General features: G+C 63.5%; 81 protein-coding genes and 3 pseudogenes. 38 read left to right on the top strand and 46 right to left on the bottom strand.

Features of this window, described 5'->3' with window-relative positions; all coding sequences use genetic code 11:
• Window positions 1-31 precede the first annotated feature (31 nt).
• Window positions 32-964, bottom strand: a complete 933-nt coding sequence (locus ACK1VC_RS08440) for a DUF1853 family protein (protein ID WP_145914609.1) — start codon at window positions 962-964, stop codon at window positions 32-34.
• Between the two features lie 88 nt (window positions 965-1,052).
• On the opposite strand from ACK1VC_RS08440, the gene ACK1VC_RS08435 reads away from it, so the two are divergent.
• The 11 genes from ACK1VC_RS08435 (at window position 1,053) to ACK1VC_RS08385 (ending at window position 13,097) form a co-directional block, all read left to right on the top strand.
• Window positions 1,053-1,943 (top strand): NAD(+) kinase, encoded by an 891-nt coding sequence (locus ACK1VC_RS08435; protein WP_016485536.1) that lies wholly within the window; start codon window positions 1,053-1,055, stop codon window positions 1,941-1,943.
• Window positions 1,940-2,914 carry a metallophosphoesterase gene (locus tag ACK1VC_RS08430; protein ID WP_186506774.1) on the top strand — a complete coding sequence of 325 codons (975 nt, stop codon included), beginning with the start codon at window positions 1,940-1,942 and terminating at the stop codon, window positions 2,912-2,914. Before ACK1VC_RS08435 ends, ACK1VC_RS08430 begins: the two co-directional genes overlap by 4 nt.
• Entirely contained in the window at window positions 2,911-3,795 is an 885-nt protein-coding gene (locus ACK1VC_RS08425) for a rhomboid family intramembrane serine protease (RefSeq protein WP_191087415.1), read from the top strand. Before ACK1VC_RS08430 ends, ACK1VC_RS08425 begins: the two co-directional genes overlap by 4 nt.
• Window positions 3,796-3,808: 13 nt before the next feature.
• The gene (locus tag ACK1VC_RS08420) at window positions 3,809-4,069 is read left to right on the top strand and encodes a YeaC family protein (RefSeq protein WP_016485539.1); all 261 of its coding nucleotides are present in this window, start codon (window positions 3,809-3,811) and stop codon (window positions 4,067-4,069) included.
• Window positions 4,066-4,896 carry a DUF2797 domain-containing protein gene (locus ACK1VC_RS08415; RefSeq protein WP_191087416.1) on the top strand — a complete coding sequence of 277 codons (831 nt, stop codon included), beginning with the start codon at window positions 4,066-4,068 and terminating at the stop codon, window positions 4,894-4,896. Before ACK1VC_RS08420 ends, ACK1VC_RS08415 begins: the two co-directional genes overlap by 4 nt.
• A 13-nt stretch (window positions 4,897-4,909) precedes the next feature.
• The gene (pepN, locus tag ACK1VC_RS08410) at window positions 4,910-7,567 is read left to right on the top strand and encodes an aminopeptidase N (RefSeq protein WP_016485541.1); all 2,658 of its coding nucleotides are present in this window, start codon (window positions 4,910-4,912) and stop codon (window positions 7,565-7,567) included.
• A 266-nt stretch (window positions 7,568-7,833) separates the two neighbouring features.
• Entirely contained in the window at window positions 7,834-8,862 is a 1,029-nt protein-coding gene (locus ACK1VC_RS08405) for a WD40/YVTN/BNR-like repeat-containing protein (RefSeq protein WP_102689348.1), read from the top strand.
• A 20-nt stretch (window positions 8,863-8,882) separates the two neighbouring features.
• Window positions 8,883-11,258: an efflux RND transporter permease subunit gene (locus tag ACK1VC_RS08400; RefSeq protein ID WP_191087852.1), complete on the top strand. Its 2,376-nt coding sequence runs from the start codon at window positions 8,883-8,885 to the stop codon at window positions 11,256-11,258.
• A gap of 150 nt (window positions 11,259-11,408) precedes the next feature.
• Complete coding sequence (locus ACK1VC_RS08395; RefSeq protein ID WP_060519083.1) at window positions 11,409-11,699, top strand: DUF5629 family protein; 291 nt, start codon at window positions 11,409-11,411, stop codon at window positions 11,697-11,699.
• A complete protein-coding gene (locus tag ACK1VC_RS08390; RefSeq protein ID WP_024717868.1) occupies window positions 11,665-12,795 on the top strand; it encodes a lactonase family protein in 1,131 nt (376 codons plus the stop codon). The genes ACK1VC_RS08395 and ACK1VC_RS08390 overlap by 35 nt, the downstream gene beginning before the upstream one ends.
• A gap of 122 nt (window positions 12,796-12,917) precedes the next feature.
• A complete protein-coding gene (locus tag ACK1VC_RS08385; protein WP_016485546.1) occupies window positions 12,918-13,097 on the top strand; it encodes a hypothetical protein in 180 nt (59 codons plus the stop codon).
• A 163-nt stretch (window positions 13,098-13,260) separates the two neighbouring features.
• Here the strand turns inward: ACK1VC_RS08385 and ACK1VC_RS08380 are convergent, their stop codons facing one another.
• From ACK1VC_RS08380 to ACK1VC_RS08340, 9 genes are all read right to left on the bottom strand, one after another.
• Window positions 13,261-13,854, bottom strand: coding sequence for a glutathione S-transferase (locus tag ACK1VC_RS08380; RefSeq protein ID WP_024717869.1), 594 nt, complete (start codon window positions 13,852-13,854; stop codon window positions 13,261-13,263).
• Window positions 13,851-17,495 (bottom strand): AAA family ATPase, encoded by a 3,645-nt coding sequence (locus ACK1VC_RS08375; RefSeq protein ID WP_449117939.1) that lies wholly within the window; start codon window positions 17,493-17,495, stop codon window positions 13,851-13,853. The genes ACK1VC_RS08380 and ACK1VC_RS08375 overlap by 4 nt, the downstream gene beginning before the upstream one ends.
• A complete protein-coding gene (locus ACK1VC_RS08370) occupies window positions 17,492-18,730 on the bottom strand; it encodes an exonuclease SbcCD subunit D C-terminal domain-containing protein (RefSeq protein WP_016485549.1) in 1,239 nt (412 codons plus the stop codon). The genes ACK1VC_RS08375 and ACK1VC_RS08370 overlap by 4 nt, the downstream gene beginning before the upstream one ends.
• A 356-nt stretch (window positions 18,731-19,086) precedes the next feature.
• Window positions 19,087-20,721: a BatD family protein gene (locus tag ACK1VC_RS08365; protein WP_016485550.1), complete on the bottom strand. Its 1,635-nt coding sequence runs from the start codon at window positions 20,719-20,721 to the stop codon at window positions 19,087-19,089.
• Window positions 20,718-22,436 carry a vWA domain-containing protein gene (locus ACK1VC_RS08360; protein ID WP_191087418.1) on the bottom strand — a complete coding sequence of 573 codons (1,719 nt, stop codon included), beginning with the start codon at window positions 22,434-22,436 and terminating at the stop codon, window positions 20,718-20,720. The genes ACK1VC_RS08365 and ACK1VC_RS08360 overlap by 4 nt, the downstream gene beginning before the upstream one ends.
• Window positions 22,433-23,509, bottom strand: a complete 1,077-nt coding sequence (locus tag ACK1VC_RS08355; RefSeq protein ID WP_016485552.1) for a vWA domain-containing protein — start codon at window positions 23,507-23,509, stop codon at window positions 22,433-22,435. Before ACK1VC_RS08355 ends, ACK1VC_RS08360 begins: the two co-directional genes overlap by 4 nt.
• Window positions 23,502-23,996 (bottom strand): DUF4381 domain-containing protein, encoded by a 495-nt coding sequence (locus tag ACK1VC_RS08350; protein WP_016485553.1) that lies wholly within the window; start codon window positions 23,994-23,996, stop codon window positions 23,502-23,504. The genes ACK1VC_RS08355 and ACK1VC_RS08350 overlap by 8 nt, the downstream gene beginning before the upstream one ends.
• The gene (locus ACK1VC_RS08345) at window positions 23,993-24,937 is read right to left on the bottom strand and encodes a DUF58 domain-containing protein (protein ID WP_016485554.1); all 945 of its coding nucleotides are present in this window, start codon (window positions 24,935-24,937) and stop codon (window positions 23,993-23,995) included. Before ACK1VC_RS08345 ends, ACK1VC_RS08350 begins: the two co-directional genes overlap by 4 nt.
• Before the next feature lie 4 nt (window positions 24,938-24,941).
• Complete coding sequence (locus ACK1VC_RS08340; protein WP_016485555.1) at window positions 24,942-25,901, bottom strand: AAA family ATPase; 960 nt, start codon at window positions 25,899-25,901, stop codon at window positions 24,942-24,944.
• A 231-nt stretch (window positions 25,902-26,132) separates the two neighbouring features.
• On the opposite strand from ACK1VC_RS08340, the gene ACK1VC_RS08335 reads away from it, so the two are divergent.
• Window positions 26,133-27,440, top strand: coding sequence for a T6SS phospholipase effector Tle1-like catalytic domain-containing protein (locus tag ACK1VC_RS08335; RefSeq protein ID WP_016485556.1), 1,308 nt, complete (start codon window positions 26,133-26,135; stop codon window positions 27,438-27,440).
• 114 nt (window positions 27,441-27,554) lie between these two features.
• On the opposite strand, the gene ACK1VC_RS08330 is transcribed toward ACK1VC_RS08335, so the two are convergent.
• The 5 genes from ACK1VC_RS08330 to mtlD all read right to left on the bottom strand — a co-directional run bounded on the left by ACK1VC_RS08330 (window position 27,555) and on the right by mtlD (window position 34,243).
• Complete coding sequence (locus ACK1VC_RS08330; protein ID WP_016485557.1) at window positions 27,555-28,757, bottom strand: MFS transporter; 1,203 nt, start codon at window positions 28,755-28,757, stop codon at window positions 27,555-27,557.
• A 58-nt stretch (window positions 28,758-28,815) separates the two neighbouring features.
• Window positions 28,816-30,030 carry a benzoate/H(+) symporter BenE family transporter gene (locus ACK1VC_RS08325; protein ID WP_023049012.1) on the bottom strand — a complete coding sequence of 405 codons (1,215 nt, stop codon included), beginning with the start codon at window positions 30,028-30,030 and terminating at the stop codon, window positions 28,816-28,818.
• A gap of 69 nt (window positions 30,031-30,099) precedes the next feature.
• Window positions 30,100-30,987 (bottom strand): dihydrodipicolinate synthase family protein, encoded by an 888-nt coding sequence (locus ACK1VC_RS08320; RefSeq protein ID WP_016485559.1) that lies wholly within the window; start codon window positions 30,985-30,987, stop codon window positions 30,100-30,102.
• 44 nt (window positions 30,988-31,031) lie between these two features.
• A complete protein-coding gene (locus ACK1VC_RS08315; RefSeq protein ID WP_016485560.1) occupies window positions 31,032-31,814 on the bottom strand; it encodes an aldolase in 783 nt (260 codons plus the stop codon).
• 284 nt (window positions 31,815-32,098) lie between these two features.
• Entirely contained in the window at window positions 32,099-34,243 is a 2,145-nt protein-coding gene (gene mtlD / locus ACK1VC_RS08310; RefSeq protein WP_191087419.1) for a bifunctional mannitol-1-phosphate dehydrogenase/phosphatase, read from the bottom strand.
• A 386-nt stretch (window positions 34,244-34,629) separates the two neighbouring features.
• Here mtlD and ACK1VC_RS08305 point away from each other — a divergent pair, with 386 nt between their 5' ends.
• Entirely contained in the window at window positions 34,630-34,926 is a 297-nt protein-coding gene (locus ACK1VC_RS08305) for a DUF3144 domain-containing protein (protein WP_016485563.1), read from the top strand.
• 25 nt (window positions 34,927-34,951) lie between these two features.
• Here the strand turns inward: ACK1VC_RS08305 and ACK1VC_RS08300 are convergent, their stop codons facing one another.
• Window positions 34,952-35,845 carry a LysR family transcriptional regulator gene (locus ACK1VC_RS08300; protein ID WP_016485564.1) on the bottom strand — a complete coding sequence of 298 codons (894 nt, stop codon included), beginning with the start codon at window positions 35,843-35,845 and terminating at the stop codon, window positions 34,952-34,954.
• Between the two features lie 147 nt (window positions 35,846-35,992).
• Here ACK1VC_RS08300 and ACK1VC_RS08295 point away from each other — a divergent pair, with 147 nt between their 5' ends.
• From ACK1VC_RS08295 to ACK1VC_RS08280, 4 genes are all read left to right on the top strand, one after another.
• The gene (locus tag ACK1VC_RS08295; protein WP_016485565.1) at window positions 35,993-37,072 is read left to right on the top strand and encodes a 4-oxalomesaconate tautomerase; all 1,080 of its coding nucleotides are present in this window, start codon (window positions 35,993-35,995) and stop codon (window positions 37,070-37,072) included.
• A 72-nt stretch (window positions 37,073-37,144) separates the two neighbouring features.
• Complete coding sequence (locus tag ACK1VC_RS08290) at window positions 37,145-38,452, top strand: dicarboxylate/amino acid:cation symporter (protein WP_102689354.1); 1,308 nt, start codon at window positions 37,145-37,147, stop codon at window positions 38,450-38,452.
• A 113-nt stretch (window positions 38,453-38,565) separates the two neighbouring features.
• A complete protein-coding gene (locus tag ACK1VC_RS08285; RefSeq protein ID WP_016485567.1) occupies window positions 38,566-39,870 on the top strand; it encodes a CitMHS family transporter in 1,305 nt (434 codons plus the stop codon).
• Between the two features lie 67 nt (window positions 39,871-39,937).
• The gene (locus ACK1VC_RS08280; protein ID WP_016485568.1) at window positions 39,938-41,191 is read left to right on the top strand and encodes an OprD family porin; all 1,254 of its coding nucleotides are present in this window, start codon (window positions 39,938-39,940) and stop codon (window positions 41,189-41,191) included.
• Between the two features lie 52 nt (window positions 41,192-41,243).
• Here the strand turns inward: ACK1VC_RS08280 and ACK1VC_RS08275 are convergent, their stop codons facing one another.
• Together ACK1VC_RS08275 and soxR are read right to left on the bottom strand one after the other, a co-directional pair.
• Window positions 41,244-41,492, bottom strand: a complete 249-nt coding sequence (locus tag ACK1VC_RS08275; protein WP_016485569.1) for a CsbD family protein — start codon at window positions 41,490-41,492, stop codon at window positions 41,244-41,246.
• Window positions 41,493-41,638: 146 nt separating this feature from the next.
• Entirely contained in the window at window positions 41,639-42,094 is a 456-nt protein-coding gene (gene soxR, locus ACK1VC_RS08270; RefSeq protein WP_023049466.1) for a redox-sensitive transcriptional activator SoxR, read from the bottom strand.
• Window positions 42,095-42,178: 84 nt separating this feature from the next.
• Between soxR and ACK1VC_RS08265 the strand changes: the two genes are divergently transcribed.
• Together ACK1VC_RS08265 and ACK1VC_RS08260 are read left to right on the top strand one after the other, a co-directional pair.
• Entirely contained in the window at window positions 42,179-43,276 is a 1,098-nt protein-coding gene (locus ACK1VC_RS08265; protein ID WP_191087420.1) for an efflux RND transporter periplasmic adaptor subunit, read from the top strand.
• On the top strand, window positions 43,273-46,353 hold the full coding sequence (locus ACK1VC_RS08260) for a MexW/MexI family multidrug efflux RND transporter permease subunit (protein WP_191087421.1): 3,081 nt from the start codon (window positions 43,273-43,275) through the stop codon (window positions 46,351-46,353). The genes ACK1VC_RS08265 and ACK1VC_RS08260 overlap by 4 nt, the downstream gene beginning before the upstream one ends.
• Window positions 46,354-46,402: 49 nt before the next feature.
• Here ACK1VC_RS08260 and ACK1VC_RS08255 read toward each other — a convergent pair whose 3' ends face one another.
• The 5 genes and pseudogenes from ACK1VC_RS08255 to ACK1VC_RS08235 form a co-directional block, all read right to left on the bottom strand.
• Entirely contained in the window at window positions 46,403-47,140 is a 738-nt protein-coding gene (locus tag ACK1VC_RS08255; protein WP_060519057.1) for a GntR family transcriptional regulator, read from the bottom strand.
• A gap of 146 nt (window positions 47,141-47,286) precedes the next feature.
• Entirely contained in the window at window positions 47,287-48,801 is a 1,515-nt protein-coding gene (locus ACK1VC_RS08250) for a DHA2 family efflux MFS transporter permease subunit (protein ID WP_449117938.1), read from the bottom strand.
• Window positions 48,791-49,936 (bottom strand): HlyD family secretion protein, encoded by a 1,146-nt coding sequence (locus ACK1VC_RS08245; RefSeq protein WP_191087423.1) that lies wholly within the window; start codon window positions 49,934-49,936, stop codon window positions 48,791-48,793. Before ACK1VC_RS08245 ends, ACK1VC_RS08250 begins: the two co-directional genes overlap by 11 nt.
• Window positions 49,937-49,997: 61 nt before the next feature.
• Window positions 49,998-51,412: pseudogene (locus ACK1VC_RS08240) on the bottom strand (efflux transporter outer membrane subunit).
• Window positions 51,413-51,515: 103 nt separating this feature from the next.
• A complete protein-coding gene (locus ACK1VC_RS08235) occupies window positions 51,516-52,226 on the bottom strand; it encodes an AraC family transcriptional regulator (RefSeq protein WP_145914596.1) in 711 nt (236 codons plus the stop codon).
• A 721-nt stretch (window positions 52,227-52,947) separates the two neighbouring features.
• Between ACK1VC_RS08235 and ACK1VC_RS08230 the strand changes: the two genes are divergently transcribed.
• Window positions 52,948-53,175: a DUF3077 domain-containing protein gene (locus ACK1VC_RS08230; RefSeq protein ID WP_016485578.1), complete on the top strand. Its 228-nt coding sequence runs from the start codon at window positions 52,948-52,950 to the stop codon at window positions 53,173-53,175.
• A gap of 84 nt (window positions 53,176-53,259) precedes the next feature.
• Here the strand turns inward: ACK1VC_RS08230 and ACK1VC_RS08225 are convergent, their stop codons facing one another.
• The 5 genes from ACK1VC_RS08225 to lysA form a co-directional block, all read right to left on the bottom strand.
• Complete coding sequence (locus tag ACK1VC_RS08225; protein WP_016485579.1) at window positions 53,260-53,703, bottom strand: acetyltransferase; 444 nt, start codon at window positions 53,701-53,703, stop codon at window positions 53,260-53,262.
• Window positions 53,704-54,312: 609 nt separating this feature from the next.
• Window positions 54,313-56,799, bottom strand: coding sequence for a TonB-dependent siderophore receptor (locus ACK1VC_RS08220; RefSeq protein ID WP_191087424.1), 2,487 nt, complete (start codon window positions 56,797-56,799; stop codon window positions 54,313-54,315).
• A gap of 110 nt (window positions 56,800-56,909) precedes the next feature.
• Window positions 56,910-57,845, bottom strand: coding sequence for a FecR domain-containing protein (locus ACK1VC_RS08215; protein ID WP_191087425.1), 936 nt, complete (start codon window positions 57,843-57,845; stop codon window positions 56,910-56,912).
• A gap of 5 nt (window positions 57,846-57,850) precedes the next feature.
• Window positions 57,851-58,351: a sigma-70 family RNA polymerase sigma factor gene (locus tag ACK1VC_RS08210; protein ID WP_016485582.1), complete on the bottom strand. Its 501-nt coding sequence runs from the start codon at window positions 58,349-58,351 to the stop codon at window positions 57,851-57,853.
• A gap of 249 nt (window positions 58,352-58,600) precedes the next feature.
• Window positions 58,601-59,833 carry a diaminopimelate decarboxylase gene (gene lysA, locus ACK1VC_RS08205; protein WP_096425795.1) on the bottom strand — a complete coding sequence of 411 codons (1,233 nt, stop codon included), beginning with the start codon at window positions 59,831-59,833 and terminating at the stop codon, window positions 58,601-58,603.
• Window positions 59,834-59,956: 123 nt separating this feature from the next.
• On the opposite strand from lysA, the gene ACK1VC_RS08200 reads away from it, so the two are divergent.
• Window positions 59,957-60,862 carry a LysR family transcriptional regulator gene (locus ACK1VC_RS08200; protein WP_016485584.1) on the top strand — a complete coding sequence of 302 codons (906 nt, stop codon included), beginning with the start codon at window positions 59,957-59,959 and terminating at the stop codon, window positions 60,860-60,862.
• Window positions 60,863-60,953: 91 nt separating this feature from the next.
• Here the strand turns inward: ACK1VC_RS08200 and ACK1VC_RS08195 are convergent, their stop codons facing one another.
• Window positions 60,954-61,307 carry a hypothetical protein gene (locus tag ACK1VC_RS08195; protein WP_016485585.1) on the bottom strand — a complete coding sequence of 118 codons (354 nt, stop codon included), beginning with the start codon at window positions 61,305-61,307 and terminating at the stop codon, window positions 60,954-60,956.
• A 273-nt stretch (window positions 61,308-61,580) separates the two neighbouring features.
• Between ACK1VC_RS08195 and ACK1VC_RS08190 the strand changes: the two genes are divergently transcribed.
• Window positions 61,581-66,446 carry an NAD-glutamate dehydrogenase gene (locus ACK1VC_RS08190; RefSeq protein WP_023047423.1) on the top strand — a complete coding sequence of 1,622 codons (4,866 nt, stop codon included), beginning with the start codon at window positions 61,581-61,583 and terminating at the stop codon, window positions 66,444-66,446.
• A gap of 167 nt (window positions 66,447-66,613) precedes the next feature.
• Here the strand turns inward: ACK1VC_RS08190 and ppsR are convergent, their stop codons facing one another.
• Complete coding sequence (gene ppsR / locus ACK1VC_RS08185; RefSeq protein WP_016485587.1) at window positions 66,614-67,432, bottom strand: posphoenolpyruvate synthetase regulatory kinase/phosphorylase PpsR; 819 nt, start codon at window positions 67,430-67,432, stop codon at window positions 66,614-66,616.
• A gap of 179 nt (window positions 67,433-67,611) precedes the next feature.
• On the opposite strand from ppsR, the gene ppsA reads away from it, so the two are divergent.
• The 8 genes from ppsA to ACK1VC_RS08145 all read left to right on the top strand — a co-directional run bounded on the left by ppsA (window position 67,612) and on the right by ACK1VC_RS08145 (window position 75,826).
• Window positions 67,612-69,987, top strand: a complete 2,376-nt coding sequence (gene ppsA / locus ACK1VC_RS08180; RefSeq protein WP_016485588.1) for a phosphoenolpyruvate synthase — start codon at window positions 67,612-67,614, stop codon at window positions 69,985-69,987.
• A gap of 102 nt (window positions 69,988-70,089) precedes the next feature.
• On the top strand, window positions 70,090-71,082 hold the full coding sequence (locus ACK1VC_RS08175; RefSeq protein WP_031311814.1) for an alpha/beta fold hydrolase: 993 nt from the start codon (window positions 70,090-70,092) through the stop codon (window positions 71,080-71,082).
• Window positions 71,083-71,298: 216 nt separating this feature from the next.
• Window positions 71,299-71,790 carry a ribonuclease E activity regulator RraA gene (gene rraA, locus ACK1VC_RS08170; RefSeq protein WP_191087426.1) on the top strand — a complete coding sequence of 164 codons (492 nt, stop codon included), beginning with the start codon at window positions 71,299-71,301 and terminating at the stop codon, window positions 71,788-71,790.
• Window positions 71,791-71,817: 27 nt separating this feature from the next.
• Complete coding sequence (locus tag ACK1VC_RS08165; RefSeq protein WP_016485591.1) at window positions 71,818-72,813, top strand: zinc transporter ZntB; 996 nt, start codon at window positions 71,818-71,820, stop codon at window positions 72,811-72,813.
• A gap of 87 nt (window positions 72,814-72,900) precedes the next feature.
• A complete protein-coding gene (locus ACK1VC_RS08160; protein WP_024717346.1) occupies window positions 72,901-73,173 on the top strand; it encodes a hypothetical protein in 273 nt (90 codons plus the stop codon).
• Between the two features lie 2 nt (window positions 73,174-73,175).
• Window positions 73,176-74,000 (top strand): mechanosensitive ion channel family protein, encoded by an 825-nt coding sequence (locus ACK1VC_RS08155; protein WP_016485593.1) that lies wholly within the window; start codon window positions 73,176-73,178, stop codon window positions 73,998-74,000.
• 113 nt (window positions 74,001-74,113) lie between these two features.
• Window positions 74,114-74,680, top strand: coding sequence for an RNA polymerase sigma factor SigX (sigX, locus tag ACK1VC_RS08150; RefSeq protein WP_003248665.1), 567 nt, complete (start codon window positions 74,114-74,116; stop codon window positions 74,678-74,680).
• Between the two features lie 111 nt (window positions 74,681-74,791).
• Window positions 74,792-75,826, top strand: a complete 1,035-nt coding sequence (locus ACK1VC_RS08145; RefSeq protein WP_016485594.1) for an OmpA family protein — start codon at window positions 74,792-74,794, stop codon at window positions 75,824-75,826.
• A 96-nt stretch (window positions 75,827-75,922) separates the two neighbouring features.
• Here the strand turns inward: ACK1VC_RS08145 and ACK1VC_RS08140 are convergent.
• From ACK1VC_RS08140 to ACK1VC_RS08115, 6 genes and pseudogenes are all read right to left on the bottom strand, one after another.
• Window positions 75,923-76,093: pseudogene (locus ACK1VC_RS08140) on the bottom strand (uroporphyrinogen-III C-methyltransferase); the annotation flags it as partial.
• Window positions 76,081-76,183, bottom strand: a pseudogene (locus ACK1VC_RS08135) (SAM-dependent methyltransferase); the annotation flags it as partial. The pseudogenes ACK1VC_RS08140 and ACK1VC_RS08135, both read right to left, overlap by 13 nt.
• Window positions 76,184-76,210: 27 nt before the next feature.
• On the bottom strand, window positions 76,211-77,881 hold the full coding sequence (locus ACK1VC_RS08130; RefSeq protein WP_016485596.1) for a bifunctional protein-serine/threonine kinase/phosphatase: 1,671 nt from the start codon (window positions 77,879-77,881) through the stop codon (window positions 76,211-76,213).
• Between the two features lie 9 nt (window positions 77,882-77,890).
• Window positions 77,891-79,102: a nitrate/nitrite transporter gene (locus ACK1VC_RS08125; protein WP_016485597.1), complete on the bottom strand. Its 1,212-nt coding sequence runs from the start codon at window positions 79,100-79,102 to the stop codon at window positions 77,891-77,893.
• A gap of 306 nt (window positions 79,103-79,408) precedes the next feature.
• The gene (locus tag ACK1VC_RS08120; RefSeq protein WP_016485598.1) at window positions 79,409-79,984 is read right to left on the bottom strand and encodes an ANTAR domain-containing response regulator; all 576 of its coding nucleotides are present in this window, start codon (window positions 79,982-79,984) and stop codon (window positions 79,409-79,411) included.
• Between the two features lie 11 nt (window positions 79,985-79,995).
• Entirely contained in the window at window positions 79,996-81,210 is a 1,215-nt protein-coding gene (locus tag ACK1VC_RS08115; protein ID WP_102689850.1) for a CmpA/NrtA family ABC transporter substrate-binding protein, read from the bottom strand.
• A 144-nt stretch (window positions 81,211-81,354) separates the two neighbouring features.
• Between ACK1VC_RS08115 and ACK1VC_RS08110 the strand changes: the two genes are divergently transcribed.
• Window positions 81,355-82,380: a quinone-dependent dihydroorotate dehydrogenase gene (locus ACK1VC_RS08110; protein ID WP_060519036.1), complete on the top strand. Its 1,026-nt coding sequence runs from the start codon at window positions 81,355-81,357 to the stop codon at window positions 82,378-82,380.
• A 96-nt stretch (window positions 82,381-82,476) separates the two neighbouring features.
• On the opposite strand, the gene rmf is transcribed toward ACK1VC_RS08110, so the two are convergent.
• Window positions 82,477-82,692 carry a ribosome modulation factor gene (rmf, locus tag ACK1VC_RS08105; RefSeq protein WP_003248687.1) on the bottom strand — a complete coding sequence of 72 codons (216 nt, stop codon included), beginning with the start codon at window positions 82,690-82,692 and terminating at the stop codon, window positions 82,477-82,479.
• A 561-nt stretch (window positions 82,693-83,253) separates the two neighbouring features.
• Here rmf and rlmKL point away from each other — a divergent pair.
• Both rlmKL and ACK1VC_RS08095 read left to right on the top strand, forming a co-directional pair.
• A complete protein-coding gene (gene rlmKL, locus ACK1VC_RS08100; RefSeq protein WP_191087427.1) occupies window positions 83,254-85,449 on the top strand; it encodes a bifunctional 23S rRNA (guanine(2069)-N(7))-methyltransferase RlmK/23S rRNA (guanine(2445)-N(2))-methyltransferase RlmL in 2,196 nt (731 codons plus the stop codon).
• A gap of 94 nt (window positions 85,450-85,543) precedes the next feature.
• The gene (locus ACK1VC_RS08095; protein WP_191087428.1) at window positions 85,544-87,937 is read left to right on the top strand and encodes a sensor domain-containing diguanylate cyclase; all 2,394 of its coding nucleotides are present in this window, start codon (window positions 85,544-85,546) and stop codon (window positions 87,935-87,937) included.
• Window positions 87,938-88,060: 123 nt separating this feature from the next.
• Here the strand turns inward: ACK1VC_RS08095 and dacB are convergent, their stop codons facing one another.
• The 8 genes from dacB to ACK1VC_RS08055 form a co-directional block, all read right to left on the bottom strand.
• A complete protein-coding gene (gene dacB, locus ACK1VC_RS08090; RefSeq protein WP_449117937.1) occupies window positions 88,061-89,518 on the bottom strand; it encodes a D-alanyl-D-alanine carboxypeptidase/D-alanyl-D-alanine endopeptidase in 1,458 nt (485 codons plus the stop codon).
• A 185-nt stretch (window positions 89,519-89,703) separates the two neighbouring features.
• A complete protein-coding gene (locus tag ACK1VC_RS08085; RefSeq protein WP_016485603.1) occupies window positions 89,704-90,048 on the bottom strand; it encodes a YggL family protein in 345 nt (114 codons plus the stop codon).
• 41 nt (window positions 90,049-90,089) lie between these two features.
• Window positions 90,090-93,722 (bottom strand): ATP-binding protein, encoded by a 3,633-nt coding sequence (locus ACK1VC_RS08080; RefSeq protein ID WP_449117936.1) that lies wholly within the window; start codon window positions 93,720-93,722, stop codon window positions 90,090-90,092.
• An 8-nt stretch (window positions 93,723-93,730) separates the two neighbouring features.
• Window positions 93,731-94,348 carry a response regulator transcription factor gene (locus tag ACK1VC_RS08075; RefSeq protein ID WP_016485605.1) on the bottom strand — a complete coding sequence of 206 codons (618 nt, stop codon included), beginning with the start codon at window positions 94,346-94,348 and terminating at the stop codon, window positions 93,731-93,733.
• Window positions 94,349-94,633: 285 nt separating this feature from the next.
• Window positions 94,634-95,965: a deoxyguanosinetriphosphate triphosphohydrolase gene (locus ACK1VC_RS08070; protein WP_016485606.1), complete on the bottom strand. Its 1,332-nt coding sequence runs from the start codon at window positions 95,963-95,965 to the stop codon at window positions 94,634-94,636.
• A gap of 147 nt (window positions 95,966-96,112) precedes the next feature.
• The gene (locus tag ACK1VC_RS08065) at window positions 96,113-96,442 is read right to left on the bottom strand and encodes a hypothetical protein (protein WP_016485607.1); all 330 of its coding nucleotides are present in this window, start codon (window positions 96,440-96,442) and stop codon (window positions 96,113-96,115) included.
• Complete coding sequence (locus tag ACK1VC_RS08060) at window positions 96,439-96,813, bottom strand: phage holin family protein (protein WP_016485608.1); 375 nt, start codon at window positions 96,811-96,813, stop codon at window positions 96,439-96,441. Before ACK1VC_RS08060 ends, ACK1VC_RS08065 begins: the two co-directional genes overlap by 4 nt.
• 9 nt (window positions 96,814-96,822) lie before the next feature.
• Complete coding sequence (locus ACK1VC_RS08055; RefSeq protein WP_016485609.1) at window positions 96,823-97,137, bottom strand: DUF883 family protein; 315 nt, start codon at window positions 97,135-97,137, stop codon at window positions 96,823-96,825.
• A 313-nt stretch (window positions 97,138-97,450) separates the two neighbouring features.
• On the opposite strand from ACK1VC_RS08055, the gene ACK1VC_RS08050 reads away from it, so the two are divergent.
• The 5 genes from ACK1VC_RS08050 to ACK1VC_RS08030 all read left to right on the top strand — a co-directional run bounded on the left by ACK1VC_RS08050 (window position 97,451) and on the right by ACK1VC_RS08030 (window position 100,821).
• Entirely contained in the window at window positions 97,451-98,659 is a 1,209-nt protein-coding gene (locus ACK1VC_RS08050; protein WP_449117935.1) for an ammonium transporter, read from the top strand.
• Window positions 98,660-98,731: 72 nt separating this feature from the next.
• Entirely contained in the window at window positions 98,732-98,971 is a 240-nt protein-coding gene (locus ACK1VC_RS08045) for a glutaredoxin family protein (protein WP_016485611.1), read from the top strand.
• Between the two features lie 108 nt (window positions 98,972-99,079).
• Complete coding sequence (locus tag ACK1VC_RS08040) at window positions 99,080-99,511, top strand: D-Ala-D-Ala carboxypeptidase family metallohydrolase (protein ID WP_016485612.1); 432 nt, start codon at window positions 99,080-99,082, stop codon at window positions 99,509-99,511.
• Window positions 99,512-99,576: 65 nt separating this feature from the next.
• Window positions 99,577-99,885 carry a hypothetical protein gene (locus ACK1VC_RS08035; RefSeq protein ID WP_016485613.1) on the top strand — a complete coding sequence of 103 codons (309 nt, stop codon included), beginning with the start codon at window positions 99,577-99,579 and terminating at the stop codon, window positions 99,883-99,885.
• Window positions 99,886-99,936: 51 nt separating this feature from the next.
• Window positions 99,937-100,821 (top strand): pseudouridine synthase, encoded by an 885-nt coding sequence (locus ACK1VC_RS08030; protein WP_016485614.1) that lies wholly within the window; start codon window positions 99,937-99,939, stop codon window positions 100,819-100,821.
• Window positions 100,822-100,999: 178 nt separating this feature from the next.
• Here ACK1VC_RS08030 and ACK1VC_RS08025 read toward each other — a convergent pair whose 3' ends face one another.
• Window positions 101,000-102,565, bottom strand: coding sequence for a methyl-accepting chemotaxis protein (locus ACK1VC_RS08025; RefSeq protein WP_016485615.1), 1,566 nt, complete (start codon window positions 102,563-102,565; stop codon window positions 101,000-101,002).
• Between the last annotated feature and the right edge of the window lie 114 nt (window positions 102,566-102,679).

Below are 102,679 nucleotides of genomic sequence, written 5' to 3'. Positions count from 1 at the left end.
CTCCCCGGCGATAGGCCCGGTACAGGTAACATCAGGCACCGGGCACGTGCGGCCAGTCATCAGCCACCAGAAACACCCGCTCCACCTCCTGCCAGGCACCCTCGGCATCAGCCTCCAACCTCACCAGCAACTGCGCCGGCGCCTGCCGCTCCAGCACATGCAACCAGGCCGCAAACTGCTCCACCGTCCAGCCTTCACCTGCCTCGACCCGCGCAGGTGCCAGCCAGGCATGCCGCTGCAAGGGCTGCCAATGTTCACCCTCTGCCATGACCCAGTCCCGCCGGCGCACCCAGCGCCCGTGCAAGTGCTGCAGGTTGGCGCCCGCGGGTGGCTCGGCATGCCCAGGCCACGGATAGAACAGGTAGCCACCCAGCCACACGTGTGCCTGCACCTGCTCAACCCCCAACCGCGCCAACAGCTCGCGGCTGTGCGCGCCGTTCGACATGGGCAACTGGTGCCCCGTCAGGTGCGCAAGTTTGTTCCCCAGCCGGTCATGGCACCCAGGTCCCAGCCAGGCATGCGGGTCGTGCCCGGCGTGTTGCGGCCCCAGGTACAACTTGATCGCCAGTTCCAGGTGGTGCACACCGTCGCGGTCGCGCAGCACCACGTCCAGCTCGCCCAGGGTGTGCCCACCGTCACGGATTGCCAGGTTGGCCGCCAGCAGCTCGATGCCGGGTGCCTGGCCCAGGGCAAATTGCCACAGCCGTTCGTAGTAAAGCCCCAGCCGCCGGCTGCCGAGCTTTGCCAGCCACGCTTGCAGCGGGCGATCGTCGGCATCCAGCGCTCGCAACCAGCCCTCGAGACGCTGCGGCTGCTGCGCCCAGAGGCTGCCCGTCAGCGGGTGGCGCTGGGGACAGGGCGGGGTGCTGAGCAGGGGCGGCGACAGCAGCGCCCAGGCCAGGTCGCGCACGGCGGGGCGGCGTAGCTGCCGGGGCAGGTCGATGAGCAGGGCGAATGGCATCATCCTGCGAGCATAGCCGGTTTGCCGCTACCCGGTGGTTTCGCCCATAATCGGGCCATCGTCACCCGTCGCAGAGCCCCGCAGGAGCCCCATGGAGCAATTTCGCAATATCGGTATCATCGGCCGCCTTGGCAGCTCGCAGGTGCTCGACACCATTCGCCGACTGAAAAAATTCCTCCTCGATCGCCACTTGCATGTGATCCTCGAGGACACCATTGCCGAAGTGCTACCCGGCCATGGCCTGCAAACCTCTACCCGCAAGCTGCTGGGCGAGGTCTGCGACCTGGTCATCGTGGTCGGCGGCGACGGCAGCCTGCTGGGCGCCGCCCGCGCCTTGGCCCGGCACAACATTCCGGTGTTGGGCATCAACCGTGGCAATTTGGGCTTCCTCACCGACATCCGCCCTGACGAGCTGGAAGAGAAAGTTGCCGAAGTGCTCGACGGCCACTACCTGGTGGAAAACCGCTTCCTGCTGCAGGCCGAGGTGCGTCGCCATCACGAGGCCATTGGCCAGGGTGATGCGCTGAACGACGTGGTGCTGCACCCAGGCAAGTCCACGCGCATGATCGAGTTCGAAATCTACATCGACGGCCAGTTCGTCTGCAGCCAGAAGGCCGACGGCCTGATCGTCGCCACGCCCACCGGTTCCACTGCCTACGCGCTGTCGGCCGGCGGCCCGATCATGCACCCCAAGCTCGACGCCATCGTCATCGTGCCGATGTACCCGCACACCTTGTCGGGCCGGCCGATCGTGGTCGACGGCAACAGCGAGCTGAAGATCGTGGTGTCCAAGGACCTGCAGATCTACCCGCAAGTGTCCTGTGACGGCCAGAACCACTTCACCTGCGCCCCCGGCGACACCATCACGGTGAGCAAGAAGCCGCAGAAGCTGCGCCTGATTCACCCGCTGGACCACAATTACTACGAGGTCTGCCGCACCAAGCTCGGTTGGGGCAGCCGCCTGGGGAGCAGGGACGACTGATGCTCGATCCGGCGCGAAGTTTCGACATCATCGGTGACGTACACGGCTGTGCACTGACCCTTGAACGCCTGCTCGACGCCCTCGGTTACAAGCGTGTGGCCGGCGTGTGGCGCCACCCGCGGCGCCTCGCGCTGTTTCTGGGCGATATCGTCGACCGCGGGCCACGCATTCGCGAGGCGCTGCACATCGTCCATGACATGGTCGAGGCCGGCCAGGCGTTCTGCATCATGGGCAACCACGAATATAACGCCCTGGGCTGGGTCACCCCGGCACTGCCCGGCAGCGGCAAGGCCTATGTGCGCGAGCACACGCCACGCCACGCCCGGCTGATTGACGAAACCCTTACCCAGTTCGCCCACCACCCCGGCGACTGGCACGATTTCGTCAACTGGTTCTACCAGCTGCCGCTGTTCATCGATGCCGGGCGCTTCCGCCTGGTGCACGCCTGCTGGGACCCGCGGTTGATCCAGCCGCTGCGCCAGCAATACCCCGACGGGCGCATCGATGAACACTTCATCCAGGCCTCGGCGGTCAGTGGCAGTTTTGCCGACACGGTGTGCAACCGCCTGTTGCGCGGCACCGACATGCGCCTGCCGGACGGCCTGACGCTGACCGGCGGCGACGGCCTGACCCGCGCGTTCTTCCGCACCAAGTTCTGGGAAGAAGACCCGCAAACCTATGGCGACATCGTGTTCCAGCCCGATGCCTTGCCCGAGGAGGTAGCCAGTACCCCGCTCAGCCACAGCCAGAAGAACGCCTTGCTGCGCTATGCCGAAGACGAGCCCTTGCTGTTCGTGGGCCATTACTGGCGCAGCGGCCGCCCAGCGCCGATCCGCGCCAACCTGGCCTGCCTGGACTACAGTGCCGTGCTCTACGGCAAACTGGCCGCCTACCGGCTGGATGATGAAACCCGCATTGACCCGCACAAGTTCGTCTGGGTCGACGTCGACCGCCCACAGGCCAACCAATGAATATTATCGAAGTGATGCGCCTGCCGCTGTCGGTCGACCTCAGCGGCTTCGTCCACCTGCTGCAACGTCTGCAGTTGCCGCACCGGGTCAGCGAGGAGGGCGATGTCCAAGTGCTCTGGGCCCCCGACACCCTTGCCGAAGACGTGCTGCAACTCTACCAGCGCTACCCCGACGGCAACGCCGACCTCCAGGCGGTGGAGCAACCTGTGGGAGCGGGGCCTGCGAACGGCCCCACACAACCCTCCCTGGTGCAGCAGGCCAAAGCCTGCAAGATCACCACCCTCACGCTGCTGCTGTGCTTCATCGTCGCCGGCCTCACCAGCCTGGGCGACAATTTCACCACCATCAGTTGGTTTACCTTCCTCGACTTCCGCGTCCAGGGCGACTACCTGTACTTCAGCTCGCTGGCACAAGTCCTGGACCAAGGCCAGTGGTGGCGCCTGGTATCACCCATGCTGCTGCACTTTGGCGTGCTGCACCTGGCCATGAACAGCCTGTGGTACTGGGAGCTGGGCAAGCGCATCGAGTTGCGCCAGGGCCCGTGGATGCTGCTGGGCCTGACCTTGCTGTTCAGCCTGGTGTCCAACCTGGCCCAGCACTACACCAGCGGGCCGAGCCTGTTCGGCGGCCTGTCCGGCGTGCTGTACGGCTTGCTCGGGCATATCTGGCTGTACCAGTGGCTGGCGCCCAACCGTCACTTCAACCTGCCCAAGGGCGTACTGGTGATGATGCTGGTCTGGCTGGTGGTGTGCCTGACCGGCGTGGTCGGCACCCTGGGCCTTGGCCAGATCGCCAACGCTGCCCATGTTGGCGGGTTGCTCATCGGATGCCTGACCGGGCTCTTGGGTGGGGCGCTGGCCCGGCGTAAACTGTCGGCTTGAATCAGGAGACACTATGTCCACTTTCGCGCAAATGATTGAAAACATCACCCCGGAAATCTACGAAAGCCTGAAACTGGCCGTGGAAATCGGCAAATGGTCGGATGGCCGCAAGCTCACGGCCGAGCAGAAAGAGCTGTCGCTGCAGGCGGTCATCGCCTGGGAGATGAAGAACCTGCCCGAAGAGCAGCGCACCGGCTACATGGGCCCGCAGGAATGCGCATCGAAGTCTGCGCCGATCGCCAACATTCTGTTCAAGTCGGACTCGGTACATTGATCGAACTCGCTCGTGGCTCGTTGAGCAAGATGGCAGTAAGCCTGCAGGCACCCGTGGTGCAATACAGCTTCCGGCTGGATGACACGCAGGTGCCAGTCAACCCGCTGATCGGCCAGCGCCTGCGCCTGGAATACCTCGGCGCCATTCACTGCAGCCATTGCGGCAAGCGCACCAAGACCAGTTTCAGCCAGGGTTACTGCTACCCGTGCATGACCAAGCTGGCCCAGTGTGACCTGTGCATCATGGCCCCGGAAAAATGCCACTACGATGCCGGCACCTGCCGCGAACCGTCGTGGGGCGAACAATTCTGCATGACCGACCACGTGGTCTACCTGGCCAACTCGTCGGGGATCAAGGTCGGCATCACCCGCGCCACCCAGCTGCCCACTCGCTGGCTCGACCAGGGCGCCAGCCAGGCCCTGCCGATCATGCGTGTGTCCACCCGTCAGCAATCAGGCCTGGTGGAAGATGTACTGCGCAGCCAGGTGCCAGACCGCACCAACTGGCGCACGCTGCTCAAAGGCGATGCCGAGGTGCTCGACCTGCCCGCCATTCGTGAGCAGATCTTCGACGCCTGCGCCGACGGCTTGCGCGAGCTGCACGGGCGCTTTGGCCTGCAGGCGATTCAGCCGCTGCCCGACGCCGAAGTGGTGCAGATGAACTACCCGGTCGAGGCCTACCCGAAAAAGATCGTCAGCTTCAACCTCGATAAGTACCCGGTGGCCGAAGGCACGCTGCTGGGCATCAAGGGCCAGTATCTGATCTTTGACACCGGGGTGATCAATATTCGCAAGTACACGGCCTACCAGTTGGCCGTGCTCCAGTAAAAAGGACCTGCACATGCGTACCGAACAACCGCAAGTGATCTACCTGAAGGATTACCAGGCGCCCGAGTACCTGATCGACGAGACGCACCTGACTTTCGAGCTGTTCGAGGACCACACCCTGGTCCACGCGCAACTGGTCATGCGCCGCAACCCGGCACGCGGTGCCGGCCTGCCGCCTTTGGTGCTAGACGGCCAGCAGCTGGAACTGCTGCGTGCCTCGCTGGACGACCAGGAACTGCAGTCGGGCGACTACCAGGTCGATGCCGACAGCCTGACCGTCCATCCCAAGGCCGAACGCTTCACCCTCGACACCAGCGTGAAGATCCACCCTGAGCGCAACACTGCGCTGGAAGGCCTGTACAAGTCCGGCAAGATGTTCTGCACCCAGTGCGAGGCCGAGGGCTTCCGCAAGATCACCTACTACCTCGACCGCCCGGACGTGATGAGCACTTTCACCACCACGGTGATCGCCGAGCAGCATCGTTACCCGGTATTGCTGTCGAACGGAAACCCGACGGGCAGCGGCCCGGCCGAGGATGGCCGCCACTGGGCAACCTGGGAAGACCCGTTCAAGAAACCGGCTTACCTGTTCGCGCTGGTGGCCGGGGACCTGTGGTGCGTCGAGGACACGTTTACGCGTCAGTCTGGCCGTGATGTGATGCTGCGCATCTATGTCGAACCCGAAAACCTCGACAAGTGCGACCACGCCATGGTCAGCCTGAAGAAGTCCATGCGTTGGGACGAAGAAGTCTACGGCCGTGAGTATGACCTGGACATCTTCATGATCGTCGCGGTCAACGACTTCAACATGGGCGCCATGGAAAACAAGGGCCTGAACATCTTCAACTCCAGCTGTGTGCTGGCCCGTGCCGAAACCGCCACCGATGCCGCGCACCAGCGCGTCGAAGGCGTGGTCGCCCACGAGTACTTCCACAACTGGTCGGGCAACCGGGTCACCTGCCGTGACTGGTTCCAGCTGTCGCTCAAGGAAGGCTTCACGGTGTTCCGCGATGCCGAGTTCAGCGCCGACATGAACTCGCGCACGGTCAAGCGCATCGAAGACGTCGCCTACCTGCGCACCCACCAGTTCGCCGAAGACGCTGGCCCCATGGCCCACCCGGTGCGCCCGGACAGCTTCATCGAAATTTCCAACTTCTACACCCTGACGGTGTACGAGAAGGGCGCCGAAGTGGTGCGCATGGTCCGTACCCTGCTGGGCGCCGACGGCTTCCGCAAGGGCAGCGACCTGTATTTCGAGCGTCACGATGGCCAAGCGGTGACCACCGATGATTTCATCAAGGCCATGGAAGACGCCAACGGTGTGGACTTCACCCAGTTCAAGCGCTGGTACAGCCAGGCCGGTACCCCGCGTCTGGACGTGAGCGAAAGCTATGACGCAGTTGCACAAACCTACAGCCTGACCTTCCGCCAGAGCTGCCCGCAAACCCCGGACAAGGCCGAAAAGCTTCCGTTCGTGATCCCGGTCGAGCTGGGCCTGCTGGACGCTCAAGGCAATGACCTGCCGCTGCGTCTGGCCGGTGAGCCGGCAGCTGGCGGTACCAGCCGTGTGCTGTCGGTGACCGAGGGCGAGCAGACCTTCACCTTCGAGGGTATCCAGGCCAAGCCGCTGCCCTCGCTGCTGCGCGGCTTCAGCGCACCGGTGAAGCTCAGCTTCCCTTACAACCGCGACCAGCTGATGTTCCTGATGCAGCACGACAGCGACGGTTTCAACCGCTGGGAAGCGGGGCAGCAACTATCGGTACAGGTGTTGCAGGAGCTGATCGGCCAGCATCAACGCGGCGAAGCCCTGAAACTCGACCAGCGCCTGATCACGGCCCTGGGCACCGTGCTGGGTAACGCGTCGCTGGACCCGGCCATGGTTGCCGAAATGCTTTCGTTGCCGGGCGAGGCGTACCTCACCGAGATCAGCCAGGTGGCCGACGTGGACGCCATCCACGCAGCCCGCGAGTTCGCCCGCCAGCAGATCGCCGAGCAGCTGTTCGACGCCCTGTGGGCGCGCTATCAGGCCCACCGTGAAGTGTCGCGCGGCACCGCCTACGTGGCCTCTGCCGAGCACTTCGCCCGCCGTAGCCTGCAGAACATTGCCCTGTCGTACCTGATGCAGAGCGGCAAGCCGCAGGTGCTGGAAGCGACCCTGGAACAATTCGATCAGTGCGACAACATGACCGAACGCCTCACGGCCTTGGCGGTGCTGGTCAACTCGCCGTTCGAAGCCGAGCGGGCCAAGGCCCTGGAAGCCTTTGCCGAGCACTTCAAGGACAACCCGCTGGTCATGGATCAGTGGTTCAGCGTGCAGGCGGCCAGCACGCTACCGGGCGGGTTGGCACGGGTCAAGGCGTTGATGCAGCACCCTGCGTTCACCCTGAAAAACCCGAACAAGGTGCGTGCGCTGATTGGGGCCTTTGCCGGGCAGAACCTGATCAACTTCCATGCCGCCGATGGTTCGGGCTATCGCTTCCTCGCGGACCTGGTGATCGAGCTGAATGCGCTGAACCCGCAGATCGCCTCGCGTCAGCTGGCGCCGCTGACCCGCTGGCGCAAATATGACGATGCGCGTCAGGCGCTGATGAGGGGCGAGCTGGAGCGGATTCTGGCTTCGGGTGAGCTGTCCAGTGATGTGTATGAAGTGGTGAGCAAGAGCCTGGCTTGAGTTTTCTGTAGTCAGTGCCGGCCTCTTCGCGGGTAAACCCGCTCCCACAGGTACTTCACCGCTTTCATGGACGGTGTAGCACCTGTGGGAGCGGGTTGACCCGCGAAGCTTTTTGGGCCGACAACAAAACATAACACCCCGCCCGTTGTAATCGCGCAGACATCCCCGCTACGATCCCCTCAAGCTATTGCAGGCCTCTAGATCAGGCTTTTTGCAGTACCTGCAATGCATTGACCCACCAACAAGAACACAACAAGGGGGCAGTCATGAGGGAACAGCTACGGGCGCCGGCCAGGCGTGGTGCCTGGCCATTGGCGGCCAGCGCATTGCTGGCACTGGCATTGGGGGTGTGGGCCGACAGTGCCCAGGCCGCCGCTGCCGACGAATACTCCACCGAATCTGCCAAGGCCAGCCAAAGCCTGCTGATCGGCGCCACCCATGCCGGCAAGCGCCTGGTGGTGGTGGGTGATCGCGGCCATATACTGTTCTCCGACGACCAGGGCAATACCTGGACCCAGGCTCGTGTACCCACCCGGCAGTTGCTCACCGCCGTGTTCTTCCTCGATGACAAGCGCGGCTGGGCGGTCGGCCATGATGCGCAGATCCTCGTCAGCAGCGACGGCGGCGCAACCTGGACCAAGCAGTTCGAAGACCTCGCCCGTGAAGCACCCTTGCTCGATATCGCTTTCCTCGATGCGCAGCACGGCTTTGCCGTAGGGGCCTATGGCGCCTTGATGGAAACCACCGACGGCGGGCAGCACTGGCAGGACGTGGCCGAGCGCCTGGACAACCCTGACCAGTTGCACCTGAACGGTATTGCCCGTGTGCGGGATGCCGGCCTGTTCATCGTAGGCGAGCAGGGCGGCATGTTCCGCTCCGCCGACAACGGCCAGACCTGGGCCAAGGTGCAGGGCCCCTACGAGGGCTCGCTGTTCGGTGTGATCGGCACCGCCCAGTCGCACGCCTTGCTGGCCTACGGCCTGCGCGGCAACCTGTTCCGTTCCACCGATTTTGGTGACAGCTGGCAGCCGATCGAACTCAAGGTCGCGCGCGGCAACCTCGAATTCGGCCTGGCAAGCGCTACGCTTCTCGATGATGGCACCTTGGTGCTGGTCGGCAACGGCGGCAGTGTGCTGCGCAGTACCGATGGCGGCCAGACCTTCAGCGTGTACAACCGCGCCGACCGCATCGCCCTGGCTGGCGTCAGCGGCCTGGCCAATGGCGGCCTGCTGCTGGTGGGGCAGGGCGGCGTACACCTGGCGGATGCCCAGGGTGCCGAAGGGGTGAGCCGATGACCAGCAGGGAGAGCATTACCATGCACCCGCACCACCAGGACAAGGCCACGCTGCTTGAGCGCCTGATCTTCAACAACCGCCCCGTGGTCATCGCCCTGTGTGTGCTGGTGAGCATTTTCCTGTTCTGGCAGGCGACGCAGATTCGCCCGTCCACCAGTTTCGAGAAGATGATCCCGCTGCAGCACCCGTTCATCGAGCAGATGATGGAGCACCGCAACGACCTTGCCAACCTGGGTAACACCGTGCGCATTTCGGTGGAGGCGGTGAATGGCGACATCTTCGACAAGGACTACATGGAGACCCTGCGCCAGGTCCATGACGAGGTGTTCTACATCCCCGGCGTCGACCGTGCCGGGCTGAAGTCACTGTGGAGCCCCAGCGTGCGCTGGAGCGAGGTAACCGAGGAGGGCTTTTCCGGTGGCGAGGTGATCCCCAACACCTACAACGGTTCGCAGGACAGCCTCGACACCCTGCGCGACAACGTGCTCAAGTCCGGCCAGGTGGGGCGCCTGGTGGGTAACAACTTCAAGTCGAGCATCGTCGACGTGCCGCTGCTGGAGAGCTACCCCGACCCGCAGGACCCAGGCAAGCAGGTGAAGCTGGACTACCAGCAGTTCTCGCACCTGCTGGAAGAGAAGATCCGCGACAAGTTCCAGGCGCAGAACCCCAATGTGAAAATCCACATTGTCGGCTTCGCCAAGAAGGTCGGTGACCTGATCGATGGCCTGGTGATGGTGGCGATGTTCTTCGGCGTCGCCCTGGCCATTACCTGGGTGCTGTTGTACTGGTTCACCTGGTGCATACGCAGCACCATCGCCGTGCTCATCACTACCTTGGTGGCGGTGGTCTGGCAGCTGGGGCTGATGCATGCGGTGGGCTTTGGGCTGGACCCATACTCGATGCTGGTGCCGTTCCTGATCTTCGCCATCGGCATTTCCCACGGGGTGCAGAAGATCAACGGCATCGCCTTGCAGTCGAGTGACGCTGACAACGCCCTCACGGCGGCCCGGCGCACCTTCCGCCAGCTGTTCCTGCCGGGGATGATCGCCATCCTTGCCGACGCGGTGGGCTTCATCACTCTGTTGATCATCGATATCGGGGTGATTCGCGAATTGGCCATCGGCGCCTCCATCGGCGTGGCGGTGATCGTGTTCACCAACCTGATCCTGCTGCCAGTGGCCATTTCCTATGTCGGCATCAGCAAGAAGGCCATCGAGCGCAGCAAGAAGGACGCGACCCGCGAGCACCCCTTCTGGCGCCTGCTATCGAATTTTGCCAGTGCCAAGGTGGCGCCGGTGTCTGTCACCCTGGCGCTGGTCGCCTTCGCCGGTGGGCTGTGGTACAGCCAGAACCTGAAGATCGGCGACCTCGACCAGGGCGCGCCGGAGCTGCGCCCCGACTCGCGCTACAACCAGGACAACAGCTTCATCATCAGCAACTACTCGACCAGCTCCGACGTGCTGGTGATCATGGTCAAAACCCCGCCCGAGCAGTGCTCGGTCCACGCGACCATGGCGCCTATCGACGAGCTGATGTGGACCATGCAGAACACCCCGGGTGTGCAGTCGGCGATTTCCCTGGTGACCGTGTCCAAGCAGGTGATCAAGGGCATGAACGAGGGCAGCCTGAAATGGGAAACCCTGTCGCGTAACCCGGACATCCTCAACAACTCCATCGCCCGTGCCGACGGCCTGTACAACGGTGACTGCTCGCTGGCGCCGGTGCTGGTGTTTCTCAACGACCACAAGGCCGAGACCCTGGAGCGGGTGACCGCCGTGGCCAAGGCGTTTGCCGACAGCCACAACAAGGAAGGCCTGCAGTTCCTGCTGGCGGCGGGCAACGCCGGGATCGAGGCGGCGGCCAACGAAGTGATCAAGTCGGCCGAGCTGACCATCCTGATCCTGGTGTACATCTGTGTGGCGGTGATGTGCCTGATCACCTTCCGCTCGTTCGCCGCCACCCTGTGCATCGTCCTGCCGCTGGTACTGACCTCGGTGCTGGGCAATGCACTGATGGCCTACATGGGCATCGGGGTGAAGGTAGCGACCTTGCCGGTGGTGGCGCTGGGTGTGGGGATTGGCGTGGATTACGGCATCTACATCTACAGCCGGCTGGAAAGCTTCCTGCGTGCCGGGTTGCCGTTGCAGGAAGCCTATTACCAGACCCTGCGTTCGACGGGTAAAGCCGTGTTGTTCACTGGTTTGTGCCTGGCCATCGGCGTGTGCACCTGGATCTTCTCGGCAATCAAGTTCCAGGCCGACATGGGGTTGATGCTGACCTTCATGCTGCTGTGGAACATGTTTGGCGCGCTGTGGCTGCTGCCGGCGCTGGCACGGTTCCTGATCAAGCCGGAGAAGATGGTGGGCAAGGAAGGTGGGTCCATTTTCGCCCATTGAATCGCAAGGGGCCGCTTTGCGGCCCATTCGCAGCACAAGGCTGCTCCTGCAAGGGTTACGCGATCCCCTGTAGAAGCAGCCTTGTGCTGCGAATGGGCTGCAAAGCAGCCCCAGGGTTATAATGCCGCCATATTTCCCACAGGTACCCCCATGTCCCCCCTCGCCACCGCCCTGCAATCCTGCGACATGCTCCTGATCGACGGCCTGCACGCCTTCGATTTCACCGCCGACGCATCCGGCCTCACCGTCGAATGCATGGACGGCCGCCAGCTGCGCCGCTGGTCCTTCAGCCCTGATCAGGTCGCCGCCGCTATCGCCACCGGTGATGAATGGCAACTCAACGATGCCAACGGCGAGCATCGGCTAGTCTGTATGAGTGCCTTTCGCGCCCCGGATGAAGACCAAGATGAACCGGATCTGGACGAACCTGCTGACCGCTAGCCTGATGAGCCTGACAATCCACGCCCACGCCGCTACCTTGCTGGTGGGCAGTTATACCGATGGTGCCAGCCAAGGCATCTACCGCTATCAATTCGACGACAAGGTCGGCCATATTGACCCCACGCCCTTGCAGGTGGTGAAGAGCGTCAGCCCTTCGTGGCTGGTGTTGTCCGCCGACCAGCGTCAGCTGTTCGCGGTGAATGAAACCCCGCAGGGCCATGCCAGCAGTTTCAGCATCAGCAGCAAAGGCGAAATCAAGCCGCTCAACCAGGTGGCCACCGAGGGCGACGAGCCAACCCACGCCAGCATCAGCCGTGACCAGCGCTACCTGTTCGTGGCCAACTATGCGGTCAAGCCCGACCCCGGTGGCAGCCTGGTGGTGATTCCGGTGGCCAGGGACGGCAAGCTCAAGCCCGTGGTGCAGCAGGCCCGACACCAGGCCAGCGGGGTAAACCCTGAGCGCCAGGCCGGTGCCCATGTGCATTCGCTGGTGCTGTCGCCTGATGGCCAGCACCTGTATGCCAGCGACCTGGGTGCCGACAAGGTGTTCATCTACCGGTACGACGGCGCCAGTGCGGACCACCCGCTGACAGCGGCGATACCGGCGTCCGTGGCTTTGCCGCCGGGCAGCGGGCCGCGTCACCTGCTGTTCGATGCCAAAGGCCGCCATGCCTACCTCACCCTGGAAATGAACGCCGAGGTGGTGATGTTCGATGTGCAGGACGGCAACCTGGTCGAACGCCAGCGCTTGCCCCTGACCGAGCACCAGGAGGCAGCAGCCAAGGCGGCGGGTGGCTTGCACCTGTCGGCGGACGGGCGTTTCCTGTACGTGAGCAACCGCGGCACGGCTAACGAGATTGTGGTGTTTGGCGTGAGCAAGGACGATGGCCAGTTGACCTTCCTGCAGCGTCGTTCGGTGGAAGGCGATCACCCCAGGGAATTTGCCCTGGACCCGAGTGACAACTTCCTGCTGGTGGCCAACCAGAAGAGCAACCAGATCGTGGTGATGCGTCGCGATCCGCGCAGCGGCAAGCTGCTGGAGACGGTGCAGACGCTGCAGCAGGATGCACCCTCGGACCTCAAGTTCATCGAGTGATATCGATTGGCGTGATAATCGATACTGGCGCAATGAATTTTTGCGTGCGGCCTCGGCGGCGTAAGTTTGACCCAAGGCCCAAGCGGGCCACCGTCAAACCACCGCCGTCGAGGTCAGCCCAGATGAACTTCAATCTCTTCCCGGTTATTGCCGCATCCGCCATTTCCGCATCGGTCGTACTGCCGGCGCATGCCCATGCCGACAGCAGCGGCAAGGCCTCTGCCACCCACAGCTACACCGAGCAGTACCTGCGCCAGAGTGCCAACTTCCATGCGGCCTTGAGTGCCAAGCAGCACCACTGAGCCAGCCTGCTGCGGCCCCTGTGGGAGCGGCCTTGTGTCGCGAAAGGGGCGCAAAGCGCCCCCAGGATTTGAGCGGTTTACTCTAAGAATGCTGGGGCCGCTGTGCGGCCCTTTCGCGACACAAGGCCGCTCCCACAGGGGACCGTGTAAAGCTGAGAGCTGTTCATTTGGCCATGACTGACCTGAACAGCTCCGAAGCCAGCCACCCCTCCAGCCAGCTCCGCACCCGCGGATAAGCCGCCTCGGCGAACCACTGCGGTTCGACCCCGGCAAACTGGCGCATCAGGGGTAGCAACGCGGCATCGGCAATGCTCGGGTGGTCGGCCAGCAGGTAGGGCCGGCCGGCCAGCAGGCCTTCGAGCTCCGCCAGCCAGGCCTCGGCCTGCTGGCGGTAATGCTCGCGGGAATGCTGCGGGTAACGCTCGGCATACTTGTACAGGTTCACCTGGGCCTTGAACGTGCTGTCGTTGCGCGCAATCAGCGCTTCAGCCTGCTGCGCCGCCGCAGGGTCAGCCTGTAGCTGCCAGTCCTGCGGGTCGTTTTGCGTCAGCGCCCAGCGCATGATGTCCAGGCTTTCTTCCAGTACCCCGGCACCGGTATCCAGCACCGGCACCGTGCCCTTGGGCGACAAGGCCAGCAGTGCTGCCGGCTTGTTCTTCATCGCCACCTCACGGATTTCCACCGCGCACCCGGCATAGCGCAAGGCCAGGCGCGCGCGCATGGCCCAGGGGCAGCGGCGGAACGAGTAGAGGATCACCCGCATACCTCCACGTCACTCAGGCCATTGCCCTGGCGGCGCACCTGGATTTGCACCGGGATACGCTCGTGCATTTCCTGCACGTGGGAGATCACCGCCACCTTGCGGCCCTGGGCCTGCAAGCCGTCGAGGGCGTCCATGGCCAGTTGCAGCGACTCGGGGTCGAGGCTGCCGAAGCCTTCGTCGATGAACAGCGATTCGATGCGCAGGGTGCTGGAGGCCATCGAGGCCAGGCCCAGGGCCAGGGCCAGTGAGACCAGGAAGGTTTCCCCGCCCGACAGCGAATGCACCGAGCGCAGTTCGTCGCCCATCTCGGTGTCCAGCACCAGCAGGCCCAAGGCGCTTCCGCCACGCTTGAGGCGGTAGCGGCGGGCCAGCTGGCGCAACTGGGTGTTGGCGTGGTGCAGCAGCAGATCGAGGTTGTAACCCTGGGCGATCTTGCGGAACACATCGCCCGAGGCTGAACCGATCAAAGCGTTCAGGCGCCCCCAGCGTTGCCATTGCTGATGGGCCTGTTCGATTTCTGCCGCCAACGCCAGGTGTGCCTGCTGGCGACGTTGGTCGTCGGCCTGTTGCGCGCGCAGTTCGGCGCACTGCTGCTCGTGGCTGGCCAGGCGCGCGCGCAGCCCGGTCAGGGCGTGCTCCAGGGCTTCGGCCGAGGTGTCCACGGTCATTTGCGTGGCGTGTTGTTGCAGGCGTTGTTCGCGCTCCTGCAGCAGCACACGGCCCTGTTCGATGGCTTTTTCGGCGTTTTGCAGGCGCTGGCGCAGTTCATTGACGTGCGCGTCATCCATGGCCAGCAGGCGATCCAGGCCGGCGTCATCCAGTTCCGGGTGCTCGCTGCGCCACTGGGCAATCTGGCCCTGCAACTGCTGGCACTCGGCGTCCAGCGCTTGCTGCTGCTGGACGTTGGCCTTGAGTTCACTGGCCAGTTGCACACCCTGGGTGCGCAGGTCTTGCAGGCGCTGGGCGGTGTCGGCGTCCAGGGCGCGGGCTTGCTCCAGCGTGCTGTTCATGTGCTGCTGCCAGGCTTCTGCACTGCTGTGCTCACCCAGCAGTTCGCCGAGTGAGGCCTGGGCCTGCTGGCGTTGTTCTTCGAGGACGGCCAGTTTCTGCTGCAACTGCTGCAGCCCTTGCACGCGCGCCTGTTGCTGGTCGTGCAACTTGTCCAGCTGTGCCTGACGGGCTTGTTGTTCTTCCAGTTCGTCCTTGCGCTGCTCCAGTTGCTGGAGGCGCTGGGCAATCTGCTGGTCGAGGGCGAGGAAGGCATTTGCCGGGTCTTCGTTGAGGGCCTTGAGGGCTTGCTCGGGCAATACGCCAGCGAGGTCGCTCAGCCCCTGCTGCAACTGCTGCTCATCGTTGGCCAGGGCCTGGTGCTGTTGCTCCAGATGACGCTGGGCCTGCTGCTGGGCGTCGTGGGCAGCCTGCAATTGCTGGTTGAGGCGGGCGGCATCTTTTTGCAGGGCGAGCAGGGCGCTCTGGCGCTTCTCGTCCTGGCCGATTTCTTCATCCAGGCGCCGCAACTGGCTGTCGAGCCAGGTGCTGCGGGCCTTGTCGTCCTGCGGGGCGAGGGCCGGCCACAGGCTGTGCGCCTGTACCTGGGCCACCAGCGGTTGCAGCTGTTCGCCCAATTGTTGCAGTTGCTGTTGGTAGTCCTTGAGCTGGGCATTCACCACGCCCAGCTGGGTACGCAGTTCCACCAGCTTGCCGTTGAGGGTTTCGACCTGCTTCTGCGCGGCCTCTTCTTCGGCCTGGTCATGGCGACCCAGGCTCTGCAGCAGCGCTTCGGGCTGATGAAACGGGTGCTCGGCGCTGCCACACACGGGGCAGGGTTCGCCGTCGCGCAGCTGGCCACGCAGTTCTTCGACGCTGGTGTTGCGCGCCAGGCGCTGGCGTTCCAGCAACTGGCGGGTGAGGGTCAGCGCTTGCTCGGCCGCTTCCAGCTCGGCCTTGGCGGCGGTGCCTTCGGTAATCAGTTGCTGGCGTTGCTGCATGGCCTGCTGCTGCCGTTCGCGCATGGCATCCAGCTGCTGGCGCAGGTCTTGTTCACGGCCATGCAGGCGCGACAGCTCCTCGACGGCGCGCTGTTGCTTGCGGTTGTCCTGCAGCATGCCACCGAGCAGGTCGATTTGTTCGGCAAGGGCCTGCGGTTCGGCCTTGGCTTCACGGAATAGCAGGTCATAGGCGTCGCGCTCGGCCTGCAAGTGAGCATTGGCCTGGCTGGCCTGGGCCTGCAGGCCGGGCAGTTCATCACGGCCTTTGGCCAGGCGGCCACCAATCAGCATCACCTGCTTGAGCTGCGGCAGATAGGCGTGCCAGGCATCGGCCAGGCCCGCCAGGTGCTGGCTGTCGGCCAGTGCGGTGTCGATGTTGGCCAGTTGCTGCAGGCTGCGCTGCTGGTTGGCTTCCAGCTGCTGCACCTGCTGCTGGCCCTCGGCGACCTGTTGTTCAGCCTGTTGGCCGGTGCTGCGCTGCGCGGCCAGCTCCTGGCCCAGGCGGGCCACGTTGTCCTGGGCGGCAAAGGCCTGACGCAGGCGTGGTGCGTCCTCGCTGTGCCGGGCCTGGCGGTCGGCAAGCGCTTGGCGTGCGGCGCTCAGCGCCTGTTCGAGCTCGAGGGTGCGCAGCTGCAGCTCGGTTTGCTGTTGCTGTTGCTCAGCGATCTTCGCGGCCACGGGTGCCAGTTGCGCAGCCAGCGCCTGCTGGCGGTGGAATTGGTGGCGCTGCGGGGCAAGGCGTTCCAGGCGTACGAGGTCCAGGCGGGGTTCGGCCAGTTGTTGCCAGCTGTGTTCGGCGGCCTGCAGCGCGGTGCCGGCTTCGGCATGCTGGGCCTGCAGCTGGCGTTGCTCATTCAGCCAGTTGCGTTGCTGCTCCAGTTGGCGCTCGCCGGCCTGGTCGGCCTTGAACTGCTGCTGCGCCTGCTCCAGGCGCTGGTCCAGTTCGGTGCGGGCTTCGGCGGCCATTGGTAACAGGTGGCTGGCGCGGTCCTTGAGGGCGTTGTGGGCCTCGGCGGCTTCACGGGCCTTGCTGAAGGCACGCTGGCCCAGGCGGGTGTAGATGGTGGTGTTGGTGAGCTTTTCCAGCAGCTCGCTGCGCTCTTTGTCGTCAGCCTTGAGGAAGGCCCCGAACTCGCTTTGAGCCAGCATCACCGCACGGGTGAACTGCTCGAAGTTCAGGCCCAGGCGGGCTTCGACCAGTTGCTTGTATTCGTTCTTGCCGCTGCCCAGCACCTGTTCGCTGTCCAGGTCGTAGAAGCTCTGGCGGCTGTGTTGCAGCTTGCCATTGGCCTTGTCGCGGGCGCGGTTGGCTTCCCAGCGGGCGCGGTAGCGGCGGCCGTCGATACCGATGAAATCGACCTCGGCGAAGCCACTGCCGGTGCCCCGGCGCAGCAGGTTGCGCGGGTCGTAGGTGGGGATTTCGCCATCGGCGTCGGGCACCTTGGCCTCGCGGCCAATGTCGTTCAGGCGTGGCACCGTGCCAAACAACGCCAGGCACAGGGCGTCGAGCAGCGTGCTCTTGCCCGCCCCGGTGGGCCCGGTGATGGCAAACAGGCCAGCGCTGGCCAGCGGCTCGGCGGTAAAGTCGATTTCGACCGGGCCGGCCAGCGATGCCAGGTTCTTCAAGCGAATGGCGAAAATCTTCATGGCTGCTCCTCTTCCTGCTGCACGTCCTGCAACAGCAGGGCAAAGTCGGCCAGCGCCTGCTCATCTGCGGGGTTGCCATAAGCCTGCTCCCAGGCGCGGCTGAACAGGTCCTGCGGGGTCATCTGGGAAAGCTCGACAAAGGCCAGGTCATCGTCTTCGGCGTTATTGCGGCCGGCGTATTCGGCGCTGATGCGGATCAGCCGCACGGCCTTGCCTTCCAACGCCGTTTCAATCTGCTGGCGCAGGTCGGGTTGCGGCTCGTCCAGTATCACCCGCACCTCCAGCCAGGGCTGGCGGTTGGGGTCTTCGAGCAGGTCGATCACGGGCAGGTCGGCCAGTTGTTGCAGCAGTTCGCCGAGCGGCGCCGGGCCGACCCGTTGCAGGGCCACCGCGCGCGGTACCGGGCGCGGTTCGACGCTGACCAGGTCGGTGCCGTCCAGCTCCACTTCCAGCACCTGGTGCGGGTAGTTGATTTCGGCGAACGACAGCGGGATCGGCGAGCCGCTGTAGCGGAGGCGTTCTTCGCGGTTGACCTTCTGCGGCTTGTGCAGGTGGCCCAGGGCGACATAGCTGATGGCCTTGTCGAACAGCTTGGCCGGCAGTGCCTCGGCGTTGCCGATGATCAGGCTGCGCTCCGAGTCCTCCGACACCGAGCCACCGGCCATGTGCGCATGGCTGATGGCGATCAGCGCCTGGTCTTTCTTGCGCTTTTTCTGCGCGGCGGCGATCAGTTGCTGATGCACCTGGGTGATGCCTTGCAGATAGTCGTCGCCCAGGTTCGGGCCGGTGACCTCGGCCGGGCGCAGGAAGGGCAGGGCCAGGCACCAGGCGGCGACCTTGCCGCGGCCGTTGGTCAACGGGATCAACAGGCGCTCGGCATCCAGCTGGCCTTCATCCAGCCAGTGCACACGGCCCAGGGCATGGGTGCGCAGACGGCGCATCAATGCGGCGGGCAGCTCGATGCGCGAGCCGGAGTCGTGGTTGCCGGCGATCATCACGATGTCCAGCTTGGGCTGTTGCTCATGGGCCTGGACGATGAAGTCGTAGAGGCGCTCCTGGGCTTTGACCGGCGGGTTGACCGTGTCGAAGATGTCGCCGGCAATCAGCAGCGCATCCGGCTGGCGCAGGCGCAGCTGGCCGAGCAGCCAGTCGAGGAAGCAGGCGTGTTCGAAGTCGCGTTCCTGGCCGTGCAGGCTTTGGCCCAGGTGCCAGTCGGAGGTATGAAACAGACGCATGGATGACCTGTTGGTGTCGAGTCGGGCAAGCGGGGAAAGGGCGGTATGGTAACCCAAGGATGGGGTTGAGAGGTGTCTGCCTGGAGATGTTTGGCGGCTGTGAGATCGAGCGCCGCCCGCGCGGCGCATCGCGAGCTGCTACGTTTGTTTCGGGCCAGTAACGTCTGTGACAGGCGCGCGCGCCCCCCTTGTCCATACGACGCAATACCGAGACATGCGCCAAAGCGTTCGCGCGCAATTCCCCCAGGAATAACTGGCCCGAAACAAACGTAGGAGCGAGCGCAGCTCGCGATGCGCCGCGCGGGCGGCGCTCGATCTCACAGGCGCTGAAAACCTTGTGGCGAACACCTGGTGGCCTACTTGGGATAAAGCGGCGGCAAGCTGCCGTTGTCACCCGTCGGCAGCAGCACCTGCTCAGCCGGCGGAATGGTGCCAATCGCCCGCCATAAATCCTCACCCTGCCAATACTGGCCACTCTCGCTATACAACGCCCCGTTCAACCCATCCAGCGCATCCGACAACGGCACGAAGCGCGCGGCCATCTCGGCCAGGGTTTCCGGTTGTTGCCGGGCCCACGCATCCAGCGCCTGGCGCGTGGCCTGGGGGTCGTTGGCCTGGCACGCACGCTTGAGGTCGTCCAGCAAGGTACGTGGGCTTGGCCCGTTCTGCGCCGCGCGCAGCACCGCAGGCCGCGAGCGGGCGCGCCACCACAGGGCAAAGCCCAGCACGGTGGTCAGGGCGAACACCAGTGTGGCCAGTTGCCAAGGCCACAGCAGGGTGCTGGCGCTGCTGTTGTCGCCCACAGGGGTGTCTGCGCTTAGCGCCGGGTTGTCCTGCACATTCAGGGTGCGCGCCGGCAGGCTGCTGTGTTCCAGATGGTCTTCGCGGGTGTTCCACCAGGCCACTTCCAGCGCCGGCAAGGTCAGCGTACCGGCGTGAGTCGGCACCAGGGCTTCGCGTTCTTCGCGGTTGGCGGTCATGCCGCGCTCGCTGATTTCGTTGCGCAGCAGCGGTTGGTCAGGGTAGCGGCGCAAGCCGATGATCTCTGTGGCGGGCAGCGGCGGCAGTTGGGTGCTGGACAAGCCCTCGGCACGCAAGGTGATGTTGCGCGTCAGCGAGTCGCCAATCTGCACCTGCTGGCTGCCCGGGTCGGGGTTCCAGTGCTCTTCCAGGGTCAGGCTGCGGGCTGGCAACCATGGTACGCCAGCGGGCCAGGCCGCGGGAATCGGCCGCACGGTGAGGCGCAAGGGCAGCGAACTGACCTGCACCTGGCGGCCGGCGCGCGCCGTGCCATTGGCTTGTGGCGCTTCGTCGTTGCTGGCGGCGGCAGTGGCGGTAAAGGTCAGTGAGGGAATATCGAGGCTGCCACTTTGCTGCGCGTACACCGCATAGCGGGTTTCGATCACGCCATGACGCACGCCGTTGATTTCCTTTTCATACGTGCGCGATTCGCCTAGTGGCTCGACCTTGGCGTTCTCCAGTTGCAGCGGGCTGAGGCTGCTGTCGTCGTACAGCGCCACCGAATGGTAGATGCGCAGGGTCAGCACAGCCTGGGCCTGGACGTAGACGTCGTTGCTGTCCAGGGTCGCTTCGATGAACACTTGCGAGGCGCTGTCCTGGCGGCTGGCATCGGCTTGCAGCACTTGCAGTTCGATGGCCTGGCTGTGCGACTGGCCCAGTTGCAGCTCGGGAATGCGCAGGCTGCCGCTGCGCCGTGGCAGCAGGGTGATGATCCAGCGGGTACTGGCGCGGGTTTCACCGTCCAGGGTGTGCAGGCTGTTCAGCTGGCGCGTGCCGCGCACTTCAAAGTCACCTTCCAGGGCGCGCAGGTCGGGCTTGCCGAACTCGGTGACGTCCTGGCTTTCCAGGGTCAGCTCCAGGCTCTCGCCGGCTTCCAGGCGGGTGCGGTCAACGCTGGCTTGCAGCAGCGGCTCGGCCTGGGCCAGCACGGCCCATACCAGGGTGAGCAGAAAGACGCCGAAGCGACTCATCGTGGGGTTTCCTGATGCAATTGCTGTTCATACCAGAATTTGCGCCGCAGCAGCTCCGCCGGGTTATCGGGGATCTCCCGCAGCCATTGTTCCAGGGCCTGGCGCTGCTCGGTGTCGAGGCTGGTCGAAACCGGGCGCTGTGGCGGCTGGGTGACATTGTCGTCAGCACCCGCCTGGTTGCCGGGCGCGGCCTGGTTGTTATTGCTGCTTTCACCGGGTTGTTCGGCGTTGGCCTGTTCGTCGCTGCCGGGCGTGCCTTGGGCCGGGCTGCTGGACGAGCTGCTATTGCCTTCGGTTTCACTGCCGGGTGTACCTTGGGCATCGCTGCTGGCTGACTGCTCCTCGGCCTTGGCCTCGCGCTGTTGCAGCAGTTGTTGCACCAGCGCCTGGTTGTCCAGCGCGGGTTGCAGGTCTGGCTGGCGCTCCAGGGCTTGCTCGTAGGCGTCCAGGGCGGCCTCCAGTTCGCCGCTGCGGGCCAGGGCATTGCCTCGATTGTAGTGGGCGGCGGCTGTGTCGCCTTGGGAAAATGCTTCGGCGGCACCGGCATAGTCGCCGGCCTGGTACAGCGCCATGCCGCGCCACTGTGGGTTCTGGAAGTGGCGTGCGGCGCTGGCCGGGCGGTTTTGTTCCAGCAGGCGCTGGCCTTGCTGGTCGGGGCGCAGCCACAGGTCGTTGAACTCAAAGGCCTGGCTGGGCTGTGGCAGGACCAGCAGCAGTGGCAGGCAGAACAGCCAGCCACGACGGCCGGCGCAGGCGGCCAGCAACAACAACGGGATCAGCAGCCAGTAACCCTGGTCGGCCCAGCTGTCCAGTTGCAGGGTCTGGCCGTCATTGCGTGCGGTGCGCGGGTTGTCGAACAGGCCCAGCCCGCGCAGGTCGAGGTCGTCGATGCGGGCATGCCGGTAGCGTCCGCCCGTGCCGTTGATGAAGCCTTTGAGGCTGGCGCTGTCCAGCCGTGGCAAAAGAATGCCGCCCTGGTCGTCCTTGAGGTATTCGCCGCTGGCCTGGCGTACCGGCGCGCCTTCGCGGCTGCCAATGCCCAGCATCAGCAGGCTTGGGCCTTGACGGCCGAGGGCCTGGCTGATGCCTTGCCGTTCCTGGGCACTCAGCGACGAGCCGATCAACAGCAAACGCCCTTGGCCCAGGCCACTCTGGGCCAGCAAGGCCAGGCCTTTTTGCACGGCCAGGTCGGCGCGTTGGCCAGGTTTTGGCATGATCGACGGGTCGATGGCCTCCAGCAGGTTGCGGGTGGTGGCCAGGTCATCGGACAGCGGCACCAGGGTGTGCGCCGAGCCGGCATACACCACCAGCGCAGTCTGGCTGTCACGGCGGCGTTCGAGCAGGTCGAGCACCTTGCGCCGGGCCTGCTCCAGGCGGTTGGGCGGGCTGTCGTCGGCGAGCATCTGCGGGGTCAGCTCCAGCAGGATCACCAAGGGGTCGGCCGGGCGCTGGCGGTTTTCTTCCACACGCTGCCAGCTGGGCCCGAGCAGGGCCAGGATCACCAGCGCCCAGGCCAGGCCCAGTGCTATCCACGGCAGCTTGCTTGCGCTGCCGCTGCCACCGCCCAGCAATACGCCGTGGAAGGCCGGCGGCAAGATCATCTGCCAGCGCCCGGCGCGCTTGCGCCGGTGCCACAGCTTGTACAGCAGCCAGCCGAGCAGCGGCACGGCCAGCAACCACAGCGGGCGAAGCCATTGGGGCCACAGTTCGATCATCGCCGCCTCCTCAGGCGCAGGCGCTTCAGACGCTGGCGCCATTCCGGGTGCGGCTGCAGGAAACGCGGCTTGCGCAGCAGGCGTTGCAACAGGTTGTCGGGCCATTGCACGGCCACCACCAGCAGCACGCTGAGCAGCAGCGCCAAGGCCAGGGGCCAGGCGTACAGGGCCTGGGCCGTGCGTGCCTGGGTAGGCTGTTGGGCTACCGGCTCCAGCTGGTCGAGGGCGTCGCCGATGGCGCCCAGTTCGGCGCCGTCATGGGCACGGAAATAGGCACCGTGGGTGATGTCGGCGATTTCCTTGAGCGAGGCCTCATCCAGGTCCAGGCTCGGATTCAGGCCAAGCAAGCCGGGGGTGCCACTGGCTTCGGGGTTGGCGCCAATGCCGATGGTGTAGATACGCACCCCTTCCTGGGCGGCCAGGCGAGCGGCGGTCAGCGGGTGGATTTGCCCGCCGTTGTTGGCGCCGTCGGTGATCAGCACCAGCACCCGGCTTTGTGCTGGCCGTTGGCGCAGGCGTTTGACCGCCAGGCCAATGGCGTCACCGATGGCGGTGTTTTTGCCGGCGATGCCGATTTGCGCCTCCATCAGGAATGTACGCACGGTGCGCCGGTCGAAGGTGAGCGGCGCCTGCAGGTAGGCCTGGCTGCCGAACAGGATCAGGCCCACACGGTCGCCTTCACGGTCTTGCAAGAAGTCGCCCATCAGCGCCTTGACCAGGTCGAGGCGGCTGATGTCTTCGTTTTTCCACTGCATGTCGGGGAAGTCCATCGACCCGGACACGTCCACCGCCACCAGCAGGTCGCGGCCGCTGGCGGCCACCGGCACCGGATCGCCCAGCCATTGCGGGCGGGCGGCGGCGCATAGCAGCAACAACCAGATGACCACGAACGGCGCCTGCTGGCGCCAGGTGGGCAGGTTGAGCCGTGCGCGGCGCCCTGCCAGGCCTTCCAGCTCGTTGAGGAAGCCTACCTTGAGCACCGGCTCGCCGCTGTCGGCGGCTGGCAACAGCAGGCGCGCCAGCCAAGGCAGCGGCAACAGGGCGAAGACCCACGGCCAGGCCAGTTCAAACATGCTTGCGGATCCAGGTTTCGACGGCTTGGCTGAGCCCGGCAATGGCCTTGTCATCAAGCTTGCACTCAGGCTTGTAGGCGCCTTCGACCAGTATCATCCAGCGGGTCAGGCCGGCAGCCGGGCAGCGGTTGTCGAGAAATGCCAGCCACTGGCGGCCGTTGAGGGTGTGGCTGTTGGCACCTGGATAGTGGCTGCGGCACAGGCGCTTGAGCAGGGCATTGATCTGTTGCAGCCAGGCGCCGGCCGGGGCGCCGTCGTAGGGGCGCGGCAGGCGCGCCAGCTCGGCCAGGGCGGCCACGCGCACCGGGTCGAGCGGTTGTTCGGCGCGCACGATGCGGCGTTTGCCCGGGCGCCAGCGGCGCAGCCGCCACAGGCCCCAGCCCAGCAATGGCAGCACGGCCAGCAGCAGCCACCAGCCCGGTGCCGGCGGCCACAGGCCGACAGGCGCAGGCTCGATCAGTGGGTGCAACTGGTCGAGCGGGTTCATGACGCGCTCCTTGGCCGCTGGGCGTTCAGGTACTCGCGCAGTTGCTCGATCATGTCGCTTTGGGTGCTCAGCGGCATCAACACGACGCGCAGTTTCTGGGCCATCAGCTCCCAGCGCTCGATGCGTGCTTCGGCCTGCTTGCGATAGGCCTGGCGCAGGTTGGCGTCCAGGGTGTCGAGTTCCAGCTGCGCGCCCCGTTGGGCAAAGCGTAACAGGCCGGCGGCAGGGAGGGCGTGGTCGAGCGGGTCGGAGACTGGTAGCAGCAACAAGTCGCAGTGGCGCGAAAGCATGGCCAGGTGCTGTTCGCACTGCGCGGTCAGCGCACGTTCGTCGCAAATGACAATGGCCAGGCTGCCAGGGCGCAGTACCTCTCGCGCCCGGCGCAGGGCCAGGCCAAGGCTGTCGGCCTGGGGCACGGCTTCGGTGTGCAGCGACTGGTTGACCTTGGCCAGGCGGTTGAGCAGTTGCAGCAGGCTCTGCTTGCTGCGCCGGGGCTTGATTTCGTGAGGGTCGTTGTCACCGAACACCAACCCGCCGATGCGGTCGTTGTGGCCCAGTGCGGCCCAGCCGAACAGTGCCGCAGCCTGGGCCGCCAGCACCGACTTGAACAGCAGGCCCGAACCAAAGAACAGCCGTTGGCTTTGCTCGACGAGGATGAAGATCGGCCGCTCGCGCTCTTCGTGGAACAGCTTGGTGTGCGGTTCCTGGGTGCGTGCAGTGACCCGCCAGTCGATGTTGCGCACATCGTCGCCGGCCTGGTACACGCGCACCTGGTCGAAGTCCACCCCGCGCCCGCGCAGCTTGGAATGGTGCAGGCCCACCAGCGGGCTGCGCTGGCCGGGCTTGGAAAACAGCTGGATTTCGCGGACGCGGTGGCGCATGTCGATCAGCTCGGCAAGGCCGATGCGGATGCCGGGTTCGGCCAGCTGCGCGGTGGGCATTGGGTCAGGCAACGGCGACGACGTCGAGGATGCGCTGGACCACACGGTCCTGGTCGATCCCCGCCGCCTCGGCCTCGAACGACAGGATGATGCGGTGGCGCAGCACGTCGAACAGCACGGCCTGGATGTCTTCGGGGCTGACGAAGTCCCGACCGGCCAGCCAGGCGTGGGCGCGCGCGCAGCGGTCCAGCGAGATGGAACCGCGTGGGCTGGCGCCGTAGGCGATCCAGTCGGCCAGCTCGGTGTCGAACTTGGCCGGGGTGCGGGTGGCCATCACCAGTTGCACCAGGTATTCCTCCACCGCGTCGGCCATGTACAGGCCGAGGATTTCCTTGCGCGCAGCAAAGATGGCCTGCTGGCTGACCCGGCGCTCGGGCTTGGTTTCGCCGCCCAGCGCTTCGCCACGTGCTTGCGCCAGGATGCGCCGCTCCACGGCTGCGTCGGGGAAGCCGATTTTAACGTGCATCAGGAAGCGGTCGAGCTGGGCTTCGGGCAGGGGGTAGGTACCTTCCTGCTCGATCGGGTTCTGCGTGGCCATGACCAGGAACAGCGGCGACAGGTCGTAGGTGCTGCGGCCCACGCTGACCTGGCGCTCCGCCATGGCTTCGAGCAGTGCCGACTGCACCTTGGCCGGGGCGCGGTTGATTTCGTCGGCCAGTACCAGGTTGTGGAAGATCGGCCCCTGCTGGAACACGAAGCTGCCGGTTTCCGGGCGGTAGATTTCGGTACCGGTGATGTCGGCCGGGAGCAGGTCTGGGGTGAACTGGATGCGATGGAACTGCGCCTCGATGCCTTCGGCCAGTTCTTTGATGGCCTTGGTCTTGGCCAGGCCCGGGGCACCTTCGACCAGCATGTGGCCGTCGGCCAGCAGCACGATCAACAGCCGTTCGACCAGTTTCTCCTGGCCTAGGATCTGGGTAGAAAGAAAGGTGCGCAGCGCGGTCAGCGCTTCACGGTGTTCCATCAGTGACGGTTCCTGGTATGGGGCCGCAGGCGGGGCTGAAGGCAGCTGCCCTGGCAAGGGGTGATACTTTAATCCATCCGGGGGGGTGGCGACCAATGGCGGCTGGGAAATTTATCCAGCCCTGGGCCTTGTATATACAGAAATGTCCTGCAAGTGGCTGGCCAAAGGCCGATGTTCTGCGGCGGGGTCCTGGCGCCTGCTTGTGCTTCTGACGCAAGCAGGAGCACAACGATGGAACTGAACAGCTGCAGTAATGAAGCCGCTGCGCCGCTCACTTTGAGGTTCGGCGTGTTTTTCGACGGCACGGGTAACAACCAGCACAATGCGATATCGGCGGATGCGAACGGCGACAAAGGCGCCAGTTATGCCAACGCCTTGAGCAATGTGGCCCTGTTGCATGCGCTGTACCCGGCGCAGGCGGCCGATACGGGCGGGGCCATGGCGTTTCTGAAATGTTATGTGGAGGGGGTGGGTACCCGAGCCGGTGAGGCGGATGGCACCTATGCCTCGGCCACCGGGCGTGGCCACACGGGGGCGCAAGCGCGGGTTACCGAAGCCTTGGCGGGGCTTGCCGGGCAACTGCGCGATTGGCGCCGGGCGCATCCGCAGGCCATGCTGGCGCAGGTCGAGTTCGACCTGTTCGGCTTCAGCCGCGGTGCGGCGGCAGTGCGTCATCTGGCAAATCTGCTGCACGACGACGGCGCCAGGCTGCTGGCAGTACCGTGCAGTATCACGATCAATTTCATCGGCCTGTTCGACACCGTGGCTGCGATCATTGCGCCGTTGCAGGGCGATTTCGACCCTGCCGACGACCGCCATGGCGGCTTGCGGCTGGGCCTGGGTACCGGCATTGCCCGTCATGTGGTGCAACTGGTGGCGGGGGATGAGCAGCGGCACAACTTCCCATTGGTGAGCAGCGGTCACGACATCGTGTTGCCGGGTGTGCATTCGAATATTGGTGGTGGTTACCCGAGCAGTACGCTGGAGCGGGTACTGCTGTGCAAACCGCAGTCACAGCGTGTGATGCGGCGCGTCTGCGCTGAACAGACCCGCGCATATGCCAAGGTAAGTGCGTTGTTGGCGTCGGCATTTGGCGGCTTGGGCGCGCGGGTGATTACCTGGGAAGAAGCGATTGCCGGTGGGCGGCCAGAGGAGGCGCAAAAGCAGGTGTATGCGGCGGTGTACCGGGAGCGGGAGGTGGCGGGGCAGCTTTCGCGGGTGTACCTGAGTGTCATGCGTGAGCTGGCGGTGCGTGCGGGGGTGCCGTTTGAGCCGTTGGGTGGGCAGGCTGAGCATGGGGTGCCGGCTGATTTGCTGGAGATCAGCCGCAAGTTGCATGCGTTTGCCCTGGGTGAATGTGAACAGCCTGGCCTGACCGGGGATGAGCAGCGGTTGTTGCGTGACAGGTATGTGCACACCTCGGCGAACTGGAATGCGCTGAAGGGGTTGCGCAACAGTGTGCTGGATATGTTGTTCATCAACCGGCCAGCGGCAGGCGGTCGGGTGGTGCATCCGAACCCGGTAGCTTTATCAACCTGAACCGGCCTCATCGCCGGCAAGCCGGCTTCCACACGGATCGCGCCGCACTCAAGAGGTGTGGAGTCCTGTGGGAGCTGGCTTGCCGGCGAAAGGGCTGCAAAGCAGCCCTAGGGTCTAAGCCAGCTGGCGACGCTTACTGGCTAAATATGCCTCCTGCGCCAGGGTCAGCAGCACGGTCAGCAGCATGAACACCACCGAAGCGATGAAGATGCCTTCGGGCAGGCGCTGATCGAGCATCCAGCCGAATGCAATGGGCCCGAGAGCGCCGCCGATGTTGAAGCCGGTCGAGACCAGCCCGAAGGTTTTACCCTCGGCACCACGGGGTGCCGCCGCCTTGACCAGCATGTCCCGCGACGGCGCGATGACCCCGGTCAGCAAGCCGATGGCCCCCAGTACCGCTACCAATGCCCAGTCCCGCACCAGCCCCAGCGCCACCAGCGTCGTCAGCGCCGCCGCCAGGGCAAAGGCCATGGCCGCCACCAGGCCATGGCGGCGGGTGCGGTCAGCCAGGGCTCCGCCGCACAAAACGCCCACTGCACTGCTGAGCAGAAACGCCGTGAGCGCCGTGTTGGCCCAGGCCAGGGTCAGGCCTTGGCCCTGGACCAGGGCGGCCACGGAGAACTTCTCGATGGCACTGGTGCTCAGGTTCAGCAGGATGAACAACACCGTCAACACACCGATCATCGGCGTGAGCAAGCGCACGCGGCCAGGCGCAGCACCAAGGCCAGCGTCACTTTTGTTGCCATGCCCGCAAACCTGATAAATGCCGCTGCGTGGCACAGAGATCAGCAGCAGCGCGGCAATACCTACCACCGCACCTGCTGCCAGGGCGGCCTGGGTACCCAACACGGCGGCGATGCCGAGAAATACCGCTGGCGTTACCGCCGAACCGAGGAAACCGGCGAACGTATGGATCGAGAACGATCGCCCCAGGCGGCCTGCCTCAATGCCGTTGACCAGCAACGCGTAGTCGGCAGGGTGGTAGACGCCATTGGCCAGCCCGGCCAAGGCCATCGCTACCAGCAATACCGCATAGCCGGGGCTGACCGCCAGCATCAGGAAACTGAGACTGCCCAGCAGCAACCCGGCCTTGAGCACCTTGCGCGCACCGTAGTGGTCGACGGCAAAGCCCAACGGTGCCTGCACCAAGGCAGAGACGATGTTGAACACCGCCAGGGCCACGCCAAGCTCGACGAACCCCACACCCAGCAGGCCGGGGAGGACGGGCAGCAATGCCGGGATCAGCATGATGTGCACATGGCTGACAAAGTGCACGGCAGCAATTTGGGTAAGAAGCTTGGGGCCAGCTTGGGGCATGTCGATACCTGTCGAACGGCGTGGATACAGGGCGCAGGGTAGGTTGGTTGTAAGCTGTCTATCGGGATGAACGGCTGGCGCGTGGCAGGCGCCCGTTCAGCACGGCATACGCCAGCAGGCCAATGACCAGCCCCCAGAAGGCCCCGCCAATGCCGAACAGGCTGATGTTGGCCGCCGCCGCCAGGAAGGTGATCAGTGACGCTTCGCGCGAGCTGGCATCCGCCATTGCGCCGGCCAGGCTGGCACCGATGGTGCCCAGCAGGGCAAGGCCGGCCAGAGTCGTGATAAAGGTACCTGGCAGCGCCATGAACACACTGGCCAGGGTGACCCCGAACACCCCCACGCCGATGTAGCAGACACCGGCAGCAATCCCCGCCACCCAGCGCTTGCCCGGGTCTTCATGGGCTTCCTTGCCGGTGCAGATGGCCGCCGTGATAGCGGCGATGTTGAAGGCGTGGGAACCGAATGGCGCCATCAGCAATGAGCCCAGGCCCGTGACCGCGACGATCGGGTTGGCGCTGGTCTTGAAACCGTCGTTGCGCAGCACCAGCATGCCTGGCATGTACTGGCCGGTGAGTGTGATCAGGAACAATGGCAGGGCCACGCTGAGGGCGGCGTTGAGGGTGAAGGTGGGCGCGGTGAACACTGGTGAGGCGAATTCCAGCTGCAATGCCGTCAGGCCTGCTTGCCCCTGCAGCAGCAGGTAGCCCAGGCCCAGGAGCAGAATGCCAACCACGGCATAACGGGCGGTGAAGCGTTTGAATGCCACATAGGCCGCAATCAGCAGCCCGGCCAGGACGGGGTCGAGCGACAGGCTGGCAAAGGCGCCGATACCGAACTGCAGCAGGATGCCCGCCAGCAGCCCGGCGGCAATGCCGCCAGGGACCACCCGCACCAGGCGCTCGAAGCACCCGCTCAGCCCCAGCACCACGAAGCCCGCGGCCGACAGCAGGTAGGCACCGATGGCTTCGCTGTAGGGCACGCTGGCCAGGGCGGTGACCAGGAATGCTGCGGCTGGCGTGGACCATGCCGTGATTATCGGCTCGCGGCTGTACCAGGACAGCAACAGGCCGCTGAGGCCGACGCCGATCGACACGGCCCAGACCCATGATGACGTCAGCTCTGGACTCAGCCCGGCCACCTTGGCCGCCTGGAACACCAGGATGAAGGTGCCGCCATAGTTGACGATGACCGAAACGAGCCCGGCTATCACGGGGTGAAGGAGGTCTGTAGGCCGAAACGGGGTTGAAGAGCTTTGTGCAGGCGCGTCCATGGTTGCCTCTGGTGAAGGTCGGGTGCAGCAGGGGCCCGGCTGCGAGGTGCCGCCGGGCAGGTTTCAAGGTCAGTTGGCCAGTTCGGTCAGCAGGCTTTTCAGGTAGTTGCTGCCTTGCGCATCCAGCGGCTGCAGGGGAAGGCGCGGCGCGCCGACATCCTGGCCGAGCATTTTCAGGCCGGCCTTGATGGTGGTGGGCAGGCCACGGCGGGTGATGTATTCCAGCAGCTCGAACTGGCGGTAGAACAGCGCGCGCGCTTGGGCCAGGTCGCCTTGCTGCACGGCGTCCCACAGCGCCAGGTTCAGGGCTGGTATCAGGTTGGGTGCGGCGGTGCACCAGCCCGTGGCGCCAGCCACCAGGGCTTCCAGGGTGAGCGGGTTGCAACCGTTATAGAAGGCCACCCGGCCGTCGGTGGCCTTGAACAGGCGGTGCATGCGCTGAATGTCACCGGTGCTTTCCTTGACCATGGTCACATTGGGCACTTCGCCGAGGATGCGCAGGATCAGCTCCACCGACAGGTCGGTGCCGCTGGTGCCCGGGTTGTTGTAGAGCATGATCGGAATGTCGATGGCCGCGCCGACGGCCTTGTAGTGGGCAACCACTTCGGCTTCGGTGAGCTTCCAGTAGGAAATGGGCAGCACCATCACTGCTGTGGCACCGCAGGCCTGGGCGAGGCGGGCACGCTGCACGGTACGGGCGGTTGTCAGGTCGGATACGCTGACCACGCTGGGTACGCGGCCGGCAATGCGTGCCTGGCTGAAGCGCACCACGGTTTCCCATTCGCTGTCGGACAGGTAGGCCCCTTCGCCGGTGCTGCCCAGCGGTGCGATGGCGTGCACGCCGTCTGCGATGAGGCTGTCGATGGACGTGCCCAGGGCATCAAGGTCGAGCGTGCCCTCAGCCGTGAAGGGAGTGATGGTGTAGCCGATAACGCCGCGAATTACAGGTGTAGACATGACCAGGCACCTTTGCCGTTGTTGAGGAAAGAGTACAGCTTCGATCAGCCCAGGCAGTCGCCATGGGCACGCAAGGCACGGCGTGCGTAGTAGCTGAACGCGGCGCCATGACGTTTGGGGGTGGAGATCCAGTCGTGGGCTTCTTTGCCCAGTGCCTCAGGGATGGGGCGGATGTCACCGGCGCCCATGGCCAGCAATTGCATCTTTGCTGCGCGCTCGAACAGCAGGGCGAGCACGCAGGCTTCCTCGATCGAGCCACCGGCAATCAGCAGGCCGTGGTGGGAGAGCAGGATTGCACGCTTGTCGCCAATCGCCTTCGCGATGATTTCACCTTCCTCGTTGCCCACCGGTACGCCTGGCCATTCCTTGAGGAATGCGCAGTCGTCGAACAGCGGGCAAAGATCCATGTGCGAGATGGCCAACGGCACCTCAAGCATCGACAGGGCGGCGCTGTGCAGCGGGTGGGTGTGGATGATGCAGTTGACGTCGGGGCGGGCCCGGTACAGCCAGCTATGGAAGCGATTGGCCGGGTTGGCCATGCCGCGGCCTTGCAGCACGGTGAGGTCTTCGTCCACCACCAGCAGGTTGGAGGCAGCGATTTCGTCGAAGCCCAGGCCCAGTTGCTGGGTGTAATAGGTGCCAGGTTCCTGCGCACGAGCGGTGATCTGCCCGGCCAGGCCGGAGTCGTGGCCGCCATCGAACAGGATGCGGCAGGTGAGGGCAAGCTTTTGTCGGGCGGTGTAGGTGTTGTCGGCCAGGGCCGTCAGCATCTGCTGCTGGGCCAGCTTGACCAACTGGTCCTTGGGGATGTGCATGGTGGTCGTCATGGGCGGTACCTGCATGGGAAAGGGCGGGCGCTGGCTGTTCGTCGTGATGGCGTCGCCAGGACACACGGCGATCTTAATGACACTTTGTGTCATGCGCAAGCATTGAGTCATTCAAAAGGGGGGGCTGGCTGGCAACCCTCTGAAAGCTAGCGCGATCAAGGTGGGAGCAACTGTCTTGCTTAACTTCTAAAAGCTGGCGCGATCCCTGTGGGAGCGGGCTTGCCCCGCGAACACGGGCGAAGCCCGTGCCATTCACTGCGCGGGTTGCAGGCTTATGCAGTACCTCATGCGCCTATGCAAAGGTCGTCCCGCCTGGTTGCCATATCCCTTTGCGGGTACTGTCGGAACGCCTCTGAAATGGCGGTGATCAGCTGCTCATCCCTGATCGGGTGCAATCCTGGAAAACGCTTGTCATTACAGTCACCGTCACGGGTAAGCACGGCCTCAACGCTGGCGTCGTTTTCCCGATAAACCTGTCTGATCGCCTGGGCTTCCTGGTCCTTGCTGTCTTCGCAGCGCAACGCATGGTGAATGGCCAAGGCCGCGCCAAACGTCAGTGCCGGGGTTTCGATACCGTGTTTGCGTGCAAGGTCGATGCTGCTGAGGACCCGTTCGTTACGCTGAAGCTTGCGCAACGGGTCGCGCCCCACCCGGGCACAAGGGTCTTTGAACGAGGTTGCACAGCGCTCAAGGAACGTATCGGCAAAACGGCTGACCACTTCGGCCATGTGTGGGTACTCCGCCACCAGTGCGGGCCCGACTTCCTGGCGAATCAGGCGTTCGGCCAGTTCGCTGACACGCGCGTCGCCCATACCCTGGCCCACCGAATCATGGCCCAGCAGGCTTGCGTACCAGGCAACAACGGCATGTGGGCCGTTCCACAGGCGGTTCTTGATGACCTGGATCTGGGTGATGTCAGGCACCGTCTTCACCTGGCGCAGGCGCTCGAGCAGCTCGCTGCCGTGCTCTACATACAGCGGCATGTCGGGTTCGCTGTTGAACAGGATCAGGTGCAACTGGCTCATCGCGCTGCTCGGCTGGGCGAAAGGCCTGAAGCGCCCGATCAGTCGTTCGTACTCAGGCACTGGCGTGGATGCCTTTGTGGCGACTGCCGGTTCGTCTTCCAGGCTGTTCTGGAACATCTGCGACTTGATGCGCAGTTGCCGTACCAGTGCGTCATTGCTGAGCTTGGAGACGATGCGGCTGACCACCGTTTCGGCGAAATGGGTCTTTTCCAGCACTTGCTCGCCAATGGCCGGCGGGCACAGCAATGCCAGCTCCGCTTGCACATGGCGGCGCACGAACGCGGCGCCGCCTACCTTGTTTAGCACGATCAGCAGCGTCAGCTCACGGCCACGTCGTTCGAAACGTTGCAGCAGCCCCTTGGCGATCACCTTCGCCTGGTTGCGGATGGCCTGCTCGGGCAGGCTCAGGCCGACAATTTCGGCAGTGGTGTACATGCCGATCACGGCGTCGTCATCGTCCAGGTCGATCATGCGTACATTGTCGATGGTCTGGTCGAACGAAGTGGCGCCGTAGCGCACGCTGTAACGGCCGAAGGCATTGACGCTTTCGCGCAGCATGCGCGAGCGGGTCGCGGCGATGATTTCACGGGGCCGGGTGTAGCCGTCCCAATGGGAAAATACCTGTGTCAGGTACCCACCGCCGATGGCGCCGAAGCCATGAATGCCCACGCTGAACTGGTTCAACGAAGCCGGGAACGGCTCGCTCAATGCTGGCATGCCCAAGTCAGGTACGCACTCGCTCAGGTCGGCGAGAAACTCATGCATGCTGCGGTAGGCTTTGAGTGCGCCTGCCTTGATCTGGGCAGCGGGCGGCTTGATGTCTTCGATCAGGATCGCCTGGCCTTCGGCGCGGATGGCCGACAGCATGCCGTTCTCTGAATCCTCGACCATGAAGCACTGATCGGGTTCGCAATTGAGCGCGCGTGCGGCTTTCAGGAATATTTCGGGGTGGGGTTTGCCCTGGCTGACTTCATCGCCACAGACAGTGATGTCGAAATACTTCAGCACATTGGCATTGATCAGGTATTCCTCGGCAATGGCACGGCGGCTGGAGGTGGCCACTGCCATGGTCAACCCCGACTTGCGCAGGCGTTCGAGTACCTCCAGCAGGCCGGCCTTGATGGGTACGCCGTGATTGCGCACATATTCGAGCTCAAGTTCATCCGCGCGTTTGCGAATCTCGGCGTACGGGAAGTTTTCACCGTTATGCGCCTTGGCCAAGGCTTCGGCCTTGGTCGCGCTCAAACCCAGCGAGCCGATCAATGTGTCCTCGCTCAGCGCTTTGCCGAAGATTTCCACAGAGGCTTGCTTCAGTGTCTTGAAGCGCAAGCGTTCGGTGTCGAAGAGGGTGCCATCCATATCGAAGATGGCGCTGAAAATGCGTTTACCGTGAAAGAAAAGCATTGGGTATTGCCCCTTGTTGTTGCGTCATACATCCCGCCTGTAACAGGCGAATACGGTGTGTGAGCTGCAGCGATGGCAGTCAGGTAGGGGGCACACGGTCGACAGGGGGGCGCTCAGGGGTGACGCAGAGGTAAGGCGGGGCGGAGCGGGGCGTGCAGAGCAGGTTTGTAACCTTTGAGGCGAGGCGGGCAACTGGTTTGGCCTTGAGGTCACGCCCACTGGCTGCAGTCGGTTTTGCAGGCAGTGGGCGCAAGTAGCGATGGATACGTGTGATTCCAAGCATAAGGTGCTTTGCTTCCTTTTTCGTCATGGGTCATCCTTTTTCAGCCTTGCACGTATGCGCGCCGCCATGCAAGGCTTGGGCTTCCGTTACAAGGTGAAGCGCAATGACCCAAGCTACCGATCAGGCCTTTTATGACCGCGCCGATGCGCACATCGACCTGGCCAACCAGCAGATTGAAAAATTCGAAGACCTGGGCAAGGTAAGTGCCTCGCTGACCTTTGGCGCCACGCGTTTCAGCGCCTGGATGAGCGCCCGCAGCTTCAAGTCGGGCGCGGAACTTGCGGCAGCCCGGGAGGAGATTCTGAAGTACTTCTGCGAGCAGTACCGGATGATGCTCGAAGATAATCTGGATGAGCACATCGAGCATTTCGACCGCATTGTGCTGGGCAAGGACGCCTGACCTCACCTGCCTGCGCAGCCGCGACTCAACGGTTGGGCCACTGCTGCAGCAGGATCGAAACGAACTTCTCCGCCGCAGGCGACAATGACGCACCGCGCCGGTACACCAGCCCCAGGGTGCGTGTGACCTGCGGCTCGATCAACGGCACGCTCACCAGCGTCGGGTGATCAGCGTTGGGCATGGCCAGGCTGGGCATGGCCGACACGCCCAGCCCGGCCTCGACCATGCCCAGCGACGTCGACAGGTGCTGCACTTCGTAGAACCATTTGGGCCGCAGGTTGAGCCCGGACAACGCATGGTCCAGCAGCATGCGGTTGCCACTCAGGCGGCCGACGCCGATCAGGCGGTAATCAGCCAGCTCTGTCCAGGTAACGGATGCGCGTTCTGCCAGTGGGTGGTCGCGCCTGCACGCCAGTACAAAATGCTCTTGCACCAGTGAGACAAACTCGATGTCCGGGTGCTGGCCGCTCATCATGTTGATGCCGAAGTCGGCCTCGCCGCGCAGCACTGCTTCGAGCCCGTCGTTGGCGCTAAGGTCCAGCAGGCGAATGCGGATTTTAGGGTACTGCTCGTTGTAATCGCGGATCACCGACGGCAGGAAGTAGAACGCTGCGGTGGGAATGCAGGCGAGGGTAACCTGGCCGGTCTGGCGCTCGGCCAGCTCGCGAATGCTGAGGATCGAGTCTTCAAAATCATCCAGCAGGCGCCTGGCCTTGGGCAGGAAGTCGCGGCCCACGCTGGTCAGGCTGACCCGGCGAGTGGTGCGTTCCAGCAGCGAGGTGCCCAGGCCTTCCTCGAGCTTCTTGATCCGCCGGCTTAGCGCTGGTTGGGACAGGTGAAGCGCTTCGGCGGCCTCGTGGAAGCTGCCGAGTTCGGCGATTTTCACGAAAGATCTGATGTCTTGCAGCTCATATTCCATAAGAAAACCCGCTACTGTCGCCGTGCTTGATTAATGTTTGAATCGCAATAATGGCTACGATATTTGCATTGGATTGATTTATCCATGCCTGTCACTCTTTTGCTCACAGCATCAATGATGTCCATTGATCAACAAGGGTGCGAAATCATGCAACGAATTCCTTGCGTACTCATGCGCGGTGGTACCTCCAAAGGGCCGTTCTTCCACGCTTGGGACCTGCCTGCCAATGTGGTCGAGCGCGACGAGTTGCTGATCAACCTGATGGGCTCTGGCCATGAGCTGGAAATCGACGGCATCGGTGGCGGCAGCCCGCAGACCAGCAAGGTGGCGATCATCAGCCCGTCTTTGCACGCCGACGCCGACGTCGACTACCTGTTCGTGCAGGTGATGGTTGCACAGCGGCGGGTCGATACTGCTCCCAACTGCGGCAACATGCTGTGTGCCGTTGGCCCGTTCGCCATCGAACAGGGGTTGGTCAAAGGCAAGGAAGGCAAGACCCTGGTCCGTATTCGCAACCTGAACACCGGTACCTTCGTCAATTCGCTGGTAGAAACCCCAGGCGGCATCGTGCGCTACGAAGGCCGAACCGCAATCGACGGCGTACCAGGCACGGCGGCCCCGGTGCACCTGACTTTCCTTGATGCAGTCGGCAGCAAGACCGGCAAGCTGTTCCCCACCGGTCAGGCCAAGGATTTGATCGATGGTGTACCGGTGACCTGCATCGACATGGCCATGCCGATGATGGTGGTAGAGGCCAGCCAGCTGGGTGTCACCGGCTCGGAAACCCCGGCCCAGCTGGACGCCAACAGCGAACTGTTGCAACGCCTTGAAGCATTGCGGTTGAAGGCCGGCAAGGCCATGGGCCTGGGCGACGTCAGTGGCATGGTCATTCCCAAACCAGTGCTGGTATCCAGGCCTCGCTACGACGGCACGCTGCAGGTTCGCTATTTCATGCCGCACAACTGCCATCGCGCCTTGGCTATCACTGGCGCAGTGGGGCTGGCGACTGCCTGCGTCAGCCCCGGCACGGTGATTGCCGACCTGCTGGGCGAAGGCGCGCAGCAGCTGACCGAGGTCCGACTCGAGCACCCCAGTGGCGGCATCGATATCGCCCTGACGCGCAGCGGTGCCGATGGCCAGACGATCCAGGCCTCGGTCGTACGAACCGCCCGGCGGCTCTTCTCAGGCTTCGTCTACGCCCCTACATTCCGCAGGTTGGCCGGGTAGCACCAGGCGTCGATCAAGCCCCGCACATTCGTAGCAAGCGCATCCGCACAATTTCAACAATGGTGATGCCCCATGAAACTCGCCAAATCGCTGTACTTCCAGATCCTCTGCGCCGTCCTGCTGGGCGTGGTGGTCGGCCACTTCTGGGCGCAACAGGCCGTGGCCCTCAAGCCGCTGGGTGATGCGTTCATCAAGCTGATCAAGATGATGATTGCGCCGGTGGTGTTCTGCACCATCGTCACCGGCATCGCCGGCATGACCGACAAGCGCTCGCTGGGGCGGCTGATGAGCAAGACCCTGCTGTTGTTCCTGGGCCTGACGGTGGTCAGCCTGGTGATCGGACTGGCGGCGGTCTACCTGTTCAAGCCGGGGAGTGGCATGAACATCGACCCTGCCACCCTCAGTACTGCAGGCCTGAGCCAGTACACCGCCTCGGCCGCCAAGCTGAGCGTGGTGGACTTCTTCATGCACATCATCCCGGACACCTTCGTCGGTGCCTTCAACAAGGGAGAGGTCTTGCCGGTGCTGTTCATCGCCGTGCTCAGCGGTTTCGCGCTGTCGTCGATGGGCGAAAAGGGCAAGCCGGTACTGGATGTGCTGGAATCGGCGTCGACCATGGTGTTCCGCATCTTCGGTTACCTGATGCGCTTTGCCCCGATCGGCGCTTTCGGCGCACTGGCATTCACCGTAGGCCAGTACGGCATTACCTCCCTCGGCTCGCTGGCCAAGCTGGTGGGGACGTTGTATATCGCCTGTGCGTTCTTCGTTCTGGTGGTGCTCGGTGGCATCTGCCGGGCCCATGGCTTCAGCCTGTGGAAGCTGCTGCGCTATTTCCGTGAGGAGTTCCTGGTGGTGCTTGGCACCTCGTCCACCGAACCTGTGCTGCCGCGCATGCTTGAAAAGCTCGAGAAGCTTGGATGCAAGAAAGGCGTGGTCGGCCTGGTGCTGCCCACCGGCTATTCTTTCAACCTTGACGGTACTGCCATCTACCTGTCGTTGGCAGCCGTGTTCATCGCACAAGCCTGCAACATCGACCTGAGCCTGGGCCAGGTGGTGACCATGCTGGCGATCATGCTGTTGTCTTCCAAGGGCGCGGCAGGTGTCACCGGCAGCGGTTTTGTGGCCTTGGCCTCGACCCTTACCGTTATCCATGACATTCCCCTGGCCGGCCTGGCCCTGCTGATCGGCGTCGATCGCTTCATGTCGGAAGCCCGTGCGCTGACGAGTCTTGCCAGCAACGCAGTGGCTACGGTGGTGGTTTCGCTATCGGAAAATGCCTGTGACCGCCAGACGCTTCACAGCCGCCTGAACGGCGAGCCGGTGGCCACCCCCGTGGTTGAATCCGCCGACTGGGTCGCCGAACCGCGCCGCCACGGCTGAACACCCACTCCTTCACCCTTTTGACAAGGCCCCCACCAGGCGCTGCCGGGTGGGGTAGGGGGCCGTCTGCGCTGCAGGTGGCCACATAGACAATAAAAACAAGAGAACAAACCATGCTCGCACTCTTGGGCCTGATCATGGTGGTGACTTTCACCTACCTGATCATGAGTAAACGCCTGTCCCCGATCGTTGCACTGACCGTCGTTCCGATTGTTTTCGCCCTGGTTGGCGGCTTCGCGCCAGACCTGGGCAAGATGATGCTCGATGGGCTGAAAATGGTCGCACCGTCTGCCGCGCTGCTGTTGTTTGCCATCTTGTTCTTCGGCTTGATGATCGACGCTGGCCTGTTCGACCCGCTGATCCGCAAGATCCTCAAACGGGTAAACGGCGACCCGGTCAAGATCGCCATCGGCACGGCCTTGCTGTCGCTGCTGGTGGCGCTGGACGGTGACGGCACCACGACCTACATGATTACCTGCGCCGCCATGTTGCCGCTGTACAAGCGGATCGGCATGAACCCGATGATCCTGGCCACCGTGTCGATGCTGTCGTTGAGCATCATGAGCGGCATGAGCCCTTGGGGCGGCCCCGCCACCCGCGCCATTGCCGCGCTCGGTCTGGATGCGACCGAATACTTCATTCCGATGTTGCCCACCGTCATCGGCGGCGCATTGTGGGTGGTGTTCACCGCTTACCTGCTTGGTCGCACCGAGCGCCGGCGTATCGGCAATATTGCGCTGGAGTCGGGAGGGGGTAACTGCTACATCAAGGAAATCCTCGGGGACAGCCCGCACAAGCGCCCGCGCCTTGCCTATGTGAACCTGGTGCTGGTGATCGCCGTGATGACCGCGCTGGTGCTGGGGCTGATGCACGCGGCCATCCTGTTCATGATCGGTTTTGTCGCCGCACTGATGATCAACTACCCGCAGCTGGACCTGCAGAAAGAGCGCATCCTCGCCCATTCGGGCAACGCCATGACCGTGGTGCTGCTGGTGTTCGCCGCAGGCATATTCGCCGGTATTTTCTCGGGTACCAAGATGGTCGATGCGTTGGCCCAGACCCTGGTGGACTGGATTCCGGAAGCCTGGAGCCACTGGTTCCCGCTGGTGGTGGCGCTGACCAGCATGCCGCTTACCTTTGTGCTGTCCAACGACGCGTACTACTTCGGCGTTGTGCCGATCCTGGCAAACGCCGCGGCCGCGTACGGCATCGACCCGGTGGAAATTGCCCGCGCTTCGGTGCTAGGCCAGCCTGTGCACCTGATGAGCCCGCTGGTGGCTTCCACCTTGTTGCTGGTGGGCATGGTCGACCGTGATATCGGTGACTTCCAGAAAGCCACCGTGAAATGGGCCGTGCTCACCTCGTTGGTGATCACAGCGCTGGCGCTGCTCACGGGCGCCTTGTCCTTCTTCGTCTAAGCATTACCGGGCGTTGCCAGGCGCCCGGGCTCCCGCTCACTCAGAAAACAACAATAGAGTACCGATCATGTCCCGAGCTGTGTTCCGTGGGGCCACCTGTGGCCTGCTTTGCGGCTGGCTGCCTGTTGCCGGCGCTTCCGGTTTTGTCGACGACAGCAAGCTCAAGCTGCAGTTGCGCAATGTGTATTTCAACGAGAATTTCCGTGACGAGCACGGTATGAGCGCCCGCGCGGCCGCCACCGCCAAAAGCGAACGGGTGGAGTGGGCTCAAGGTTTTCTGCTCGACTACCAGTCTGGCTTTACCCAAGGTACGGTGGGCGTGGGGCTCGATGCACTGGGGCTGCTAGGCTTGCGCCTCGATTCCGGTCGTGGGCGCAGCGGCACGGGTTTGTTGCCGGTGCACGACGATGGCCGCGCAGCGCAGGAGCTTGCCAGTGCCGGGGCCACGGCCAAGGCACGTCTGGGCCAGACCGTGGTCAGGTACGGCACCTTGCTGCCAAAGACACCGGTGCTGGTTTACAACGATGCGCGGCTGCTGCCGCAGACCTACCAGGGCACTCAGCTGACCAGCACGGATATCGACGGGCTGACCCTGACGGCCGGGCACCTCGACCGCTTCAAGCAGCGTGACTCGTCTGACAGCACCGGTATCTATCTGGACGGATATGGGGGCGGCAAATCGGGTGACTTCAGCTTTGCAGGTGCCGATTATGCCGTGACCAAACAACTGCGCCTGAGTGTCTACCATGGCCAGCTGGCAAACTTCTATCGCCAGGATTTTGCCGGGCTGGTCCATGACCTGCCGTTGGCCGGCGGGGTACTGACCACCGACCTGCGCTACTTCAAAAGCCGCGACAGCGGGGCGGCCTACGGCGGCGGCATCGACAACCACATGTTCAGCGGCCAGGTGGCGTACGCGCATTCCGGTCATTCTGTGGGTGCCGGTTACCAGGTGCTCGATGGCGAAGCCGGCTTGCCGTACATCAGCGGTGCGACCGTGTATTCGTTCAGCAACGTCGGCATCGGCAAATTCATCGAGGAGGAAGAGAAAACCTGGATGGCCAGCTACGCCTACAACTTCGCAGCAGCCGGGGTGCCGGGGCTGACCTTCATGACGCGGTACCTGAGTGGGGACAATGGCCGTTCAGCTGGCGAGGGCATCAAGGAGTGGGAGCGTGACGCCGAGATTGCCTACGTGGTACAGGGCGGACCGCTGAAAGGGCTGGGCGTGAAGCTGCGAAACTATGTGTATCGATCAGATTTCGCCCGCGGCCGAGACAGCAATCGCCTGTACCTGACCTACGATATTGCCATCTGGTGATGGCACAGGCCGGACGATATCTCCGGCCCTGAGCCGCCTGAGGCGCCTTGGTTCAGCGGCGCAGCAGGCGAGAAACCACCAGTGTGACGGCGGCGGTGATGGCCAGTGCGGCGAAGGGCTTTTCCTTGACGAACGAAGACACCGTATCCAGGGTGTCGCCGTAGGTCTTGGTCACCTGGCCTGCGGCCTGACGCGCATCGCCTTCGGCTTCCAGCGCCGGGTCTTCGACCAGACGGCCTACAGCGCTTTGTGCCTTGCCTGCGAGGTTCTCTGCAACACCTTCGATCTGTTCACGTTTCATGATGGCTTTGTTCCTTCCTGTGATCGGCTTTGGGTTAACAGCACAGGGTTAGGGCGGTGAAGGACCGCAATGGTTCCAAGCAACTGCTTGCCACCTGCAGGCCACGCGCTGTTGCGAAGGGTTGCACATGGCTCGAGAGCGCGAGGCTAGCGGGCCTTCTTCTCCAGAATCCGTGCCCCGGTACCTTCCTTGCCCAGCACATCCTCGGGGTTGCGCAGCGGGCAGTCTTCCAGCGACAGGCAACCGCAACCAATGCAGTTGTCGAGGCTGTCGCGCAGCGCCTCCAGCGTGCGGATGCGGGCGTTCAGGTCTTCGCGCCAGGCGGTGGACATCTCACCCCATTGCGCCGCCGTAAGCTTGCTGTTGGGCGCATAGCGGCTGAACGCCTGCCTGATTTCCTCCAGCGGAATACCCGTGCGCTGCGCCACCTTGATGATCGCCAGTGTACGCAGCACCAGTGAGGGAAAGCGGCGCTGGTTGCCAGCCGTGCGCACGCTGGCGATCAGCCCCTTGGTCTCGTAGAAGTGCAGCGCAGACACCGCCACGCCGCTGCGCCTGGCCACTTCACCCACTGTGAGCATCCGCGTGTTGTCCGCTGCCATGCCTGTTGACCTCAAGTTAAGTTGAGCTCTTATAGTCCTGCCCGATCTTCCCCGCAACCGCTTTCCCTGTGATCGGAGCTGTGCATGAACAAACGGACGTTACTGGCCTGGGCTGGCGCTGTAGCCGGTGTGCTGGCTGCTTGCTATGCGTTAGTGGGTAGCGGTTCGGCGCCACCCGCCGCGGCGGCGTGGCCGGCGACCAGGGTGGCGCTGGCCACGGCCGAGCAGGTGCCACTGGCGCGGCAGCACTTTGCTTCGGGGGAGCTGGAGGCGGTCAACCAGGTGCAGGTAGCGGCCGAGACGGCGGGGCGCATTACCCGCATTGCCTTCGAGTCGGGGCAGGCGGTAACCGCCGGGCAGTTGCTGGTGCAGTTGAACGACGCGCCGGAGCAGGCCCAGCGGGTGCAGTTGCGGGCGAAATTGCGTAACGCTAACGTGGTGCTGCAGCGCAGCCGCAAGCTGCGGGCGATGAATGCCGTGTCGCAAGAGTTGCTGGACAACGCCGCCACCGCCGTGGACGTGGCCAGCGGGGAGCTGCAGCATGTCGAAGCGCTGATCGCGCAGAAGGCCATTCGCGCACCGTTTACCGGCAAGCTGGGCATTCGGCGGGTGCATCAGGGCCAATACCTGGGCGCCGGCGAGGCCATCGTCAGCCTGGCCGACATCAGCCAGTTGCATGTGAATTTTGCCTTGGGCGAGCAGGCCGCCCCCGAAGTGCACGTCGGGCAAGTGCTGGCACTGACGCTGGACGCCGTACCCGGGCAAGGCTTCCAGGCCCGGGTGGTGGCGGTCGATCCGGTGGTCAGCAAGGCGCGCCTGGTGCAGGTGCAGGCAGCCTTGCCGAACCCGGACGGGCAGTTACAGCCGGGCATGTACGCTGGCGTGCGCCTGGATGCTGTGCAGCCTTCGACTGTATTGGCGGTGCCGGAAACCGCGATCACCTACGCCGCCTATGGCCAGACAGTATTCGTTGCCACTCAGGACGCGGCGCATGGTACCCGGGTCAGCAGGGTGCGGGTAACCACGGGTGAGCGCTGGCAGGGGCGGGTGGAGGTTACCTCCGGCCTGGCGCCCGGTGACCGGGTGGTGGTGTCTGGCCAGTTGAAGCTGAGCGACGGCATGTCGGTCGAGCCGGTGGCGCAGGACAGCTTGCAGGCCAACCTCGGAGGCCGGCAGCGGTGAAATTTACCGATCTCTTCGTGCGCCGCCCGGTGCTGGCGCTGGTGGTCAGCAGCCTGATCATCCTGATGGGGCTGTTTGCCATGGGCAAGTTGCCGATCCGTCAGTACCCGTTGCTGGCAAGCTCGACCATTACCATCAGCACCGAGTACCCCGGCGCTTCTGCCGAGCTGATGCAGGGCTTCGTGACCCAGCCGATTACCCAGGCAGTGTCGTCGGTCGAGGGCATCGACTACCTGTCCTCGTCGTCGCAGCAGGGGCGCAGCCTGATCACCTTGCGCATGGTGCTCAACCGCGACTCGACCCAGGCGCTGGCCGAGACCATGGCCAAGGTCAACCAGGTGCGCTATCGCCTGCCGGAAAAGGCGTACGACCCGGTGGTGGAGCTGTCGGCAGGCGACTCCACCGCCGTGGCCTATGTGGGTTTTTCCAGCGACAGCCTGTCGATCCCGGAGCTGAGCGATTACCTGTCGCGGGTGGTGGAGCCGCAGTTCTCAGGCATCGACGGCGTGGCCAAGGTGCAGTCGTTCGGTGGGCAACGCCTGGCCATGCGCCTGTGGCTGGACAGCGAGCAGATGGCCGGGCGCTGGGTGACGGCAGCGGACGTGGCGCAGGCGGTGCGGGCCAACAACTACCAAGCGACGCCGGGCCAGGTGCGTGGGCAGTACGTGCTGGCCGATATCCAGGTGGACACCGACCTGACCCGGGTCGAGGACTTCCGTGAGCTGATCATCCGCAACGATGGCACCGACCTGGTGCGCCTGCGCGATGTCGGCACCGTCGAGCTCAGTGCGGCGGCCACCCAGACCAGCGCTACCATGGATGGCAAGCCTGCCGTGCACCTGGGGCTGTTCCCCACGCCGGCCGGCAACCCGCTGGTGATTGTCGAGGGCATTCGCCAGCTGCTGCCGCAAATCCAGCAGACCCTGCCGCCTGGGGTGAAGGTGGCGCTGGCCTATGAGACTGCGCGCTTCATCGATGCTTCGATCCATGAGGTGTTGCGCACCCTGGTGGAGGCGATGCTGATCGTGGTGCTGGTGATCTGGTTGTGCCTGGGTTCGTTGCGCAGTGTGCTGATCGCGGTGGTGGCCATTCCGCTGTCGATGCTCGGTGCCGCGGGCCTGATGCTGATGTTCGGCTTCAGTCTCAATCTGCTGACCTTGCTGGCGATGGTGCTGGCCATCGGTCTGGTGGTGGACGATGCCATCGTGGTGGTGGAGAACGTGCACCGGCATATCGAAGAGGGCAAGTCGCCGGTTGCTGCGGCATTGGCCGGGGCGCGGGAAATCGCCGGGCCGGTCATTGCCATGACCCTGACCTTGGCGGCGGTGTATGCGCCGATCGGGCTGATGGGCGGGCTGACCGGCACGCTGTTCCGCGAATTCGCCCTGACCTTGGCGGGGGCGGTGATCGTGTCCGGCATTGTGGCGCTGACCTTGTCGCCGGTGATGAGCTCGTTGCTGTTGCAACCCGGGCAGCAGCATGGCGCGATGGCCAACATGGCCGATCGGTTGTTTACTGCGTTGACCGGGGCCTATGGACAAGTGCTGGCCTACTCCCTGGCGCATCGCTGGATCAGCGCTGGTGTGGCGCTGCTGGTGTGCCTGAGCCTGCCCTGGCTTTACCTGCTGCCCCAACGCGAGCTGGCGCCACCCGAGGATCAGGCCGCGGTGCTGACCGCCATCAAGTCGCCGCAGCATGCCAGCCTCGAATATGCGGAACGCTTTGCGCTGAAGCTCGACCAGGTGATGAAGTCCATCGCCGAAACCACCGACACCTGGATCATCAACGGCACCGACGGCCCGGCCGCCAGTTTCGGGGGCATCAACCTCAGCGCCTGGCAGGCGCGCGAGCGGTCCGCGGCACAGGTGCAGGCACAGCTGCAGCAGGCCGTGGCGGATATCGAAGGCAGCAGCATCTTCGCCTTCCAGGTCGCTTCGCTGCCGGGCTCCAGTGGTGGCCTGCCGGTGCAGATGGTGCTGCGCAGCGCCCAGGATTACCCCGAGCTGTACCAGACCATGGAAGTGCTCAAGCAACGCGCCCGCGACAGCGGCCTGTTTGCCGTGGTGGACAGCGACCTCGACTACAACAACCCGGTGGTCAAGGTGCGTGTCGACCGGGCCAAGGCGGCCAGCCTGGGCATCAGCATGCAGGCCATTGGCGAGTCGCTGGGGGTGCTGGTGGGCGAGCAATACCTCAACCGCTTTGCCCTGTTCGGGCGCTCCTATGATGTGATCCCGCAGAGTATCCAGGACCAGCGCCTGACGCCTGCGGCGCTGAACCGCCAGTATGTGCGCGCCGAAGAGGGCAGCCTGGTGCCGCTGGCCACGGTGGTGCACCTGGATCTCGAAGTGGCGCCCAACCGCCTGTTGCAGTTCGACCAGCAGAACGCCAGTACCCTGCAGGCAATCCCGGCCCCGGGTGTGTCGATGGGCAACGCCGTGGCCTTTCTCGAACAGCTCACCGCCGAGTTGCCACCGGGCTTCAGCCACGACTGGCAATCGGAATCGCGCCAGTATGTGCAGGAAGGCTTTGCCTTGATGTGGGCGTTTCTCGCTGCGTTGGTGGTGATCTACCTGGTGCTGGCGGCACAGTACGAAAGCCTGGTCGACCCGCTGATCATCCTGGTAACCGTGCCGCTGTCGATCTGCGGCGCACTGCTACCGCTGGCGCTGGGCTGGGCGACGTTGAACATCTACACGCAGATTGGCCTGGTGACCCTGATCGGGTTGATCAGCAAGCACGGTATCCTGATGGTGGAGTTCGCCAACGAGATCCAGGTGCGCGACAACCTCGACCGTGCTGCCGCCATTGTCCGTGCCGCGCAGATACGTTTGCGGCCGGTGCTGATGACCACCGCAGCGATGACCTTTGGCGTGCTGCCGCTGCTGTTTGCCAGCGGCGCCGGGGCCAACAGCCGCTTCGGGCTGGGGGTGGTGATTGTGTGCGGGATGCTGGTGGGCACCTTGTTTACCTTGTTCGTGCTGCCGACCCTCTATGCCTGGCTGGCGCGCGATCACCGGGTGACCACGGTGCGGGGGCAGCAGTTGCTGGAGGCCGATCGGGTGTTGGGCATGTGAAGTGAGGGAACAGGAATATCGGGGCCGCATAGCGGCCCCGGTTGCACGATCAGGACGGTGAGCGAACCCGGCGCATCTGGGTCACCAGGGTGAAGCGGTCATCCGGGTGCACGGTTTCGGAAACCGCCATCAAATCACCGTTTTCCTCGCGGTACTGGCGGATGATTTTCAGCCCCGGTGAACCCGCCTCGGCCTTCAGTGCTTTGGCCAGCTCTGCCGTCAGCAACACTGCCCGTACCTGCTGGTCGACCACCGCGATTGACCGGCCAACGTGCTGCTCGATCAGCCCTGCAATCAGCTGGTCGGGGTGCTCGCGGGCCCGCTCGATGACCTCGGCATAGTCGCGCTGTGCGTACACATCGATCCAGCACAGCGGTGCGGCATTGTGCAGGCGGTCGACGCGAATGCTGGACACGCAAAAGTAGTGCTCCCCCGGTACCAGCCCCAGCCGCGCCGCCTCGCTCAGGTCGGCGACGAAATGGCGCACGTCCTGGATTTCCCGCTGCTGGGTTTCGGCCAGGTGGGCCAGGTCGGCCACGCTGGCCAGCGACTGCGAATAGCCGCCGCGCGGGCTGCTGGCCTCTACCCGGGTGCCTACGCGCTTGCGCCGCGACACCAGCCCCTGGTCGAGCAGCTGGTTGATCGCGGCGCGCACCGTGTGCCGGCTCACATCGTAAAGGTCGCACAGCTCGAACTCGGTCGGCAGCAGGCTGCCCACCGGGTAGCGGCCGTTGGCGATGCCTTCCATCAAGTCCTTTGCCACGGTGGAGTAGCGCGTCGGGTTCATACCTCTGGTCTGTCTCGTAAATTTCATCGGTTGGCAGTGTAACAGCGGCAGGGATATGTTCGGCACCGCCGAAATGCGTGCGGTGCTGGGCCGCGCGCCGGGTGCGGCACTCTAAACGCATGCTCCTGCAGGGAGATGTGTCGGCGTCACAATTGGTGTTTTGACCGTAACAGCAATGCCGCTACTGCACACCCGACCAACGCCAGGCACGCCAGGTAGAACGCATCACTGTAAGCCAGCAGGTAAGCCTCCCGCCGAATCGTCCCGGCCAGCCCCTCCAGCATCTGCTGCTGGTGCGGCAACCAGCTCTGTACTGTCTGGTTGATGCGCTCTTGCACGCCAGGCGCGAACACTGTCACCTGCTCGTGAATGCGCTCGCTGTGAAAGCGCTCACGGGTGGCCACCAGTTGCGTCAACCCGGCCGTGCCGATGGCTCCCCCCAGGTTGCGCAGCATGGAGAACACCGCCGAGGCCGAGCCGGCTTCACGCTTGTCCAGCCCGGCCACCGCCAGCACCGACAACGCCACCATGATGAAAGGCTGGCCAATACCGCGCACCACCGTGGACGGGATGATCACGTTGTCGGCACTGTCGGCGCTCAGGCTAGCCCCCAGCCAGCAGCCCAGGGCCATGATCAGAAAGCCGCTGGCGACCATGAACTTGGCGCTGGTCCAGCTCATCAGCCGGGGCATCAACGGCGCCAGCAGCAGCTGCACCACGCCATAGGCGATCAGCGCCACGCCGACATCGTGCGCGCTGAAACCCTGCAGATGCGACAGGTAGTTGGGCACCAGAAAAACCAGGCCGAATGTGGCGGCGCCAAAGATGAACATCGCCACGCTGGCGACGCCGAAGTTGTAGCGCCCGAGCAAGCGCAGGTTGATGAAGGCGCGCTGGCCGAACAGCTGGGTCACCACGAACACCACCAGGGCAATGGCGGCGACCACACTCATGGCGACGATGAATGGCGAGCCGAACCCGTCCAGCCGGCCGCCTTCTTCCAGCACGATCTGCAAGCCACCCAGGCCGATCACCATGGCGGCGATACCCAGCCAGTCACCTTTGCGTAGCAGCTCAAGCTTCATGGGCTTGGCCTCGATCGACCAGGCGATGGCGAACAGCAGCGCAAGGCCGGGGAACAGTTGCAGATAAAAGATCCAGCGCCACGAATAGGCATCGGTCAGCCAGCCACCAATCGATGGCCCGGCCGCCTGCGCCACGCTGTTGGCCAGGCTGAACAGGGCCATGCCCATGGCCATCTTGCTGGCCGGCAGTTCGGTGATGATCAGCTGGAACGACAGGGGGATCAGCACCGCGCCCGCAGCACCCTGGATCACCCGGATGGCAATCATCGCCTCCAGGTTGGGCGCCCAGGAACAGGCCACCGAAGCGATCAGGAAGATGAGCGAGCCGGTCCACATCACCCGGCGCAGCGAGAACACGTCCACCAGCCAGGCCGTCAGCGGAATCATCACGATTTCCGCTACCAGGTAGGCGGTGGAAATCCAGGAGCCCTCCTCGAAGCTGGCGCCCAGCGAGCCGCGGATTTCCGGCAGCGCGGCGCTGGTGACATGCACGTTCATGCCGGCCATGAAGCAGCCCAGCAGGCCGCCGAGCACCGCTACCCAGGCGCGCAGTGTGACCGTTGGTTCAGTGCCCATCGGCGACCTCTGCGGGGCGCGTGTCGACCGTGCTCACCACGGACATGCCGGGCAGTACCTGCGGGCCATCCAGCGGTGTGTCCAGCAGAATACGCACCGGGAAGCGCTGGACAATCTTGGTGAAGTTGCCGGTGGCATTGTCCGACGGCAGCAATGCGAAGACATTGCCGGACGCTGGCGAAAAGCTGGCCACATGGCCGCGCAGTGGCTGGCTGACGAAGCTGTCGACGCGGATTTCTACCGGCTGCCCCGGGCGCATGTTGGCCAACTGGGTTTCCTTGAAATTGGCCACCACATAGGCCTGCTGCAGGGGTACCACGGCCAGCAGCGGCTGGCCCGGCACCACGTACTGGCCGGCACGTACGCGGCGTTGGCCGACCACGCCCGTGATCGGTGCGCGGATCACGGTGTCCTGTTCGTCCTGCTCGGCCAACTGTTGGCGGGCCTGCGCGCGGGTCAGCGCTGCCGCGCGCTGTTGCAGTTCGGCGTCAGCCTGGGCTGACCGGGCCTTGGCCATGGCCAGTTGTGACCGTTGTTGGTGCAGCGCGGCCTGGGCACCTTGCAGCGCGGCTTGTGCCTGGGTGGCATGGGCGCTGGCGGTTTCCAGGCGCTGCACGGTCGCGGCCTCGTCTCGCACAAGGCCACGGTAGCGTTGCATGTCCAAGTCACTGCGCCGCTGTTCGGCAGTGGCACTGCGCATGGCCGCTTCAGCCTGCAAGATGGCTTGTTGTTGCTGGTTGATACGCTCGCTGGCCACCTGCTGGCGGGCCTGGGCGGCGATCAGTGCCGCCTGGGCCTCGGCCACACCTGCCCGTGCCTGGTCGAGGCGGGCGCGGTAGTCGCGGCTTTGCAGGCGCACCAGTACATCGCCGGCTTTCACGGGCTGGTCGTCAGCCACTGCGACCTCGGCCACGTAACCGGCCACACGCGGGCTCAGGGCTACCCAGTCGGCGCGGACGTAGGCGTCGTCGGTGGTCTCCAGGTAGCGGCCGGTGGTGAGCCAGTAGCTGGTGAAGGCCAGCAGGGCGATTGCTGCCAGGCTGCCGCTGGTGGTGTAGGCCAGGCGGCGACGGGATCTGGCTTTGGCCCGCGGTTCAGTTTCGGCTGGTGCGGTTTGTTCTACGGCAACATTCATGTACGGTTTCCATGCTTGATTTTTGGGGCCGCTAAGCGGCCCCATTTGTTGTTACCTGGAGCTACCACCGCCCGCCCAGGGCGCGGAACAGGTTGACCTGTGCCTGCGCCAGCCGCCCTCGGGCTTCTACGTGGCTGGCCCGCAGGCGGATCAGTTCTCGCTCGCTGTCGAGCAAGGCCAGCCCGTCCAAGGTGCCGCGCGGTAGTTGCCCTGGGCCAGGGCATAGCCGCGCTGGCTGTGCGCCAGGGCTGCATCCAGTGCCTGCAACCGCTGCCGCTCACCGTCATAGCGTGCAAGGGCCTGGCGCACGTCCTTGAGCGCGCTCAGCGCCATACCGTGGTAATGGGCAACCTGCGCCTGCTGCAACGCCTCGGCTTTGCCGACCCTCGCGCGGTTGGCTTTCATATTCGGAAACTCCCAACGGATCAGCGGGCCAATGCCGAACATCACCGCGCGGCTGTCGCCGAGGTTGGCCAGGTGATGGTCCGAGGAGGTCAGCGAAGCGCCGAAGCTGACCTTCGGATACAGGTCGGCCCGGACGATGTCGGTTTCCAGGGTGGCAGCCTGCAGCTCCCGTTCTGCCTGGCGCACATCCGGCCGGCGTTCGAGCAAATGCCAACCATCGCCGGCCGGTAGCGGCGCCGACAGCGTGGGGATGGTTGTGCAAGTGGTGGTGTCGGCCAGCGAGGCCTGGCCACTGAGCATGCCAAGTTCGTAAAGCGCCATCTGCCGCCCGGCTGCGAGCATCGGCAGCTGCGCCCGCACTTGTTCCCGTAAGCCCAGCAGGCGCTCGCTGTCGAGGGCAGTGGCCACGCCGGCCTGGCGCTGGCGTTCGCTCAGTTGCACGCTGTGGTCGAGGGTTTGCAGGGACTGCTTAGCCTCGTCCAGGCGCGCCGTGTAGATGCACTGGTCGAGGTAGGCGCGGCTGGTCTGGGCGACCACTTGCAGGCGCACCAGATCCAGCGCCGCAGCGCTGGCTTCGGCCTGGGCCCGGGCGCGCTCGATGGCAGCACGCACCTGGCCCCAGACATCCACCTGATAGGCCAACTCGATGCCTGGGTTGAATTGCCATTGCGACGGCGCGTGGCTGTCGGTCGCCTCGGCCAGGGTCTGGTCATCGGCGCTCTTGCCATAGGTGGCGGCAAAGTCCATCGAGGTTGACGGCCAGCGCCTGGCATCGAACTCGCCTATCCCCGCCAGCATGGCCTGCACATTGGCTTCGGCCTGGGCCAGGTCCTGATTGTGCGCCAGGGCTTGCTGTACCCAGTGGTTAAGTTGCGGGTCCTGGAACAGCGCCCACCATTGTTGGGGCAATGGTTGTCGGCTGACACCCGCCGGCACATTCGCCAGCGGGTTGGCCAGCAGCGCTGCGGGTGGCTCGGCAGGTGCGGGTTGCCGGGTGCACGCCGCCAGCACGCCGAGTATGGCGAGTACGGCAAACCGGGCAGGGAAGGGAAATGAAGGCAGTAAGGGCATCACACATGTCGCTCAAGGGTGGTGATGCGAGGTTAACGAGGGTGGGGCGCCCGCCGCTGCCGCAAGCGGGACAACCCTGCGCGCAAGTGGGACAACCTGGAGCTCAGTACCCGCGCGCGGTACTGTTTTGCCAATCACTCGGCGCGTAGCCGAGGATGCGCTTGAACATGGCGGCAAAGGCGCTGGCGCTCTGGTAGCCGTGCTCCAGCGCCACGTTCAGGATCGGTTGGCCATCGGCCAGGCATTGCTGGCTGAGCATCACCCGGGCACGGGCGCGCCATTCGCCATACGACATGCCCACCTCACGCTGGAACAGCCGTGCCACGCTGCGGGCACTCATGTTCAGTTGCGCGCCGCATTGTTCCAGCGTCAGGTCCTGGGCCGGGTCCTGCAGGAAGCGCTCGCACCAGGCGCGCAGTTTCGCCTGGTGCGGCAACGGCACAAAGGCATCGATGCGCCTGGCAGTGGCCAACTCAAGCCGGATCAGCGCCCGCACGTGCTCGCCGTCACGCAGGTCGAGCATGCGTGACGCAGCCAGGATCAGTTCGTGCAGCAGGCCGGTTACCACGATGACCTGGCAGCGCTCGATACGTGCTTCGAGCAGCAAGGTCCGCATGCAGACCACGCCTTCCATGCGGATGGCATGGCTGACCCCGGCGGGCATCCACAACGCATGCCCGCCAGGGATCACCCAGCTACCGCCTTCGCTGCTGACCCGCATGACGCCGCTGGCGGCGTAGATCAGCTGATCTTCGGCGTGGCAGTGGCTGGCCACTTCTTCGCCGTGTCCGTAGTCCATTTCCAATGCTTGCATGCGGGGCATCCTCGGTATTGGATCCGATTATACGGCGGTTTATTGATGCTTGATTGCGAAGGTTGGCGGTTCGGCGCAATTATTCATCGCCTGCGAGATCGAGCGCCGCCCGCGCGGCGCTTCGCCGGGGCAAGCCCGCTCCCACATGTGTTTTGGGGCCAATTCTGCCTGTGCGATTTGCGCGCGAACGCCTTGGCGCATGACTCGATATCGCGTCGGACAAACAAGGCGGTCGCGCGCACCTGTCACAGGAATGATTGGCCCCAAAACACATGTGGGAGCGGGCTTGCCCCGCGAAGCGCCGCGCGGGCGGCGCTCGGTCTTGTAGGCGCTGAAAATGTTGCGGCAAGCACCTGGTGGCCCTGACCCGATCCTTTGGCAGGCACCTCAAAGCCATCCCCTGTAAGACATTTCTGAACATGAAACCAAACGCTTCAGAATCAACCCGCTTAGGAATTATCCTACGCGCGCTGCTGAACTATCGCCGTTGTCGGCGAAGTACCTCAGGGATAACGTTTTCGCGTCGCTCCGGCGACCGGGCATGAGAACCCGACAGTCAAGCTAGCAGCACCTTCATGGTGGCCGTACGTGGGCGGGCTTTCGCCTGGCCGGGCCTTTGCTAGCTTCTGCCCGGTTTTCTCACACCTGCGTACGGCTGCCGCCTTCAATCCATGAGAAAGATTCAGGTGGTGGTTCCTTCCCTAGAAGCTGGAATTACACAATGAAAAAGTTCGTCCCCGATCCACAGGATCTGCTGCGGGTCCAGCCCGGCATTCCTATCGATGATGCCTATGAGCAAGTTTCGATCCTGCTGAGCTACATCAAGCATCTGCTGCGCGAAGGCGATATGGAGGACGACCACAAATTCCTGGGCGCCGCCGATTACCTCACGGCGTTGGCCAAGGCATTGATGAACGAAGTCGAACTGACCAAAAATACCTTGCGCTGAACGGCTGCCCTGGGGGGCCGCTTTGCGGCCCTTTTTGCGACACATGGCCCGATGGACCGGTCCATCGCGGTGTGTGCCTTCTAGTCATGTCTTGGTGGGCAAGCTCATATGCAGCAAGGGGAACGGCCGGCCTTCGCCATCCAGCGGCGAGCGGCCGGTCTGGACGAAGCCGTAGTGCTCGTAGAACCCTGTTGCCTGGGGGTTCTGCTCGTTGACATCGACACTCATCGCGTTACGCGACTGGCGGCCAAAATCCAGCAGCGCACGGCCAATACCCTGGCCATGTCGCTCGGGGTCGACGAAGAGCATTTCCACGTGGTTTTCATTGAAACCGATGAAGCCCAACGGCTGGTCATCGGTATCTACTGCAACCCACAGCTCGACGGCCGGAAAGTACACGTCTTGCAGCTGTGGCAACAGCGCGTCGATGTCGGACGGTTGCAGAAAGTGGTGTGTGGCGCGTACGGCGCGCAGCCAGATGTCGAGCAGCTGCGGGAAGTCTGCAGCAATGCCTTGGCGAATGATCATAGGGTCATCCTGAATGTATAGATGGCAGATGGGCGCGCCAAAAGGTGGCGGCCATGCAGGTGTCGGCATCATGAATGACCGCTTCGCGATTTAACGCCTGGGCGGTGCACGGCAGGGGAAGCCGGAAGGGAAGATGGCAGAAGGTTACCCGGATTGCGCAGTGTGGGGCAATGCAGCCTGAGTCGGGTTTCCGGTTTTTACTCGACCGCAATCCATATCGATGCTGGAATTGAGTCCGCACGTCATGGCCATGGCCGGGAGCCCCAATGAACCGCAACGAACTGCGCAAAGCCGATATCAACCTGATGGTGGTGTTCGAAGCCCTGATGCAGGAGCGCAACCATGTCCCCGGTTGAAAATGTCAACGATGTCTCCGGTCTGTACCCTGGACAAGCCCGCTCCCACAAGTAGCGTGCTTGCGCCCTCATAGAACGACCGCCAGCCCGTTGATCCAGCACGGGCTTTGTGGGAGCGGGCTTGTCCCGCGAACACCGGCAAAGCCGGTGCCAGGCACCGCCTGTTCCATTCGCGGAACAAGCCTGCCCCCACAAGTGGCTTACCTGCCGTCTTTGTTCTCTGCACAATCTCCCACAACTGCGTCGTGATCGCTTAGAACGTGCCTTGCAAGGTCACCATGAAATTGCGTGGCTCACCATAGAAATTGCCCCACGCCGGCGCACCGATGGTGGCGTAGTACTTCTTGTCGAACAGGTTGTTGCCGTTTAGCGCGACTGTCCAGTTCGGGTCGATGCGATACTGCACGCGGCCGTTCCACACGGTGTAGCCCGCCTGCTCGACACGGGTAGTGCCGGTAGTGCGGAAGTTTTCGCTCTGGCTGTTCAGGCCGGCGCCGACGGTGAAACGCTCCAGTGCACCGCCCAGTTGGTAGTCACCCCATACCTTGAGCATGTGCCGCGGGATGAAGCTGGAGGTGAAGGTCAGCTCGGTGGGGTCGCTGTCTTCGATGGTATTCAGGTATTTGGTCTGGGTGTAGGTGTAGCCCGCCAGCAGCTGCAGCCGCTCGATTGGCGAGCCGCTGATCTCGGCCTCGAAACCCTGGGCACGGACCTTGCCGCTGTCGGTGTAGCAATACCCGTCGCCTGACGGGCAGGCTTCGTTGTAGTCGGTTTCCGCACGGTGTTTCTCGACCGTACGGAACAGGTTGAACGAAGTGTTCAATGCGCCATCAAGCAGTTCGCCCTTGATGCCAATCTCGTAGTTTGCACCGGTCTTGGGCTGAAGCGACTGCCGCTCGGCGTTCACCTTGTCGCTCTGCGGCTGGAAGATGTCGGCGTAGCTGGCGTAGGCGGTCCACTGCTCGTTGAGGTCGTACAGCACGGCGGCAAATGGCGTAACCTGACCGTTTTCCTGGCTGCGGTTGTTCACCCAGTAATCGTAGAGCTGGGTATAGGAGTCGCTCTTGTTGCGGTACCAGCTGACCCGTGCGCCCAGCACCAGGGTCAGCGGCTCTGCCAGCTTCAGCCGCAGGTTGGCGTAAGTGCCATATTGGGTGGTGGTGGAATCGGTTGGCACGCTGCCACCGCGGCTCGGGTTGACCAGATAATCGCCTTTGGACGGGTGTGGGAAGTTCGAGGTTGGGTTGAATGGGTCCTGCTTGGCGTTCAGCAGCATCAACGCGAAGTAATCATGGGTTTTCTGCCGGCTGGCGTTGGCGCCGATGATCAGCTCGTGCTGCAAGCCGAACGCCTCGAACTTGCCATCGACATAGCTATCGAAGCCGTAGTCGTCCTGGTCGTAGTCGAAGCGGCCGGCGCGCACGTTCATGCTGGCGGTGCTGGCGCCGACCGGCACCGTACCTTCGGAGTAGGCGTATTCGATGTCCTGGGTGTTGTGGGTGTAGATCGAGGCGAAGTTCAGCGTCCAGTCATCATTGAAGCGGTGCTTGAGGTCGGCAAAACCGGTAATACGCTGGCTTTGCAGGTCGTTCCAGCTGGCCCCCAGGCAGGTGGAGCGCGACAGCTTCAGGTCACTGCCATTGGCGTAGCGTGGCAGGCCGGAATAGCACGGTGTGGCATCGACATCCTCGTAGGCCAGGCCAAAGCCAAGGGTGGTGTCGGCGGTGACGTCCCAGTCGATGGCACCGTACAGTATCTGGTCCTGGCGCTTGGCCGTGTCATAGAAGTACTGGCGGTCCTGCAGCGAGGCCACGGCGCGCCCGCGCACGGTGCCCGACTCGTTCAGCGGGCCGCCTACATCTACTTGGCCGCGGTAGTTGTCCCAGCTGCCGGCAGACAGGGTGACGGTGGTGGTGGCCTTTTCCTGGCCACGCTTGCGTACGAAGTTGACGCCGCCGGCGGAGGAGCCGGAGCCCTTCATCATGCCGGCCGCGCCCTTGAGGATTTCGACGCGGTCGTAGAACACCATGTCGCTGGAAAAGCTGTTGGCCTGCACGTAGTTGCCGCCCACGTCCAGCGGCACGCCGTCATACTGGTACTGGCCGTCCAGGTTGAAACCACGGGAGTAGAAGTACTTGCCGCCCATGGGCGAGTCGTACACGGTGATGCCCGGGGTCTTGTCCAGCACCTGTTCCAGCGTATTGAGGTTCTGGTCGTCGAGCATCTTGCGGGTCATCACGGTGACCGACTGCGGGGTTTCCTTCAGCGTGTGCACGCCTTTGCCGATGGTTACTGCACGTGCCGTGTACGATTGGGTGCCCTCGCTGGTGGCGTCCAGCCGGTTGGCATCGATGTTCAGTGGGCCCAGTTCCATGGCCGCGCCGTTGTTGGCAGGCATCAGCACGTAGCCGCCATTGCCCTGGCGTTGTGCCTGCAAGCCGCTATTGGCCAACAGCCGCACCAGCCCTTCCTCGATGCTGTAGCTGCCTTCCAGGCCGGCGCTGCTCAAGTGGCGGGTCTGTGCGGTGTCGAACGAAATGGTCACGCCCGCCTGCACGCCGAACTGGGTGATGGCATTGCCCAGCGGGCCAGCGGCGACGTGGTAGGCGGTCTGGCTTTGGGCCATGGCCTGGGCAGGCATCAGCAGCAGGCCCGGCGCGCTGGCCAGGGACATGCCGAACAGCACCAGGCGTACGGCCTGGCTCAGCTTGGTTGCAGGGGTAGGGTGCAGGTGAGGCATTTCGTGATCCTTCCGAGTCATGGCAGAAAGTCGCTGTCGTCGCGGCTTGTGTCAGGGACGGACGAGAATCGAAATCAGCAAGATTGCGGCGAAAGTTTTTTCGCAATTGCTCAGGCGGGTTCCACACTCACCCAATAGCGGCTGAGGTAGCGCAGCTTCACGGGCAGTGTTTTTGGCAGGTTGGCCAAGGCGATATCGGTGTCGTCGATGCGGAATGCGCCGGATATGCTCATGGCCTGGATCGACGAGGCGCAGCGCAACACCCCTGGCCGATAACGCCCCAGCTCTTCGAGGAAGTCGCCCAGGCGCCAGTCGTTCACACTCAACATGCCATGCCGCCAGGCAGTCGAGTCAACGGGCAGGGCGTGCGGGGTGGCGAAGTCATTCTGGTCAAAACTCACCTGCTGCCCGGCTTGCAGTTGCAGCCTCCGCTCAACGTGGCGCTGCGGGCGAACCTCGACACTGGCCTGCAGTACCCCGACGCGCGTCTTGTGCGCGAGTTTGCGGATGCTGAACTCGGTGCTGCGGGCAAGGATACTGCCGTCCTCGGTGTGCACGATGAACGGACGGTGCTGCACCTCGCTGACAGGCCTGACCAGTATTTCTCCCTGGTACAGCTGAATCGCCCGCACCTTCGTGTCATAGCGTACATCCAGCGCGGTACCCACGTTCAGCTCCAGCTGCGAGCCGTCCGCCAGCGCTAGGGTGCGTCGCTCACCCGTGCCGGTGCGTTGCTGTGCCAGCAAGGCGCGATAGGGCACCTGTTCGGCTGCCAGCCAGCTGCCGCCACCCATGGCAACCAGCAGGCCCAGCACTTTCAGCACATCGCGGCGCTGCGTCTGCGCAGCGCCAAGGCTGGACAATGCTGCTTGCGCGGGCACCATGGCCCATTGCTGCTGCAGCTTCTCCACCCGCGCCCAGGCGGCAGCGTGGTGCGGGCTGGCCTGCAGCCATTGCCGCCACGCCTGGGTGCGGGTCTCGTCGCAGGCGCCATCGTTGAGCTGCACATACCAGGTAGCAGCGGCTTCGAGTGTCTTGAGATCCATCGCGTTCAGCCTTCAACTACCAGCAGGCAGCGGGTCATCGCCTTGATCAGGTGGTTCTTCACGGTGGTAACCGACACGCCGAAACGCTCAGCCGCAGCACCGTAGGTCAGGCCTTCAAGTTGAACGGCAAGGAAAATGGCGCGGGTCTTGGCGCCGAGTTCGTCGAGCAGGCTGTCCACGGCCACCAGCATTTCTATGATGGACAAGCGCACCTCCGGCGAGACGTCAACCGGCTCCGGGCGCAGGGCCAGGGCTTGGAGGTAGGCTTTTTCGATGGAGCGACGGCGGGCTTTGTCGATCAGCAGCGCGCGGGCTATAGCGCTGAGGTAGCTGCGCGGCTCGCGGATCGGCAACGGATTACGCGCGGTCATTACCCGCAAGAACGTGTCGTGCGCCAGGTCGGAAGCATCGGCGGCGTTGCCCAGGCGGGCGCGCAGCCAGCCCTTCAGCCAGCTGTTGTTTTCGCTGTACAGCTGGTGCAGGGCCTGGGGATCGAGCGTCGACATGCGTCAAGACCGCAATATTAATGGGAATTGATCGCATTGTCGTAGTAGGGCGGGCTGATTGCAAGGATCGTGTGCATGCACACAGCCTTGTGGGAGTGGGCGTGCCCGCGAAACAGGCAACACGTTGGATGGCACCGGCTCTGCCGGTGTTCGCGGGCATGCCCGCTCCCACAGAGGTTGCGCCAGCTTCTGGATCCTGAGCAAGGCAGTTGCTCACACAAAGGCAGGACGCACACATTGAAAACGTTGTTAGAACCCGGCCTCCAGGCTCAGCAGCTCCTGCACCGTCTGCCGCCGGCGAATCATCCGCAGCGCCCCGTCCTCGATCAGAAACTCCGGCAGTAACGGCCGGCTGTTGTAGTTCGACGACATCGATGCACCGTAGGCGCCGGCATCATGGATCACCAGCAGGTCGCCCACCTGTGCCTGGGGCAGGTCCTGCGGGGTCAGTTCCTGGTCATCCTGGGTGAACACGTCACCCGATTCGCACAATGGCCCGGCCACAACAGTCGGCTGCCGTGGGCGGTCCACCGGCTGGCCGTTGGCGTCGAGCAGGGTCATGCCGTGATAGGCGCCGTACATCGCCGGGCGCATCAGGTCGTTGAAGCCGGCGTCGATCATGACGAAGGTATTGCGGCCCACTTGCTTGACGGCACGCACTTCTGCTACCAGGTAGCCCGACTCGGCCACCAGGAAGCGCCCAGGCTCAATCTCCATGCGCACGGGGTGACCCAGCATGGCTTCGATTTCCTTGCGCGCCACCGCCCAGGTCTGGGCGTAGCGCTGCAGGTCGACCGGCTTGTCAGTGCTGCGGTAAGGGGTGGACAGCCCGCCACCTATGGAGAACGCCTCGATGTCCACGCCCAGGCGGCCGATCAGCTCGATCATCGAGCGAGCCACCTGTTCCAGGTGCTGGTAGTCCACCCCGGAACCAATGTGCATGTGCACGCCTACCAGGTGCAGGCCATGGGCCTTGATGCATGCCAGCGCCTCGTCCAGTTCCTCGTGCCAGATGCCGTGCTTGCTGTTTTCGCCGCCGGTGTTGGTCTTGCGGCTGTGGCCATGGCCGAAGCCCGGGTTGATGCGGACCCACACGCGGTGGCCGGGCGAGCGTTCACCCAGTTGGCGCAGCATGTCGATGGAGCCGGCGTTGACTTCGATCTTTTCTGCTACTACCCGCTCCAGGGTTGGCCGGTCCAGCGCGTCGCACGTCAGCACCACGCCCGCAGGGTCACCGTGCACGCTCGCGCCCGCGGCGAAGGCACGCTCCATCTCGCCCAGTGATACGGCGTCCAGCACCAGGCCGTGGGCGCGCATCAGGCGCAGTACGTGCAGGTTGGGGTTGGCTTTCTGGGCGAAACGCACGGTGTCGAACACGTTCAGTTGCTCGACACGCTCAGCGATGGTGCTAGCGTCGTACGCCCACAGCGGCGAGCCGTGCTGGCGAACCGCCTCGGCCAGGAGGGTGAAGGGTGCGGTCATGGTGGCGCAACTCATATAAGGAAGGCCACAAGGATGAGCCAAAGCGGGAATTCATAAAAATAGCTATTTTTCCGTAAGTCATTCATATCTGATATACCCATCGTCTACTCATCGGGTATTGCCGTGAAACTGTCCGTGCGCCACATCGAAGTGTTCCGCGCCATCATGGCCGCCGGCAGTGTTACCGGTGCGGCGCGCCTGCTGTTCACCTCGCAGCCCACCGTTAGCCGCGAACTGGCGCGGCTGGAGCAGGTGACTGGCCTGAACCTGTTCGAACGCGAGGGAGGGCGCCTGGTGGCGACCGCCCAGGCGCTGCTGTTGATCGAAGAAGTCGAGCGGGCCTACGTCGGGCTGGAGCGGATCGATCGCTTTGCCCAGGCCATCCGCAATTTCGAGCAGGGGCGGCTGGCCATCACCTGCCTGCCGTTGTTTTCACAGACCTTGCTGCCCAAGGCCTGCCAGCGCTTCCACCAGCAGCACCGCGGCGTGAGCGTGAGCATCCTGGCGCAGGAATCGCCGTTGCTGGAGGAGTCACTGGTCGCCCAGCAGCATGACCTTGGCCTGACCGAGGTGGAGCAGATACCGCGCGGCGCTTATGGCGAACTGCTGTTCAGCGCCAACATGGTGTGCGTGCTGCCCGAGCATCACCCGTTGCGGGCCAAGGCCGAGTTGGAGCTGAGCGATTTTCACGAGGTCGATTTCATCAACCTGGCCAGCCTGGACACCTACCGCCAGCGCCTGGACCAGCACTTTCGTGCGGCGGGGGTGAACCGCCGCACGGTGATCGAGACCACCAGTGCCGCCTCGGTGTGCGCCATGGTCAGGCAAGGCCTAGGGGTGGCGATCATCAACCCGCTGAGCGGGCTGGAGGCGGCACAGGGCGGGTTGCCGATCCGCAGGTTGCGGGTGTCGGTGCCGTACCAGGTGATGCTGATACGCCCCGACCACCGGCCGGCATCGGCAGCGGTGGAGCCGTTTTGCGAGGCGCTGCGGGTGCAGGCTAAAGCAATGCAGGCAGCATTGCGCTAGCGCCTGACTCTCCCAAGGGGTTTTGTGCTGCCTGTGCCGGCGATGAGGCCAGTACAGGCAACAACGGTCGGTCCTATGTGCAATCTGCGGTTCAGAGTTCGCAGACGAAGGTCCCGGTCCCGGTCAGGATGTTTTCCAGGGTTTGCTTCACTTCGTCCAGGTCACTCAGGTCGCTGGTGAGGTGGATCTCCAGCACCTCGTCCCCCTTAAGCGCATCCTGGTCGCCGGCCGCCACTTCGATCAGCAGGCGCTTGGCACTCAGCGTCACCTTCAGCCCATCGAGCGTCGACGGCTCGTCATCCAGGGTCAGGTCGACGGTGTCTTCGTCCGGGTAGCGGGTAAGCAGGAACATCTGACCCTTGTCGCTGTGGCAGCACAGGGTCGCCATGTTGTCTTCCTCGTCATCGCAAGGGGTGGCGAACAGCAGGGCGGTGTTGATTTGCATGAGCAGGCTCGGATCAAAGGAAACGGAAGGGAATTCTGACAGTCTTGCGTACAGGCATAAACGTAAAGTTACCGCCCCTTGACCGAAATTGTCGCAGCGCTGCAAGCGTTGATGACCGATCAGTCGTTAAGCTTCGCCGAGCCCTGAGCGTGCCTGTGCACGTTCGACGCCTGGTTTTACCGTCCGCCTTGCCACGGGTTGGCTATCGTTGATCCGTACACGGCGCACGCAGCGACGCTTCAATTATTACAAAGCCCAAGCGGAGTACCACAGATGGCGTTCTTCACCGCAGCCAGCAAAGCCGACTTCCAGCATCAACTGCAAGCGGCCCTGGCGCAGCACATCAGCGAACAGTCCCTGCCACAAGTGGCGCTGTTCGCCGAGCAGTTCTTCGGCATCATCTCTCTGGACGAACTCACCCAACGCAGGCTTTCCGACCTGGCCGGCTGCACCCTGTCAGCCTGGCGCATCATCGAGCGTTTCGACCCCGAATACCCGCAAGTGCGGGTGTACAACCCTGATTACGAACGCAATGGTTGGCAATCGACCCATACCGTGGTCGAAGTGCTGCACCACGACCTGCCGTTCCTGGTCGACTCGGTGCGCACCGAGCTCAACCGCCGCGGCTACAGCATCCATACCCTGCAAACCACCGTGCTCAGCGTGCGCCGTGGCGCCAAGGGCGAGCTGCTGGAGCTGCTGCCCAAGGGCACACAGGGCGAGGGTGTGCGCCATGAGTCGCTGATGTACCTGGAGATCGACCGTTGCGCCAATGCCGCCGAACTGACCGTGCTGACCCGCGAGATCGAGCAGGTGCTGGCCGAGGTACGGGTGGCCGTGGCCGACTTCGAACCGATGAAGGCCAAGCTGCGTGAAGTGGTGGCGCAGGTGGAGCAGACCGCCTTTGGTCCTGCCCAGAACGAGAAGGGCGAGGTCAAAGCCTTCCTCGAGTGGCTGCTGGACAACCATTTCACCTTCCTGGGCTATGAAGAATTCACCGTCAAGCGCGACGCCGACGGCGGCCAGATGGTCTACGACGAGCAGTCGTTCCTCGGCCTGCCGCGCCGCCTGCGCGTGGGGCTGACGGCCGAAGAGCTGCGCATCGAAGACTACGCCGTGGCCTACCTCAACGAACCACTGTTGCTGTCGTTCGCCAAGGCCGCACTGCCCAGCCGCGTGCACCGCCCGGCCTACCCGGACTACGTGTCGATCCGCCAGCTGGACGCCGACGGCAAAGTCATCAAGGAACACCGCTTCATGGGCCTGTACACCTCTTCGGTGTATGGCGAAAGCGTGCATGCCATTCCGTACATCCGTGTGAAGGTGGCTGAAGTCGAGCGCCGTTCGGGCTTCGACGCCAAGGCCCACCTGGGCAAGGAACTGGCCCAGGTGCTGGAAGTGCTGCCGCGCGACGACCTGTTCCAGACGCCGATCGACGAGCTGTTCACCACCGTCATGGCGATCGTGCAGATCCAGGAGCGCAACAAGATCCGCGTGTTCCTGCGCAAGGACCCTTACGGCCGCTTCTGCTACTGCCTGGCCTACGTCCCGCGGGAAATCTACTCCACCGAAGTGCGGCAGAAGATCCAGCAGGTGCTGATGGAGCGCCTGAAGGCCAGCGACTGCGAATTCTGGACCTTCTTCTCCGAGTCGGTGCTGGCACGCGTGCAGCTGATTTTGCGGGTAGACCCGAAAAACCGCATCGACATCGACCCGCAGCAGCTGGAACGCGAAGTGATCCAGGCTTGCCGCTCGTGGCAAGACGACTACTCGACCCTGGTGGTCGAGAACTTTGGTGAAGCCCAAGGCACCAACATCCTGGCCGATTTCCCCAAGGGCTTCCCGGCCGGGTACCGTGAGCGCTTCGCCGCGCACTCGGCGGTGGTCGACCTGCAGCACGTGCTGAACCTGTCGGAAAGCAAGCCGCTGGCGATGAGCTTCTACCAGCCGCTGACCCAGGTGGGCGAGCGCATCCTGCACTGCAAGCTGTACCACGCCGATACGCCCCTGGCGCTGTCCGATGTGCTGCCGATCCTGGAAAACCTCGGCCTGCGTGTGCTCGGCGAGTTTCCGTACCGCTTGCGCCATGCCAATGGCCGCGAGTACTGGATCCACGACTTCGCCTTCACCTACAGCGAGGGCCTGAGCCTGGATATCCAGCAGCTCAATGACACCCTGCAGGACGCCTTCATCCACATCGTGGGCGGCGATGCCGAGAACGATGCCTTCAACCGGCTGGTGCTCACCGCCGGCCTGCCATGGCGTGACGTAGCGCTGTTGCGCGCCTACGCCCGTTACATGAAGCAGATTCGTCTGGGCTTTGACCTGGGCTACATCGCCAGCACCCTGAACAACCACACCGACATTGCCCGCGAGCTGACCCGGTTGTTCAAGACCCGCTTCTACCTGGCACGCAAGCTCACCCAGGACGACCTGGACGACAAGCAACTGCGCCTGGAGCAAGCGATCCTGACCGCGCTGGACGACGTGCAGGTGCTCAATGAAGACCGCATCCTGCGCCGCTACCTGGACCTGATCAAGGCTACCCTGCGCACCAACTTCTACCAGCCGGACACCAACGGCCAGAACAAGTCGTACTTCAGCTTCAAGTTCAACCCCAAGCTGATCCCCGAACTGCCCAAACCAGTCCCCAAGTTCGAAATCTTCGTCTATTCGCCGCGAGTAGAGGGCGTGCACCTGCGCTTTGGCAACGTCGCCCGTGGCGGCCTGCGCTGGTCTGACCGTGAGGAAGACTTCCGTACCGAGGTGCTGGGCCTGGTGAAAGCCCAGCAGGTGAAGAACTCGGTCATCGTACCGGTCGGCGCCAAGGGTGGCTTCCTGCCGCGTCGCCTGCCGCTGGGGGGGAGCCGTGACGAGATCGCCGCGGAAGGCGTGGCGTGCTATCGCATCTTCATTTCCGGCCTGCTCGACATCACCGACAACCTCAAGGACGGCGGCGTGGTGCCTCCGGCCAACGTGGTGCGCCACGACGATGACGACCCGTACCTGGTGGTGGCGGCCGACAAGGGCACGGCGACTTTCTCCGACATCGCCAACGGCATTGCCATCGACTACGGCTTCTGGCTGGGCGATGCGTTCGCCTCGGGCGGCTCCGCCGGTTACGACCACAAGAAGATGGGTATTACCGCGCGCGGCGCCTGGGTTGGTGTGCAACGCCACTTCCGCGAGCGCGGCATCAACGTGCAGGAAGACCCGATCACCGTGATTGGCGTGGGCGACATGGCCGGCGACGTGTTCGGCAACGGCCTGCTGATGTCCGACAAGCTGCAACTGGTGGCGGCGTTCAACCACCTGCACATCTTCATTGACCCGAACCCGGAGCCTGCGTCCAGCTTTGCCGAGCGCAAGCGCCTGTTCGACCTGCCGCGTTCGGCCTGGAGCGATTACGACACCAGCATCATGTCCGAAGGCGGCGGGATTTTCCCGCGCAGTGCCAAGAGCATCGCCATCAGCCCGCAGATGAAAGAGCGCTTCGCCATCGAAGCCGACCGCCTGACCCCGACCGAGCTGCTCAACGCGTTGCTCAAGGCACCGGTCGACCTGTTGTGGAACGGCGGCATTGGTACTTACGTGAAGGCCAGCACCGAAAGCCACGCCGATGTTGGCGACAAGGCCAACGACGCGCTGCGGGTCAATGGCAACGAACTGCGCTGTAAAGTGGTGGGTGAGGGCGGCAACCTGGGCATGACCCAGCTCGGCCGGGTCGAGTTCGGCCTGAACGGCGGCGCCACCAACACCGACTTCATCGATAACGCCGGCGGCGTGGACTGCTCCGACCACGAGGTCAACATCAAGATCCTGCTCAACGAAGTGGTGCAGGGTGGCGACATGACCGAGAAGCAGCGCAACCAGCTGCTCGGCAGCATGACCGACGAAGTGGGCGCCCTGGTGCTGGGCAACAACTACAAGCAGACCCAGGCGCTATCGCTGGCGGCCCGTCGTGCCCGCGAGCGGATTGCCGAGTACAAGCGCCTGATGGCCGACCTGGAAGCCCGTGGCAAGCTGGACCGTGCCATCGAGTTCCTGCCGTCCGAAGAGCAGTTGGCCGAACGCCTGGCGGCCGGCCAGGGCCTGACCCGCGCCGAGCTGTCGGTGCTGATTTCGTACAGCAAGATCGACCTCAAGGAACAGCTGCTTAAGTCGCTGGTGCCAGACGACGACTACCTGACCCGCGACATGGAAACCGCCTTCCCGCCGTCGCTGGTCAGCAAGTTCGCCGACTCCATGCGCCGCCACCGCCTGAAGCGTGAAATCGTCAGCACCCAGATCGCCAACGACCTGGTCAACAACATGGGTATCACCTTCGTCCAGCGCCTGAAGGAGTCGACCGGCATGAGCCCGGCGAACGTGGCCGGGGCCTACGTGATCGTGCGCGACATCTTCCACCTGCCGCACTGGTTCCGCCAGATCGAGGCACTGGATTACCAGGTGCCGGCAGAAGTCCAGTTGACCCTGATGGACGAACTGATGCGCCTGGGCCGCCGTGCCACGCGCTGGTTCCTGCGCAGCCGCCGTAACGAGCAGGACGCTGGGCGTGATACCGCACACTTCGGGCCGAAAGTCGCGCAACTGGGGCTCAAGCTCGATGAACTGCTCGAAGGCCCGACCCGCGAACGCTGGATGGTTCGCTATCAAGGCTTTGTCGACGCCGGTGTGCCAGAGTTGCTGGCGCGCATGGTGGCGGGTACCAGCCACCTCTACACCTTGCTGCCGATCATTGAAGCAGCCGACGTCACGGGCCACGACCCGGCGCAGGTGGCCAAGGCGTTCTTTGCCGTGGGGAGTGCTTTGGACCTGACCTGGTACCTGCAGGAAATCAGTAACTTGCCGGTTGAGAACAACTGGCAGGCGCTGGCCCGCGAAGCCTTCCGCGACGATATCGACCTGCAGCAGCGGGCGATCACCATCTCGGTCTTGCAAATGGCCGATGCGCCGGATGACATGGACGCCCGTGTGGCATTGTGGGCTGAACAGCACCGGGTCATGGTGGAGCGCTGGCGCGCCATGCTGGACGACCTGCGCAACGCCACCGGTACCGACTATGCGATGTACGCGGTGGCCAACCGCGAGCTGGTCGACCTGGCCATGAGCGGGCAGGCGGCGGTGGTACCGTCCTGAGCCTTGTGGTGCGGTAAAACAAAGCCCCGGCAGTGATGCCGGGGCTTTTCTTTTGTCTGTACCGGCCTCTTCGCGGGGCAAGGCCCTCCCATAGGTGCCCCACTGCCTTCAAGTTCAGTACAGCAGCTGTGGGAGCGGGCTTGCCCCGCGAAGAGGCCGGTAGAGGCTTACTTGAACCGCCGCTCCACCCCTTTTTCCACCAGGATCTTGGCGGAAATCTCTTCCACTGAAAAATGCGTGGAATTGATGTTGGGAATGTTCTCCCGGCGGAACAGGCTCTCTACCTCGCGCACTTCGAACTCGCACTGGGCAAAGCTGGAATAGCGGCTGTTGGGCTTGCGTTCGTGACGGATGGCGGTGAGGCGGTCGGGGTCGATGGTCAGGCCGAACAGCTTGCTGTGGTGCTTTTTCAGCACCGCTGGCAGTTGCAGGCGCTCCATGTCGTCTTCGGTCAGCGGGTAGTTGGCCGCGCGGATGCCGAATTGCATCGCCATGTACAGGCAGGTAGGGGTTTTGCCGCAGCGGGACACACCCACCAGAATCAGGTCGGCCTTGTCGTAGTAATGGGTGCGCGCGCCGTCGTCGTTATCCAGGGCGAAATTCACCGCCTCGATGCGTTCCATGTAGTTGGAGTTGCCGCCAATCGAGTGCGATTTGCCCACGGAATACGACGAATGGGCGGTCAATTCCTGTTCAAGGGGGGATAAAAACGAAGAAAAGATGTCGATCATGAAGCCGTTCGAGGTCGCCAGGATCTCACGGATGTCCTGGTTGACGATCGTGTCGAAGATGATCGGGCGTACCCCGTCACGTTCGGCCGCCGCGTTGATTTGCTGGACCATGGTGCGTGCTTTGTCGGGCGAATCAATGTACGGACGGGTGAATTTGTTGAACGGAATGCTCTCGAATTGCGCCAGCAAACTCTGGCCCAGGGTTTCGGCAGTGATACCGGTGCCGTCGGAGATGAAGAACGCGGTTCGTTTCATTTGCGATCTGGGCCTTAAGCTGATGACGTTTCTTGGATATGATAAGTTCGGTTTGCCGAATGCGGCTGTCGGCATTCTCACTTATTTTCCAGGTACAGGCCACAAACGCCCGGCCAAGTCACCGAAGACAGGCGGGCGCCTCTTTGAGCTTTTCCAACACAGTTAGTGGAGAGATCACCTTGGTAGAGTACGTAGTTTCCCTCGATAAGCTCGGCGTCCATGATGTAGAGCATGTGGGGGGCAAGAACGCATCCCTGGGCGAGATGATCAGCAACCTTGCCGGTGCTGGTGTATCGGTGCCGGGCGGCTTTGCCACTACGGCGCAGGCGTACCGCGATTTTCTCGAACAGAGTGGTCTGAACGACAAGATTCATGCGGCGCTCGATGCGCTTGACGTGGATGACATCAACGCCCTGACCAAGACCGGCGCGCAGATCCGCCAATGGGTCATGGAAGCCGAATTCCCGGCACGTCTGGATTCGGAAATCCGAACCGCCTTCGCCGAAATGGCTGCCGGCAACGACAACATGGCGGTTGCCGTGCGCTCCTCGGCCACTGCCGAAGACCTGCCGGATGCTTCGTTCGCCGGCCAGCAGGAAACCTTCCTCAACATCCGCGGCGTTGATAACGTGATCCGCGCGGCCAAGGAAGTGTTCGCTTCGCTGTTCAACGACCGCGCCATCGCCTACCGCGTGCACCAGGGCTTCGACCACAAGCTGGTCGCCCTGTCTGCCGGCGTGCAGCGCATGGTCCGCTCCGAAACCGGCACCGCCGGTGTCATGTTCACCCTCGACACCGAGTCGGGTTTCCGCGACGTAGTGTTCATCACTGGCGCCTATGGCCTGGGCGAAACCGTGGTGCAGGGCGCGGTCAACCCTGACGAGTTCTACGTGCACAAGAACACCTTGCAGGCTGGCCGCCCGGCCATTCTGCGTCGCAACCTGGGCAGCAAGGCGATCAAGATGGTCTATGGCGAAGAAGCCAAGGCCGGCCGTTCGGTCAAGACCGTCGAAGTCGACCGTGCCGAGCGCGCGCGCTTCTGCCTGACCGATGCCGAGGTCAGCGAGCTGGCCAAGCAGGCCATGATCATCGAGCAGCACTACCAGCGCCCGATGGACATCGAGTGGGCCAAAGACGGTGACGACGGCAAGCTGTACATCGTGCAGGCACGCCCGGAAACAGTGAAAAGCCGTTCCAGCGCCAATGTCATGGAACGCTACCTGTTGAAAGAAAAGGGCACCGTGCTGGTCGAAGGCCGCGCCATCGGCCAGCGCATCGGCGCCGGCAAGGTTCGTGTGATCAACGACGTATCGGAAATGGACAAGGTCCAGCCGGGCGACGTGCTGGTTTCCGACATGACCGACCCGGACTGGGAACCGGTGATGAAGCGCGCCAGTGCCATCGTTACCAACCGCGGCGGCCGCACCTGCCACGCGGCGATCATCGCCCGTGAACTGGGTATTCCGGCCGTAGTCGGTTGCGGCAACGCCACCCAGGTGCTCAAAGACGGCCAGGGTGTGACGGTGTCCTGCGCCGAAGGCGACACCGGCTTCATCTTCGAAGGCGAGCTGGGCTTCGACATCAAGCAGAACTCGGTCGATGCCATGCCGGAGCTGCCGTTCAAGATCATGATGAACGTCGGCAACCCGGACCGTGCGTTCGACTTTGCCCAGTTGCCCAACGCCGGTGTCGGCCTGGCGCGGCTGGAGTTCATCATCAACCGCATGATCGGCGTGCACCCCAAGGCGCTGCTCAATTATGCGGGCCTGCCGCCGGAGCTCAAGGAAAGCGTCGACAAACGCATTGCCGGCTACAACGACCCGGTCGGCTTCTACGTCGAGAAACTGGTCGAAGGCATCAGCACCTTGGCTGCAGCGTTCTACCCGAAAAAGGTCATCGTGCGCCTGTCGGACTTCAAGTCCAACGAGTACGCCAACCTGATCGGCGGCAAGCTGTACGAGCCAGAAGAAGAAAACCCGATGCTGGGCTTCCGCGGTGCTTCGCGTTACATCAGCGAATCGTTCCGTGACTGCTTCGAGCTCGAGTGCCGTGCGCTGAAGCGTGTACGCAACGAGATGGGCCTGACCAACGTCGAGATCATGGTGCCGTTCGTGCGGACCCTGGGCGAAGCCAGCCAGGTCGTCGACCTGCTCGCCGAAAACGGCCTGGCCCGCGGTGACAACGGCCTGCGCGTGATCATGATGTGCGAACTGCCGTCCAACGCCATTCTGGCTGAAGAGTTCCTTGAGTACTTCGACGGCTTCTCCATCGGCTCCAACGACCTGACCCAGCTGACCCTGGGCCTGGACCGGGACTCGGGCATCATTGCCCACCTGTTCGACGAGCGTAACCCTGCGGTGAAGAAGCTGCTGGCCAACGCCATTGCCGCGTGCAACAAGGCCGGCAAGTACATCGGCATTTGCGGTCAGGGCCCATCGGACCACCCGGACCTGGCCAAGTGGCTGATGGAGCAGGGCATCGAAAGCGTGTCGCTGAACCCGGACTCGGTGCTCGAGACCTGGTTCTTCCTGGCCGAAGGCCAGGGCGCGGCCTGACGCAGTAAAACGCGGGGGGACGTCTGGCGTGCCCCCGCCTGGTTTTTTCCAGGGCGTGTTCCAGTAATGGTTCCCGCCCTTTTTTGTGCACCAAGCAACCTTATGCAAAGCAGCAGCACTCTATTTCCCGTGGCCCTGCTCAGTGCCGAGCGGCGCGGCGACCTCAGCGAAGACGTGTACCGGATCAAGGCTGGCAACAGCCCCGACCCTAGCGTCGAGCTTGCCCTCACCCGTCTGGGGCTTGCCGATCAGGGGCAGGCCTTTGGCGTGCCGGTCATTCTCCTGCACGGCAGTTTTTCCAATCGGCGTTTCTGGTATTCGCCCAAAGGGGTTGGCCTGGGCGCCTATCTCGCCCGTGCCGGTTTCGATGTGTGGATCCCGGAAATGCGCGGCCATGGCCTGTCGCCGCGTAACCGCGCCTGGCAGCACAACACTGTTGCCGCCTATGCCCGTGATGACCTGCCACTGATTGCTGCGTTCGTGCGCGAGCAGTCGGGCCAGGCGCCGCACTGGGTAGGCCACTCCCTCGGCGGCACGACCCTGGCGGCAGCCTTGGGCGGTGGTTTTCTGGCTGCCGGGCAGGTGGCCAGCGTGGCACTGTTCGGTACCCAGATCAGCCGCGTCTATTGGCCGCTGAAAGTGCCACCGCTGGCCTGGGGCGCGAAGCTGTTGCTCAAGCGCTGGGGGCAGATCTCCGGGCCGCGCTTCAAGCGTGGGCCGGAGGATGAGCCGATCGGTCTGGCGCTGGAGAGCATGCGCTGGCACGGCCTGTTCGGGCGCTTTGGCGACAAGCAGAGCGACTGGTGGGCGGGGCTGGCAGAGGTGGATGTGCCGCTGCTGGCGGTGGCTGGCGCGGGGGACTTCCAAGACCCGGTGTGGGCCTGCCGCAAGCTGTTCGAGCAACTGGGGGGTGAGCGCAAGCAGTTCCTGCGGCTTGGGCGTGAGGAAGGCTTCGACGCCTTCGGGCATGTCGACATGCTGGTGAGCAAGGCTGCGCAGGTGCAGGTGTGGCCGCTGGTGGAACGCTGGTTGCGTAACCCGCTGTTGCCGGTGCACGAGTCCATTGTGGCTGTAGAGCCTTTGCCAGCCAGCTGATCCTGCATTACCTGTGCGGGCCTCTTCGCGGGCACGCCCGCTCCCACTGGGATTACACAGCACTGAAGTCTTGTGATATCCCTGTGGAAGCGGGTTCACCCGCGAAGAGGCCCGCACAGGCTGAAGATGACCGTTTGGTCCTTGGTGACTACGACAGCCTCCAAGGTGTAGCCTTGGCCGATACCCGCTTTCGTTGTGACTGACAGGAGCCTCCCCATGCAGCATTACGTAACGCCCGACCTGTGTGACGCCTACCCGGACCTGGTGCAGGTGCTGGAACCGATGTTCAGCAATTTTGGCGGCCGTGATTCGTTCGGCGGCCAGATCGTGACCATCAAGTGCTTCGAAGACAACTCGCTGGTCAAGGAGCAGGTCGAACTCGACGGCAAGGACAAGGTGCTGGTGGTCGATGGCGGTGGCTCGCTGCGCCGTGCGCTGCTTGGCGACATGCTTGCCGACAAGGCCGCCAAGAACGGTTGGGAAGGCCTGGTGATCTATGGCTGCGTGCGTGACGTAGACGTATTGATCCAGACCGATGTCGGCGTACAGGCCCTGGCCAGCCACCCGATGAAAACCGACAAGCGCGGCATCGGCGACCTCAACGTGGTGGTGACTTTCGCCGGGGTAACCTTCCGCCCGGGCGAATATGTGTATGCCGACAACAATGGCGTGCTGGTCTCGCCAAGCCCGCTGAAGATGCCGGAGTGATGCGCCGCACGCGCTGATGGAGCTTTGATGTTCGAGGAAGACAACGCGCAGTGGGGGCTGGTCCATGCCCTGGTGCTCGATGGTAAAGGCAGCGCCCGCCCGATTGCCCGTACCGAACTGGACGACTTGCAGCTGCAACCTGAGCAGAGCCTGTGGTTGCACTGGGATCGCAGCCATCCACAAACCCGCACCTGGCTGCTGCATGACAGCGGCCTGAGCGAGTTTGCCTGCGAGCTGCTGCTGGAAGAAAACACCCGGCCGCGCCTGCTGCCCATGGCTGACGAACAGCTGTTGCTGTTTTTGCGCGGGGTTAACCTCAACCCGGGCGCAGAACCCGAAGACATGGTCTCGGTGCGTATCTTCGCCCAGGCGCAGCGGGTCATATCGTTGCGCTTGCGCCCATTGCGCGCCAGTGACGAGATTCTTCAGTTGCTGGAGCAGGGCAGGGGGCCGAAGTCGGCTTCCGAACTGCTGCTGCTGATGGGCGAGCTGCTGACCGAAAAGGTCCAGGGCCTGGTCAGCGACCTCTCCGAACTGGTCGACCTGGAAGAAGAAAAGGTCGAAGCCGACGAACGGTACACCCCGGAGAACGGCAGCCTGCAGCAGATCCGCCGTCGTGCAGCGGGCCTGAGGCGTTTTTTGGCGCCGCAGCGGGAAATCTATGCCCAGCTGTCGCGCAGCAAATGGGGCTGGTTTGCCGATGCCGATGCCGATTACTGGAACGAGCTGAACAACAGCCTGATCCGCTACCTCGAAGAGCTTGAGCTGACCCGCGAGCGCGCTGCGCTGGTGCTGGAGAGCGAAGATCGCCGGCGCAGCGAGCGGATGAACCGCACCATGTACCGCTTTGGCATCATCACTTGCATCTTCCTGCCCATGAGCTTCATCACCGGGTTGCTGGGCATCAATGTCGGCGGCATCCCGGGGGCGGAAAACCCCTATGGCTTCCTGTTCGCCTGCCTCGTCGTGCTGGGGCTGGCGGTGGGGCAGTGGTGGATGTTCCGGCGGTTGCGATGGGTCTAGGTGTTCATTTTGAAACATTCGTGCCAATCGGATGTGTGACCCATTGCCCGGCCATCTCGTCTCTTGCTGACACTGCGCGAGGTGCACATGCACGATCCGTTTGAAGAATCCCTGCGTGACCTGCTCAAGGCGTCACCCTCCGGCAATGACCGGGATGACCTGGACGACGCTGCTTGCCTGGGTCGCGTGCTTAAAACTGCCAACCGTCAGGTTGGCGCGGGTGATCTGTTCAGCCTGCTTGGCCGCTGGAGCCAGGCGCTGCTGATTGCCGTCAATAATGGCTCGGCGCATGTCGCGCCGGTGCGTCGACACTCTTCCCGCAACGCTGCCAGCGGCAGCAAAGCAGATAAGGCCGATTGAATATGGAACTCGATCTCTGGACCCAGAGCCTGGTCACCGCGATGACCGCCCTTTGGACCAAGGTAGCGAACTTCATCCCCAACCTGTTCGGCGCGCTGGTCGTGGTGCTGCTCGGTTTCGTGGTGGCCAAGCTGCTCGACACGCTGCTGTCCAAGCTGCTGGCCAAGCTTGGCCTGGACCGCCTGATGGCCGGCACCGGCCTGACCAAGATGCTCGGCCGGGTCGGCATCCAGGTACCGATCTCTACCTTGATCGGCAAGATTGTCTACTGGTTCGTGCTGCTCATCTTCCTCGTCTCGGCCGCTGAATCGCTAGGCCTGGAGCGGGTTTCGGCCACCCTGGACATGCTCGCCCTGTATTTGCCGAAAGTATTCGGCGCGGCCTTGGTGTTGCTGGTCGGCGTGCTGCTGGCACAGGTGGCCAACGGCCTGGTGCGCGGCGCCGCCGAAGGCATCGGCCTGGAGTACTCGGCGGGCCTTGGGCGTATCACCCAGGGCTTGGTGATCATCATCAGCATCTCGGTGGCCATCAGCCAGCTGGAGGTGAAAACCGACCTGCTGAACCACGTGATCGTCATCGGGCTGATTACCGTTGGTCTGGCGGTAGCCTTGGCCATGGGCCTTGGCAGCCGTGAAATTGCCGGGCAGATTCTGGCCGGAATTTACGTGCGCGAGCTGTACCAGGTCGGCCAGCAGGTGCGAATTGGAGAGGTCGAAGGGCATATTGAAGAAATCGGCACGGTCAAGACTACGTTGCTGACCGATGATGGCGAACTGGTGTCGCTGTCCAATCGAGAGTTGCTCGAGCAGCGCGTCAATAGTCGCTAACCGCACAAAAGCTGTTAATGTATGCCGCCGCGAAATTCGACCCACGGGGTCGCGCGGCGACATTGACCTGACTGTCGGCCAGATCCGTTTTGAATAAAGTTCATTCGCCGCCCATGCGTTATGACCCCCGCGAGCTCACCGACGAAGAGTTGGTGGCGCGTTCGCATGAGGAGCTGTACCACGTTACCCGCGCCTATGAGGAGCTCATGCGGCGCTATCAGCGAACCCTGTTCAACGTCTGTGCGCGTTATTTGGGGAACGACCGTGACGCGGACGATGTCTGTCAGGAAGTGATGCTCAAGGTGCTGTACGGGCTGAAGAACTTCGAGGGCAAATCCAAGTTCAAGACCTGGCTCTACAGCATCACCTACAACGAGTGCATTACCCAGTACCGCAAGGAGCGCCGTAAACGCCGGCTGATGGATGCCTTGAGCCTGGACCCTGTTGAAGAGGCGTCCGAAGACAAGGCACCGAAACCGGAAGAAAAAGGCGGGCTGGACAAGTGGCTGGTGCATGTGAACCCGATTGACCGGGAGATTTTGGTGCTGCGTTTTGTCGCAGAGCTGGAATTTCAGGAAATTGCAGACATCATGCACATGGGCCTGAGCGCGACGAAAATGCGTTACAAGCGCGCGCTAGACAAGCTTCGTGAGAAATTTGCCGGCCTGGATGAAACTTAGTGGCGTGCAAATATCTCTAACGAACCGGCGAGTTCTGCTAGACTTGCCGTCGAGTTGTCCCCCTTGTTTGTGGTGGGACTGCTTAACTATCACCAGATGGGGATTTAACGGATGAAATTGAAAAACACCTTGGGCTTGGCCATTGGTTCGCTCGTAGCCGCTACCTCGATTGGCGCTATGGCACAAGGCACAGGCGCTGTGGAAGTCGAAGGCTTCTACAAGAAAGAGTTCTTCGACAGCCAGCGTGACTTCAAGAACGACGGCAACCTGTTCGGCGGCTCGATCGGTTACTTCCTGACCGACGACGTTGAACTGCGCCTGGGTTACGACGAAGTTCACAACGCTCGTGGCGAAGACGGCAAGAACATCAAGGGCTCGAACACCGCCCTGGACGCCGTTTACCACTTCAACAACCCGTATGACGCCATCCGTCCGTACGTTTCCGCTGGTTTCTCGCACCAGTCGCTGGGCCAGACCGGCCGTGGCGGTCGTGACCACTCCACCTTCGCCAACGTTGGCGCTGGTGCCAAGTGGTACATCACCGACATGTTCTATGCCCGTGCCGGCGTAGAAGCTCAGTACAACATCGACCAGGGCGACACCGAGTGGGCCCCAAGCGTTGGTGTTGGCCTGAACTTCGGCGGTAGCCCGAAGCAAGCCGAAGTCGCTCCAGCTCCAGTAGCTGAAGTGTGCTCCGACTCCGACAACGACGGCGTTTGCGACAACGTCGACAAGTGCCCAGACACCCCGGCCAACGTTACCGTTGACGCCGACGGCTGCCCGGCTGTTGCCGAAGTCGTTCGTGTTGAGCTGGACGTCAAGTTCGACTTCGACAAGTCGGTCGTCAAGCCAAACAGCTACGGCGACATCAAGAACCTGGCTGACTTCATGAAGCAGTACCCACAAACCACCACCGTGGTTGAAGGTCACACTGACTCCGTGGGTCCAGACGCTTACAACCAGAAGCTGTCCGAGCGTCGTGCCAACGCTGTCAAGCAAGTCCTGACCCAGCAGTACGGCGTAGAATCCAACCGTGTTGACTCGGTTGGCTACGGCGAAACCCGTCCGGTTGCTGACAACGCCACCGAAGAAGGCCGTGCTATCAACCGTCGCGTTGAAGCTCAGGTAGAAGCTCAGTCCAAGTAATTGGCCTGATGCTTCATGAAAAACCCGGCCTCGGCCGGGTTTTTCTTTGCCTGGGTTTTAACCGGCCTGACAGCCTGCTCCTGCAGTGAAGGGTATTCAGCCCGCGATTGAAACCAGCTCCAGAGCCTGCTGTTCCCCGACCACTTCCCCAATCACCAGAATCGCCGGGCTACGCAAGCCAAACCCACGCGCATCTTCAACCATGCCCCGCACATCGCTCCTGCACTCCCGCTGCTGCGGCATCGAGGCATTCTCAATCATCACCACTGAGGCTTGTTGCAGGGCGCGTACCGCCTTGAGGGTGAGCAGTTCAGGGTCGCCAGGGCCGGCACCCACCAGCCAGACTTTTGCACTCATCAGGTATTCCTCATCGGCAGGGTCCGCTCAGCCTTTTAGCAGGCTGAACAGCAAAATCAGGTTGAACAGCAGGGACAGCAAGGCCAGGGTGCGCCACACCTTCAGCGGCTCACGCTCCAGCAGTGGCCGTGGCCGGGTGGGCAGCTCCTGGCGGTCGCCGCGTTCAAGCAGCAGCAACCAGTGTTCGGCCGTTTCGAAGCGTTGCGCCGGGTCGGCGGCCACCGCCTGTTGCAGGTTGTGCTGCAGCCATTCCGGCAGGTCGGGGCGGTAGCGCGCGGCGTTGACTGGCTGGCCGAAGCGCGGGCGCTGGAAGGCTTCCACCTCGCCATACGGGTAGTGACCGGTCAGCAGACGGTACAGCGTCACGCCCACGGCATACAGGTCTTGGCGCGGGCTGGGCGGTTGGCCGTCAAACGCTTCCGGGGCGAGGTACGAGGGTGTGCCGGGCACGTCGTGCAGCGGGTCTTCGGACAGGCCTGGGCAGTAGGCCAGGCCGAAGTCCAGCAGGCGCAGCTGGCCATCGCTGCCCAAGTGCAGGTTGTCTGGCTTGATATCGCGGTGCAGCAGGTTGCGCCGGTGCAGCACGCCGACCGCCTGCAGCAGTTGCCGGGCCATTTCCAGCCACTGTGGCAAGGGCAGCGGGCCGTGTTCGGCCAGCAGCGTTGCAAGGGTCTGGCCGGGGTATTCGCGCATCACGTAGTACAGGTGCTGGCGCTGGCTGGCGGCATGCAGTTCGGGGAAATGTCGGCCAGCGACCCTGCGCAGGAACCACTCCTCCAGTAATAGTCCTTGCGCCGCTTTTGGCTCCTGCTCGCGTGCGGCAGGCAGGGTTTTTAGCAGCCACGCTTGACCTTGGCCGTCGCGCACCCGGTAGACCAGGGACTGGCGGCTGTGTGACAGCAGCTGTTCGGTGAGCCAGCCATCGATCACCTGGCCTTCGCGCAGCGGGCCGGGTACCGACCCCTGCTGCAGCTGTGCCAGGGTGTCGCCGAGGTTGGCCGTGCCCAGTTGCTCGACCTGCACCAGCAAGGCACTGGCGTTGTCCTGGCTGCCATTGAGGTGCGCACTGGTAACCAGCGTGTCGACGGCCAGTTGCAGGTCGGGCTGCTCACGCAACACCGCCTGTATATGCTGGTCGCCCAGGCTGGCCCAGACGCCGTCGCTGACCAGCAAGAAGCATTCACCCGCCTGCAGCTCGCCCTCCAGATAATCCACCAGCAGGTGTTGATCCAGGCCCAGCGCGCGTTTCAGCACATGCTGCATGCCCGGCTGGTCCCACACGTGGTCTTCGCTCAGGCACTGCAGGTGCCCGGCGTGCCAGCGGTACACACGGCAGTCGCCAACATGGGCCAGGGTGAAGCGCCGGCCCCGCAGCACCAGTGCGCTGAGGGTGGTCAACAATGGCTGACCGCTGCCTTGGGCACGCAGCCAGCGGTTCTGTGCCAGCAGCAGGCGGTCGAGGGCCTGGGCCACGCTCCAGGTGGCGGGGGTGGCGTAGTAGTCCAGGGCCAGCGCTTGCAAGCTGGCGCGTGCTGCCAGGCCACCATCGGCGCATTGGCTGACGCCGTCGGCAAGGGCGAACAGGTAGCCCTTGCTGGCGGCCAGCTCTGGCGCCGGGGTAACCAGGCGCAGGGCGTCCTGGTTTTCCTCGCGCGGCCCGGTGGCGCTGGCCTGGGCGAAACTCAGTTGCAGGCTCATCGAGGTGCCTCAGACCCGCGCCGCAGTGACTGCAGCCGAGCCCCAGGTGGTGCGCCAGCGCTGTTTCACGCCGTGCAGGCCGAACCAGGCCAGCAGGCCGAGGCTGGCGAACAGCCACAGCCCCACCTGGTAATCGCCGGTGTGCTGTTTGATGGTGCCAAGCCCGGCGGCCAGCAGGAAGCCACCGATGCCCCCGGCCATGCCGATCAGCCCGGTCATTACGCCGATTTCGTGACGGAAGCGCTGCGGTACCAGCTGGAATACCGCGCCGTTGCCCGCGCCCAGGCCGAGCATGGCGCTGATGAACAGCGCCAGGGCGGCGGCGGCAGACGGCAGGTTGAAACCGACTGCGGCTATGCAGATGGCTGCAACGCTGTACATGCCCAGCAAGGTGCGGATACCGCCGAAGCGGTCGGCCAGGGCACCGCCGAGAGGGCGCATCAGGCTGCCGGCGAACACGCAGGCCGCGGTGTAGTAGCCAGCGGTGACCGGGCTCAAACCGTACTGGTCGCTGAAGTAGCCAGGCAGGGCACTGGCCAGGCCGATGAAGCCGCCGAAGGTGACACTGTAGAAGAACATGAACCACCAGCTGTCACGGTCGCCGAGGGCCTTGAGGTAGTCAGCCATGGCCTTTGGTTTTGGGCGCTGCGGGGCGTTGCGCGCCAGCAGGGCGAACACCACCAGCGCCAGTGTCAAAGGAATCAGCGCAAAGCCAAACACATTGTTCCAGCCAAAACCCGCGGCCAGCGCCGGCGCCAGCAGGGCGGCGAACACTGTGCCGGAGTTGCCGGCGCCGGCAATGCCCATGGCCTTGCCCTGATGCTGCGGCGGGTACCACTGCGACGCCAGCGGCAGCGATACGGCGAACGAAGCGCCGGCAAAGCCGAGGAACATGCCCAGCAGCAGCACCTGTTCATAGCTGTGTACGCCGAAGTGCCAGGCCACCGCCAGCGCGACGATCACCACCACCTGGCCGATCACGCCGGCGGTCTTGGGCGACAGGCGGTCGACCAGTACGCCCATGGCAAAGCGCAGTACTGCCCCGGCCAGGATCGGCATGGCCACCATCAGGCCCCGTTGTTGTGCGCTCAGTTGCAGGTCACCGGCAATCTGCACCGCCAGCGGGCCCAGCAGGTACCAGACCATGAAGCTCAGGTCGAAGTACAGAAACGCAGCGAACAGCGTGGGCACATGCCCGGATTTCCAGAAGCTGGTACTCATCGAACACCTCACTTGGCAATGCAGCGGAACGAAAAAGACGCCGCCACCCGCTCCACGAAGGTGGAGGGGAGAGCGACGTCTTTGTCGGGATTTAAGTGGGGCAACCGCCGTTGGCTACCGGTGCAAATACATCAGCAAGAGCCGGGCCAATTCGGAATGTCGAGCAGCGCGGACTTTGTGGGAGCGGCCTTGTGTCGCGATAGGGCTGCGCAGCAGCCCTATGATTTCAGCTTCGCCGCTGAAATTGCCGGGGCTGCTGCGCAGCCCTATCGCGACACAAGGCCGCTCCCACAAATGCCTGCACTGCTAGCCGAGCATTTCATGCATGGCAATGATCTGCTCTGCCACCTGAATCAGCTTCTGCTGCCGGCTCATGGCCTGGCGGCGCATCAGGGTGTAGGCCTGTTCTTCGTTGCAGTCTTTCATTTTCATCAGCAAACCCTTGGCCTGCTCGATGCGTTTGCGTTCGGCCAGTTGCTGGTCGCGTGCCACCAACTGCGCCTTCAGTGCCTGATCGCTTTCGAAGCGGGCCATGGCCACATCCAGAATGGGCTGCAACCGGGCGGCATGGATGCCTTCGACGATATAGGCACTGACGCCCGCCTGAATCGCCTGGCGCATCACCCCGGGGTCATGCTCGTCAGTGAACAGCACGATGGGGCGCGGCTGGTCACGGCTGACCAGCACCACCTGTTCCATCACATCACGGTCAGGTGAGTCGGTGTCGATCAGCACCACATCCGGGCGCACCGTTTCGATGCAGGCGGGCAGGTCGATGGTCAAGCCTGGGGCTTCGGTGACCTCGAAGCCCGCCTCGATCAGCGCCGCCTTGAGGCGGCCAAGTTTGTGCTGGGTGTCGTCAATCAGCAGGATGCGCAACATGTAGGTCTCCCTCACACGCCGACGCGGGCTTCGGGCAGGTCGCCCAATGCATGCAGGCTGAAACTGCGGGCGTAGCCGTAGGGGTCGCTGCCGTCCCAGCAGGTGCCGTCGATCAGCAGGCTGCTGCGCACCGGCAGCGAAGGGCACGCTACGCCCAGGCTTTGCGCCGCCTCGCTGTACAGTGCCAGTTGCTGTACCTGGCGGGCCACGCCGAGGTAGTCGGGGTCTTCGCGCAGCAGGCCCCAGCGGCGGAACTGGGTCATGAACCACATGCCGTCGGACAGGTATGGCAGGTTGGCCCGGCCGTGGTCGAACAGGCGCAGGGCATGCCGGTCTTGCCAGTGGTTGCCCAGGCCATCCTGGTAGTGGCCGAGCAGGCGTGGCTCGATACTCGCCAGCGGCGTATCCAGATAAGCGCTGCCGCTGAGCAGTTGCGCGGTGCTGCGGCGGTTTTCCGGGCTTTGCTCGATGAACCGGCTGGCGGCGAGGATTGCCTTGATCAGGGCGCGGGCGCTGTTGGGGTACTGTTCGGCGAAGGCGCGGGCGCAGGCCAGGACCTTTTCCGGGTGGTCCGGCCAGATCGACTGACTGGTGGCCAGGGTGAAGCCTTGGCCCTTGGCGACCGCATCAGCGGCCCAGGGCTCGCCCACGCAGAAGCCGTCGATGCGCCCGGCCTGGATGTGTGCGGCCATCTGTGCCGGTGGCACCACCACGCTGTCGACGTCGCGCAGTGGGTGGATGCCCTGGCTGGCCAGCCAGTAATACAGCCACATGGCATGGGTGCCGGTGGGGAAGGTCTGGGCGAAGGTCAGCCGTGCGCCTTGCTGGTGCACCAGCCGCGCCAGTGCTTCAGGGTTGGTCACGCCTTTGCGCTGCAGCGCCGGGGACAGGTTGATGGCCTGGGCGTTCTGGTTCAGTCCCATGAGCACCGCCATATCACTGGCGGGTACCCCGCCAATCCCCAGATGCACGGCGTAGGCCAGGCCATACAGGCAGTGCGCCGCGTCCAGCTCGCCGCTGACCAGCTTGTCGCGAAGCCCCGCCCAGGAGCCCTGGCGGTGGACGTTGAGGGTAAGTCCGTGTTGCTGGGCGAAGCCCTGGGTGGCCGCGACCACCACCGAGGCGCAGTCGGTCAGGGCCATGTAGCCGATGTTCAGGCTGGGCTTCTCGGGCGCATCGCTGCCGTTGACCCAGGCCAGGGGCGTTGCTCGGGGTACAGTGTTCACAAGGTTCCTCGCCTGTACTGATTAGGCTGTGGGCCAAACCGGTGCAACCGATGTGCCAGGGCTGCACTGGCCCATGATTTGCTGTCCTGCCAGCGCCACGGTGGCTATAATCGCCCCCTCACTTACCCCGAGCCTTGCCTGCCCATGTATACCCTGGCCCGCCAGCTGCTGTTCAAGCTTTCTCCGGAAACCTCCCACGACCTGTCCCTGGACCTGATCGGTGCCGGTGGCCGCCTTGGCCTTAACGGCATGCTGTGCAAGCAGCCGGCAGCATTGCCGGTCACGGTCATGGGCTTGAACTTCGCCAACCCGGTGGGCCTGGCTGCCGGCCTGGACAAAAACGGCGCAGCCATCGACGGTTTCGCCCAGCTGGGTTTCGGTTTTGTCGAAATCGGCACCGTCACCCCGCGGCCGCAGCCGGGTAACCCCAAGCCGCGACTGTTCCGATTGCCGGAAGCCACGGCCATCATCAACCGCATGGGCTTCAACAACCTGGGTGTTGATAACCTGCTCGACCGGGTACGTGCGTCGCGTTACAAGGGCGTGCTGGGCATCAACATCGGCAAGAACTTCGACACCCCGGTGGAGCGTGCCGTCGATGATTACCTGATCTGCCTGGACAAGGTGTACACCGCCGCCAGCTATATCACCGTCAACGTCAGCTCGCCGAACACCCCCGGCCTGCGCAGCCTGCAGTTCGGCGATTCGCTCAAGCAGTTGCTCGATGCCCTGGCCGTGCGCCGTGAGCAGCTGGCCGCTACCCATGGCAAGCGCGTGCCGCTGGCCATCAAGATTGCCCCGGACATGAGTGACGAAGAAACCGCGCTGGTAGCCGCCGCCCTGATGGAATCGGGCATGGATGCGGTGATCGCCACCAACACCACGTTGGGTCGTGAAGGTGTCGAAGGGCTGCCGTATGGTGGCGAGGCGGGCGGCCTGTCGGGCGCGCCAGTGCTGGAGAAGAGCACCCACATCGTCAAGGTGCTGGCAGGTGAACTGGGCGGCAAACTGCCGATCATTGCTGCCGGTGGCATTACCGAAGGCCGTCACGCTGCCGAGAAAATCGCCGCCGGGGCGAGCCTGGTGCAGATCTATTCGGGCTTCATCTACAAGGGGCCGGCACTTGTCCGCGAGGCGGTGGACGCTATCGCGGCAATGCCACGGGTTTGATCGGCAGACAAAAAAAGGGCCCCTTCAAGGGGCCCCTGGGCCTTCGCCCGCCGCCCGGATGGGGCGTGCATGGTAAATCGAATTCAGTGTCCTCGATCAGCCAACGGCGTGATTTTCGTTGAGTCTATGGATACCAGCGGTGCCAGTCATTCCGTCCCAGTTATCACCGCGACCTTCGCGCCAGCCGTTGATCCAGGCTTGGCGAACAGAAGGAAGATTGAAGGGGCAAAGTTCGCGGGATTTGCCGGTGACCCCATATTGGTAGCCACGTGAATATGCTCTTTCCAACGGATCACGCTTAAGTCTTCTCATAGGGTGTTGCCCTCACTTGTTGACTGTAATGTCCCGTCGGCCTCTCTGAGGCCGGGCAGAGTCTTTCTGCCGGTTTGCGCTCGCTGCCGGCGTGGCGAGCTGAAAGTGCCGCCTCGTTGCGAAGCGGCCTGAGACCAGTTCTAACGAATGCGAGTCACGGTGTGAATGATCGATTTGTCATAAGCACGTAACCTTTCATAGGGTCAGGGGATAAGTAAATAAATGCGACTTAACCTTATTTGAGGTTTGGCCCGCTATGATCGGGGTTTGCTGATGATTGACGTCATTTCGCCAGCGTCTCTGGCGGGTGGCAGAAATAATTTGAAATGCGACGAAGGGTCACACAGGCCCCGGCATCGCCAGAATTTTTTGTACTGCCTGATGATCTAAGCTGTCTTTGCCACTGGGCCGAGCGCAGATCGGTCAGGCGGCCCGGCCCTTCGCGGCACGCTTATGTGCCGAAAGGGGCCACCCGCACGCCTGCTGGAAAGGCATGCGGGCAAACATCGCGGGGCGATGCGTCGCCTCGTCAGTCAAATAGCCCAAGGCTCTGGAATACTCATGTCGGACCGTTTCGAACTCTACCTCACCTGCCCTAAAGGCCTTGAAAGCCTGCTTGCCGAGGAGGCCAAGGGCCTTGGCCTTGACGAGGTGCGTGAGCACACCTCGGCCATCCGCGGCGCCGCCGACATGGAAACCGCCTACCGCCTGTGCGTATGGTCGCGCCTGGCCAACCGGGTGCTGCTGGTGCTCAAGCGCTTCTCCATGAAGAACGCCGACGACCTTTACGACGGCGTGAACGCGGTTGACTGGGCCGACCACCTGGCTGCCGACGGCACCCTGGCGGTGGAATTCAGCGGCCATGGCTCGGGCATCGACAACACGCACTTCGGTGCGCTGAAGGTCAAGGACGCCATCGTCGACAAGCTGCGCAACCGCGAAGGCCTGCGCCCGTCGGTGGAAAAAATCGACCCTGACGTGCGTGTGCACCTGCGCCTGGACCGTGGTGAGGCCATCCTTTCCCTCGACCTGTCCGGCCACAGCCTGCACCAGCGTGGCTACCGCCTGCAGCAAGGGGCTGCGCCGCTGAAGGAAAACCTGGCGGCGGCGGTGCTGATCCGCTCGGGCTGGCCGCGCATTGCCGCCGAAGGTGGCGCGCTGGCCGACCCGATGTGCGGTGTGGGCACCTTCCTGGTCGAAGCGGCGATGATAGCCGCCGATATCGCGCCCAACCTCAAGCGTGAGCGTTGGGGCTTCAGTGCCTGGCTCGGCCACGTGCCGGCGCTGTGGCGCAAGGTGCACGACGAGGCGCAGGCGCGGGCGCAGGCCGGCCTGGCCAAGCCACCGCTGTGGATCCGTGGCTACGAGGCCGACCCGCGGCTGATCCAGCCGGGCCGCAATAACGTCGAGCGTGCCGGGCTGGGCGACTGGGTGAAGATCTATCAGGGCGAGGTCAGCACCTTCGAACCACGCCCTGACCAGAACCAGAAAGGCCTGGTCATCAGCAACCCACCCTATGGCGAGCGCCTGGGTGACGAAGCCAGCTTGCTGTACCTCTATCAGAACCTGGGCGAGCGCCTGCGTCAGACGTGCATGGGCTGGGAGGCGGCGGTGTTCACCGGCGCGCCGCAGCTGGGCAAGCGCATGGGTATTCGCAGCCACAAGCAGTACGCGTTCTGGAACGGCGCCTTGCCGTGCAAGCTGCTGCTGTTCAAGGTGCAGCCTGACCAGTTCGTGACGGGCGAGCGCCGCGAGGCACAGCCCGAAAGCGCGCAAGTCCGCGAACAGGCACCGTCGGTAGCCAGCGAGCCGGCGCGCCTGTCGGAAGGGGCGCAGATGTTTGCCAACCGTCTGCAGAAGAACCTCAAGCAACTGGGCAAGTGGGCTCGTCGCGAGCAGGTGGACTGCTACCGCCTGTACGATGCCGACATGCCCGAGTACGCCCTGGCAGTCGACCTGTACCACGACTGGGTGCATGTGCAGGAATACGCTGCGCCACGTTCGATCGACCCGGACAAGGCCCAATCGCGCCTGCTCGATGCCTTGGCGGCGATCCCTCAGGCACTGGGCATTTCGCCGCAGCGCGTGGTGCTCAAGCGCCGCGAGCGGCAGAGTGGTACCCGCCAGTACGAGCGCCAGGCCACCGAGGGCCGCTTCCAGGAAGTGAACGAAGGTGGCGTCAAGCTGCTGGTCAACCTCACCGACTACCTCGACACCGGTCTGTTCCTGGACCACCGTCCGATGCGCATGCGCATCCAGCGCGAGGCTGCCGGCAAGCGTTTCTTGAACCTGTTCTGCTACACCGCTACGGCGTCGGTGCATGCAGCCAAGGGCGGGGCGCGCAGCACCACCAGTGTCGACCTGTCGAAAACCTACCTCGACTGGGCGCGTCGCAACCTGGCGCTCAATGGCTTCTCCGAGCGCAACCGCCTGGAGCAGGGTGATGTGATGGCCTGGCTGGAAAGCAACCGCGACAGCTACGACCTGATCTTCATCGACCCGCCAACCTTCTCCAACTCCAAGCGTATGGAAGGCGTGTTCGATGTGCAGCGTGACCACGTGCAACTGCTGGACCTGGCCATGGCTCGGCTGGCGCCGGAGGGGGTGTTGTATTTCTCCAACAACTTCCGCAAGTTCCAGCTCGACGAGCACCTGATGGCACGCTATGCCGTGGAGGAAATCACCGCCCAGACCCTGGACCCGGACTTTGCCCGTAACAACCGCATCCACCGCGCCTGGCGTCTGCAATTGCGTTGAGCCGACGAGGTACGTTGCGCGGCTGATGGCCAATAGCTATAAATGAGGGCAGGGCAAGCTAATCCGCAGGACGCTGACGTGACGAGATGGGTGTATGTCAAAGTGTGGCGTGCGTGCGCGGTTATCTGGCCTGTGCACAGAAGCGGTGTCCGCCTGGGCGGTGGCGCTGGTGGTCTTGGTGGCGGGCGGCCTGTTGACGGCCGCCTTGGCGCTTGCCGCGCAGGGTGTCTACAAGCAGCAGTTGCGCCAGCGTTTCGAGTTGCTGGCCAGCGAGCGCTTCAGCCGCATTGCTGAACGCTTCGATGAACAGCAGCAGCGCCTGGACGGCCTGCGGCGGTTCTTCGGCTTTTCCAACACAGTCACCTCACTTGAATTTGACGGTTACGCCAGGCCGTTGCTGCAGCGCACGCTGGCCTACGCCTGGGCGCCCCGCGTCGAAGCTGCGCAACGCGCCGAGTTCGAGCGCCATGCGCGTGAGCATTCGGGCCCGGGCTATGTAATCCGTGACCAGGACGCGCAAGGCCAGTGGCGCCCCGCGCCACAGCGCGACCATTACTTCCCTGTGCTGTATACCCAATCGGGTGAAATGCCCGGGCTGCCGTATGGGCTGGATCTTGCCGGCCAAGGTGCGGCCCAGGCCGCGCTGGCGCGCGCACTCGGGCCTGGCAGCATGGCGGTGTCAGAACCCCTGGCCTTGTACGATATTCCTTCGTACGCGCGTGGTCTGCTGCTGGTGGCGCCGGTGTTTTCCGACGCAAACGAGCATGGCGCAGCAGCAGGCTACGTCATGGCCTTGCTGAGCATGCGCGAGCTGGTGAGCGATGGGCGGCCAGTGGCGACGGATGACAACCTGGTGGTGCGTATCGTTGATCCGTCCGGGTTGCAAGGGCCGGAAGTGATGTTCGACTCGCTGAACCAGGCAGCCCCCTTGTCGCTGGCCAGCAACCAAGTGTTGCAGCTGGCCGACCATCGCTTTCAGTTGAGCATCCTGCCGAGCCTGGCCTTCTTGCAGGCTAATCGTTCGTCAGCTGTGCTGGCAGTCGTTCTACTGGGCGGGTTGTTGAGCCTGCTGCTCAGCGCCTTGCTGTACAACCTGTTCAGCCAGCGCCAGCGCGCCCTGGCCCTGGTCGAGCAGCGCACCGCCGAACTGCGGGTCAGCGAGCAGTCGCTGCGAGGTACCCACAACCAGTTGCGCAGCGTGCTGGATGCGGCCACCCAAGTGGCGATCATTGCCACCAACCTCAAGGGTGTAGTGAGTACGTTCAATGCCGGTGCAGAGCGTATGCTCGGTTATCCGGCCAGCGAGGCGATCGGCCAGCTTCGCCTTGACCACCTGGTGCTGCCCGAAGAACTGAGCCAGCGGGCTCAGGCGCTGAGCCTGCGCTATGGCCGCACGATCGCCGGTGGTCAGGCCATATTCGCCGAAACGGTTCAAGCGCAGGGTGCCGAGCCTGGGGAGTGGACATTGTTGCGCGCCGATGGCAGTCAGCTGGTGGCCAACATGCTGGTTACCGCCATGCTGGATGAACAGGGTTTGTGGGTCGGCTATCTGGCCATCTGCATTGATGTCACAGAGCGGCGTCGGGTGCATGAGGCGCTGGCGGCGCGTGACCGACTGCTGGAAAAGCTCAGCGCCGAGGTGCCGGGCGGTATCTACCAGTATCGCCTCGATGCCAATGGTCATTCGTGCTTTCCCTATGCCAGCCAAGGGCTGTACGACATCTATGAAGTCGACCTGCAGCAGCTGCGCGAGGATGCCACGCTGGTGTTCGAGCGTATCCACCCCGACGACCTGGACCGCGTGCGTCGCTCAGTGCGTTATTCGGCCGAGCACCTGGCGCCCTGGCGCGAGGAATACCGGGTATGCCTGCCGCGTGCCGGGCTACGCTGGGTGCGTGGCGAAGCGACGCCAGAGGTGGGTGAGCAAGGCTGCACGCTGTGGCATGGCTACCTGACGGATATCTCCGACCTCAAGGGCGTGGAGGAGGAATTGAGGGCGTTGTCGGTGACCGATTCGCTGACGGGCATCCATAACCGCCGCTACTTTCAGGAGCGGCTCAAGGTTGAGCTGGAACGCGCCCAGCGCGAAGGCTTGGCGCTGGCCGTGATCATGCTCGACATCGATCACTTCAAATGCATCAACGACCGCTTCGGCCATGCCATGGGCGATCGCGTGCTGCGCAGCTTGTGCCAGCGTATCGGCCAGCGTTTGCGGCGTACTGATGTGTTCTGCCGGCTGGGCGGGGAAGAATTCATGGTGCTGTGCCCGGGCAGTGATGCTGAGCAGGCGCGGTTGTTAGCGCTTGAGTTATGGCAAGGGGTGCGCACGTTGCCGGTGGAAGGCGTGGGCCAGGTGACCGCGAGTTTTGGTGTGGCTGGCTGGCGGCCGGGGGAGGGTGCCGATGCCCTGCTGCTACGGGCTGATGCGGGTGTTTACATCGCGAAACAGGCCGGGCGGGACCGGGTGGAGGGGGAGTCGGCCTGTTAGCTGCCAGCTGTCTGTGCCGGCCCTTTCGCGGCTAAAGCCGCTCCCACAGTGATCGCGCAAACTGTCACAGTTTGCGCAAGACACTTGCTCTCAGCCGCGAAATGGCCGGTACGGACCAGCCAATCAGTTGGCCGCTGTGCTGCCGGCCAGCTTCGGCTGGCGGTACAGGTCCAGCAGGACCTGGTCGAGCACCTGCGAAGCACCCCACGGTTTCGGGTCGTTGAGAATCGCCGCCACCGCCCAGGTATGGCCGTTGCTGTCGCGGCTGAAGCCGGCAATTGCCCGTACGGTATTCAGCGTGCCGGTCTTGATGTGGCCTTCACCGGTCATGGCAGTGCGCTTCAGGCGCTTGCGCATGGTGCCGTCCATGCCCACCAGCGGCATGGAGCTCATGAATTCGGCAGCGTAGGGGCTCTTCCAGGCGGCCTGCAGCATCTGGGCCATCTCCCGGGTGCTGACCCGCTCGGCACGCGACAGGCCAGAGCCGTTCTCCATGACCAGATGCGGCGCGGTAATGCCCTTTTTTGCCAGCCACTGGCGCACCACGCGCTGGGCGGCGCGGGCATCGTCCCCATCGGCATCGGTGCGGAACTGCGCGCCAAGGCTCAGGAACAGCTGCTGGGCCATGGTGTTGTTGCTGTACTTGTTGATGTCACGGATCACTTCCACCAGGTCTGGCGAGAAGGCGCGGGCCAGCAGGCGAGCACTCTTGGGTACGTTCTCGATGCGGTCGCCACCCTGGATACTGCCACCCAGCTCGTTCCAGATGGCGCGCACGGCACCGGCGGCGTAGGTGGCGTGATCGAGCAGCGACAGGTAGGTCTGCGAGTTGCAGCCGTCACCCAGCTGGCCGCTGACGGTGACGCTGATGCGATCGGCCTGTGGCACCGGGTTGTAGCGCACATCGCCTGTGCACTGCTTCGAAGCCACCGCCTTGACCTGGTTGTCGATGCGGATGCTGGCAATCGGTGGCTCGACCGCAACGGTCACCTTGCCGCCATCGTTGCGGGCCACGAAGCGCAGCGCCTTGAGGTTGACCAGCAGCGAATCGGGCTTGACCAGGAACGGCTTGTTTTCATCGCCGCCGTCATCGTTGAACTGCGGCAGGTTGGGCTGCACGAAGTGGCTGCGGTCCAGCACCAGGTCACCGGTGATGGTGCGCACGCCATTGGCGCGCAGGTCACGCATCAGCAGCCACAGCTTTTCCATGTTCAGTTTCGGGTCGCCGCCACCTTTAAGGTACAGGTTACCGTTGAGCACGCCATTGCTCAGGGTCCCGTCGGTATAAAACTCGGTTTTCCACTGGAAGGTCGGGCCGAGCAGTTCGAGGGCCGCGTAGGTGGTGACCAGTTTCATGGTCGAGGCCGGGTTCACCGACACATCGGCATTGAACACGGTGGGCGTGCCGGGGCCGTCCAGCGGCAGCATGACCAGCGACAGGGCCGTGTCCTGCAGCTTGTTGGCCTTGAGCGCCTGCTGCACTTTGGCGGGCAGGGTGGTATTGACGGTGGCGGCCTGGCTGGGCAATGCGAGTGGCAACAGCAGGCTTGCCAGAATGAGGGGACGAAGCGTTTTGATCATAATGGATAAATACCCTGCGGCGAGGGAAAAGGGCATTGGGGCTGTAAGAGATGATGGCCCCACGACGAAAGAGTACGCATTATGCCCCAAGCGTAGCGACGATGCGCCACGTTCGACGGAAAAGCACCGCCAATAAAAAAGGCCACCACAAGGGCAGCCTTTTCAGCGATCAAGCCAGGCAGGGATCACTCAGCCTTGTTGATCGGCTTTTCCGGGTACCAGGCGTCCAGCAGCGGGCTGACTTCGATCTTGGTCAGTTCGCTACGGCCCTTGAGCCAGGTTTCAACGGCAGCACGCTGTTCTTCGCTGACCGATCCGCGTTTGACCGAGCACACCAGGCCGTAATCGTCACCGCCTACATAGTCCAGGCCGTTGGCGTCCATCGCTTCTTCCAGGAACGCATCGAGGAAAGCATCGATTGCCTGGTCATCCAGATCTTCCTTGAATTCCAGGTTCAGCTCGAAGCCCAATTCCTGAAACTCGTCGACACACAGCTTTTTGCGCAGACGACGGGAGCGGTTTGTGGCCATGAAACAATCCTCTTAGGTAATAACGCCGCGCAGTCTACCAGTTAACACGTGGGGCTGCCTGCCTGAGTGCGTGCGCCGGTAGTCAGTTCGTTGGCCAACGCCCGTTCCACACGGCACATGTGCCGCGCCAGTGCCTGACGGCGCAAGCGCAACTGGGGGGTAGGCAAGCCGCGGGCCTCCAGGGCTTCGCAGGCCGCCATCAGGTCGCGGGCTTCCAGCATGCGCGCGGCACTCAGCACCTTGTGGGCCTGCTCGGCAATGGCCTCGCTGTCTTGCTCCGGGTGCAGCGCCATCAAGCTGGCCCGGTCGGCCTGCAGGCTTTGCTGCAAGGTCAGCAGGAAGCGCTGGCGGTCGTCGGGGTCATGCCCGATCACTGCAGCCAGGCCTTCCAGGTGGTACAGCTTGCGCCGGGGCTTTTGCTGGCGGCGCGGGCGAATGCCCGCCAGGCGCTGGCTGAGGGTGCCCAGGCTGATCGGCTTGAGCAGGCAGTCGTCCATACCGGCGCTCAGGCACTGGCGGCGCACCTCTGGCTGTGCGTTGGCGGTGTAGCCGAGAATGGTGCAGCGCTGCCGCTTGCCATGGCGTTCTTCGGCACGGACGGCGGTCGCCAGTTGGTATCCGTTCATGTGCGGCATGTTGCAGTCGAGCACCAGCACATCGAAGTCGCCTGCGCGCCAGGTGGCCAGGCCTTCACGGCCATCGCGGGCGCTGGCGTGCGGCAGGCCCAGGTAGCCGAGCTGCTGCGCCATCAGCTGCAGATTGGCCGGGTGGTCATCGATCACCAGCACATTCAGCCGCGGGTCAGGCACCTCGAGGTGTTCGAAGGGCGGCGCTGAATGCGGGGCGGCGTCAATGCGCTGCAGCGGCATTTTCAGGCGCACCTGGGTGCCAACATCTTCCAGGCTCTTGATGGTCAGGCTGCCGCCCATCATTTCGCACAGGCTGCGGCAGATGGCCAGGCCCAGCCCGGTACCCGCGCGGGCGCCCTGGCTATGCGGGTTGGCCTGTATGAACGGATTGAACAGGCGCTGCAGGTCGTCGGCATGGATGCCGATGCCGCTGTCGCGCACTTCCAGTTCCAGCACTGCGGGCAGGGTGCTGCCGTCATCCAGCAGGCCTACGCAGATGCGAACCTGGCCATGCTCGGTGAACTTGATGGCGTTGCTTACCAGGTTGGACAGCACTTGTTTGAAACGCAGGGGGTCGAGCAGTGCGTGGCAACGCGCGGCGGGTGCAATTATCACCTCCAGGGCAAGGCCTTTCTGGCGTGCCTGCCCCTCGAAAATGCGCCCTACCGATTCGACCAGGGCCGCAAGGTCGACGGCTTCCGGTGCCAGGGACAAGTGCCCGGATTCGATACGCGCGATATCGAGAATATCGCCGATCAGACCCAGCAGGTCTTTGGCTGAGTGGTGGGCCAGTTCCAGTGCGCTGCGGTCCACCTGGCCCTGGTCGGCGCGTTTGACTGCCAGTTCGAGCATGCCGATGACGGCGTTCATCGGGGTGCGGAACTCATGGCTGATGGTGGCCAGGAAGGTGCTCTTTGCGCGGTTGGCGTCGTCGGCCTGCTGCTTGGCCTGACGCAACTCCATGACCAACTGGCGGCGTTCGCTGATGTCGATCCAGCCGCCGATGATGCCCTGTACTTCGCCCAGTGAGTCACGGTACGGCAGTATCCAGTGATAGATGGTCATTTCGCGGCCCTTGATCCGCAGTGGCCGGTCCATGATCAACGGCGAGCCTGCGGCCATGACTTTCAGATAGTCGGCCTGGATCTGCCGAGTCTGCTCGCTGTCGGCAAACAGGCTGGCGTCCAGCCGTTTGCCGATGACCTCGTCGGAGCGGGCCTGCACGGCTTCCAGATAGCTGTAGTTACAGCTTTGCAGGCACCCCTCGCGGTCACGCACGTACATGGGGTGGGGCGTGCCGTTGAGCAGGGCGCGCATGAACGCCAGTTGGTCGTTCAGTGCGCGTTCGGCGGTTTGGCGCTGGCGAATCTGCAAGCGCAAGCGGGCGTTCCAGAGCAAGGCCAGCAACAGCAGCGCGACCATGCCCAGCACCACTTGTAGCGCAAGCTGGCTGTAGTCTTTGCCACTGCCATCGTCGTGCTGCCCGAAGCCGCGCCAGCGGTTGTTGATCACCCCCAGCTCTTCGGGCGAGATGCTCAGTAGCGCCTTGTCGAGGATCGACTGCATCGCCTGTGACGGGGTGCTGGTGGCCATGGCGAAGTTGGCAGGCTCGCTGCCGACCGTGGTGCGGATGACCAGCCCAGGGTTGCTGGCCAAGGCATGGTTGGCGTCGATCAACGTGGTGATCACCGCATCGACGGCACCGCTGTTGAGCAAGGCCATGGAATAGTACGCGCTCTCGGTCTCGACCCAGCCGATTTTCGGATAGTGCCGGGACAACAGGGTGTCCATGGCGCTGTAGCGGGTAATGGCCACGCGATGCCCCTGCAACTGCTCCAGCGTGCTCATGCCCTTGTCATCCTTGCGGCCGACCAGCACGAAGGCGCTCTCCAGGTAGGCCCGGCTGACCTGCAGGTCGTCTTTGGTCACCCCGCCAGTGGCCAGTGCGGCAATCACATCGGCGCGGCCATCCTTGAGGCGGGCGATCATCTCGGCAATGCCGCTTGCACGCTGCACGTCAAAACGCAAACCGGTGCGCAGGCTGATGAGCTCCAGCAGGTCGGCTGTGATGCCGCGAAAATGCCCTGAGCCATCGAAATAGGATAGCGGCGCAGCCGTATCATCGATCGTTACGCGCATCACCGGGTGATCTTGCAGCCACTGTTCCTCGGCATCGGTCAGTTGCAGCTTGCGGTCAGTCAGCAGCAGGTCGCTGCCGGCGCTCCAGCGTTTGAAGATGCTGGCACGCAGTGCCGCAGGCTGGCTGTCCAGTGTGGTGTTCACCAGCGCCAGCAGTTGCGTGTCTTGCTGGCGCAAGGCAAAGCCGAAGCCGATGGCTTCGTGCTGGCCGAAATTGGCCATGCGCAGGCGTGGCAGGTGGCCGCGGTTAAGCAGGTAGTGGGTGGAGATGGTGTCGCCGATGTACACGTCGGCCTGGCCGAACGCCACGGCGTTCAAGGCTTGGCTGGAGGAGCCAAAGGCCAGTAGCTCGGCCATGGGGTAGGTGCGGCGTACCTCCTGCTTGGGCAGGTAATGGTAAAGCATGCCGAGGCGCAGGCCGGTCAGGTCCGCGTCCAGCGCCCGGGTTTCGTCTTCGCGTGTTACCAGCACCGGTTGGTCAACGGCATACGGATGCGACAGCGCCAGGCCGTCGCTGGCCGCTTCGTAGCCATTGGCGGTGCCAAGCAGGTCGATATCGCCATGCCTGAGCGCCTCCACTGCCGCCTGCCGGCTGGAGAAACGCAGCACCCGCACGGGTAACTGCAGGGCCGTGCCGATCAGGCTCGCGTACTCGGCGGTGAGGTCCTGGTAGTCGCGGCCGCCACTGGTGATGTCGAACGGCGGGTAATCCGGAGCCGACGTGCCCAGTACCAGTTCCTGACGGCTTTCGAGCCATCGCCGTTGTTCGGCCGTGAGCATGGGGCGGGTCGGCTTGGCTGATGACCGAGCCAGTAACGTATAGGATGAGGCCTCTTGATAGGTGGCCTGCACGACGCCGCTGAACAGGAGCAGGGCGAACAGCAGGCGAGCGAAAGGGCGCGGCATGACCATCCTCAGACCAGCGCGTTGCGTTTGGCAATTTCGATCAGGTCAACCAGTGTGTTGACCTGAAGTTTGTGCATGAGGCGCTTCTTGTAGGTGCTGACAGTCTTGCTGCTGAGGAACATGCCCTTGGCAATTTCCTTGTTGCTGCGGCCTTGGGCGAAGAGTTGCAGTACCATCAGTTCGCGGTCATTTACCTGCCTGAAGAGTTTCAGCTCGGCATCGGCTGTCTGGTCATGCTTTATTGCCTGGCTGGGGAAATAGTTGTAACCGGCCAGGACCGCCTTGATTGCACTGAGCAGTTCGCTCAGGTCTTCCTGCTTGCACACATAGCCTGCGGCGCCGGAGTGCATGCAACGTACGGCAAACAATGCGGGAGACTGCGCGGTCAATACCAGAACCTTCAATGGCAGGGCCATGGCCTGGAAGCGTGAAAGCACCTCCAGCCCGTCTAGCTTGGGGATGCTGATGTCGAGGATGACCAGGTCAGGGGCGGCTTCACGAATCATCTGCATGGCGTCCACGCCGTTGTCCGACTCGCCGACAATCTTGTAGTTCTGGTTTTCCAGCAGCATACGGACGGCCAGGCGGATGACAGGATGATCGTCGACAATAAATATGGAATGCATGTTCAACTTCCCTGCGGGCGATTGAGGGGGATAATCGGCACCTTATCGCAGTTGGAAGTCGTCAGACATGCGAGGAAGGGCGATTCGCCCTTTATGGGAAATGGCTTACAAGATAAAACAAAACGGGCTACGAATTTTGTGTGTTTGACCCAATGTCAAAGCGTGATTGGTAACTTTTCGTGCACTTTTACTCGGGCTGTTTAATTTGTCGTCAGTATATGTAGGAAGTTTCCTGCAATATGCGGTGCAGCACTGGCTCAAGGACCTTGGCTGCACCGGCGTGCGTCAGGTGGGGCTGGAGCGCCCGGTCATTTCCCGAGCCATTTCGCTGGCATAGCTGTCGGTCATCCCGGCGATGAAGTCGATCATGCGCAGGAAGGCACTGTGCAGCGAGGCACGTGGGTCCGGAGCATTGTTGCCGATCAGGTCCAGTACCCGGCGGCTCTTGAACGAGGGGGTGCGCCCACCGTGCTGTTCGAGCGCTGCGCCACAGAAGGTATTGAGCAAAATCTCCAAGGTGGTATAGGCACCAATTTCGTGCAGGGTTTTGCGCTTGTCCTGGAAGATCTTGTTGCGTGCCATGTCCTTGGCCTGCAGCACGCAGCGCTTGGCCGGGCCGTGCATGTGCTCTACCAGGTCGCCTGCCAGGTGCCCGGCCAGCAATGCCTGCTGCTGCTCGACGAACGCGTGGGCGGCAGCGTTGGTCAGGTGTTCGATAGCCTTGCCACGCAGAATCGCCAGTTTGCGCCGGCGGGAATCACGGGGGCCGAGCTGGCGGTAGGTTTCTGGCAGGTCTTCACCGACCAGGTCAAGCAGCAGGGCTTCGACTTCAGCGTATTCGAGCAACTCCATTTCCAGGCCGTCTTCCAGGTCGATCAGCGCATAGCAGATGTCATCGGCAGCCTCCATCAGGTAAACCAGCGGGTGGCGCGCCCAGCGCTGTTCTTCCAGTTGCGGCATGCCGAGCTTGCGGGCGATCTGCTCGAGCAGGGGCAGTTCGCTCTGGTAGCTGCCGAACTTGTGCTTCTTGTAGCCCAAGGCGTCGGCGTGGCGCGCGCTCCAGGGGTACTTCAGGTAAGTGCCGAGGGTGGCATACGTCAGACGGGTACCGCCGTCGAATTGGTGATACTCCAGCTGGGTGAGCACACGAAAGCCTTGGGCATTGCCCTCGAAATTCAGAAAATCGGCCCGCTGGTCGTCGCTCATGTCATCCAGCCAGCCACGCCCGGCTGCCTGCTGGAACCAGTGGCGGATGGCGTCCTCGCCGGAGTGGCCGAAGGGTGGGTTGCCGATGTCGTGGGCCAGGCACGCTGACTGCACGATCATCCCCAGGTCGCTGGGGGCGCACCAGTCGGGCAGGTTGTCGCGCAGTGTTTCGCCGACGCGCATGCCCAGGGAGCGACCGACACAACTGACTTCCAGTGAGTGGGTCAGGCGTGTGTGGATGTGGTCGTTGCTGGAAACCGGGTGTACCTGGGTCTTGCGCCCGAGGCGGCGAAAGGCACCAGAGAAGATGATGCGGTCATGGTCTTTGTGGAAGGGGCTGCGCCCGAGTTCATCGGCGCTATAAAGGGCTTTGCCCAGGCGTTCGCGGGTGAGCAGGGTGTGCCAGTCCAAGGCGCATTCTCCTGTGGATCGAAGGAAGCAGCATATCCTGCCGGAGCAGCCTTGTGCTGCGAAGAGGCCTGTTTGAGCGATACACGGGTATCGCCGGGCCGGGCTCTTCGCAGCACAAGGCTGCTCCTACAAAGGAATGTGCAGTGTTCAGGGGCGGCGGTTGCCTTGCAGGTACAGGCGCACCAGCGGCAGCAGGCTGCTGCCCAGGCGCACCAGCCGTGCCAGGTTACCGCTGCGCACGCCCTTGCCAGTGAGGAAGCCCAGCGCCACCACGGCACCAATCCCCCATAAAGGCGCATGCTTGATCCCCAACCCTGCGTGCAGCGAACTGCCCATTCCGCGCACGCGGCGCAGCGGCTCCATCAGTTGCCCGGACTCATGGCGGATTTCCTGGCGGTGCATCTCCATGCGCAGGCGCAGCAGTGCTTTGCGCAGTTCGCGCGGGTTACGGGTGTTTGGCAGTTGTGGCAGGCTCATGGCAACAGGCGCTCCCGGTCCTTGGCGAGTTCTTCAAGGGTGGCCCCGAATGGCGACGATTCGTCGAACACCGCTGCCTTCAGGCGCAACCCGCAGTACAGCGCGGCAAAGCCATAGAACACGCACAGGCCGATGATGCCGGCCAGGCGATAGCTGTCCCACAGGAGCACCAGTAACAACCCGGAAAGGGCTGTCAGCAGCAGCAGGGCGAACACCAGGGCCAGGCCTGCGAACAGCAGCAACCGCAGGGTGCGGCCCTTTTGCTCCTGCAACTCGATGCCAAGCAGTTCGATGTGGCTGTGCAGCAGCCCCAGCGCAGCTGCGCCCAGGCGCTTGCCCGAGGCGCTGGCGCCGTTGGCGTCATTCTCCATGGGAACCCCTCAGCGCCGGTTGGCCAGCAGGCCGATCAACAGGCCGACGCCGGCGGCGATGCCGATTGCCTGCCACGGGTTTTCCTGCACGTACTGCTCGGCGCTGCCCAGCGCGGCCTGGCCGCGCTGGCGCACGGAGTCCTGGGTCAGTTGCAGGGTTTCGCGAGCCTGGGTCAGGCGGTCGTGAATCTGTTCGCGCAATTCGTCGGCCTGGTCGCCGGCCAGGTTGGCAGTGTCGGCCAGCAACCTCTCGGTGTCGCGTACCAACGCCTGGAAGTCAGCCATCAGTATCTCTTGTGCAGTCTTTGCCGATTTGCTGGCCATGGGCCTCTCCCTGTCGATGAGTGTTGGTAGTTCGAGTAATAGCACGCGCGGAAGGTTCAAGTGCCGGTGCTGGTATGGGCCTTGCTAAGTCATTGCCACGTTGCGGGGCGTCGCTGGCAGCGATTGCGCCGATTCAGGGCGTCCGCGCAGCGTATACCGATAAACCTTAACCCAATCCACGACAAACCCAAGAAAAAACCACGCAGGCTCCGACCCGCTCACCGAAACAGGGCAGGGGGCTGGCACCGATTCGGTGCAGGGATGCAGGTTCTTGAACTGTCCTGGTGCCTTTTTTAGCAGGCCTGCCTATTTCATGGAAAACATGCACAGCGCAATGGACTCCCTCGTCCACGGTCCCAACACTCTGTTCATTCTCATGGGCGCCATCCTGGTGCTGGCGATGCATGCCGGCTTCGCCTTCCTTGAAGTGGGCACGGTACGCCACAAGAACCAGGTCAACGCCTTGTCGAAGATCCTCAGCGACTTTGCCATCTCGGCACTGGTGTATTTCTTCATTGGTTACTGGATAGCCTATGGTGTCCATTTCTTCCAGCCGGCAGCGGCGCTGGCCGTTGACCATGGTTATTCGCTGGTCAAGTGCTTCTTTCTGCTGACGTTCGCTGCGGCGATCCCGGCGATCATCTCCGGGGGCATCGCCGAGCGCGCGCGCTTCGTGCCGCAGTTGTGTGCCACGGCGTTGATCGTGGCGTTTATCTACCCGTTCTTCGAGGGGGTAGTGTGGAATGGCAACCTGGGGCTGCAAGCCTGGTTGCAGGCCCGCTTCGGCGCGCCTTTCCACGATTTTGCAGGCTCGGTGGTGGTGCACGCCATGGGCGGCTGGCTAGCCCTGGCGGCGGTATTGCTGCTGGGTGCGCGGCGTGGGCGCTACCGGGACGGCCGTTTGGTGGCGTTTGCGCCTTCGAGCATTCCGTTCCTGGCGTTGGGGTCGTGGATTCTGATCATCGGCTGGTTCGGCTTCAACGTGATGAGTGCACAGACGCTGCAAGGCGTCAGCGGCCTGGTAGCGATCAACTCGCTCATGGCCATGGTCGGTGGCACCCTGTCGGCCTTGCTGGCCGGGCGTAACGACCCGGGCTTCCTGCACAACGGGCCGCTGGCCGGCCTGGTGGCGATCTGCGCCGGCTCCGACCTGATGCACCCGATTGGCGCACTGGCCACCGGACTGGTGGCTGGCGCGTTGTTCGTCTGGACCTTCACTGCAGCGCAAAACCGCTGGAAGATCGACGACGTGCTGGGCGTGTGGCCACTGCACGGCCTGTGCGGCGTGTGGGGTGGCATTGCCTGCGGCGTCTTTGGCCAGACGGCACTGGGCGGCATGGGTGGTGTCAGCCTGGCCAGCCAGCTGCTGGGCAGCCTGATGGGCGTGCTGGTGGCATTGGCCGGCGGCTTTGCCGTGTATGGCGCAATCCGTGCGCTGCATGGGCTGCGCTTGAGCCATGAGCAGGAGTTTCAGGGCGCGGACTTGTCGCTGCACCGTATCGGCGCCACCAGCCAGGATTGAGCCAGGTCAGGTGCATGACGAGTGCGAGAGACCTAGAATAGGTATCTCTGCATGCCAACCGGGACCTGAGCCATGCTGCCTGAATGCCAACTGTTCGGTACCCTCGGCTGCCACCTGTGTGAAGTGGCCGAGGCCGTGCTGATGCCTTTTGTCGATCATGGCCTGTTGGTCGAGCTGGTCGACATCGCCGAGAGTGAGGTGCTGTTCGAGCGCTATGGCCTGATCATTCCGGTGTTGCGACGCTGCGACAATGCTGCTGAGCTGCACTGGCCGTTCGATGCCGAACAGGTGGTGGCGTTCCTGGGGCAATGATGGCTGCAGAGGAGTTGCAACCCTGCTCCATGAAGGGTGAAGCGAGCTGATGATCAGGTGCCGGCGCACTGGCGCCGGTCACCTTTCCCATCATCGGAATAGTTCGCCATGTTGATCACTCCACATTTCACGCTCGATGAAATGACCGTTTCCCAGCTCGCCGCCAGGGACGGCTTCGATAACACCCCACCTCCTGATGCCCGGGCCAACCTGCAATTGCTGTGTTGTGCGCTGGAGCAGGTGCGCGCACTGTTCGGCGTGCCGATCATCGTCAGCAGCGGTTTTCGCAGCGAGAAGGTTAACCGGCTGATCGGCGGTGCCACCAACAGCCAGCATATTCAGGGGCTGGCGGCTGACTTCACGGTGATGGAAGTCAGCCCTCGGGAAACCGCTCGGCGGATCAACGAAAGTGCCGTGCCGTTCGATCAACTCATCCTGGAGTTCGACAGATGGGTGCATCTTTCGGTAACCCGTGGCACCCCGCGCAGGCAGGTTTTGACCCTGCGCAGAGGCAGCGGCTACCTGCCGGGGCTGCAATGAACCGCATTGACGGCGGCAAGGGGATGTTCGTATGCTGTATATAAATACAGTGTCGAGGTAACGTCATGCTCAACGTCGAGCAACTCAAGTACAGCGTCAACCGCATGCCCGTGGATCGGGTGGCTGACGCCGTTCTGGAACTGCGCCTCGAAGGCCTGGTGACCGACGACCGCACGCCGTTCGGTAAAGTCCACTTCAATACCTGCTTCGCCGAGATCGAGGCCTTGTTCCAGCGTGCCGGCTATCACCGCGGGCTGGATGTGGTGGGTTACCAGGGGTTGCTCTATGCCCTGTACGACCCCGGTCGTTGGGAACCGGTGCAGGTGTTGCGCTGGCTGAAGGAACGCAGCGAGGCGATAGTCCAGGCTGGTTGAGGGCGCGGGCTTGGGCGATAATGCGCGGCCGTGAACGTTTCGAGCCCTGCCATGACCGCGCCCTTCGACCCCGCCCGCCAGCAAGCCAGCACGGTGTGCCTGCCCCCCGGTAACTGGGCGACGGTGCTCGATTGCCTGTGCGACCATTTCAAGGCCATCGACCGCGCCCAGTGGCTTGACCGTTTTGCCCGTGGCCGGGTACTGGATGCCGAGGGGCGGGCGATTGCTGCCGAGTTACCCTACAAGCGTGGCCTGCGTTTGCACTACTTCCGCGAAGTGGCGAACGAGCGGCCGATCCCGGTGCAGGAAGTGGTACTGCACGCGGACGAACACTTGGTGGTGGCCGACAAGCCGCATTTCCTGCCGGTGACGCCGACGGGCGAGTACGTCGAGCAGACCTTGCTGCGCCGCCTGATTCGTCGCCTGGATAACCCGCATCTGGTGCCGTTGCACCGCATAGACCGGCACACCGCCGGGCTTGTGCTGTTTTCCGCCAACCCGCACAGCCGCAGCGTTTACCAACGCCTGTTCCCCGAGCGGCGCATCGACAAGCGCTACCAGGCCATTGCGGCGGCGATGCCGCAGCATGCATTTCCGCTGGTGCACAAAAGCCGCCTGGTGCATGGCGAGCCGTTTTTCCGTATGCATGAGGTGGAGGGTGAGGCCAACAGTGAAACCTTGGCCGAGGTGCTGGAAAAGAATGGGGAGCTGTGGCGCTATGGGCTGTCACCAGTGACCGGCAAGACCCATCAGTTGCGCGTGCACATGGCAGCCTTGGGGGCGGGAATCTGCAATGACCCGTTCTACCCGCAGCTGCTTACTGCAGAGGATGACTACCAACGTCCGCTGAAACTGCTGGCGCAGAGCTTGCGTTTCGAAGACCCGTTGAGCGGCGAAGAACGCTATTTCGAGAGCCGCCTGCGGCTGGACTGGTAACACAGACCGCAGGCATACGCGGCCCTTGTGGCAGCGGGCATGCCCGCGAACACCGGCAGGGCCGGTGCCATCCACCGCGTTGGTTTCTTCGCGGGCATGCCCGCTCCCACAGGGACGTCGCAGGCTCCAAGGTCACTAGGTTCCTGTGGGAGCGGCTTCAGCCGCGAATACCGGAGCGTCAGCGGTTGAACCGCTCCACCAGCGAATACTGGCTACCCGCTGTGCTGGTCAGCGCCTCGCTCAGCAGTGCTGAATGCTGCGCCTGTTCGGCGGTCTGGTCGGCCAGTTCGGCGATGGTGCTGATGTTGCGGCTGATCTCGTCGGCCACTGCAGTCTGCTCCTCGGTCGCAGCGGCAATCTGGGTGGCCATATCGGTGATGTTGGCCACCGCTTCGCTGATCCCCACCAATGCCTCATCAGCCTGCATCACCCGGTCGACACCTTCCTGCGCCTGACGGTGGCCGGTTTCCATGGTCAGCACGGCGTTGCTGGCAGTTTGTTGCAGCTTGGCGATCAGGCCGTGGATCTGCCCGGTGGATTCGGCAGTGCGCTGGGCCAGCTGGCGGACTTCGTCGGCCACCACGGCAAAGCCACGGCCCATCTCGCCGGCACGCGCCGCTTCAATGGCCGCGTTCAGTGCCAGCAGGTTAGTCTGGTCGGCAATGCCCTTGATCACATCGACCACGCCACCAATCTCGTCGCTGTCCTTGGCCAGTTGGGTAACCGTCTGACCGGTTTCGCCCACCGCTGCCGACAGACGCTCGATGGCCTCGCGGGTTTCCCCGGCAATCTGCCGGCCCTGGCTGGTCAGGCGGTTGGCTTCCTGGGTGGCGTCGGCCGTGCGCTGTACGTGGTTGGCCACTTCCTGCGTGGTGGCGGCCATCTGGTTGACGGCGGCGGCGACCTGCTCGGTTTCCACCCGCTGGCGCTCCAGCCCCGACGAACTCTTGTGTGCCAAGGCGTCGGACTGGCGCGCCTGGTCGCTGAGGTGTTCGGCACTGTCCTGCAAGCGGGTCAGGCAGGTTTTCATGCGGGCATCCTGGCTGAGCATGGCCATCTCCAGACGCGCCTGCACGCCACGGCTGTCGGTGTACATCTGCGCGATCAGCGGGTCGGAGGTGGTCTGTTCGGCCAGGCGCAACAGGCGTTTGAGGCCACGCTGCTGCCAGCTCAAGCCCAGCAGGCCCAAGGGGACGGATAGCCCGGCAGCCAGGGCAAAGCCCCAGGAATGGCCCAGCCAGTTGCCGATCAGGAAGCCTACCTGGCTGATCAGGATGAACGGCAGCCAGTCCTGGAGCACCGGCAGCCACTTGTCCCTGCGAGGTACTGCGGGCTTGCCTTGGTTGATGCGTTGGTACAGGGCCTCGGCGCGGCGAATCTGCTCGGCGGTTGGCTTGACCCGCACCGACTCGAAACCGATGACCTGGTTATTGTCGTAAATCGGTGTGACGTAGGCGTTGACCCAGTAGTGGTCCCCGGACTTGCAACGGTTCTTGACGATGCCCATCCACGGCTGGCCCTGCTTGAGGGTTTGCCACATATGGGCAAACACGGCAGGCGGCACATCGGGGTGGCGCACCAGGTTGTGCGGCGCCCCGGTCAACTCCTCGCGGGTGAAACCACTGATGTCGATGAAGGCATCGTTACAGTAAGTGATCACGCCCTTGGCGTTGGTGGTGGAGATCAACCGCTGCTGGGCAGGGAAAGTCCGTTCTCTCTGGGTAATCGGCTGGTTGTTACGCATGGGTTGATAGTCCGCAGGGCTTTGGACAGGTATCGGCAAGCTAGGGGTTTTATTGAATGATTATTTAATGTGGCTGCGTTTGTTCGTCGTTGGGGCTCTGGCGCCTGTGAAATC

The sequence above is a fragment of the Pseudomonas sp. XP2 genome (genome assembly GCF_053557975.1).
Note: the sequence above shows the minus strand (reverse complement) of the source record. Positions and strands in the feature narration are given on the sequence as shown.

What these genes read in the sequence shown, in the direction of transcription:
- ACK1VC_RS08440 (WP_145914609.1), bottom strand. Translation starts at nt 964, where the DNA reads ATGATGCCATTCGCCCTGCTCATCGACCTGCCCCGGCAGCTACGCCGC.
- ACK1VC_RS08435 (WP_016485536.1), top strand. Translation starts at nt 1,053, where the DNA reads ATGGAGCAATTTCGCAATATCGGTATCATCGGCCGCCTTGGCAGCTCG.
- ACK1VC_RS08425 (WP_191087415.1), top strand. Translation starts at nt 2,911, where the DNA reads ATGAATATTATCGAAGTGATGCGCCTGCCGCTGTCGGTCGACCTCAGC.
- ACK1VC_RS08420 (WP_016485539.1), top strand. Translation starts at nt 3,809, where the DNA reads ATGTCCACTTTCGCGCAAATGATTGAAAACATCACCCCGGAAATCTAC.
- pepN (WP_016485541.1), top strand. Translation starts at nt 4,910, where the DNA reads ATGCGTACCGAACAACCGCAAGTGATCTACCTGAAGGATTACCAGGCG.
- ACK1VC_RS08405 (WP_102689348.1), top strand. Translation starts at nt 7,834, where the DNA reads ATGAGGGAACAGCTACGGGCGCCGGCCAGGCGTGGTGCCTGGCCATTG.
- ACK1VC_RS08400 (WP_191087852.1), top strand. Translation starts at nt 8,883, where the DNA reads ATGCACCCGCACCACCAGGACAAGGCCACGCTGCTTGAGCGCCTGATC.
- ACK1VC_RS08395 (WP_060519083.1), top strand. Translation starts at nt 11,409, where the DNA reads ATGTCCCCCCTCGCCACCGCCCTGCAATCCTGCGACATGCTCCTGATC.
- ACK1VC_RS08390 (WP_024717868.1), top strand. Translation starts at nt 11,665, where the DNA reads ATGAACCGGATCTGGACGAACCTGCTGACCGCTAGCCTGATGAGCCTG.
- ACK1VC_RS08385 (WP_016485546.1), top strand. Translation starts at nt 12,918, where the DNA reads ATGAACTTCAATCTCTTCCCGGTTATTGCCGCATCCGCCATTTCCGCA.
- ACK1VC_RS08375 (WP_449117939.1), bottom strand. Translation starts at nt 17,495, where the DNA reads ATGAAGATTTTCGCCATTCGCTTGAAGAACCTGGCATCGCTGGCCGGC.
- ACK1VC_RS08370 (WP_016485549.1), bottom strand. Translation starts at nt 18,730, where the DNA reads ATGCGTCTGTTTCATACCTCCGACTGGCACCTGGGCCAAAGCCTGCAC.
- ACK1VC_RS08365 (WP_016485550.1), bottom strand. Translation starts at nt 20,721, where the DNA reads ATGAGTCGCTTCGGCGTCTTTCTGCTCACCCTGGTATGGGCCGTGCTG.
- ACK1VC_RS08360 (WP_191087418.1), bottom strand. Translation starts at nt 22,436, where the DNA reads ATGATCGAACTGTGGCCCCAATGGCTTCGCCCGCTGTGGTTGCTGGCC.
- ACK1VC_RS08355 (WP_016485552.1), bottom strand. Translation starts at nt 23,509, where the DNA reads ATGTTTGAACTGGCCTGGCCGTGGGTCTTCGCCCTGTTGCCGCTGCCT.
- ACK1VC_RS08350 (WP_016485553.1), bottom strand. Translation starts at nt 23,996, where the DNA reads ATGAACCCGCTCGACCAGTTGCACCCACTGATCGAGCCTGCGCCTGTC.
- ACK1VC_RS08345 (WP_016485554.1), bottom strand. Translation starts at nt 24,937, where the DNA reads ATGCCCACCGCGCAGCTGGCCGAACCCGGCATCCGCATCGGCCTTGCC.
- ACK1VC_RS08340 (WP_016485555.1), bottom strand. Translation starts at nt 25,901, where the DNA reads ATGGAACACCGTGAAGCGCTGACCGCGCTGCGCACCTTTCTTTCTACC.
- ACK1VC_RS08335 (WP_016485556.1), top strand. Translation starts at nt 26,133, where the DNA reads ATGGAACTGAACAGCTGCAGTAATGAAGCCGCTGCGCCGCTCACTTTG.
- ACK1VC_RS08330 (WP_016485557.1), bottom strand. Translation starts at nt 28,757, where the DNA reads ATGCCCCAAGCTGGCCCCAAGCTTCTTACCCAAATTGCTGCCGTGCAC.
- ACK1VC_RS08325 (WP_023049012.1), bottom strand. Translation starts at nt 30,030, where the DNA reads ATGGACGCGCCTGCACAAAGCTCTTCAACCCCGTTTCGGCCTACAGAC.
- ACK1VC_RS08320 (WP_016485559.1), bottom strand. Translation starts at nt 30,987, where the DNA reads ATGTCTACACCTGTAATTCGCGGCGTTATCGGCTACACCATCACTCCC.
- ACK1VC_RS08315 (WP_016485560.1), bottom strand. Translation starts at nt 31,814, where the DNA reads ATGACGACCACCATGCACATCCCCAAGGACCAGTTGGTCAAGCTGGCC.
- mtlD (WP_191087419.1), bottom strand. Translation starts at nt 34,243, where the DNA reads ATGCTTTTCTTTCACGGTAAACGCATTTTCAGCGCCATCTTCGATATG.
- ACK1VC_RS08305 (WP_016485563.1), top strand. Translation starts at nt 34,630, where the DNA reads ATGACCCAAGCTACCGATCAGGCCTTTTATGACCGCGCCGATGCGCAC.
- ACK1VC_RS08300 (WP_016485564.1), bottom strand. Translation starts at nt 35,845, where the DNA reads ATGGAATATGAGCTGCAAGACATCAGATCTTTCGTGAAAATCGCCGAA.
- ACK1VC_RS08295 (WP_016485565.1), top strand. Translation starts at nt 35,993, where the DNA reads ATGCAACGAATTCCTTGCGTACTCATGCGCGGTGGTACCTCCAAAGGG.
- ACK1VC_RS08290 (WP_102689354.1), top strand. Translation starts at nt 37,145, where the DNA reads ATGAAACTCGCCAAATCGCTGTACTTCCAGATCCTCTGCGCCGTCCTG.
- ACK1VC_RS08285 (WP_016485567.1), top strand. Translation starts at nt 38,566, where the DNA reads ATGCTCGCACTCTTGGGCCTGATCATGGTGGTGACTTTCACCTACCTG.
- ACK1VC_RS08280 (WP_016485568.1), top strand. Translation starts at nt 39,938, where the DNA reads ATGTCCCGAGCTGTGTTCCGTGGGGCCACCTGTGGCCTGCTTTGCGGC.
- ACK1VC_RS08275 (WP_016485569.1), bottom strand. Translation starts at nt 41,492, where the DNA reads ATGAAACGTGAACAGATCGAAGGTGTTGCAGAGAACCTCGCAGGCAAG.
- soxR (WP_023049466.1), bottom strand. Translation starts at nt 42,094, where the DNA reads ATGGCAGCGGACAACACGCGGATGCTCACAGTGGGTGAAGTGGCCAGG.
- ACK1VC_RS08265 (WP_191087420.1), top strand. Translation starts at nt 42,179, where the DNA reads ATGAACAAACGGACGTTACTGGCCTGGGCTGGCGCTGTAGCCGGTGTG.
- ACK1VC_RS08255 (WP_060519057.1), bottom strand. Translation starts at nt 47,140, where the DNA reads ATGAACCCGACGCGCTACTCCACCGTGGCAAAGGACTTGATGGAAGGC.
- ACK1VC_RS08250 (WP_449117938.1), bottom strand. Translation starts at nt 48,801, where the DNA reads ATGGGCACTGAACCAACGGTCACACTGCGCGCCTGGGTAGCGGTGCTC.
- ACK1VC_RS08245 (WP_191087423.1), bottom strand. Translation starts at nt 49,936, where the DNA reads ATGAATGTTGCCGTAGAACAAACCGCACCAGCCGAAACTGAACCGCGG.
- ACK1VC_RS08235 (WP_145914596.1), bottom strand. Translation starts at nt 52,226, where the DNA reads ATGCAAGCATTGGAAATGGACTACGGACACGGCGAAGAAGTGGCCAGC.
- ACK1VC_RS08230 (WP_016485578.1), top strand. Translation starts at nt 52,948, where the DNA reads ATGAAAAAGTTCGTCCCCGATCCACAGGATCTGCTGCGGGTCCAGCCC.
- ACK1VC_RS08225 (WP_016485579.1), bottom strand. Translation starts at nt 53,703, where the DNA reads ATGATCATTCGCCAAGGCATTGCTGCAGACTTCCCGCAGCTGCTCGAC.
- ACK1VC_RS08220 (WP_191087424.1), bottom strand. Translation starts at nt 56,799, where the DNA reads ATGCCTCACCTGCACCCTACCCCTGCAACCAAGCTGAGCCAGGCCGTA.
- ACK1VC_RS08215 (WP_191087425.1), bottom strand. Translation starts at nt 57,845, where the DNA reads ATGGATCTCAAGACACTCGAAGCCGCTGCTACCTGGTATGTGCAGCTC.
- ACK1VC_RS08210 (WP_016485582.1), bottom strand. Translation starts at nt 58,351, where the DNA reads ATGTCGACGCTCGATCCCCAGGCCCTGCACCAGCTGTACAGCGAAAAC.
- lysA (WP_096425795.1), bottom strand. Translation starts at nt 59,833, where the DNA reads ATGACCGCACCCTTCACCCTCCTGGCCGAGGCGGTTCGCCAGCACGGC.
- ACK1VC_RS08195 (WP_016485585.1), bottom strand. Translation starts at nt 61,307, where the DNA reads ATGCAAATCAACACCGCCCTGCTGTTCGCCACCCCTTGCGATGACGAG.
- ACK1VC_RS08190 (WP_023047423.1), top strand. Translation starts at nt 61,581, where the DNA reads ATGGCGTTCTTCACCGCAGCCAGCAAAGCCGACTTCCAGCATCAACTG.
- ppsR (WP_016485587.1), bottom strand. Translation starts at nt 67,432, where the DNA reads ATGAAACGAACCGCGTTCTTCATCTCCGACGGCACCGGTATCACTGCC.
- ACK1VC_RS08175 (WP_031311814.1), top strand. Translation starts at nt 70,090, where the DNA reads ATGCAAAGCAGCAGCACTCTATTTCCCGTGGCCCTGCTCAGTGCCGAG.
- rraA (WP_191087426.1), top strand. Translation starts at nt 71,299, where the DNA reads ATGCAGCATTACGTAACGCCCGACCTGTGTGACGCCTACCCGGACCTG.
- ACK1VC_RS08165 (WP_016485591.1), top strand. Translation starts at nt 71,818, where the DNA reads ATGTTCGAGGAAGACAACGCGCAGTGGGGGCTGGTCCATGCCCTGGTG.
- ACK1VC_RS08160 (WP_024717346.1), top strand. Translation starts at nt 72,901, where the DNA reads ATGCACGATCCGTTTGAAGAATCCCTGCGTGACCTGCTCAAGGCGTCA.
- ACK1VC_RS08155 (WP_016485593.1), top strand. Translation starts at nt 73,176, where the DNA reads ATGGAACTCGATCTCTGGACCCAGAGCCTGGTCACCGCGATGACCGCC.
- sigX (WP_003248665.1), top strand. Translation starts at nt 74,114, where the DNA reads ATGCGTTATGACCCCCGCGAGCTCACCGACGAAGAGTTGGTGGCGCGT.
- ACK1VC_RS08145 (WP_016485594.1), top strand. Translation starts at nt 74,792, where the DNA reads ATGAAATTGAAAAACACCTTGGGCTTGGCCATTGGTTCGCTCGTAGCC.
- ACK1VC_RS08130 (WP_016485596.1), bottom strand. Translation starts at nt 77,881, where the DNA reads ATGAGCCTGCAACTGAGTTTCGCCCAGGCCAGCGCCACCGGGCCGCGC.
- ACK1VC_RS08125 (WP_016485597.1), bottom strand. Translation starts at nt 79,102, where the DNA reads ATGAGTACCAGCTTCTGGAAATCCGGGCATGTGCCCACGCTGTTCGCT.
- ACK1VC_RS08120 (WP_016485598.1), bottom strand. Translation starts at nt 79,984, where the DNA reads ATGTTGCGCATCCTGCTGATTGACGACACCCAGCACAAACTTGGCCGC.
- ACK1VC_RS08110 (WP_060519036.1), top strand. Translation starts at nt 81,355, where the DNA reads ATGTATACCCTGGCCCGCCAGCTGCTGTTCAAGCTTTCTCCGGAAACC.
- rmf (WP_003248687.1), bottom strand. Translation starts at nt 82,692, where the DNA reads ATGAGAAGACTTAAGCGTGATCCGTTGGAAAGAGCATATTCACGTGGC.
- rlmKL (WP_191087427.1), top strand. Translation starts at nt 83,254, where the DNA reads ATGTCGGACCGTTTCGAACTCTACCTCACCTGCCCTAAAGGCCTTGAA.
- ACK1VC_RS08095 (WP_191087428.1), top strand. Translation starts at nt 85,544, where the DNA reads ATGTCAAAGTGTGGCGTGCGTGCGCGGTTATCTGGCCTGTGCACAGAA.
- dacB (WP_449117937.1), bottom strand. Translation starts at nt 89,518, where the DNA reads ATGATCAAAACGCTTCGTCCCCTCATTCTGGCAAGCCTGCTGTTGCCA.
- ACK1VC_RS08085 (WP_016485603.1), bottom strand. Translation starts at nt 90,048, where the DNA reads ATGGCCACAAACCGCTCCCGTCGTCTGCGCAAAAAGCTGTGTGTCGAC.
- ACK1VC_RS08080 (WP_449117936.1), bottom strand. Translation starts at nt 93,722, where the DNA reads ATGCCGCGCCCTTTCGCTCGCCTGCTGTTCGCCCTGCTCCTGTTCAGC.
- ACK1VC_RS08075 (WP_016485605.1), bottom strand. Translation starts at nt 94,348, where the DNA reads ATGCATTCCATATTTATTGTCGACGATCATCCTGTCATCCGCCTGGCC.
- ACK1VC_RS08065 (WP_016485607.1), bottom strand. Translation starts at nt 96,442, where the DNA reads ATGAGCCTGCCACAACTGCCAAACACCCGTAACCCGCGCGAACTGCGC.
- ACK1VC_RS08060 (WP_016485608.1), bottom strand. Translation starts at nt 96,813, where the DNA reads ATGGAGAATGACGCCAACGGCGCCAGCGCCTCGGGCAAGCGCCTGGGC.
- ACK1VC_RS08055 (WP_016485609.1), bottom strand. Translation starts at nt 97,137, where the DNA reads ATGGCCAGCAAATCGGCAAAGACTGCACAAGAGATACTGATGGCTGAC.
- ACK1VC_RS08050 (WP_449117935.1), top strand. Translation starts at nt 97,451, where the DNA reads ATGGAAAACATGCACAGCGCAATGGACTCCCTCGTCCACGGTCCCAAC.
- ACK1VC_RS08045 (WP_016485611.1), top strand. Translation starts at nt 98,732, where the DNA reads ATGCTGCCTGAATGCCAACTGTTCGGTACCCTCGGCTGCCACCTGTGT.
- ACK1VC_RS08040 (WP_016485612.1), top strand. Translation starts at nt 99,080, where the DNA reads ATGTTGATCACTCCACATTTCACGCTCGATGAAATGACCGTTTCCCAG.
- ACK1VC_RS08035 (WP_016485613.1), top strand. Translation starts at nt 99,577, where the DNA reads ATGCTCAACGTCGAGCAACTCAAGTACAGCGTCAACCGCATGCCCGTG.
- ACK1VC_RS08030 (WP_016485614.1), top strand. Translation starts at nt 99,937, where the DNA reads ATGACCGCGCCCTTCGACCCCGCCCGCCAGCAAGCCAGCACGGTGTGC.
- ACK1VC_RS08025 (WP_016485615.1), bottom strand. Translation starts at nt 102,565, where the DNA reads ATGCGTAACAACCAGCCGATTACCCAGAGAGAACGGACTTTCCCTGCC.